Annotated in this window: 89 protein-coding genes, 2 tRNA genes, 3 rRNA genes, 1 other RNA gene and 3 pseudogenes (1 of these 98 cut by a window edge); 40 read left to right on the forward strand and 58 right to left on the reverse strand. The window is 51.8% G+C overall.

Features of this window, described 5'->3' with window-relative positions:
- Window positions 1–53 precede the first annotated feature (53 nt).
- Entirely contained in the window at window positions 54–2393 is a 2340-nt protein-coding gene (locus IVG45_RS11555; protein ID WP_196433997.1) for a TonB-dependent receptor, read from the reverse strand.
- Between the two features lie 204 nt (window positions 2394–2597).
- Between IVG45_RS11555 and rnd the strand changes: the two genes are divergently transcribed.
- Window positions 2598–3755: a ribonuclease D gene (gene rnd, locus IVG45_RS11560; RefSeq protein ID WP_196433998.1), complete on the forward strand. Its 1158-nt coding sequence runs from the start codon at window positions 2598–2600 to the stop codon at window positions 3753–3755.
- A gap of 65 nt (window positions 3756–3820) precedes the next feature.
- Here rnd and IVG45_RS11565 read toward each other — a convergent pair whose 3' ends face one another.
- The 5 genes from IVG45_RS11565 to efp form a co-directional block, all read right to left on the reverse strand.
- Window positions 3821–7936, reverse strand: a complete 4116-nt coding sequence (locus tag IVG45_RS11565) for an EAL domain-containing protein (protein WP_196433999.1) — start codon at window positions 7934–7936, stop codon at window positions 3821–3823.
- A gap of 34 nt (window positions 7937–7970) precedes the next feature.
- Entirely contained in the window at window positions 7971–8627 is a 657-nt protein-coding gene (locus tag IVG45_RS11570) for a TMEM165/GDT1 family protein (protein ID WP_196434000.1), read from the reverse strand.
- Between the two features lie 99 nt (window positions 8628–8726).
- A complete protein-coding gene (locus tag IVG45_RS11575; RefSeq protein ID WP_196434001.1) occupies window positions 8727–9656 on the reverse strand; it encodes a ZIP family metal transporter in 930 nt (309 codons plus the stop codon).
- Between the two features lie 144 nt (window positions 9657–9800).
- Window positions 9801–10781, reverse strand: a complete 981-nt coding sequence (gene epmA, locus IVG45_RS11580; protein WP_196434002.1) for an EF-P lysine aminoacylase EpmA — start codon at window positions 10779–10781, stop codon at window positions 9801–9803.
- On the reverse strand, window positions 10781–11350 hold the full coding sequence (gene efp, locus IVG45_RS11585) for an elongation factor P (protein ID WP_196434003.1): 570 nt from the start codon (window positions 11348–11350) through the stop codon (window positions 10781–10783). Before efp ends, epmA begins: the two co-directional genes overlap by 1 nt.
- Window positions 11351–11424: 74 nt before the next feature.
- Between efp and epmB the strand changes: the two genes are divergently transcribed.
- The 5 genes from epmB to IVG45_RS11610 all read left to right on the forward strand — a co-directional run bounded on the left by epmB (window position 11425) and on the right by IVG45_RS11610 (window position 19198).
- The gene (gene epmB, locus IVG45_RS11590; RefSeq protein WP_196434004.1) at window positions 11425–12411 is read left to right on the forward strand and encodes an EF-P beta-lysylation protein EpmB; all 987 of its coding nucleotides are present in this window, start codon (window positions 11425–11427) and stop codon (window positions 12409–12411) included.
- 83 nt (window positions 12412–12494) lie between these two features.
- Window positions 12495–16487, forward strand: a complete 3993-nt coding sequence (locus IVG45_RS11595; RefSeq protein WP_196434005.1) for a PAS domain-containing protein — start codon at window positions 12495–12497, stop codon at window positions 16485–16487.
- 7 nt (window positions 16488–16494) lie between these two features.
- Entirely contained in the window at window positions 16495–17421 is a 927-nt protein-coding gene (locus IVG45_RS11600; RefSeq protein ID WP_196434006.1) for a diguanylate cyclase domain-containing protein, read from the forward strand.
- A gap of 84 nt (window positions 17422–17505) precedes the next feature.
- A complete protein-coding gene (locus IVG45_RS11605; protein ID WP_196434007.1) occupies window positions 17506–18231 on the forward strand; it encodes a sulfite exporter TauE/SafE family protein in 726 nt (241 codons plus the stop codon).
- A gap of 10 nt (window positions 18232–18241) precedes the next feature.
- Window positions 18242–19198, forward strand: coding sequence for a sigma-54 interaction domain-containing protein (locus tag IVG45_RS11610; RefSeq protein ID WP_196434008.1), 957 nt, complete (start codon window positions 18242–18244; stop codon window positions 19196–19198).
- 78 nt (window positions 19199–19276) lie between these two features.
- Here IVG45_RS11610 and IVG45_RS11615 read toward each other — a convergent pair whose 3' ends face one another.
- From IVG45_RS11615 to smc, 10 genes are all read right to left on the reverse strand, one after another.
- Entirely contained in the window at window positions 19277–20017 is a 741-nt protein-coding gene (locus IVG45_RS11615) for a PP2C family protein-serine/threonine phosphatase (protein ID WP_196434009.1), read from the reverse strand.
- Window positions 20018–20021: 4 nt separating this feature from the next.
- Window positions 20022–20765 carry a pyridoxine 5'-phosphate synthase gene (pdxJ, locus tag IVG45_RS11620; protein ID WP_196434010.1) on the reverse strand — a complete coding sequence of 248 codons (744 nt, stop codon included), beginning with the start codon at window positions 20763–20765 and terminating at the stop codon, window positions 20022–20024.
- 74 nt (window positions 20766–20839) lie between these two features.
- Window positions 20840–21544, reverse strand: a complete 705-nt coding sequence (gene recO, locus IVG45_RS11625) for a DNA repair protein RecO (RefSeq protein WP_196434011.1) — start codon at window positions 21542–21544, stop codon at window positions 20840–20842.
- A 3-nt stretch (window positions 21545–21547) separates the two neighbouring features.
- Window positions 21548–22435 (reverse strand): GTPase Era, encoded by an 888-nt coding sequence (gene era, locus IVG45_RS11630; protein WP_196434012.1) that lies wholly within the window; start codon window positions 22433–22435, stop codon window positions 21548–21550.
- Complete coding sequence (gene rnc, locus IVG45_RS11635) at window positions 22435–23115, reverse strand: ribonuclease III (protein WP_196434013.1); 681 nt, start codon at window positions 23113–23115, stop codon at window positions 22435–22437. Before rnc ends, era begins: the two co-directional genes overlap by 1 nt.
- A complete protein-coding gene (locus IVG45_RS11640) occupies window positions 23112–23489 on the reverse strand; it encodes a DUF4845 domain-containing protein (RefSeq protein WP_196434014.1) in 378 nt (125 codons plus the stop codon). Before IVG45_RS11640 ends, rnc begins: the two co-directional genes overlap by 4 nt.
- A 28-nt stretch (window positions 23490–23517) precedes the next feature.
- Complete coding sequence (gene lepB, locus IVG45_RS11645) at window positions 23518–24294, reverse strand: signal peptidase I (protein WP_196434015.1); 777 nt, start codon at window positions 24292–24294, stop codon at window positions 23518–23520.
- 12 nt (window positions 24295–24306) lie between these two features.
- Window positions 24307–26106: a translation elongation factor 4 gene (lepA, locus tag IVG45_RS11650; RefSeq protein ID WP_196434016.1), complete on the reverse strand. Its 1800-nt coding sequence runs from the start codon at window positions 26104–26106 to the stop codon at window positions 24307–24309.
- Window positions 26107–26169: 63 nt separating this feature from the next.
- Window positions 26170–26868: a cell division protein ZipA C-terminal FtsZ-binding domain-containing protein gene (locus IVG45_RS11655; protein WP_196434017.1), complete on the reverse strand. Its 699-nt coding sequence runs from the start codon at window positions 26866–26868 to the stop codon at window positions 26170–26172.
- Window positions 26868–30368, reverse strand: coding sequence for a chromosome segregation protein SMC (gene smc / locus IVG45_RS11660; protein ID WP_196434018.1), 3501 nt, complete (start codon window positions 30366–30368; stop codon window positions 26868–26870). Before smc ends, IVG45_RS11655 begins: the two co-directional genes overlap by 1 nt.
- A 350-nt stretch (window positions 30369–30718) precedes the next feature.
- On the opposite strand from smc, the gene pgaB reads away from it, so the two are divergent.
- A complete protein-coding gene (pgaB, locus tag IVG45_RS11665; RefSeq protein ID WP_196434019.1) occupies window positions 30719–32653 on the forward strand; it encodes a poly-beta-1,6-N-acetyl-D-glucosamine N-deacetylase PgaB in 1935 nt (644 codons plus the stop codon).
- A 77-nt stretch (window positions 32654–32730) separates the two neighbouring features.
- Here pgaB and IVG45_RS11670 read toward each other — a convergent pair whose 3' ends face one another.
- The gene (locus IVG45_RS11670; protein ID WP_196434020.1) at window positions 32731–34092 is read right to left on the reverse strand and encodes a transposase; all 1362 of its coding nucleotides are present in this window, start codon (window positions 34090–34092) and stop codon (window positions 32731–32733) included.
- Window positions 34093–34456: 364 nt separating this feature from the next.
- Here IVG45_RS11670 and IVG45_RS11675 point away from each other — a divergent pair, with 364 nt between their 5' ends.
- Window positions 34457–35098, forward strand: coding sequence for a hypothetical protein (locus IVG45_RS11675; RefSeq protein WP_196434021.1), 642 nt, complete (start codon window positions 34457–34459; stop codon window positions 35096–35098).
- Window positions 35099–35224: 126 nt separating this feature from the next.
- Here IVG45_RS11675 and IVG45_RS11680 read toward each other — a convergent pair whose 3' ends face one another.
- The 6 genes from IVG45_RS11680 to groES all read right to left on the reverse strand — a co-directional run bounded on the left by IVG45_RS11680 (window position 35225) and on the right by groES (window position 41245).
- Window positions 35225–36733: a cbb3-type cytochrome c oxidase subunit I gene (locus tag IVG45_RS11680; RefSeq protein ID WP_196434022.1), complete on the reverse strand. Its 1509-nt coding sequence runs from the start codon at window positions 36731–36733 to the stop codon at window positions 35225–35227.
- A gap of 3 nt (window positions 36734–36736) precedes the next feature.
- Complete coding sequence (locus IVG45_RS11685; RefSeq protein ID WP_196434023.1) at window positions 36737–37336, reverse strand: c-type cytochrome; 600 nt, start codon at window positions 37334–37336, stop codon at window positions 36737–36739.
- Window position 37337: 1 nt separating this feature from the next.
- Window positions 37338–37718 carry a hypothetical protein gene (locus IVG45_RS11690; protein ID WP_230874553.1) on the reverse strand — a complete coding sequence of 127 codons (381 nt, stop codon included), beginning with the start codon at window positions 37716–37718 and terminating at the stop codon, window positions 37338–37340.
- 198 nt (window positions 37719–37916) lie between these two features.
- Complete coding sequence (locus IVG45_RS11695; RefSeq protein ID WP_196434024.1) at window positions 37917–38852, reverse strand: GGDEF domain-containing protein; 936 nt, start codon at window positions 38850–38852, stop codon at window positions 37917–37919.
- A 416-nt stretch (window positions 38853–39268) separates the two neighbouring features.
- The gene (gene groL, locus IVG45_RS11700; protein ID WP_196434025.1) at window positions 39269–40909 is read right to left on the reverse strand and encodes a chaperonin GroEL; all 1641 of its coding nucleotides are present in this window, start codon (window positions 40907–40909) and stop codon (window positions 39269–39271) included.
- 48 nt (window positions 40910–40957) lie between these two features.
- Window positions 40958–41245 (reverse strand): co-chaperone GroES, encoded by a 288-nt coding sequence (gene groES, locus IVG45_RS11705; protein ID WP_330165356.1) that lies wholly within the window; start codon window positions 41243–41245, stop codon window positions 40958–40960.
- A 142-nt stretch (window positions 41246–41387) separates the two neighbouring features.
- Here groES and IVG45_RS11710 point away from each other — a divergent pair, with 142 nt between their 5' ends.
- Window positions 41388–42134, forward strand: coding sequence for a HesA/MoeB/ThiF family protein (locus IVG45_RS11710; protein ID WP_196434027.1), 747 nt, complete (start codon window positions 41388–41390; stop codon window positions 42132–42134).
- Between the two features lie 54 nt (window positions 42135–42188).
- On the opposite strand, the gene IVG45_RS11715 is transcribed toward IVG45_RS11710, so the two are convergent.
- Entirely contained in the window at window positions 42189–42395 is a 207-nt protein-coding gene (locus IVG45_RS11715; RefSeq protein WP_196434028.1) for a hypothetical protein, read from the reverse strand.
- A gap of 188 nt (window positions 42396–42583) precedes the next feature.
- Between IVG45_RS11715 and IVG45_RS11720 the strand changes: the two genes are divergently transcribed.
- Entirely contained in the window at window positions 42584–45265 is a 2682-nt protein-coding gene (locus IVG45_RS11720; RefSeq protein ID WP_196434029.1) for a cation-transporting P-type ATPase, read from the forward strand.
- On the opposite strand, the gene IVG45_RS11725 is transcribed toward IVG45_RS11720, so the two are convergent.
- The gene (locus tag IVG45_RS11725; RefSeq protein ID WP_230874554.1) at window positions 45266–45862 is read right to left on the reverse strand and encodes a TetR/AcrR family transcriptional regulator; all 597 of its coding nucleotides are present in this window, start codon (window positions 45860–45862) and stop codon (window positions 45266–45268) included.
- A 98-nt stretch (window positions 45863–45960) separates the two neighbouring features.
- Between IVG45_RS11725 and IVG45_RS11730 the strand changes: the two genes are divergently transcribed.
- Window positions 45961–46428 carry a nuclear transport factor 2 family protein gene (locus IVG45_RS11730; protein ID WP_196434030.1) on the forward strand — a complete coding sequence of 156 codons (468 nt, stop codon included), beginning with the start codon at window positions 45961–45963 and terminating at the stop codon, window positions 46426–46428.
- Window positions 46429–46509: 81 nt separating this feature from the next.
- Here IVG45_RS11730 and IVG45_RS11735 read toward each other — a convergent pair whose 3' ends face one another.
- From IVG45_RS11735 to IVG45_RS11795, 13 genes are all read right to left on the reverse strand, one after another.
- On the reverse strand, window positions 46510–47739 hold the full coding sequence (locus tag IVG45_RS11735; protein ID WP_196434031.1) for a pyrophosphate--fructose-6-phosphate 1-phosphotransferase: 1230 nt from the start codon (window positions 47737–47739) through the stop codon (window positions 46510–46512).
- Between the two features lie 166 nt (window positions 47740–47905).
- Entirely contained in the window at window positions 47906–48070 is a 165-nt protein-coding gene (locus tag IVG45_RS11740; RefSeq protein WP_196434032.1) for a hypothetical protein, read from the reverse strand.
- 196 nt (window positions 48071–48266) lie between these two features.
- Window positions 48267–49040: an alpha/beta fold hydrolase gene (locus IVG45_RS11745; protein ID WP_196434033.1), complete on the reverse strand. Its 774-nt coding sequence runs from the start codon at window positions 49038–49040 to the stop codon at window positions 48267–48269.
- A gap of 6 nt (window positions 49041–49046) precedes the next feature.
- Entirely contained in the window at window positions 49047–49769 is a 723-nt protein-coding gene (locus IVG45_RS11750; protein ID WP_196434034.1) for a DUF445 domain-containing protein, read from the reverse strand.
- Between the two features lie 97 nt (window positions 49770–49866).
- Window positions 49867–49982, reverse strand: a 5S ribosomal RNA gene (gene rrf, locus IVG45_RS11755).
- 227 nt (window positions 49983–50209) lie between these two features.
- Window positions 50210–53105: ribosomal RNA gene (locus IVG45_RS11760) — 23S ribosomal RNA — on the reverse strand.
- Between the two features lie 363 nt (window positions 53106–53468).
- Window positions 53469–53544, reverse strand: a tRNA-Ala gene (locus IVG45_RS11765).
- A 36-nt stretch (window positions 53545–53580) separates the two neighbouring features.
- Window positions 53581–53657 (reverse strand) — tRNA-Ile (locus IVG45_RS11770).
- Between the two features lie 60 nt (window positions 53658–53717).
- Window positions 53718–55251, reverse strand: a 16S ribosomal RNA gene (locus IVG45_RS11775).
- The 16S, 23S and 5S rRNA genes sit together here with 2 tRNA genes alongside, the layout of an rRNA operon.
- Before the next feature lie 373 nt (window positions 55252–55624).
- Window positions 55625–56818, reverse strand: coding sequence for a tyrosine--tRNA ligase (tyrS, locus tag IVG45_RS11780; RefSeq protein ID WP_196438004.1), 1194 nt, complete (start codon window positions 56816–56818; stop codon window positions 55625–55627).
- A gap of 487 nt (window positions 56819–57305) precedes the next feature.
- On the reverse strand, window positions 57306–58523 hold the full coding sequence (gene ubiH, locus IVG45_RS11785; RefSeq protein WP_196434035.1) for a 2-octaprenyl-6-methoxyphenyl hydroxylase: 1218 nt from the start codon (window positions 58521–58523) through the stop codon (window positions 57306–57308).
- A complete protein-coding gene (gene pepP, locus IVG45_RS11790) occupies window positions 58524–59834 on the reverse strand; it encodes a Xaa-Pro aminopeptidase (RefSeq protein WP_196434036.1) in 1311 nt (436 codons plus the stop codon).
- Between the two features lie 11 nt (window positions 59835–59845).
- Window positions 59846–60370: a UPF0149 family protein gene (locus IVG45_RS11795; RefSeq protein WP_196434037.1), complete on the reverse strand. Its 525-nt coding sequence runs from the start codon at window positions 60368–60370 to the stop codon at window positions 59846–59848.
- Between the two features lie 109 nt (window positions 60371–60479).
- Between IVG45_RS11795 and IVG45_RS11800 the strand changes: the two genes are divergently transcribed.
- From IVG45_RS11800 to ssrS, 3 genes are all read left to right on the forward strand, one after another.
- A complete protein-coding gene (locus IVG45_RS11800) occupies window positions 60480–60707 on the forward strand; it encodes a TIGR02449 family protein (protein ID WP_196434038.1) in 228 nt (75 codons plus the stop codon).
- A complete protein-coding gene (locus IVG45_RS11805) occupies window positions 60704–60997 on the forward strand; it encodes a cell division protein ZapA (protein ID WP_196434039.1) in 294 nt (97 codons plus the stop codon). Before IVG45_RS11800 ends, IVG45_RS11805 begins: the two co-directional genes overlap by 4 nt.
- 20 nt (window positions 60998–61017) lie before the next feature.
- A non-coding RNA gene (gene ssrS, locus IVG45_RS11810) (6S RNA) lies at window positions 61018–61197 on the forward strand.
- 29 nt (window positions 61198–61226) lie between these two features.
- Here the strand turns inward: ssrS and IVG45_RS11815 are convergent.
- Window positions 61227–64988: a P-loop NTPase fold protein gene (locus IVG45_RS11815; protein ID WP_196434040.1), complete on the reverse strand. Its 3762-nt coding sequence runs from the start codon at window positions 64986–64988 to the stop codon at window positions 61227–61229.
- A 172-nt stretch (window positions 64989–65160) separates the two neighbouring features.
- Window positions 65161–66057 (reverse strand): LysR family transcriptional regulator, encoded by an 897-nt coding sequence (locus IVG45_RS11820; RefSeq protein ID WP_230874555.1) that lies wholly within the window; start codon window positions 66055–66057, stop codon window positions 65161–65163.
- Between the two features lie 103 nt (window positions 66058–66160).
- Between IVG45_RS11820 and IVG45_RS11825 the strand changes: the two genes are divergently transcribed.
- From IVG45_RS11825 to IVG45_RS11840, 4 genes are read left to right on the forward strand one after another with little or no spacing between them, the layout of a single operon-like run.
- Window positions 66161–67069, forward strand: coding sequence for a hypothetical protein (locus IVG45_RS11825; protein ID WP_196434041.1), 909 nt, complete (start codon window positions 66161–66163; stop codon window positions 67067–67069).
- A complete protein-coding gene (locus tag IVG45_RS11830) occupies window positions 67066–68628 on the forward strand; it encodes a DHA2 family efflux MFS transporter permease subunit (RefSeq protein WP_196434042.1) in 1563 nt (520 codons plus the stop codon). Before IVG45_RS11825 ends, IVG45_RS11830 begins: the two co-directional genes overlap by 4 nt.
- Window positions 68628–70124, forward strand: a complete 1497-nt coding sequence (locus IVG45_RS11835) for an efflux transporter outer membrane subunit (RefSeq protein ID WP_230874556.1) — start codon at window positions 68628–68630, stop codon at window positions 70122–70124. The genes IVG45_RS11830 and IVG45_RS11835 overlap by 1 nt, the downstream gene beginning before the upstream one ends.
- A 9-nt stretch (window positions 70125–70133) precedes the next feature.
- Window positions 70134–71297 carry an HlyD family efflux transporter periplasmic adaptor subunit gene (locus IVG45_RS11840; RefSeq protein WP_196434043.1) on the forward strand — a complete coding sequence of 388 codons (1164 nt, stop codon included), beginning with the start codon at window positions 70134–70136 and terminating at the stop codon, window positions 71295–71297.
- 295 nt (window positions 71298–71592) lie between these two features.
- On the opposite strand, the gene IVG45_RS11845 is transcribed toward IVG45_RS11840, so the two are convergent.
- From IVG45_RS11845 to IVG45_RS11855, 3 genes are all read right to left on the reverse strand, one after another.
- Entirely contained in the window at window positions 71593–71757 is a 165-nt protein-coding gene (locus IVG45_RS11845; protein WP_330165357.1) for a DUF2956 family protein, read from the reverse strand.
- Between the two features lie 368 nt (window positions 71758–72125).
- Window positions 72126–72818, reverse strand: a complete 693-nt coding sequence (locus IVG45_RS11850) for a helix-turn-helix domain-containing protein (protein WP_196434044.1) — start codon at window positions 72816–72818, stop codon at window positions 72126–72128.
- A 30-nt stretch (window positions 72819–72848) separates the two neighbouring features.
- Window positions 72849–73064 carry a hypothetical protein gene (locus IVG45_RS11855; protein WP_196434045.1) on the reverse strand — a complete coding sequence of 72 codons (216 nt, stop codon included), beginning with the start codon at window positions 73062–73064 and terminating at the stop codon, window positions 72849–72851.
- Window positions 73065–73234: 170 nt separating this feature from the next.
- Between IVG45_RS11855 and IVG45_RS11860 the strand changes: the two genes are divergently transcribed.
- Both IVG45_RS11860 and IVG45_RS11865 read left to right on the forward strand, forming a co-directional pair.
- Entirely contained in the window at window positions 73235–73675 is a 441-nt protein-coding gene (locus IVG45_RS11860) for a hypothetical protein (RefSeq protein ID WP_196434046.1), read from the forward strand.
- 81 nt (window positions 73676–73756) lie between these two features.
- Window positions 73757–73858 (forward strand): hypothetical protein, encoded by a 102-nt coding sequence (locus IVG45_RS11865; protein WP_230874847.1) that lies wholly within the window; start codon window positions 73757–73759, stop codon window positions 73856–73858.
- Between the two features lie 423 nt (window positions 73859–74281).
- On the opposite strand, the gene IVG45_RS11870 is transcribed toward IVG45_RS11865, so the two are convergent.
- Both IVG45_RS11870 and IVG45_RS11875 read right to left on the reverse strand, forming a co-directional pair.
- A complete protein-coding gene (locus IVG45_RS11870) occupies window positions 74282–75568 on the reverse strand; it encodes a pyridoxamine 5'-phosphate oxidase family protein (protein ID WP_196434047.1) in 1287 nt (428 codons plus the stop codon).
- A 148-nt stretch (window positions 75569–75716) separates the two neighbouring features.
- The gene (locus IVG45_RS11875) at window positions 75717–76262 is read right to left on the reverse strand and encodes a carboxymuconolactone decarboxylase family protein (RefSeq protein WP_196434048.1); all 546 of its coding nucleotides are present in this window, start codon (window positions 76260–76262) and stop codon (window positions 75717–75719) included.
- A 136-nt stretch (window positions 76263–76398) separates the two neighbouring features.
- On the opposite strand from IVG45_RS11875, the gene IVG45_RS11880 reads away from it, so the two are divergent.
- Entirely contained in the window at window positions 76399–77298 is a 900-nt protein-coding gene (locus IVG45_RS11880) for a LysR family transcriptional regulator (protein WP_196434049.1), read from the forward strand.
- 408 nt (window positions 77299–77706) lie between these two features.
- On the opposite strand, the gene IVG45_RS11885 is transcribed toward IVG45_RS11880, so the two are convergent.
- The 4 genes from IVG45_RS11885 to IVG45_RS11900 all read right to left on the reverse strand — a co-directional run bounded on the left by IVG45_RS11885 (window position 77707) and on the right by IVG45_RS11900 (window position 81800).
- The gene (locus IVG45_RS11885) at window positions 77707–78297 is read right to left on the reverse strand and encodes a hypothetical protein (RefSeq protein ID WP_196434050.1); all 591 of its coding nucleotides are present in this window, start codon (window positions 78295–78297) and stop codon (window positions 77707–77709) included.
- A gap of 59 nt (window positions 78298–78356) precedes the next feature.
- Entirely contained in the window at window positions 78357–78692 is a 336-nt protein-coding gene (locus IVG45_RS11890) for a DUF1508 domain-containing protein (RefSeq protein WP_196434051.1), read from the reverse strand.
- A 336-nt stretch (window positions 78693–79028) separates the two neighbouring features.
- Window positions 79029–79646: a TIGR04282 family arsenosugar biosynthesis glycosyltransferase gene (locus tag IVG45_RS11895; RefSeq protein WP_196434052.1), complete on the reverse strand. Its 618-nt coding sequence runs from the start codon at window positions 79644–79646 to the stop codon at window positions 79029–79031.
- A 3-nt stretch (window positions 79647–79649) separates the two neighbouring features.
- Window positions 79650–81800: an FAD-dependent oxidoreductase gene (locus tag IVG45_RS11900; protein WP_196434053.1), complete on the reverse strand. Its 2151-nt coding sequence runs from the start codon at window positions 81798–81800 to the stop codon at window positions 79650–79652.
- 341 nt (window positions 81801–82141) lie between these two features.
- Between IVG45_RS11900 and IVG45_RS11905 the strand changes: the two genes are divergently transcribed.
- The 12 genes and pseudogenes from IVG45_RS11905 to IVG45_RS11960 all read left to right on the forward strand — a co-directional run bounded on the left by IVG45_RS11905 (window position 82142) and on the right by IVG45_RS11960 (window position 100389).
- Window positions 82142–82411: a transposase gene (locus IVG45_RS11905; RefSeq protein ID WP_196434054.1), complete on the forward strand. Its 270-nt coding sequence runs from the start codon at window positions 82142–82144 to the stop codon at window positions 82409–82411.
- Between the two features lie 223 nt (window positions 82412–82634).
- Window positions 82635–83572, forward strand: a pseudogene (locus IVG45_RS11910) (IS3 family transposase); the annotation flags it as partial.
- Between the two features lie 749 nt (window positions 83573–84321).
- Complete coding sequence (treS, locus tag IVG45_RS11915; protein ID WP_196434055.1) at window positions 84322–87642, forward strand: maltose alpha-D-glucosyltransferase; 3321 nt, start codon at window positions 84322–84324, stop codon at window positions 87640–87642.
- A gap of 112 nt (window positions 87643–87754) precedes the next feature.
- Window positions 87755–89872: a glycogen debranching protein GlgX gene (gene glgX, locus IVG45_RS11920; RefSeq protein WP_196434056.1), complete on the forward strand. Its 2118-nt coding sequence runs from the start codon at window positions 87755–87757 to the stop codon at window positions 89870–89872.
- Window positions 89873–89923: 51 nt separating this feature from the next.
- The gene (gene treY / locus IVG45_RS11925) at window positions 89924–92908 is read left to right on the forward strand and encodes a malto-oligosyltrehalose synthase (RefSeq protein WP_196434057.1); all 2985 of its coding nucleotides are present in this window, start codon (window positions 89924–89926) and stop codon (window positions 92906–92908) included.
- Window positions 92909–92943: 35 nt separating this feature from the next.
- Window positions 92944–94884 (forward strand): malto-oligosyltrehalose trehalohydrolase, encoded by a 1941-nt coding sequence (treZ, locus tag IVG45_RS11930; RefSeq protein ID WP_196434058.1) that lies wholly within the window; start codon window positions 92944–92946, stop codon window positions 94882–94884.
- Complete coding sequence (locus IVG45_RS11935) at window positions 94874–96937, forward strand: amylo-alpha-1,6-glucosidase (protein ID WP_196434059.1); 2064 nt, start codon at window positions 94874–94876, stop codon at window positions 96935–96937. Before treZ ends, IVG45_RS11935 begins: the two co-directional genes overlap by 11 nt.
- Window positions 96938–97199: 262 nt before the next feature.
- A complete protein-coding gene (locus tag IVG45_RS11940) occupies window positions 97200–97550 on the forward strand; it encodes a four-helix bundle copper-binding protein (RefSeq protein ID WP_196434060.1) in 351 nt (116 codons plus the stop codon).
- Window positions 97551–97618: 68 nt separating this feature from the next.
- Window positions 97619–98899 (forward strand): PQQ-dependent sugar dehydrogenase, encoded by a 1281-nt coding sequence (locus tag IVG45_RS11945; protein ID WP_230874557.1) that lies wholly within the window; start codon window positions 97619–97621, stop codon window positions 98897–98899.
- An 80-nt stretch (window positions 98900–98979) separates the two neighbouring features.
- Window positions 98980–99303 (forward strand): ferritin family protein, encoded by a 324-nt coding sequence (locus IVG45_RS11950; protein WP_196434061.1) that lies wholly within the window; start codon window positions 98980–98982, stop codon window positions 99301–99303.
- Window positions 99300–100121, forward strand: a complete 822-nt coding sequence (locus IVG45_RS11955) for an alpha/beta fold hydrolase (protein WP_196434062.1) — start codon at window positions 99300–99302, stop codon at window positions 100119–100121. The genes IVG45_RS11950 and IVG45_RS11955 overlap by 4 nt, the downstream gene beginning before the upstream one ends.
- Window positions 100114–100389, forward strand: coding sequence for a hypothetical protein (locus IVG45_RS11960; RefSeq protein WP_196434063.1), 276 nt, complete (start codon window positions 100114–100116; stop codon window positions 100387–100389). The genes IVG45_RS11955 and IVG45_RS11960 overlap by 8 nt, the downstream gene beginning before the upstream one ends.
- 35 nt (window positions 100390–100424) lie before the next feature.
- Here IVG45_RS11960 and IVG45_RS11965 read toward each other — a convergent pair whose 3' ends face one another.
- Complete coding sequence (locus IVG45_RS11965) at window positions 100425–100799, reverse strand: EF-hand domain-containing protein (RefSeq protein WP_196434064.1); 375 nt, start codon at window positions 100797–100799, stop codon at window positions 100425–100427.
- Window positions 100800–101542: 743 nt separating this feature from the next.
- On the opposite strand from IVG45_RS11965, the gene IVG45_RS11970 reads away from it, so the two are divergent.
- The 4 genes and pseudogenes from IVG45_RS11970 (at window position 101543) to IVG45_RS11990 (ending at window position 104501) form a co-directional block, all read left to right on the forward strand.
- Window positions 101543–101728 carry a hypothetical protein gene (locus IVG45_RS11970; protein ID WP_196434065.1) on the forward strand — a complete coding sequence of 62 codons (186 nt, stop codon included), beginning with the start codon at window positions 101543–101545 and terminating at the stop codon, window positions 101726–101728.
- Between the two features lie 231 nt (window positions 101729–101959).
- Window positions 101960–102349, forward strand: coding sequence for a glycine zipper family protein (locus IVG45_RS11975; RefSeq protein ID WP_196434066.1), 390 nt, complete (start codon window positions 101960–101962; stop codon window positions 102347–102349).
- Between the two features lie 592 nt (window positions 102350–102941).
- Window positions 102942–104098, forward strand: a pseudogene (locus IVG45_RS11985) (IS3 family transposase).
- A 19-nt stretch (window positions 104099–104117) separates the two neighbouring features.
- Window positions 104118–104501, forward strand: coding sequence for a hypothetical protein (locus IVG45_RS11990; RefSeq protein ID WP_196434067.1), 384 nt, complete (start codon window positions 104118–104120; stop codon window positions 104499–104501).
- A gap of 3 nt (window positions 104502–104504) precedes the next feature.
- On the opposite strand, the gene IVG45_RS11995 is transcribed toward IVG45_RS11990, so the two are convergent.
- The 7 genes and pseudogenes from IVG45_RS11995 to IVG45_RS12030 all read right to left on the reverse strand — a co-directional run bounded on the left by IVG45_RS11995 (window position 104505) and on the right by IVG45_RS12030 (window position 111771).
- Window positions 104505–105107: a hypothetical protein gene (locus tag IVG45_RS11995; protein WP_196434068.1), complete on the reverse strand. Its 603-nt coding sequence runs from the start codon at window positions 105105–105107 to the stop codon at window positions 104505–104507.
- Window positions 105108–105228: 121 nt separating this feature from the next.
- Entirely contained in the window at window positions 105229–105717 is a 489-nt protein-coding gene (locus IVG45_RS12000; protein ID WP_196434069.1) for a DUF3368 domain-containing protein, read from the reverse strand.
- Between the two features lie 6 nt (window positions 105718–105723).
- Window positions 105724–106068, reverse strand: a complete 345-nt coding sequence (locus IVG45_RS12005; protein WP_026601720.1) for a UPF0175 family protein — start codon at window positions 106066–106068, stop codon at window positions 105724–105726.
- Between the two features lie 233 nt (window positions 106069–106301).
- Window positions 106302–107458, reverse strand: a pseudogene (locus tag IVG45_RS12010) (IS3 family transposase).
- A 288-nt stretch (window positions 107459–107746) separates the two neighbouring features.
- Window positions 107747–109615, reverse strand: a complete 1869-nt coding sequence (locus IVG45_RS12020) for a putative bifunctional diguanylate cyclase/phosphodiesterase (RefSeq protein WP_196434070.1) — start codon at window positions 109613–109615, stop codon at window positions 107747–107749.
- A 16-nt stretch (window positions 109616–109631) separates the two neighbouring features.
- Window positions 109632–111305 (reverse strand): EAL domain-containing protein, encoded by a 1674-nt coding sequence (locus tag IVG45_RS12025; protein WP_230874558.1) that lies wholly within the window; start codon window positions 111303–111305, stop codon window positions 109632–109634.
- A 241-nt stretch (window positions 111306–111546) separates the two neighbouring features.
- Window positions 111547–111771 (reverse strand): DUF6447 family protein, encoded by a 225-nt coding sequence (locus IVG45_RS12030; protein ID WP_230874559.1) that lies wholly within the window; start codon window positions 111769–111771, stop codon window positions 111547–111549.
- A 284-nt stretch (window positions 111772–112055) separates the two neighbouring features.
- On the opposite strand from IVG45_RS12030, the gene IVG45_RS22835 reads away from it, so the two are divergent.
- Entirely contained in the window at window positions 112056–112187 is a 132-nt protein-coding gene (locus tag IVG45_RS22835) for a hypothetical protein (RefSeq protein ID WP_269059619.1), read from the forward strand.
- A 438-nt stretch (window positions 112188–112625) separates the two neighbouring features.
- Complete coding sequence (locus IVG45_RS12035; protein WP_196434071.1) at window positions 112626–113822, forward strand: tyrosine-type recombinase/integrase; 1197 nt, start codon at window positions 112626–112628, stop codon at window positions 113820–113822.
- 49 nt (window positions 113823–113871) lie between these two features.
- Here IVG45_RS12035 and IVG45_RS12040 read toward each other — a convergent pair whose 3' ends face one another.
- Entirely contained in the window at window positions 113872–115278 is a 1407-nt protein-coding gene (locus IVG45_RS12040; RefSeq protein WP_196434072.1) for a Fic family protein, read from the reverse strand.
- A gap of 3 nt (window positions 115279–115281) precedes the next feature.
- Here IVG45_RS12040 and IVG45_RS22670 point away from each other — a divergent pair, with 3 nt between their 5' ends.
- Window positions 115282–115343 carry the beginning of a transglycosylase SLT domain-containing protein gene (locus tag IVG45_RS22670; protein WP_230874560.1) on the forward strand. The gene runs 868 nt beyond the window's last position, so 62 of the gene's 930 nt are visible here — the first part of the coding sequence; the start codon lies at window positions 115282–115284; its stop codon lies beyond the right edge, outside the window.

Consider the following 115343-nt stretch of genomic DNA (forward strand, 5'->3'; position numbering starts at 1 on the left):
ATAAAAGCGGCCGCCGCAATCCATTGCAAAACGGCCTCAACAATAACGCCGACCTACATCGTCAGACGCACACCTATCCACGCGGCTCTTGGCGCGCCGACGCCGACAAAGCGGCTTTGCTGGTCGCCCGGCAACCCCAGGTCATCCAGCACGTCTCCGGTATTGCCCCAGGTACCGAAGTTGGCGTATTCGCGGTCGAACAGATTGTTGACCCGGCCGAACAAGGCCACATGTTGATTAAAGCGATATTCGCTACGCAAGTTGAACACCACGAAGGCCGGCAACTTGTCGGTCAAATTGGCTTCGTCGCCACGCAAATATTGCGAGCTGTTGTAGTTCATATCGAAACCCAAGGTCCATTCCGGAATGATGTCGTAATCAGTGCTGAACTTGAACTGGTGGGCCGGAATCCCCGGAATCTTATCGCCGGCATGCACCTGAATGTTGCCATCGGCATCCGCCATGGGATTATTCGGGCTACTGCCCAGAAATGGCGTTTCAAAGCTGGCATCGATGAAAGTGTAATGCGTCGACCAACGCCAGCGCTGATAAAAATTGCCCGATAAATCCAATTCCACGCCCTGGCGCAAGGTGGAACCGACGTTGTCAAAATAACCGACATTGCTGCCGACGCCGCCGGTACTCTTGAAAATGATGTCGTTATTGTTGATGGCGCGAAACAAGCCCAAATTCCAGTCCATGTGGCCGTCCATCAAATCTTTCAGCCGGCCTCGCAAACCGGTTTCGAAGGTATTGGCCACTACTTGCTTCAACGGCGGATCGGACACGAAGGCGTTTGGCAATCGGCAAGGATCATCCGGATTGGCGCAACTCAGCTCCATCGGAGTCGGCACCCTTGATGATTCGCTGTAATTGCCGTAGAAAGTCAGTTCCGGCATGAAGGCGTAAGTCAGGCCGGCCGCCGGATTGAAACGATCGAAGGAATGCGTGCCGTTCAAATCGGTTCCGTAATGATCTCTCAATTTGATATGGCTCTGGTTATAACGGCCGGCGACGGTGACATCCAGCTTGTCGGTCAGCGAGTAGGTATCGGTCAGAAACAGGCCGTAATGATCGGTTTCGGTGGTCAAGCGCACATGCGCATCCTGCAACACCACCCCACCACCTGCCACGCCGCGATCGCTGGTCAAGGCACCTAATTCGGTGTCGGCTTGATAATTGGCATTACCGTAATCGAAGCTGGCGCCACCGACTAAATGGTTGTCGCGGCCGAAAACTTTGTGATCGAAAGCATCCTGCAACGCGAATCCGAATGACTGCTGCAAAGTGCTGCTGGTATTAATGGTGCCGCCAACAAGCGAAGGGTCATTGGCGATATTGTTTCCCTCCAGATCGAATAAACCTTCATCGGCAAGCTCGCCATCGGTTTCTTGGCACAAGAAAGTATTTTCACCGCCCCCTTCATCCAAACAGGCCCCAAATTCGCTACCATCGCCGTTAAAGGTACCGATCTTGTTCCTACGGTAATACATCGTGCCTGACAACTGGTTATGGTCGTTCAGCCAGGTATCGCCGTCCAGAGACACCAGCATCATCCGATTACGAGTGATGTCGGGATGGGTAAACACTTGGTCGCGGCCAAAAGCCAGCATTTCCTGCGGCAGGGCGCCATTGCCGCGCAAGGTATTGTCGCTGCCGGCGATGCTCAAATCCAGACTGGACTTGACCCCGCGCCAGCTCAAGGTACCGAAACCGCGCTTGGCTTCGCTACGAGAATGATCACGCCAGCCGGCCTCCGAGAAGTTATTGAAATCCAGGAAATAGCCCCAGGTGCCGTTGTTCCAGCCGCTACTGATCTCCTCGGAATGCCGATCCCAGGAACCGCCCTGCACTTCCAACTGATGCTTGGGCGCCGAAAAACCGGTCTTGGTATTGACGCTGATCGATCCGCCCAAGGCGTTCAAACCGAATGCCGGGTTGGAAGCAGGCTGCAAAGCCATATTGTCGATGGCGCCTTGCGGAATCAAATCCCAATTGATCATGTCGCCGAACGGCTCGTTGAAACGTATGCCGTTGACATACACGGCCAGACCTTGCGGCAAGCCCATCAAGGGCGACGCGCTGAAGCCGCGGTATTGCACATCCGGCTGCAACGGGTTGTTCTGGGCATCGTTGACATTGACGCTGCCCAAATAACGATTCATGTAATCCGCCAACGACAGCGCCTGCGCTTCTTGCAACTCATGGGCGGAAACCGTTTGAACATTGGCCGGAATTTTATTGGCATCCACGCCGCCAAATTGCAACGGCGACACCGCAACCACCTCGACACTATCCAAAGCCTCGGTGTCGCCGGCAACTTGCTCGGCAATCGCCTCGGCCAAGGGCAACATTGCAAACCAAGGCAGTAGGCCTAGGGCAACTTTCTTCATATCCATACCTTACTTGTTTAAACGACAAAACCCCCATATTAAATGTCGCACCCAAGTCTCGCCATCCGCCAACGAAAAAAAGGAAATTTTCCCATTCCCCACCGGCGCGGCTCTCCAAAATATTTACCCGACGCCAACATCACTAGCAGAGTAAAATAATCGATTAAAACATCAAAAAACGCCCTTCTTTCCCATTCAGGCAACATGACTATTCAATACATCAACCGTCCCGAACAACTGCCCCAATTGTGCGAACAAATCAATCAAGAGCCCTGGATTGCGCTGGATACCGAATTTTTACGCGAAAAGACCTACTACCCTAAATTCTGTCTGCTACAAATTGCCGCTCCCGGTTGGGTGGCTTGCATAGATCCGTTGGCAATAACCGACCTATCACCATTATTGGAATCCATCTACAACCCCAACATCGTCAAGGTGTTGCATTCCTGCCGCCAGGATCTGGAGATCTTTTACCAGATCACCGGCCGGATTCCCGGCCCGATTTTCGACACGCAAATCGCGGCACCGCTGCTTGGCTTTCAGGAAAACCCCGGTTACGCGATGCTGGTCTCAAGCTTTTTGAACATCAACTTGAACAAGGCCCACACCCGCACCGACTGGTCGGCCCGCCCGCTGAGCGAGGATCAAATCGAATACGCCGCCGACGACGTAATTTATTTGTGCAAAATCTACACGATGATGTGCGAACAGCTGGAAAAACTGGGACGCTTGAACTGGCTGGACAGCGACTTCGCGTTGTTAAATAACTCCGAACTTTACCAACTGTCGCCGGAAAACGCCTGGCTGAAAATCCGCGGTAAAAACAAGCTAACCGGCCGGCAACTATCGATTCTGCAAGCCTTGAGCGAATGGCGCGAACAGACCGCTCAAACCGAGAACAAACCGCGTAACTGGCTGTTCCCCGACGACATGCTGCTGGAACTGGCCAAACTGCAACCGGTTACCCTGACCGATCTGGCCAAAATCAGAAACATCAACGAACGTAGCGTCAACCGCTATGGCAAGGTTTTGTGCGAACTGATAGACGCCGCCCGCCAGCGCCCGCCCAAGCCGTTGAACGAAAAGGAGCGTCCGACCAAGAAAACCCAGCAACATGAAGCCATCATGGATGTGCTGAGCGCCGTAGTGCGCATCCGCGCCGAGGAAAACTCCCTGAACCCGGTGATCCTGGCGACCCGCAAGGAACTGGAACAATTATTGTTTGGCGAGGAAGACAATCCCCTGCTGCATGGCTGGCGTTTCAAAATGGCCGGCAAGGAGTTGCAGGGCTTGCTCAAGGGTGAATATAGCCTGAGCCTGACACCGGATACGGTGGTGATTAGTCCGGTTACCCATCAGTAACAATCCTTCTAAACCGAGCCGAAGCCGCATAACCGGCTTCGGCTCCGCTCGGCCATCCGGCAATGTTAACCAACCGGATGGCATCCATCATGTCCAGCGAAACGGGTTTCGAATTCCTCCGCCGAAACCGGCTTGGCAAACCAATAACCCTGGCCGAAGTCGCAGCCTATTGATGCCAGTAAATCGCGTTGCAGCTCGGTTTCCACCCCTTCGGCAATCACCTTCAGACCCAATTTGTGCGCCATCACGATGATCGCTTCGCACAGCACAAAATCGCTGGAATCGGCACTGAGATTACGCACGAAGGACTGATCGATTTTTAAAAAATCGATGTCAAATTTTTTCAAATAAGACAACGAAGAATAGCCGGTACCAAAATCATCTATCGCCACCTGAATACCGGCATCGCGGAACACCAACAAATGCTCGGTGGTTTTGCTACTGACTTCCAGCAGTAAGCCTTCGGTAATCTCCACCACCACCGCATGCCCCGGCAGGCCTATTTGCCGCATGGTTTCGATCCAGTCATGGGGGCTGTACCTGGAATCCTGAAATTGCCGTGGCGATTTGTTGATGCTGATTTGAAAGTCGGGATGCAGGCGTTCGCGCCATCTGGCTGCCTGCTCAATGGCGGCATGAAACACCCAATCACCTATTTCGTGAATCAGACCGGACTCTTCGGCCAACGGCACGAACTCGGCCGGTCCCACCAAGCCGCGCACGGGATGGCACCAACGCAACAATGCTTCCGCTTTAATGACCGACCCGCTGGCCATGTCCACAATTGGCTGGTAAACCAATTTAAACTCTCCATTCTGCAAGGCCTCGCGCAAATTATTCAGCATGGCCGCGCGTGCATTGGTGGCTTCCTGCATGGTCAGAGTGAAAAAACTATAGCGGTTTCTGCCCTGACTTTTAGCGGCATACATGGCCTGATCGGCATTTCTGAGCAATTGACTCAGATCCCGGCTATCGTCGGGATACAACGTGATACCGATGCTAGCCGACAAATAAATCCGCTCGTCGCCCAGGCAGAACGGTTCGTTCAGCCGTTGCATCAAATCCTTGGCCACCCGCTCGGGATTGTGAATAGCGTCGAGTTCGCACAAAATAATGGTGAACTCATCGCCCCCCAGACGGGCCACCGTATCCGATTCGCGCACACAGGCCACCAAACGCCGCGCGGCTTCCACCAGCAATACATCGCCAATTTCATGACCCAGGCTATCGTTGACTTCCTTGAATCGGTCCAGATCGATGAATAACAGACCAAAGCGCTGCCGCATGCGGTGAGCTTTTTTAATTTCCTGCTGCAAACGCTCGCGCAGCATGCGCCGATTAGGCAATCCGGTTAACGGGTCGAAATTAGCTTGTTGCCAAATTTGCTCTTCCGATTGCTTGCGCTGTGTAATATCGAAAAACAATGCCACCCGCCGTTGCGGCCTGTCCTCCTGATCGTAAATGGTATTGATGACCAGCTCTTCGACATACAATTCGCCATTTTTCCGGCGATTTATGATTTCGCCGTGCCAACGGCCGGTCTGGTTGACCGACTGCCACATCGCTTGATAAAAAGCATGGTCATGTTCGCCCGAACCGAGAATTTTAGGATCTTTACCCAGCACATCTTCCCGGCTATAACCGGTCATCTCGATAAAAGCGGCATTCACATTCAGTATTTTGTTATCGGCATCGGTCACCACCATGGCCTCGCTGCTATTTTCAAATACCAGCGCCGCCAGCTTCAATGCCTCTTCCGTTTCCTTGCGTTGAGTAATATCGCGGGCAAAGCCGACGGTACCCAACACCTGGCCGCCATCATCAACCAAGGGGGCCTTGTAAGTTTCAACCCAGATGCGCCGGCCGCTTTCGTCCAGTTGCTCCTCGACATTGATTTGCCGCCTGCTCGCCACCACGGCCAGATCGTTGTCGCAATAACTCGCGGCCAAATCGGCCGGAAACAGATCGTAGTCGGTTTTGCCGATAATGTCCGAAATGCTGGTCTTAAGCTTCTCGGCAAAGGCCCGGTTCACCGCCAAATAACGGCATTCTCTATCCTTCAGCCAGACCAAAAACGGAAAGTTGTCCAGCAATGAGCGTTGATAATATTCTTGTTGCTGCAAGGCCCGTTGAGCCCGGTGCATTTGGGTCACATCGCTAAAGTGCCAGATCCGGCCGTAATAGTGGCCCAACCGATCGCGCACCGGCGACGAATAGCGCTCCAGAATCACCCCGTTCAGCAATTCGATTTGGTCATGTATGGTCAGCTCGGGATTGGCATACAGCGCGGCCACTTTTTGTACAAACTGTTCGGGGTTTTTAAGTTTGTTCTTAACGAACTCTATCTGTACATTATCGTCCGGATCTTCGGCTATCTCGGGTGGGATACCCCATAAATCGCAGACACGCTGGTTCTGCAGCATTTTTTTACCGGCGCTATCCACGGCCAGAATCCCATCCGGCGAAGACTCCAACAGGGTTTCCAAAAACGTGGTGCGCCATAGCAACTGATCCTCGATCCGCTTGCGCAAGCTAATATCTTCGTAAATCCCTAAAACCCCGATGATTTGCTGTTCCAGGTTACGCAAGGGGAGTTTGGAAGTGCGTAACCAGATTTGCTCACCCGCCGGTGTCGTTTGCGGCTCTTCATAATTCAAGCGGCTCTGACCCGTTTCCATCACTTTTTTATCATCGGCCTGATAAGCCGAGGCCTGCTCCCACCAACCCAGCTGATAATCGTTCTTACCCAGCAAGGCATCGACCGAATCCAAACCCGCGTCCTGGGCAAATATCCGGTTAGCCCCCAAATATCGCGACTGCCTGTCTTTCCAGAACACCCGGATTGGCAGGGTTTCCAGTATGGTTTGCAACAATTGATTCGATTCGGCCAGAGCCAGGCTGGATTGTTTCAGCACGGTAATATCTTGCAGGGTGACCAAATGCACATTGGCAAAGGTCTCGCCCAAGGCTGCCGCCGCCACTAAAGCCGTGCGGGTTTCGCCGTTCTTACAACGGATATTGACTTCAAACGGCTGAAACGGGGTATTGGCTTGTCTGGCTTCTTGCAAACGCTGTTGCCAGGTCTTGATAACCCAGCGCCGATATTCAGGATCAGGGTAGGCTTTGGGCCACCAAGCCGCCAGAGTTGGAATATCGTCCAAGGTGTATCCGAATATTTTTATAAATGCCGGATTCAATAGGGTAATATTCCGCCCATCATCATTCAGCGCATAAGGTATCGGCGATGCGTCGATAATAGCTTGCAGCCGATGCCGGCTAACTTGCAAAATCCGTGCATTGTGAAAATTGCTATGCAGCGTTAAAACCAGAACCGTGCCGGTGCAGGACAAAATCGCCGTGTAAAACCAGAAATTCAGCATACCCGATTGCTGAAAGTCCCGAGCGAATAGACCGACATGATGTGCCGCCCCGAACAAACCCATCACGACCACGATAGCGGATACCAGCATCACGCCATGTCGTCCGAAACGCAATGCCCCCCAAAACATGCATAAATACAACCAGTAGCCGCGCGAAATATTTTCCAGCCAATGCCGAAACGCATCGAGAAACACCATCTGTCCTATCAGCAGACAGAAGCCGATAAACAATAGAGCCTCCGGCCAACGCCGCCCTTGAAACCACTCTTTCGGCCAGCGCCGCCAAATCAATATCACCGGGGTGGTGGAGACGATACCGAACACATCGGCCATCCACCAATGCAAAACCGTCAGAGGCATCGCCGACATTGGAATCAGCCCACCCGACCAAATTGCCCAAGGTCCGAAAACCGCGCTGATTAGCGAGCAGCAGGCGGCGACCATGGTCAAACGAATGAAATGTCCGGGCCGATTCAACGTTATCGAAAACCGGACGCTACGACTCAAACACCAGGCTGCCGCCACCGACTCCAACGTATTGCCGGCGGCAATAAAAAACGACATCCAGAAGGCATCATCCACTATCAAGCCGGCGGCAAAGGCACCGATAAAAATGCCTGGCCAATAATGCATACCCTTTATCAACAATATCGCCAAGCCCAGTCCGCCGGAGAACCAGACCAAGGTGACGTTACCGATCTCGGAAAACTGGCTAAGTACAATCTTGGCCAGCATGGCATAAACCCCGGCCAACCCCAGCATAGCCAACAGCGCTTGCCACCGATAACCGGGAAATCTCATTCAAGACTCCTGTGCGAAAATCCGGAAATATCCGCTAAAACACCGGCAGCAACCCTGCTGCAAGCAAGCTCTGGTAGGTTTTGTAAGCCGCCACGGCCGCCAAAACCAAAAAAATTAGGCCACTGACTTTATGCAACAGGGCTAAAGGGATGCGTTGCAACAACGTGCGGCCGGCCAACACGCCCAATCCCGAGGTAAAGGTCAACGCTAGCGTGGAACCCAGCCAGACCGCCACGGGTTGCGCGGTACTGCTGAATGCCACCACCGCCAGTTGGGTCTTGTCGCCAAATTCGGCCACGGTAATCAAAAAAAACGTGGTAAAAAAAATCCCATGCCCGCTTTTTTCGACCACATCGCCCTCTTCATCGTCATCCTGATGATTCAACAATGCATGCAGGCCGAAACCGGCGAACAACACCGCCACCGTGGCCGCCACCAGATAAGCCGGCAACCAATTGGCAATGGCCGCGCCAAATACCACTGCCAGCGTATTCAACAACGCAAATGCGGCAATCGCCCCCCAAATCACCGGCGCCGGCCGATGCCGGGAAGCCAGCGTCATGCAGACCAACTGGCTTTTATCGCCTATTTCCGCCGCGGCAATCAGTGCAAAGCTGGTGACCGAGGTCGCGGTAAGTTGGGAGAGGTTGATGTCATGCAAATTGGCAATAAATTGAGTCAGTGCGTCCATGGGCAATAAGCGATCGAAAGGCGAAAGAGAAATAAGTCCAAGGGCTTAAGGTAAAAGTGGCTGTTTTCCGGCTTCCAGCTCTCGCCTTTTATTTAGGTATCAGCCCAACATTTTGTCCAGCATCATCATAATGATAAAACCCACCATCAACGAAAAGGTGGCGATGCGGGAGCGGCCCTTGGAATGGGTTTCCGGGATAATTTCCTCGCTGATCACAAACAGCATGGCGCCGGCGGCAAAGCCCATTGCAATCGGTAATACCGAAGAAAAAATCGTCACCATGGTAATCCCCAGTAAGCCGCCCACCGGTTCGACCAGCCCGGTCAAGGTGGCAATTGCCACCGCCTTCCATTTGTTGTAGCCCAATCCGACCAGCGGCAAAGCCACCGCCAGACCTTCCGGCAAGTTTTGCAGGGCAATCGCAATCGACAACACCAGGCCGTTATTCATATCGCCGGAACCGAAGCTAACGCCGACCGACATGCCTTCCGGGAAGTTATGGATAGTGATCGCGATAATGAACAGCGAAATCTTTTGCAAGGAATCCAGACTCTCATCGGCCACCGCATCGAAATGCAGATGCGGCAATTTTTCGTCGGCGAAATGCAAAAACAATGCGCCCAGCATCATGCCGGCGGATACGATCAACAAACCTTTGCCGGGCCAGATTTGTTGTCCATACTCCATGCCCGGCACCAACAGCGAAAAGGCGGTGGCCGCCAACATCACACCGGCAGCCGCGCCCAGTAGACTGTTAAATAAGCGCGGAGAAATATCCTTTAAAAACAAGGCAGGCAAAGCGCCAACCCCGGTAGCCAAACCCGCCAGAATACTGGCCAGAAAACCCACCACCACTATTTCATCAAAAATAATGTACAGACTGCCAAACACCACGATTTGACTCAACAAAAATATCCCGGCAATCACACCCCAGCGTTGCAGGGTCGGCAGAGTCATTAGTTTGAGATATTGAGGATGAGCCTGCAGCCGCAGATACTGAGTTTCAAAAAAGGTTTGGATATTGAACATGAGATTCCCCGTGAATGTTGACAGTGCAAGTCGCGATTATACTGAAGCCCACATAAAAGGCAGGCGATTTGTTGTTGGCCGGGACCTTTCGCCGTATACAACCAATGCGGCTCCTCCTCGAAGACGGACGGAGCCCACCAATAATCAAGCTCTACCGAAAGGAAACGCCAATACCTGCTCGATATTGTCGCAGCCGCCGGCAATCATCAACACACGATCCAGGCCGATAGCCACTCCGCTACAATCCGGCAATCCGGCTTGCAAAGCTTGCAAAAACCATTGATCTTTTTCCACGGCGGCTAGGCCGCGAGCCTGGCGATGGGCGATTTCGCGCTCGAAGCGCGCTTCCTGCTCGGCGACATCCGCCAGCTCAAAAAAACCGTTGCCGAGTTCCATGCCGTTTATGAAAACCTCAAAACGCTCGGACAGCCGCCGGTCGTTCGGGTCAATCCGCGCCAACGAAGACTGAATCGCCGGGTAGCCGTGCACCAGGCAAACCGCATCACTGGGCATCGCGTTTTGCACGCAGTGGCTGAATAAAAAATCCAGCCATAACGCATGATCGTCGCCGCACAAGCTATCGGCTTCGGGGTAGCCGAGGTCGGCGGCGAATTGCCGGTATTCGCCACGGGAAAAAATTAACGGGTCCAGTCCGGTCATTTCGCTAAACAATTGCTGGTAACCGACCCGCATCACCGACAACCGCGGCATGACAGGCAGCAGCAACGCCAACAGCAATTCGGCGACTTCATCCATCAGTGCCTGCAAATCAAAGCCAACCCGATACCATTCCAGTATCGTGAATTCCGGATTATGAAAGCGGCCGGCTTCGCCGTTGCGAAACGCTTTGCAGATTTGATAAATGCTGCCGCAGCCCGCAGCCAGCAAGCGTTTCATCGCAAACTCGGGCGAGGTTTGCAGATAATAGGTTATAGGCTGTGGGGAGCAATGAAATCGGCTGGAAAAAAAATCCAGATTGGGATCGGTGCCCGTGGCTCGGCACAACAGCGGCGTTTCCACTTCCAGCACATCGCGCACCGCAAAAAATTGCCGGATCGCCGCCAGCAACCGCGCGCGTTGGCGCAGTTGCAGCAGGTTAGCGACCGGTTGCCAATGCCCGGTCACTATTCCTTGACGCGGGAAACGTATTCGCCGGTGCGGGTGTCGACCCGGATCATTTCACCGATTTGTACGAACAACGGCACCCGCACCACGGCGCCGGTTTCCAAGGTCGCGGGTTTACCACCGCCACCGGAAGTATCGCCTTTAAGGCCGGGATCGGTTTCGGTGATGCTCAATTCGACGAAGTTAGGCGGGGTAACCGACAAAGGCGAATCGTTCCACAAGGTCAGGATACACATGTCCTGCTCTTTCAGCCATTTGATGGTTTCGCCAACGGCATTTTTATCGGCCTGATATTGCTCGAAGGTATCCGGCACCATGAAATGCCAGAATTCACCGTCGTTATAAAGATATTGCATGTCCTTATCGACGACATCGGCACCCTCGACGGTATCGCCGGATTTAAAGGTACGCTCGATCACGCGTCCGGTTTTCAGGTTACGGATCTTGACCCGGTTAAAGGCCTGCCCCTTGCCGGGCTTGACAAACTCGTTCTCGATAATCGAACAAGGGTCGTTATCCAGCATAATTTTCAAACCGCCCTTAAATTCGTTGGTGCTATAAATCGCCATTTTTTCCTCGTGAAACAAACAATAAGTTGGAGGATTATAATGGATAAGGATTTTATTCGGAAACCGGAGCGCCATTGAATACCGCAACCGCCGTCTGGCAACAACAACTTGCCGAGGCTTTTTCCAGCGTGAATGCCTTATGCGAGCATCTAGGGATAGCCCCATCCAGCCTGCCGCTATTGCCCAACTTTAAAGCCTTTCCGCTACGGGTACCGCGCGGATTTGTCGATTGCATGGAAAAAGGCAATCCCGCCGACCCGTTGTTGAGGCAGGTACTGCCCTTGCGGGACGAACTCCTGCACTATCCCGGATTCAGCCACGATCCGGTCGGCGACTTGAATGCGATTGCCGAAGCCGGCGTGATACACAAATATCACGGACGGGTATTGCTGATCGCAACCGGCGCTTGCGCGGTGCATTGCCGTTATTGCTTTCGCCGCCACTTTCCCTATGCCGATCTACAATTGTCGACCCAAAAAGTGGATCGGGCACTGGACTATATCGCGGCCCGAAGCGAAATCAATGAAGTCATCCTCAGCGGCGGCGATCCGTTACTGCTGAACGACGACAAAATAAGCGCCCTGCTGCATCAGTTGGCCGGCATCGGCCATGTGCGCCGTATCCGCATCCACAGCCGAATCCCGGTGGTGCTGCCGGCTCGGATCACGCCGCAACTACTGAAAACCCTGGCCAATCTGCCTCAGCGTATCGTTATGGTGTTGCACGCCAATCATGGCAACGAATTAAGCCCTACCGTCGGCACGGCTTGTCGGCGTTTGATAACACAAGGCGTGACATTGCTGAACCAAAGCGTATTACTGAAAAATATCAACGACGACAGCAACACCCTCTATCAACTCAGCGAAAAGCTGTTTAGCTTAGGCATCCTGCCTTATTATCTGCATTGCCTGGATCGTGCCGCCGGAGTCGGACATTTCGAAGTCTCCGAACAACAAGCCAAACAGCTGATTCAGAGTTTGCAAGCCCATTTACCGGGCTACCTGGTGCCGAAGCTGGTCAAGGAACAGGCCGGCGCCGCCTATAAAATCCCTCTGATCTGACGGCGCCATTCGCGCCGACATTGTTCTACAAGCTTGCGCGGTTTAAGATTTAAGCAGCCGCCACCTATTTTCCGGGATAACCGATGTCAAAAAAGCCCGCCCCACCCCGCGAGCGCCGATTACACCCCGCTCTAATCATGGCGGGGCTTTTGTTCGCGGCGGAACTGGCATTAGGTGTTTATCAGCAAATATCCGGCCTCGGCCATGCTTTAGCTCCCTCCCTGCGCCTGGTTTTAGCGGGACTGGGGATTACCGCGCTGGCTGTCGGCTTCAAAAAAACACCCAACCAACTTCCAAAGACCAGCGGAATCAGCCTTTGCCTTGACCGGCTTCCGCAACCGGCCATTATCCTGAACCGGCAAGGCCTGATATGCGACATCAACCAAGCGGCGGCGGATTCCATTGGCCAAAGGCCGGACAAACTGATTAATCAGCCGGTACATCAATTATTTCATCCCGCGCAAACCACTCCTAAGAACTGCCTGCTATGCCGGCATATCGAGACCGGACAGGCATTGCCGGCGACCGATTTCGCCTTTCCGAAGCAACGCTGGCAGCAAATTTCGCTAAGCAGCCTAGCCGGGGATAAGGTGAACGGGTTGTTGCAACTACATTTCGATATCACCACTCACAAACAGATAGAGGAACAATTGGCGCTGGTTATCGACGGCGCGGAACTTGGATTCTGGGATTGGGATTACGTTAGCGGCAAGCACCAAGTTAACCAGCGCTGGCTGGATATGTTGGGCTTGAAAGCCGAAGAGCTGGACCATTATATCGACGACTGGGATAGCCGCATCCATCCGGAAGACCACGATCGCGTGCGTGACTTAATCGCAAAACATATTCAATCCGGCACGCCGTATGTCGTCGAATTCCGCATGCGGCACAAGGCCGGACACTGGGTCTGGATTCAGGGCTCGGGCTCGGTGGTCGAACATGATCCTGACAGCGGACAACCGACCCGGCTATGTGGAACTCATCAAAATATTACCGCCCGCAAACAATCCGAAAAAAACTTGCAGGCGGCTTACCAGACCATCAGCCAAAGCCCGTCGGTGGTTTTGAAATGGAATTGCGCCGAAGGCTTGCCGATCGAATTCGCTACCGAAAATGTGTTACCGCTATTAGGCTATACGGTCGAGCAACTGGTCGGCGGCAACCTGTTTTATATGAACTTGATCCACCCCGACGATCTGCCTGGCTTTATCGAAGAAATCCATAGCTGCCGCGGCCAACCTGAATGCAAGGAAATTGCCCATCCGCCTTATCGGATCATTACCCGTAACGGCGGCATCAAATGGGTACAAGACCATAAATTGGTTAACCGCAACGAACAAGGGCAAGTCATCGGCTATCAAGGCCTGGTGACCGACATTACCCGCCAGCGCCAACAAAACAGCGCCATCCGTAACATTATTTCCAGCTCGCTGGAAAAAACCGCCGCCTCGACACTGGACAATCTGACCCTGCTAGCGGCGGAAACGCTGGCAACCGATTTCACCCTGATCGGCGAACTCCTATCGGACGGCAGCTGTAAAACCCTGTCGTTTTGCGCCCAAACGCGTTCGGCGGATAATCTGATCTACCAGATGAATGCGGCCCTATGCGCCCAATTGGCGGCAGGTATCATTTGTTGCTACAAACAAGATGTTGTCGGTTATTTTCCGGACGACCAATGGCTGTCCGATCATGACATACAAGGCTTTATCGGCATACCATTACAAAACGACCGGCATGCTATTTCCGGCTATGTGGTAGCCATGTACCGCCAACCCATTCCCGATCCGCAGTTTGCCGAAGACATACTCAAACTATTTGCCGCGCAAATCACTTCCGAACTGGAACGAGCCCGCGCCATCAATGCCCTGGAAATCCAAAAACAACGCCTGATCGATGCACAAAGCATTTCGCACATTGGTGACTGGCAATGGTACTGGTCGGAGAATCAATTCAGTTGGTCGGATGAAATGTATCGGATTACCGGTACCAACCGGGCCAGTTTCATCCCGTCCTTTGCCAGCGTGATCGGCCAACTGATACACCCGGAGGACCGTAACTTTTACAAAACGGCCATCCAAAACGCCAGCAACACCGATGTGATCGATTTCAAGCATCGCATCGTGTTGGGCGATGGCGAAATCCGTCATGTCCATCAAAGAGGCAAGGTCATTCGCGACGACAAGCAGCGAGCTATCGGGATTCAAGGCACCATGCAAGACATCACCGAACGTCTGAGAACCGAACAACGCCTGCTGGAAGCCAAGCAGGAGGCGGAAAAAGCCACTCAGGTCAAATCCGAATTTCTGGCCAATATGAGCCATGAAATCCGCACGCCGATGAATGCCATCGTCGGCCTGGTGGAACTGTGCCTGAACAGCAATATCAGCTCCAAGCAACGCGATTATCTTGAGCGGGTTGAAAGCGCCGCTCATAGTTTGATGACGCTGATCAACGATATTCTGGATTTTTCCAAGATGGAATTCGGCAAACTGCATTTACAGCCTATACCGTTTCTGCTGGAAGAAATGCTGGACCAGGTGTTTTCCACCATGTCGGAATTATGTAACCGCAAACATCTGAAATTGATTAGGCCGGATGCCAACCAGGACTATCACGCCGTGGTCGGCGACCCGCATCGGCTACGGCAAATTCTGATCAACTTGATCGGCAATGCAATTAAATTTACCGAACACGGGCAGATTGAAATCACCCTGAAACAACTGAGCCGCGACAACGAAAAAACCTGTCTGCAATTCGGCATTGCCGATACTGGCATCGGCATGAATGCCGAACAACAAACACGCCTGTTTAAGGCCTTCAGCCAGGGCGACAGCAGCGTTACCCGCAATTACGGCGGCACCGGACTGGGGCTGGTGATTTCCAAGCAATTGATTGAACAAATGGGCGGCACGATCAGCGTCAACAGCCAAGAAAATGTCGGCACTACGTTTACCTTTACCGTTACGCTGGGCGTTACCGACATGGCCAGTATCCACCAACCCCAAACCCGGCCGCGGAAAGACATCGACACCCGCCAATTGCAATATATTCGCGATGCCCGTATTCTGCTGGTGGAGGATAACGAGGTTAACCGCATCGTCGCCACCGAATTATTGACCCAAGCCCAACTACAAGTCGATAGCGCCGTCAACGGTGAGATTGCGTTGAACAAACTCAAGCAACACCTGTACGACTGCGTGCTGATGGATGTGCAAATGCCGGTCATGGACGGTTACCAGACCACCCGCCATCTGCGCAAGCTGCCCGGCTGCGTGGATTTACCGGTGATCGCCATGACCGCCAACGTCATGAGCGATGATCGCAACAAATGCCTGCAAGCCGGCATGAACGACTTTATCGGCAAACCCATTCTGCCCGAAACCTTGTACTCAATCTTGTTGAAATGGATAGAACCGCGCACGGTTATCCATGCCAAACCGGACCCTCGGTTGGCCAGTAGTGGCGACATTCCTTATTTATATGGGATAGATAACACTATCGGCCTGCGGCATACCGCCGGCGACAAAACGGTTTACCGCAAAATTTTGCAAAAATTTGCCCAAAATCATCTAAATAGTTTCGAGGACATTCAAAAGGCCCTGGCCGCCAAGGATTTGGCCACGGCCCGGCAATCTGTCCACACCTTGAAAGGACTGGCCGGATCGCTGGGGGCAATTCCGCTGCAAGGCCATTTAATCCGACTCGAGGAATTGCTTGCGAATCGGAATTCTAACATTCAAAATGCACCTTCTTTTGCTAAGTTGCTGAGCCTGTCGGAACAGGAAATGAGCAGGGTCATTAGCAGCATCCAAAGCACCCTGCCCACGCTAGAACCGACCTTCAACCGCAAAAAAGTATTTTCCTCGGCCCAGACCCAACAACAGCTGAGGATCTTACTGGACAAACTACAAGCCTTTGATTCCGATGCCGATCAACAACTCGATTGGATCCTATCGAGCATTAAGGATACGTCGTTAATCACCGAGCTATTACAGATCAGAAAACAAATAGCCAACTATCAGTTTATCGATGCAGCCAAGGTCTTGAACCAACTATTAGATCATTCGAAATAAATTGGATATGAAAAAACCACACGATCACACGGTATTGGTTGTCGACGATAGCCCGGAGAATCTTGACCTGATCAAAAACATACTGGAGCCTTATTACACGGTCAAGGTTGCCCCCACCGGTTCACTGGCGTTGCTGATTGCCCGCGCACAGCAGCCGGATCTGATTCTACTGGATATCATGCTGGAAGACATTAACGGCTACGACATTTGTCTTCAGTTAAAATCGGATGATCAAACCCGTAACATCCCGGTCATTTTCCTGACCGCCAAACGTTCGGAAGCCGATGAAGTACACGGCTTTAAAATCGGCGGTTGCGACTACATCACCAAACCGTTTTCGCCCGCCGTCATGCTGGCGCGCATCAAAACCCAGATTCAACTGAAAGTGAAAACCGATTTGCTGGAAAAACTGGCTAGTCTGGACGGATTGACTGAAATCCCCAATCGCCGGGCTTTCGATACCGCGTTCGAAAGACAAGTCAATCAGGCCCAGCGCACGGCCACTCCGCTATCGTTGTTGATTTTGGATATTGATAACTTCAAGCTGTTTAACGATCATTACGGCCATCCGATGGGTGATGATTGCTTAAAGCAGGTAGCCAACAGCTTTATAGCACATACCCAGCGCCCCGGGGATTTGGTTGCCCGTCTTGGTGGCGAGGAATTTGCAATCTTGCTGCCGAATACCGACAACACCGGCGCCACCCTGCGCGCCGAACATTATCGGGCCGTGGTGGAAAATCTGAAAATCCAACACGCGGCCGATAGCCCGTTACCCTATGTCACGGTTTCGGTGGGGGTAGGCACGGTGATTGCTCATAACAGCGACCACTTGAGCGACTTGTTTCAAGCGACCGACAATGCCCTCTATCTAGCCAAAAAACAGGGCCGCAACCGGGTGTGCTGTGAAAATTTATCGCCCGATGCACTCTAAACACGGTTTGCCGCGTCGTTTACCGATAATCCGTTTATAATCGACGGCCGGCATTCAGTCCCCTATTAAAGAGTTTTCACGGTTATGCATCTTTACCTTGATTTTAATGCGTCCTATCTCGCTGCGTTTGTCATAGGCTTATTCAGCAGCCTGCATTGCATCGGCATGTGCGGCTCGATTATCGGCACATTAACGTACAGTCTCAGCCCCGAGCTGCGTAACAACAAACGGATATTATTCAGCATCGTTCTGAGCTATAACCTGGGCCGGATTGCCAGCTATGCCTTGGCCGGCGCCGTGGTCGGCGTGCTGCACGCCTTTCTGAGCCTGCCCTTCAGTCAAGGCCAGGCTTATCGGATATTGCAGCTTACCTCCGCCGCCGTCATGACCGGCGCCGGTTTGTACATTGCCGGCTGGTTTCCCCGTTTTGCCTATATCGAAAAAATGGGCTCGCGTTTCTGGAAAATTATCGAACCCTTTGGCCGTAAAATGATTCCAGTCAAAACCCGGATGCAGGCTTTGTTATTCGGCATGGTCTGGGGTTGGCTGCCGTGCGGCTTGATCTATACGGCCTTGGCCTTGGCCGCCACCACCGGCGACAGTCTGCATAGCTCCATGACCATGCTAGCATTTGGCTTGGGTACTTTACCTGCGGTTGTGGGAGTCGGTATAATGACCTCATTGTTGGCCAGGCTTTCCAGGATTCAGCACTTCAAGCGAGCAGTCGGCATACTGTTAATTATTTTTGCGCTGTTGGCGGCCTTCCCATGGCTTAACCCGATGCGTGTAGAACACATCATGACGTTTTGAGAGGTTTACAGTGGATCACTTCAGTTCAATTATTGGTCAATCCCCGGCTCTGGAAGCATTGATACGTAGCGCCCGCATGGTAGCCGCGACCGATGTCACAGTCCTGATCAAAGGAGAAACCGGTACCGGGAAAGAAGTACTTGCTAGCGCCATTCAAAAAGACAGTCCGAGAGCCGCCAAGCCGTTTGTCACGCTTAACTGCGCGGCGTTGCCGGAAGGCTTGGTGGAGTCGGAAATCTTCGGACACAAAAAAGGTGCTTTCACCGGCGCGATTTCCGACAAACAAGGCCTGTTTCAAGCAGCGGATGGCGGCACCCTGTTCCTTGATGAGATCAACTCGCTACCGCTGTCGATACAGTCCAAATTATTGCGCTTTCTTGAGTCGGGCGAATGCATGCCTGTCGGCGGCACCAAACCTTATCATGTCAATGTTCGGGTCATCGCCGCCACCAACTCCGATTTAAACCAACTGATCGAACTCGGCGAATTTCGCCGCGACTTGTATTTCCGCCTAAATGTGGTGCCTCTGGAGATCCCCTCATTGCATCAGCGTAGCGACGACATTGAAACGCTGGCCAAACACTTCTTCGCCCATTTTGCCGAGGCTCACTCGCTGCAAGCTCCCAGCTTCAGCAAACAGGCATTAAGAACGCTACGCACCTACAAATGGCCTGGCAATGTTCGGGAATTACGCAACCTATGCGAGCGCCTAAGCATTCTGCTGGCCGGCAGAGTCATCGAACCGGAAAATCTGCCTCATGAATTCACAAACAGCATCGATACCAGTTCCGTTGTGGATTTCAAACTACCTGAATTGGGTTTGCAGCTGGACGCGCTGGAAGCCAACATGATCCATCAAGCCTTGACCCGGACCAACGGCAATCGCAGCAAATCCGCGCGCTTACTGGGCATTTCCAGAGACACCCTGCTCTACCGTATTCAAAAACACGGTTTGGCCACTCACTAATTCGAGCTAAGGTTGCGGCTTTTTGCCGCAACCTCTCGCGCTATAGGTGCACCGCGTTTTGCTTAGCCCGTCTACCGATTAACGCTTTCTGACCCACTGCACCGTACAATTATCGCTCTTGCCCTGGGCGCGTAAAATAGCCATTTGCGCCATCTTTTTCAGCTCGGCTTTGCCGCTGTTGGGTTGGGATAATTGCAGCAACTCCTGCTCTTTAATCGACTCCCAAAACCCGTCGCTGCACAACAGAAAGGTCTCGCCCGGCAGCATGGCCGGAAATTGTTGTATTTCGACAATCACGGGTGCCATCACATTGATGCTGCGCGTTAGCTGATTCTGCTCCGGATGCACGCCCATTTCCCATTCGCTGAGCTTGCCCGCGTCGAATAATTGTTGCGTGACGGAGTGGTCCTTGGTGCGCCAAAGCAATTGAGATGGATTCAGCCGGTAAATCCGCGAATCGCCACAATGCATGGTGATGACCTGTTGATCATCCAGATACAAAATCGCACAGGTAGTATGCGCGTCGGCCGCGGCGGGATCGCCGTCAAACAGTTCGCGCATCCTGCCGACCGCCGCGACAACCCAATCATTGACGGCCTGCCGTGGCTGTAGCTTGATTTTGGGTTGAAACTGCTCGGCCAGGGCAATCAGGCCCCGGCAAAAAAATTGCGAGGCTTTTTCCCCGGCATGATGCCCCCCCAAACCGTCGGCCACCACAAACACCGCATAGTCGGCGCAAACCCGGTGCGCCATGCAATCCTGATTGCTTTCCCGGTCGCCCGCCGTGGTCAATTGATAGAATTCCAGCGTTGTCTGCATGGACTTATGCGTGCAAGCGCGCTTCGCGCATCACGCGCTTCATGTCTCTGACGGCTTGATCCAAACCGGAAAAAACCGCCTGGGCAATAATCGAATGGCCGATATTCAACTCCACGATTTGGGCTATTCGGCAGATCGCTTCCACGTTATGCTGATTCAAGCCATGTCCGGCATTAACCTGTAATCCGGCTTGATGCGCGTATTCAGCCGCGCGCTGAATACGCAGCCATTCCTGCTTTTGTTGCGCTGGGGTTTCGGCATCCGCATAACGGCCGGTATGCAACTCGATTACCGGCGCGCCGGCTTTGAGCGCGGCATCGATTTGATTGAAGTCGGGATCAATAAACAAGGATACCTCGACCCCGGCCTCGGCCAGCGCCCGGCAAGCATCGTGCATTTTTTCGGGAGCGGCAAGCAAATCCAGCCCACCTTCGGTGGTCAGCTCCTCGCGCCGCTCCGGCACCAGGCAACAGGCTTGCGGCTTAATATCGAGCGCATTCGCAATCATCGCATCCGTTACCGCCATTTCCAGATTCAGCCTGGTGTGCAGCATGTCTTTCAACAACCGAATATCACGGTCTTGAATATGCCGCCTGTCTTCCCGCAAGTGCGCGGTAATGCTGTCCGCCCCCGCCAGCTCGGCTACCAGCGCCGCCTGCACCGGCTCAGGATAACGCGTCCCCCTAGCCTGGCGCAAAGTGGCGACATGATCGATGTTTACGCCTAATAAAATATTTTGTTTTTTCATTGAGTGTTAATCCGCAAGCGGATGAGTAAATAGATAAAAAGTATAAGACGAAAAAAACCGTCTCGATCTTTCCTCTACAAATATCTGATAATTTTTGCCAACACATCTCGACTTTTCAAAGGCCGACCTTGTAAATGTTCATCCAGCATGTTCCGCAACAACTGCTTGGCTTCGGGCAATGCCGGACCGACAAGCGCCGCCTTGATGCTGAGCGCCAGCAGGGTTGCGCCACTGACATGACCGAGACTGTCCTCGACCATGCCTGATCCGGGAAGAAAACGGTAACGCCGCCGGCTTTCCACAATCCGATTACCCGATTGATCGACATCCAGTTGCGTGGCGTAACCCGCCTGTTCCAGCAGATCCAGCTCGAAATAACGTAGCGTTTGTTCGATAGCCGCGCCATCGGACAAATCCCGCAAACAAGTCTGGTAGCGAAGGAACAACCGTGGATGCGGATCATGGTTATGCAAAAACTTCCGCAGTAACTCGTTGACATAAAACCCGCAATATAAGGCAAGCCTCTGCAGCGGATAGCTACTGCCATATTCGGCCTGAGTGAGGATTTTTAGCTCGTTTTTGTCCAGATAGGACAGATGCAACAACGAAAAAGGCAACAGCAATCCGGCCATTTTCGATTTTTCCTTACGCACGCCCCTGGCCAATATCGAAACAATGCCGTAATCGCGGGTAAATACTTCCAGCAATATACTGCTTTCGCGATAGGGCCGGTGTTGCAGGATGAAGGCCGGCTGTAGATAAACAGCGGACTCGGTCATCGCTTATTCGGTATCGATAAATCCCAGGCTTTGCAATGCGCGCTGGTTATCCGACCAGCCTTTCTTCACCTTCACCCACAATTGCAGGTAAACTTTTTGGCCGATCAGTTTTTCGATGTCGGCACGGGCTTCGGTACCGATTTTTTTCAGCATTTCGCCTTGCTTGCCGATCACGATACTTTTTTGGCTGCTACGCTCGACCCAGATATTTGCGTAAATTTTACACAACTCGGGGTGTTCCTCGTACAACTCGATTTCCACCGTCAGTGCATACGGCAATTCATCGCCCAACCTGCGCGTGAGTTTTTCCCGCACGATTTCCGCGGCAAAAAACCGCTCGGGCCTGTCGGTGATCTGATCCTCGGGGTAAATCGGATCGGCTTCCGGCAATAAGGCCATGATGTGCTGCTCCAGCACATCCAGATTAGTATTTTTCAAGGCCGAAACCGGCACGATTTGCTCGAAGGGATATTTCTGCTTGGCCTCGGCAAAGAAAGCCAGAACCGCCTGTTTGTCCTTGATTTTATCGACCTTGTTGACCGCCAGAATCACCGGCAATCCGGCCTGCTCCAGCTTCTTGAAAATCCGCTCGTCGTATTCATGCCAATACAAACCATCCAAAAGCCACACCACCAAGTCCACGCCCAACAAGGTGCTGTCGGCGGTTTTGTTCAGATAGCGATTCAAGACTTTTTTCTCGTCGCTATGCATGCCCGGCGTATCCATGAAAATAGCCTGGCCCGCTTCGGTGGTTTTGATCCCCAGAATCCGGTGCCGGGTGGTTTGAGGTTTTCTCGAGGTGATACTGAGCTTCTGGCCCAGCAAATGATTCATCAAGGTCGATTTGCCGACATTCGGCCTACCGATTAACGCCACATATCCGCAGTTCATTAGTCCTGATCTTCTAAAAGAATTAACATGCTTTCCGCCGCGGCCTGCTCGGCTCTTTTACGAGAAACGCCCACGCCACGGGTAGCCTGGGGCGTGATGACAACGCTGCATTTGACTTCGAAGGTCTGCGCATGATCAACCCCAGACATACCCACCAATTCGTAAATCGGCAGCTCTTTTTTACGGGACTGCATCAACTCCTGCAAGCGAGTCTTGGGATCTTTGTTCCAGCTGTCCAATCTGATCTCGGCGAATTTATCGGCAAACAGGCCTAATATCCAATGCCGGCAGACCTCGACGCCTTGGTCCAACAATAAGGCTCCCATGATCGCTTCCAATGCATCCGACAGAATCGAGTCCCGCCGATAGCCACCACTTTTCAACTCGCCCGAACCTAGAATCAAATAATCGCCCAGATTATGCCGCCGGGCCAATTCGGCCAGGGATGTCTGATTGACCAGACTGGCGCGCAAACGGCTTAAAATTCCTTCTCCGGCTTCAGGAAACAGCGTATACAGTTTTTCGGCAACCACAAAACCCAGTATCGAATCCCCCAGATATTCCAACCTTTCATTATTATGCGCCCCCGCGCTGCGGTGGGTTAATGCCATTTTAAACAATTGGGGCTGACTAAAAGTCAGCCCCAGCTTTCTGGCGAGAATGTCAGACTTCTTGATCACTTACCACCAGCTTCAAAACCTTCGTGAAATTCAACCAATACACTCAAATTACCCATGATAGGTTCGACGCGATCGTAATCGATATTGACTCTGACATAGCCGGGTTGAGCCACGATCGTAATATCGTCCTTAGTCACATATTCGACATAATTCAAATTGAAACGCTTATCCAAACTGGCTTGAATATCGGCTCTGGTTCGAGTGGTAATTTCGGGCATTTCTTCGATGGCGGCCAAGGCATTGACTACCTTGCTGTGGTTGATGTAAATAGGCGCGATTTTCAACACCAGCAGGGTGAAGAACCCGATCAGGCCCAATAGCAAAACCAAGGAAATAAAGGTTAACCCGCGTTGTTTGTTAGGCAATGATTGCATTTCGCTCTCCCGATTCAGTCGCGTTGGTTTATTGCAGAATTGTACCGATTCGATCAAAGGCAATCCCGTTATTTTGCCAATCCCAGTTCATCCAGATAAAGAAGGCTTTACCCACCAAATTGGCTTCCGGCACCATACCCCAATAACGGCTGTCGTTGCTGTTGTCGCGGTTGTCGCCCATCACGAAATACTGACCCGGCGGCACCACGAATACATCTTCGACCGTGGACGCGCCATGATTGATCAAAATCGAATGTTTGACGCCGGTCAAATCTTCTTGCAAATGCTCGGCACCAGTCATGTTCATGCCTTGCCCGACGCCTTGATAGCGTCCCAATGAATCCTGCTTAACCGGTTGGCCGTTCACATACAGCTTTTTGTCGAAATAAGCGATTCTGTCACCCGGCAAACCGATGACTCGCTTGATGTAATCCACCGTCGGTTGCTTGGGAAAGCGGAACACAACAATATCGCCGCGCTCAGGCTCGCCAAACTCGATGACTTTATTGTTCGACACCGGCAAGCGCACACCATAGGTGAATTTATTGACCAAAATAAAATCACCTATCAGCAAGGTCGGCATCATCGATCCGGAAGGAATTCTGAAAGGTTCCACCAGAAAAGAGCGCAACAACAGCACAATCAACACGACCGGAAAAAAAGAACGGGCATATTCAACCAATAACGGTTCCTTGTCGACCGCGTAGGGTTGGTGCGTATATTTCAGAACTAACCAATAGCCTCCCCAAACCACACCGGTTACGAAGGTAGCCACGACCAGAAAAAAAGAAAAATCGTAATCCATAATTTATTGCCGTTATTCTTTATTGACTTGCAACACCGCTAGAAACGCTTCCTGCGGAATCTCGATACTGCCCACCTGTTTCATCCGTTTCTTACCGGCCTTTTGTTTTTCCAGCAGTTTTTTCTTACGGGTAATGTCGCCACCATAACACTTGGCCGTGACATTTTTACGCATGGCCTTGACGGTGGAACGGGCTATCACCTTAGCGCCGATAGCCGCTTGGATCGCCACCTCGTACATCTGGCGCGGAATCAAGTCCTTCATTTTTTCGACCAAATCCCGGCCACGATTCTGGCTCAGATCGCGATGCACGATAATCGACAAGGCGTCGACTTTATCGCCGTTGATCAGCACATCCAGTTTTACCAGCGGTGCGGGGTCGAAGCGCAGAAACTCGTAATCGAACGACGCATAGCCGCGGCTGACAGACTTCAAGCGGTCGAAAAAGTCCAGCACCACTTCGCTCATCGGCAGCTCATAACTTAAAGATACCTGACTGCCGGCATATTGCATGTTCTTCTGTACCCCGCGTTTTTCGATGCACAGATTGATCACGCTGCCCAGATAGGCTTGCGGCACCAGGATGTTAGCCAGGATAATCGGTTCGCGAATTTCGGTGATGGTGCCGACATCCGGCAGTTTAGCCGGATTGTCCACCATCACGACTTCGCCATTATGGGTTTCCACTTCATATACCACGGTCGGCGCCGTGGTAATCAAGTCGATATTATATTCCCGCTCCAGCCGCTCCTGGACGATTTCCATGTGCAGCATACCCAGAAAACCGCAACGAAAACCAAAACCCAAGGCTTGCGAGGTTTCCGGTTCGAAATTCAACGCCGAATCGTTCAAGCGCAATTTGTCCAAGGCCTCGCGCATGTCGCCAAAGTCATCGGAGCTAACCGGATACAAACCGGCGAACACCCTGGGTTGGACTTTTTCGAAACCGGGCAAGGCTTCGGCCGCCGGATTATCGGTAGCGGTAATGGTATCGCCGACCGGCGCGCCGAAAATATCCTTGATACCGGCTACCATGAAACCGACTTCGCCGGTGTTCAGTTGCTGCTTTTCCAATTGCTTCGGGGTATAGACGCCCAGTTTTTCGACCAGAAACGACTTGCCGGTCGACATCACGGTAATTTTTTGCTTTCTGCGCAGACTACCGTTGACGATACGCACCAGCGACACCACGCCCAGATAATTATCGAACCAGGAGTCGATGATCAAGGCCTGCAACGGCGCATTTTCATCACCACTGGGCGGCGGGATTTTCTGGATCAACTGATCCAGCACCGCTTCTACGCCGATGCCGGTCTTGGCACTGATTTTCAAGGCTTCGTCGGCCGGTATGCCGATTACATTCTCAATTTCCTCCATCACCCGCTCCGGCTCGGCGGACGGCAGATCGATCTTGTTCAGCACCGGCACCACTTCCAAACCTTGCTCGATCGCGGTATAGCAATTGGCAACGCTTTGGGCTTCCACGCCTTGCGCGGCATCCACCACCAACAGCGCGCCTTCGCAAGCGGCCAAGGAACGCGAAACCTCGTAGGAAAAATCCACATGGCCCGGGGTATCGATGAAATTCAGTTGATAGACTTCGCCATCGCCGGCTTTATAGTCGAGGGTGACGCTTTGCGCCTTGATCGTGATGCCGCGTTCCCTTTCCAGATCCATCGAATCCAGCACCTGGGATTCCATTTCCCTGTCGCTTAACCCTCCGCAAATTTGAATGAATCGATCGGCCAATGTCGATTTACCGTGATCGATATGGGCGATGATGGAGAAATTTCTGATATTTTTTTGATCCACTTACTCTGACTACTTTGATTGCTAAAAAGAGCGCCCGGCCCTTCTGGAATTGACTGTTGTGTGTTAACGGGCCAGCATTTGCCGAAATTGAGCGATGGTATCCGCCGTTAAGGGTTGCCGTTGGTTATCCCAGACTACCCCATCCAGTTCTACCGCAAGCGTGTCGATGGTTTCCATGAAATCGTCGAACACGGCCACCGGGTTATCGAGTTCGCGCGGCTGCATATAAAACACGATACCCGGACAATAAAATTCATCCAGATGGGTATCCGGGAAAGTGCCGGGATCGATCATGCTGGCAACGGCAAAATCCACCAGCCGGTTTTTGTCGATACGCTCAAACACTTTTACGCTACCGTATTTCAATCCGACTCGCTCAAAGGCATCGAACAAGTCCTCGCCGTTAAATCCCTCGTCGGCGCGCGCGACGATACTGAATTCGATTAATCCGGGCAGTTCGTAGCGCGGCGCCCCAGATTTTGGCTGAGTTTTTACCGGTTCCGGCTTGAGCGTGGGTTTGATGGCGGCATCGTCCAACAAGGCATCGCCGTCGACCACCCCGTCCAATGGAAAAATATCCATCTCGTCTTCGTCTTCATCGACGTCTAAATCATCACCGCCCAAGTCATATTCGGTGTCGTCAAAATAGTCGTCGGCTTCGCGGCGCTCACGGAGCGATTTAAAGAAATGCCATAGCAACATGCCGATCATTACCAGCATGCCGATCAAAATAATCACGACTCTTAATAGTTCTTTATCCATTAGCTTTCCGCCATGCTCACTGCTTCTTCAATATCAACCGCCACCATTCTGGATACTCCAGGCTCCTTCATGGTAACACCTGCCAAATGTTTTGCAATTTCCATTGTGACTTTGTTATGTGAAATGTATAAAAACTGTACGGTTGCCGACATGTCTTCCACCATTTTGGAAAAACGTACCACGTTGGCATCATCCAGCGGCGCATCCACTTCATCCAGCAAACAAAACGGCGCCGGATTCAACTCGAAGATCGAAAACACCAACGCCACCGCCGTTAGTGCCTTTTCTCCGCCGGACAACAAATGGATCGAACTATTACGCTTGCCGGGTGGACGGGCGATGATATTGACGCCGGCCTCCAGTACGTCCTGCTCGGTCAATTCCAGATAAGCCTGTCCACCGCCGAACAGGCGCGGAAATTTTTCCTGCAAACCATTATTGATTTTTTCAAAGGTCTCCCGGAAACGTTGCCGACTTTCCTTGTCGATTTTACTGATGGCCTGATCCAAGGTATTCAGGGCTTCCATCAAATCGTCGTGCTGTTCATTGAGAAATTTCATCCGTTCGGATTGGGTTTTATATTCCTCGATCGCGGTCAAATTGATCGAACCCAGCCTTTCGATCTGATCGGTCAAATCGTCGACGGCATGTTTCCACCGGGTTTCCGTTGCGCCTTCGGTAAGGTTCGCCAGTATAGCTTCCGGGTCGGCCTCGACTTCGCTCAACTGCTCGGCAATAGTCTGCTGGCGCACTCGGCTGTCCTGTTGCTCGAAGCGTACGCTATCCAACGCTTCCTTCTGTTTTTCCAGCGCCCGCTGGGTTTGCGAATATTGTTCGGCCAACTGACTGACACTTTGCTCGCTGGCTTGTTGCGCCTGGCGTTCAGCCTGTAGACTATCCTCGAACCGCTGTTTACGCTCCAACAATTCTTCCAACTGCATTTTCTCGTCATCCAGAGGCGACAAGCTGAACTGTAATTTATTTTCCAACTCGGTAATCCGATCGGCGGATTGTTGGTGCTGTACCTGCAAGCGTTCGATCTGCTTGACCGTCAACACTTCGGAGGATTTCAGCGACTCGACCTGCGCATGCAAGCGATGCAAATGCCGCCTGGCCTCATCGACCGATACATCGGTATTTTGCTGTTTGGCCTGAATTTGCTGGCTAAGTCGTTCCAGCTCTGTTTTCTTGTCGCCGAGCTCGCCCAGTGCCTGCTCGGCGTCTTGTTTGATCAATTCGGCTTCGGAAATGCTTTCGGCGTTTTCGGCAAGATGCAGGCCGATTTCCTCGATTTCGTGATCGAGTTGCTCCAATCGGCGCTTTTGCTGTTCGAAGCGGGCCGATTGCGCGCTGTATTCCGCGCTTTTAGCCGAGTATTCGGCACTCAGCCGTTTTTCCGTTTGCTGGTATTGTTCTCGATTGCTTTCGGCGGCTTTCAATTCGAGTTCGCAGCTTTCCAATTGCTGCTCGTCCTCGGCAATCGCCATCCGCAACTCACCCTGGCGCTGCTTCAACTCGCGCAATTCCTTTTCCCGATGCAACACGCCGGCCTTGCTGTCGCTGCCGCGGCTGATCCTGATCCAGTCCTTGCCCAGCCAAGTACCGTCCGCCAATATCACCGACTCATGGGCCTGTAAACTCATTTCCCTGGCCTGCCGCAACGTATCGGCGCAATAAATGCCGCTCAACAAACTGGATAAATCCCAGCGGCAGCGTAGCTTATCGGCCAGCACCATCCGCCCGCCATCAGTCATAGCCGATGCCGGATGAGTCTCGAACACGATCAAGGATTGCTTGGTCAATTCCTGCAACTCGCCAAGTATGGACTCGGCACTATCGATGCAAATGGCTTCCAGATAACTGCCCAGCACGGTTTCGATCGCGGTTTCCCAGCCCTCCTCCGCATCCAAAAACTCCGCCAGACGCGGCTGCTGTTCCAGACCGACATGTTCCATCCAAGCGGCAAGCTCCTTCTTGTCCTTACCCATCGCATGCTGCTGCAACAGTTCCAGCGAACTGATCTTGCCGTTAACCTTTTGTAACTCGGCGCGGCGGGTATGCAGGCTATCGTGTAGTTGTTTAATTGCCGGACGCAGCTCGGCGATACGTTGCAAGACGGCATCCAACTGTTGCTGCAACCGAGCCCGTTCCGTTTCGATCAACTCTATACCGGCGTCCAGGGTTTCCAGTTCAATTTGCAGCTGGGTATCGGCCAACCCGCCGCGCTCGCCCTGCAATTTATCCAACCTGGCCTGTAACTGTCGATTTTGATTTTCCAGTTGCACCAGTTTGGTCCGCTGCACTTCGGCCTGCTCGCGATAACCGGCATTCTCGGCCAGAAAAGCTTCCCATTGTTGCTGCCACTGTTGTTTTTGCAGATGCGCATCCTGCTGAATTCCGAGCAAATCCTCCTCGCGCTCCTTGGCTACGATCATGGTTTCCTCGGCTTCCAGCAAAGTCTGGCGAATTTCCTCCAGCTGCTGTCTATCCTGTTCGCATTCGGACCGTGCCTGCTCGGCTTGTTGTTTCAAGCGATTGATTTCGACCAGCGTTTCCTCGTGGCTTTTCTGATTATGCTTGATGGTCTGTTGCAGACGGCTAGCTTCCGCCACTAACGCATAATACTCGGCCTGGGTCGCATCCAGATGCCGCTGCTGCGACTTCTGTTCGCCGCGCGTCAATTCCATGGCTTTTTCGGTATCGCGCAGCAATACGAACAAACGATTATGCTCGGCGGCGATACTCTGCAACTTCTCTTCCAGCTGCTGCGCGCTGCGTTGAAAATTCCGCCAGCGCATCGCCAATAGCTCTTGTTTGTACTCGCGCTCCTGTTTTTTCAGCTCGGTGTATTTCTCGGCCTTTTCCGCCTGCTTGGCCAAGTTCCTGATCTGTTTTTCGACCTCGTCGCGCAAATCATCCAGCCGCTCCAAATTTTCGCGGGTATGGCGCATGCGGGTTTCGGTCTCGGAGCGGCGCTCCTTATATTTGGAGATGCCGGCCGCTTCCTCGATATGCACCCGCAAATCTTCCGGCTTGGCCTCCACCATCCGCGAAATAGTGCCCTGTTCGATGATCGCATAGCTGCGGGAACCCAAGCCCGTGCCCAAAAACAGGTCGGTAATGTCCTTGCGCCGGCACTTGGAGCCATTCAACATGAACAGCGACTGGCCGTCGCGGCTGACTTGGCGCTTGATCGAAATCGTATTGTATTGGGCGTATTCTCCGCCGGCCTTGCCCTCGGTATTGTCGAACACCAACTCCACCGACGCCATGCTGACCGGCTTGCGCCCCGATGAACCGTTGAAAATCACATCGGCCATGTTACCGCCGCGCAAATGCTTGGCCGAACTCTCGCCCATCACCCAGCGTACCGCGTCGATGATGTTGGATTTGCCGCAGCCGTTGGGGCCGACGATCGCGGTCAAATTGCCGCTAATCGGTATCGTGGTGGGATCGACAAAGGATTTGAAACCCGAAAGTTTGATTTTTTCCAGTTTCATGACTGGCAGGATACGCTCAAGACCGTTTACAAAGCCGCCTATTATCGACGAAATAGCGATTAGATTCGAATGGATTTTATTTCCGAAGCCAGACCTAGCCTAAAAGCCGATGGATATTGGCAGTCTAGTTTTTCCAGCGCTGGGTTTTACCATCGCCTTAAAACCCCTGGCAAAATACTCGCCAGGCAAGCGGAAGCGGTTTCTCTGGATTTTTTAGCCCTTTCGGTAACAGTCAACCTGAAGGGACGATCATGTAACGCATGCCGGCTTTCACGCTAAACTTACCCAATATCCGATCCGCGATTATTCCTCCGGTATAAGCCATGGTCAGCCTCACCAAGCTTTTTTCAATGCCCGCAATTTTCAGCGTCTGCTTATTCGCTGTTTCGGCGTGGACTCATGCTGAAACAGCGCTTTCGGATTTTCTGGTGCTCAGTTATCACGACATTGTCGATCAAAAAGCTATCCGAGGCTCGAATGATCATTTTGCCGTCGAACCAAATCACCTGGATCAACACTTCGCATGGCTACGGAATAATAACTATCGGGTGATCGATATCCAAACCCTGACCGACGCCAAGGCGGGTAATAGAGCCCTACCGGCTAAATCCGTCATTTTGACTTTCGATGATGGCTACCAGAGCTTTTACACGCAAGCCCTGCCTTTATTGAAGAAGTACCAATATCCGGCCACGCTAGCCATAGTCGGCAGTTGGCTGGAAAAACAAACCACTCCCGATGGCGCGCCCTTGATGTCCAAGGAGCAACTCCGCGAAGTTATCGGAAGCGGCTTAGTCGAAATTGCATCACACGGCTACGATTTACATCATGGCGTGATTGTCAACGCACAAGGCGACCATCAAAGCGCGGCAACAGCCCTCGCTTTTGCCGATGGCCGCCACGAAACCGATGACGAGTACCGTAAACGCATTGATCAGGCCATGGACAACAGCGCGGAGCAGTTATTGCAAACCCTGGGCACCCGGCCACGGGTGATGGCCTGGCCCTACGGCGATTACAATACCCTAACCCTGGCCGCGGCCGCCCGCGCGGGCATGCCGTTCACCATGGGCCTGGGCGATGGCGCCAACACCTTGGCCGACCTGGGCGCCATGAAACGCCTGATCATCACCGGCAACCCGGACATTTACCAGTTTGCCGACATCGTCCGGGAGCAACGTCTCGGCCAATCGCTAACCGTCGCGCAGGTCGACATGGATTATCTCTACGATGCAGATGAAGCGCAAACCTCCCGCAACATCAACGCGCTGATAAACAGAATCAAGGCCAGCGGCACCAATACGGTTTACCTGCAAGCTTTTGCCGACCCCGACGACGACGGTAAGGCCGAGCAACTGTATTTCCCTAACCGCCATCTGCCGGTCAAGCGCGATCTATTTAATCATGTCGCTCTAAAATTGCGCTCCCAGGCCCATGTCAAGGTATATGCCTGGCTGCCCATCATGGCCTACAAGGCAAGCCTGCCTCGGGACTGGTACGTCCACGAATGGCGCGACGGCGCCCCGCGACTCTCTCCAAACAGCCGCCTATCACCCTTTAATCCCAGCGCACGCCAATTTGTCGGCGACATTTTTGAAGATTTGGCCAAGCACTGCGATTTCAATGGGATTTTGTTTCACGATGACGGTATTTTGTCGGACTTTGAAGATGCCTCGGCGCTAGCCATGGCCTACAGCCATGACATTTGGGGTCTGCCGAGCGAATTTGAAATACTTCATGCCTCCACCGAACTGCGAATGCAATGGGCGCGGCATAAAACCGAGCTAATTGGACAATTTACCGACTTCTTAACCAGCAGAGTTAAATTTTATCGCCCCTACATTAAGACCACTCGTAATATATTTGCTTCGCCGATATTAAATGCGGCCAGCCAAGAATGGTACGCTCAGTCGCTGGAGACCTTCATGAAACACTACGATTATGTGGCGGTGGAAGCCATGCCATTCCTGGAAAATGCCGAGAATCCCTCGCAATGGTTACAACAATTAGCACTCAAAACCGCTGAATATCCGGGTGGTTTAGACAAAATGCTGTTCGAATTGCAGACGGTCGACTGGAAAAACCGGCAAGACATTCCCATATCGGTTTTTATCGATCAAGTTCAATTGCTCAGACAACATGGCGCCAAACATATCGGCTATTACCCGGATGACCCGCACCGCGATCACCCCAAGTTGGAAGCGCTGCAAAAACTGTTCTCGACCAATTCTGTTGAAAAAGTCGGTATTTTGAAAGTGCTAGGGAGTGGCGCTTTGAGTGAGTGATTAGATTTTTGGTGTCTGGCAAATGAATTTTCGAGGGTGTCTCGAGTTTTGTTGAGGTAAAACCGCCTTTTCGGCAGTTATGCGGGTATTGGGAGGGTTTCTGTTGTTGTTACCGCCAACCTCTTGGCCATTCGCCTTAGATTTTGGGCAGTCGCCGCCAATAGAAACTCATCTTTGGCATTACTGAAACCTCGTAAACGTAGTTTGTCCATCTTCAAAATGCGCTTTAGATGGGCAAACAGCATTTCCACCTTCTTGCGCTCCTTGCGTGACTGCTTATAAGCATCGGTTTTGGTAATGGCACGAGCGACATCGCGAGCCGATTCGTGGGGGCTTCGATCGATTTGACGATTAGCCATGTTAGGACAACACTGCGCTTTGAGCGGACAGGCTTGGCAATCCAATTGGCTGGCGCGATAGCGATAAGGGTTTTTCTGTTTGCTGCGCCAAGCGATTTTCAGAGACTTACCCGCAGGGCAGATATACCGATTATTGTCCGCGTCATAAGTAAAGTCAGAACGACCGAAGGTGCCATCGGTGCGTTCCGACTTATCAAATACGGGGACATGCGGTTCTATGTCTTTTTCATCGACTAACCATCCGAGCATGGCAGCTGAACCATAATTGGTATCGCCCACCAAACGTTCGGGCTTCAGACCAAATGTCTCTTCTACCCGATCAATCATGGTCCGAGTCGCCTCCACTTCGGCGGCTTTATTGACCGCTGAGGCCTCTACATCGAGGATGATGCCGGCTTCCAGATCGATCAAGTAATTGGTTGAATACGCGAAAAATGCGGGCCCACCAGGCGCAGCTGTCCAGGTAGCAGCTGGGTCGGTCAGTGAAAGCGTCCGGGTGGACTCTTTAGGATCATTCGTTTCTTCTAGTGCCGCGAGATATTCACGGACCGGGCGTTCTGCTTGAGCGGGATCGCCCCAATCTATGTCATCACCACTTTCAACTCGGCGTTGCCGTTGTGCATCGGCTTTGATGATGCTGGCGTCGGTGGCAAAACCTTCGCCACGCACCAGGCCTTCTGCCATACATCGTTTCAGGACAGTCTCAAACACTATCCGAAAAGCCTGGCTGTCCCGAAAGCGACCCAGACGGTTTTTAGAAAAGGTGGAATGATCCGGCACGGGATCGTCTAAATCCAGTTTGCAAAACCAACGGTAAGCCAAGTTGACATGTACTTCTTCACAGAGACGGCGTTCGGAACGAATCCCGAAACAATAGCCAAGGATTAACATGCGAATCATCAGTTCGGGAGCAATCGACGGCCGGCCAATGGGGCTGTAATACTCTGCTAATTGCTGACGAAAATCACCCAGATCGAGGAAGCGGTTGATACCGCGCAGCAGATGATCTTTGGGAATGTGGTTTTCGAGACTGAAACAGAAAAACAGCTGTTCCTGAATCCCGGATTGTTGTCCCATCATGGCGTCACCTCATGATTGAATGCCTGTTGGCTGTATTTTACTACGCTAGGAACCGTATATCAGGGGACTTTTTCAACACAATCGACCGAAAGCCCCCGTTGACTGCTTCCTGCCAAGGAACGCCAGAACTGACATCAACACTGTCAATACTGTCAGCTTCGTAAGCCCATCCGCAATATCCAAGATCCCGGCGTAACGTTGGATTCTTGTCTCGAAAGTTAAATTTATCAGACCCCCATCATCCAACGCTCATGCAAACGCTATAAGACCCTACAGAAACAAAGCTAACGGCATAACATTTGCTTAAAATATACAGGTTATAATAATTCACCACCTCCGACTATAAAACAAAGGAGTTTTAGTCATGCTTTTGAAGGTTCTCTCTATTCTATCGTTGGCCTCCCTCAGCCTACCCTCGTTAGCATCGCCTGTTTACAACGCCAGCAACGGCCACTATTACGAGTTGCATACGTTTACGGATGATTGGCGGCTTGACTGGTCCGAGGCAAAAAATTTCGCCGAAAGTTTGTCGCATCAGGGCGGCAGCGGCTATCTAGCGACCGTAACCAGCCAGGCGGAAGACGATTTTTTGTGGAGCGTACTCGGTGCCCAAGGCAGTTTTTTGGGCGGATTCGATACCAGCAGTTACAATTCAACCGACGGCAAATGGAAACACCAAGCCTGGCAATGGGTGAGCGGAGAGGCCTTTAGCTATACCAACTTCCTGCAAGGCGAGCCGAACCACTGGCAAGATAATTCCGCGTTAACGCCCGATCCCGAAGATTATCTGATGTATTGGTGGCAAGCCGGCGCCGGCAACGAACGCTGGAATGACACCAACCTTGATTCATCCCATCTCACCAGCGAAGGAATAAGATATGTTGTCAGGGGATTTGTGGTTGAATTTAACCCAACACTCACGACCCCGGTACCCGTTCCTCCAAGCATCTGGTTATTTGGCTCCGGTTTGATGTTGCTGTTGCAGCGCCGAAAAGCGGCCGCTTAGCGCTTAAAAAACCGAAATCAACTCATTATGCCGAACACCGCTTGCTCAAAAGCGGTGTTCGGCATTACCCGGGATAAGGCGGAGCATCGGGGCTCCGCCAGATCATTACCCATCCTCTCCGGGAAATTACTGAACTACGCTTTCCTCGACGGCAATCACGGCCGCTTGCCGTTCCTCGCCCTTGCCGATTTCCAGCAAATCCCAGAACAACAAGCCACCGCCCACCGCCGTCATCAAACCAAATACCATACGCCAAATCATGGCCTGCATGAACCAAGGGTGATTTTGGGCGGCGAAATAGCCGGCCCAGGTAGAGCCTTCCACTGCCCGTTCGATAAACGATTGCTCGTAACCGGCGATCAACAGTGCCACGGTCATACCCATTACCCCCAGGTTCAGCAACACACAGGCGGCTTTCCAGCGCCAGCCGTTAACCAAGTCGCCGCCCATCCAGACATTGCCTCGCGCCTGTTGCGCCGCCAAATAAAAGAAGGCGATATTGATCGTGGCATAGGCGCCGAAGAAGGCCAGATGCCCATGCGATGCCGACCACTGGGTGCCGTGGGTATATAAATTGATCTGCGGCAGGGTATGCATGAAGCCCCAAACCCCGGCCCCGAGAAAATTGCCGAAGGCGTGGGCAATGATCCAGGCCAGCGCCGGATGGTTACTATTTTTGAAACGATGCGCCCCGGCATCGTAGATCGAATGCACCACCATCGCCACCAGCGGGATCGGCTCCAAAGCCGAGAAGAAACCGCCGATGGTGAACCAGTATTCCGGCGTACCGATCCAGAAATAATGGTGGCCCAACCCTAGAATGCCGGAGCCGAACATTAGCGCCACTTCGATATACAGCCAGGTTTGCACCACTTTTCGGCGCACGCCCAGCAGTTTCATCAGACTCCAGGCCATGATGCAGCCGACCAGCACTTCCCAAGTGGCTTCCACCCACAGATGGATTACCCACCACCACCAGTATTGGTCGACGGATATATTGGTGACATAAAACATGCCGGCGGTGTACAAACCGGCCAGCGCTACCAAGTCCAGAGTTAATACGCCGGCGATGCCCGACCATTTGCCGGCGGCAAAAGTCGCGGCGACGTTGTAGAAGAAAATCAGCATCACCACGACGATGCCGATGTCGGCCCAGCGCGGCGCTTCGATGTATTCTCGGCCTTCGTTGATCAGCCAAAGAGAGGTGTCGTTACCGGCGCCGAACTGTATCAACAAATAGACCAGCACCACCAACGTAACCGCGCCGGTCAACACCCAGAATGCCAACTGTCCCCATTTTAGGCCGACGATGGGCACACCGCTTTCGTCTTCCAAAAACCAGTATACCGAGCCGATGAAGCCGTACAGCATCCACACCACCATGGCGTTGATATGCACCATGCGATTAACGTTGAAGTCGAGGATTTCATACAAAAAACTCGGAAAGATAAACTGCAACCCAGCCAGCAACCCAAACAACAGTTGCGCCATGAACAACACCATGGCGACGGTAAAATAATGCACCGCCAGTTTCTGGCCGCCGCTCAAATGTGGATTGGCCATGAATACGGCGTGGCGTTGCTTGCAACCGGCCCAACAAACCGCGGCTTTTTCTTGATAGGTTTGTAGCGTCATCTGTTATTCCTCTTCGCCGATGGCTTTGAAATTATGCGGAAACCCGTTAGTGTCGATGGCCGACATCCATTTCAAAAAGGCGACGATGGCCTCCGCTTCCAACTGGGTAATGTCCAGATTGGGCATCTTGCGGTTGGTACCAAAGGTGCGGGCATTTTTTTCCGGATCGAGCAGAAAATTGACCATCATCTGTTCACGCGATTCCTTTGCTATCCAGCCTTGATCCAACCAGGCCTTGGTCAAATCCGGCGCGTAATAGGCGCCGTTGCCGAGCAGGGTGTGACAATTCATGCAGTTTTTAGCCTGCACGGTTTTTTTGCCTAGATCGACCAGATTTTCAGCCTCTTCTTCGCTCAATAGTTTGCCAAATAGCGGCGCATCGTCACCGATCACCGGTTGATAACGCTGTTTGGCCTTGTCGAAGCGGTAGCTAACGTCTTTGTTGATGACGCTGTAAGCCTGCACCCTGGAACTACCGGCGCTGATTTGTTTCAGCGAGTCGAAGGTTAAAATCACCAGTAACACAAAGGAACCACCGGTGACCCAAATCGCGGTTTTTTTCCAGAATGTTTCCGATGCCCAGCGTGGGATTTGTTCGGTCATGCTAACCTCCAGGGTGTTGTGAGTGTTCGGATTCGTCGGCATGGGTGGCGGCGCACAATCGCCAAATCAAATAAGGCATCCAGCCGTAACCCGCTGCCATTAGAAAAGATAGGCCTAGCCAATAACCGCTAAAGTGATTGATTTGACTGAACAGGCCAACAGTAATCAATAAGGCAAAATAGACAAACCATGCGCCAAGCTGAAACCGATATTGAGCGGTGATTTTTGCCCAGGCGAAAAGACCGGCATATAAAGCGCCCAGCAAGATAATCATGGCAGCACTAAAAAAACTCAGAAAAAAGTCCGCCAGCGCGACCGGTTCGATCAACATACGCCGGGTGAAGCAAGCAATAACAAAGCTTTTAGCATATAAATCTCCCATATATTGCCAAAGAGTGTAGTCTTTCTTGCCGGTTATTGCTACAGTCAGCGAAAAACGCCTAAACACTGATGGCTTAAGTGAAGTTTGTCCAGGGCTTTACTGCCAAAAATATACTAGCAACGCACCCAAACACCCCTTCTGAGTCAACAAAAACAGGAATGATCCTCAGCCGCGCGCATAGCGGGATTGATTGCCAATTCAGCCCTGGTCGATGAATGCGGCAGGAATCGCAACTTCCAGCCGATTGCGGCCATTTTGCTTGGCTCGGTACAAGGCGTCGTCCGCAACTTGGATGATCGTCGACAACGAATCCGCGGCTTCCACGCGCCGGGTGCAAATGCCGATCGAAATGGTCGTCGGTATGGCTTGTCCCTGATAGGTAAAGCAGTGCTGCATCACGGACCGCCGGATTCTATCCGCCCAACCCGTCGCGGCGTTTTCCGGGGTTTCGCGCAACAGCATGATGAACTCTTCGCCACCGTAACGGGCCAGCAAATCCTCCTTACGCATTTCCTCGGCTAAAATCGAGGCCAATTCCTTCAAAATTTGATCGCCGGCCGGATGCCCATGGTTATCATTTTTTCGTTTGAAATGATCGACATCGCACATGATGATAGTCAACAAGGCATTATTGCGCTTGCAAAACGAAAACTCTTCCTGTGCCCGCTGCATGAATGCACCCCGATTGAGGATACCGGTCAACGCGTCGGTATAAGCCGCCCGATACAACGCCTGTTCCGATTCGGCTTCGCTAATGCACTTGTAATCAACGCGCATCACGGTATCTCCGGCCTGAATCCGATCATGCACGTCCAACCAGCGTTTTGCGATGCGTTCGCCGGCCAGAAAGGTGCCGTTGGTGGATTGTAAATCTTCCAGCAAAATGCGCTCGGAACAAACAGTCAGCAGGCCATGCTTTCTGGAAATTTTCGGATCGCCAATCACAATATCCGCATCATCGCTACGACCGAACACATGGCGTTGCCGGTCGAGTTTGAACTGCTTACCCCGATCGCAGCCCGCCAGAATCACCAAATAGGGTTCGAGCGCGGCCTTGCCGTGCCCCCTATTGAAAACTTCACCGACCATGGTAATTGAAGCTGGCAGCGATATTTTTTTGTTCGGAGAATTCATGACGCGAACCGGATTAATGATTTAACGGCGGAAGCCGGTGGATGCAGCTGATTGGCAAAACCTTAAGGTATCCAATGACGAATACCGGTTTTAACAAACTACCTAACAGGCCAAGCACGAGACAGAATAGAAACCGGCCATTCAATAATGGTTCGCAGTGTCTCAAATAGCGGCTCGGGCATCAAGCTTAGCCGCTCCAGCCAGCATGAATGGTTCATAGGCGCCATTGCCCATTTACAGGAAAAACGGCAGCGAGCTTATGTTTACCAAACCATTTGACTCAATTCCTTCGGCAAGCCGCGGTAGCCCATGGCAGATCAGCGGAATCAACTTGTTCAGCTGTCTTTGGACATAAAAAAACCCCGGCACCCAAGGGCACCGAGGTTTTTTAGTGTAAGCAGCGTTTAAAACGGCAATTACATCATGCCGCCCATACCGCCCATGCCGCCCATGTCAGGCATTGCAGGAGCCTTGCTATCAGCCGGCAGATCGGCAATCATCACTTCGGTAGTGATCATCAGACCGGCCACGGAGGCTGCATTTTGCAATGCATAACGGGTTACTTTGGCGGGATCCAGAATACCCATTGCAATCATGTCGCCGTATTCACCGGTGGCTGCGTTGTAACCGAAGTTACCCGTGCCTTTTTTGACTTCGTTCAGTACAACCGAAGCTTCGTCGCCGGCGTTGGTGACGATTTGGCGCAGGGGCTCTTCCATCGCGCGACGCAGGATGTTGATACCGACGGTTTGGTCGTGGTTGTTGCCTTGCAGGCCCTCCAGCGCGGACAGCGCACGAATCAGCGCGGTACCGCCACCGGCGACCACGCCTTCTTCAACCGCCGCGCGGGTTGAATGCAGCGCGTCTTCAACGCGGGCTTTCTTCTCTTTCATTTCAACTTCGGTCGCGGCACCGACTTTGATCACCGCTACGCCGCCAGCCAATTTAGCCAGACGTTCTTGCAGTTTTTCACGGTCGTAATCGGAAGTCGCTTCGTCGGCTTGAGCACGGATTTGAGCCACGCGGCCTTTGATTTGGCCTTCGTCGCCGGCACCGTCGATGATGGTGGTGTTTTCTTTGTTGATTTGGACGCGTTTTGCGGTGCCCAATTGAGAAATGTCGGCTTTTTCCAGAGACAGGCCCACTTCCTCGGAGATCACTACGCCGCCGGTCAGAACCGCGATGTCTTCCAGCATGGCTTTACGGCGGTCGCCGAAGCCAGGTGCTTTGACTGCCGCGACTTTAACGATACCGCGCATGTTGTTGACAACCAGAGTCGCCAAGGCTTCGCCTTCGACGTCTTCGGCAATGATCAACAGTGAACGGCCTGATTTGGCCACACCTTCCAGAATCGGCAACATTTCGCGGATGTTGGAGATTTTTTTGTCGTACAACAGGACGAATGGATCGTCCAGTTCAACGCTCATATTTTCTTGTTTGTTGATGAAATATGGGGACAGGTAGCCGCGGTCGAATTGCATACCTTCGACGACGTCCAGTTCATTGTTCAAACCAGTGCCTTCTTCAACGGTGATAACACCTTCTTTACCGACTTTTTCCATCGCTTCGGCGATGATCGCGCCGACGGATTCGTCGGAGTTGGCGGAGATAGTGCCGACTTGAGCGATGGCATGGCTGTCGACGCAAGGGGTTGCGGCCTTTTCGATCGCCGCAACCGCCGCGCTAACCGCTGTGTCGATACCACGTTTCAGATCCATCGGGTTCATGCCCGCGGCGACTGATTTCAAGCCTTCGTTGACGATAGCTTGAGCCAAAACGGTTGCGGTGGTGGTGCCGTCGCCGGCCACATCGGAAGTCTTGGAAGCGACCTCTTTCACCATTTGCGCACCCATATTTTCGAACTTGTCTTGCAATTCGATTTCTTTCGCGACTGAAACGCCGTCCTTGGTGATGGTTGGAGCGCCGAAGCTTTTATCCAGTACGGCGTTACGGCCTTTAGGACCCAAGGTAACTTTTACCGCGTTAGCCAGGATGTTGACACCTTGCGCCATTAATGCGCGGGCTTCGCCGCCAAATTTTACGTCTTTTGCTGCCATTTTTTATATTCCTAATCTATTAACTAATTGATAAACAATCGTTTGGGATTAACCCAAGATGCCCATGATGTCTTCTTCGCGCATGACGATATATTGCTCGCCATCGACTTTGACTTCAGTGCCGGAATATTTGCCGAACAATACTTTGTCGCCAACTTTAACTTCCAGAGCACGCACTTGGCCGTTATCCAATTGTTTGCCGGAACCGACGGCCAGTACTTCGCCTTCGCTAGGCTTTTCCGCGGCGGAACCGGGTAATACGATACCACCGGCGGTTTTGGTTTCTTCTTCAACGCGTTTTACGACAACGCGGTCATGTAACGGACGAATTTTCATCAATATCTCCTTAATGTAGATTAAAGTTAACGTTTAAATAACTTATTAGCACTCTCTAGCCATGAGTGCTAATAATATCGGGGTTTTGCACTCTGTCAAGCTCTTTGGCATTATCTGCGACCTACTCATCACAGCCATCATCATGAACGACCAACAATTACTCCGTTACAGCCGCCAGATCATGCTGCCGCAAGTCGATATGACTGGGCAGCAAAAGTTACTCGACGCCAAGATATTGATCGTCGGCGCCGGCGGCCTCGGTTCCCCCGCGGCGATGTACCTCGCCGCGGCAGGTATTGGACAAATCACTATCTACGATGACGATCAGGTGGATTTAACCAATTTGCAACGACAGATTGCCCACAACACCCCCGATATAGGGCTGGATAAAGTCATTTCAACCCTTAACACCCTGAAAAAAATCAATCCGGAAGTGAATGTGCTGGCCCATAAGGCTCGATTACAGGGACAACTTCTGGATCGGGAAGTCGCGGCGGCCGATGTGGTGCTCGACTGCAGCGATAACTTCGGTACCCGCTTCGCGATCAACCGAGCTTGCGTCGAACAACACACGCCGCTGGTATCGGGCGCGGCGATTCGTTTCGAAGGCCAAATCAGCGTATTCACCCCCGGACTGAACGACAGCCCTTGCTACAATTGTTTGTATCAAAGCGATGGCGAGGAATTGCAAAACTGCGCCCGCAACGGCGTGATTGCGCCGATTACCGGTATTGTCGGCAGCATTCAGGCTTTGGAAGCGATGAAAATCATCATGAACATTGGAGAAAGCTTGACCGGCCGCCTACTGTTGCTGGACAGCCTCAATATGGAATGGCAAACCTTGCGCCTGAAGAAAAATCCGGCTTGCCCGACTTGCGGCACGGATTAACAAACCATGGCTACAAAAAAGCCGGGTTTCCCCGGCTTTTGTAATGAGCGGTAGTTATTTTTTACCGATCACCGCTTTAACTTTATCGATTAGTTTTGCGGCTATATTCAACACCGCCGACTCGCTGTCGCCATGCGGTTCAATATCCCCAAACGGCTCGCCACTCTTCATCGTGTACATATAAATAAAATAACCTAGCGGTGCAAATGCAAAACAGGCTATCACCAGCATCCAAACCCAAAGTTCTATTACGCCACCCATAGTCTCCTCCAATTTGTTGTTTTTGTTTTTAAAATAAGGCCTTGACCTTATAGCGGAATATAACCCCATCCTGAATGGGGAACAAGCGTAAAATTATTACTTCAAAATTGCGACACATCCGTTTAATCTTGCAGCCCGCTATTGCTAGGTTGTTGAAGCAAATAATCCCGCAAACTCCGGAGTCAACGATGAACCCGCCGAAAACCGACTGGCACAGCCTGCCCCCCGATGCTCTATTGCGCGACTTAGGCATCGAGATTCAGCAAGGTTTGAGCGAGGCCGAGGCACAAAAGCGTCTTGCCGATTACGGCCCCAATCGACTGACTCCGCGCAAAGGCAAAAGCCCGTTGCGGCTATTTCTGTCGCAATTCCATCAACCGCTGGTTTACATATTGTTGTTATCCGCCGCGATTACGGCATTTTTGGAAGAATGGGTCGATAGCAGCGTCATCTTTGGAGTGGTACTGGTCAACGCCATCATTGGCTTTATCCAGGAAGCCAATGCCTTGAGAGCCATTAATGCACTGGCTCAAGTTCTCAATATCAGCAGCACGGTGTTACGCGACGGCCAACGTCGTCAGATCTCGGCCAGTGAACTGGCTCCCGGCGATTTGGTTTTTTTGCAATCCGGCGACAAGGTACCCGCCGATTTACGCCTGCTACAAATTCGCGAGTTGCAAATTGACGAATCCGCATTGACCGGCGAATCGGTGCCGGTGGAAAAACAAACCGGCACCCTGGATGCCGCCACAATACTGGCCGATCGAAACAATATGGCTTACTCGTCGACATTGGTGACTTACGGAGGCGGACTAGGTTTGGTCGTGGGAACCGGCGATCGCACCGAAATCGGTCTGATCAATCGCATGATCGCCAGCGCGACCGATCTGGAAACACCGCTAACGCAGAAAATCAGCCAATTCAGCCAGCTTTTGCTCTGGATCATCATCGGCTGCGCCGTGCTGACCTTTGGTGTCGGCGTCTGGCGCGGACACTCCATGCTGGATATGTTCATGGCCTGTGTCGCGTTGGCCGTCGGTGCAATCCCAGAGGGGCTGCCGGCCGCGATCACCATTACCCTGGCGATCGGCGTATCGCGCATGGCCAAACGCAATGCCATCATCCGCAAGCTGCCGGCCGTGGAGACGTTGGGTAGTACGACAGTCATCTGCTCGGACAAAACCGGCACCCTAACCCAGAACCAGATGACGGTTCAGACCATATACACTGGCGGCGAATATTTCGAAGTCGGCGGCAGCGGTTACACCCCCGAAGGTAAATTCAACCTCAATGGCGAAACGATAACCCCGCAAATCAATCCCGCCTTGATGGAATGCCTCAAGGCCGGCCTACTGTGTAACGATGCCCGGCTGGTAGCCGACCCTGATAATTGGAGCATCGAAGGCGATCCCACCGAGGGCGCATTACTGGTGGCCGCTCACAAGGCCGGCCTGCATCAAACCCAAGTCAGTAGTGATCATCCGAGGCTGGATGCGATACCGTTCGAATCTCAACATCAATTCATGGCTACGCTGCACCACAATCTGGCTCAGGACGCTCGGCATATCTATATGAAAGGATCGATCGAAAGCCTGTTGTCTCGTTGCGACAAAGCTTTTGACAGTCAGATGCAGCTCGTGGCTCTCGATAAAGATCAGCTTCATCGTCAGGTTGAAGAAATGGCCGCGCGTGGCCTTCGCGTACTGGCCTTTGCCCGTTCCGATCACCAAGACAATGAGGTTCAGCACGATGAAGTATGCGGCGGCCTGACCTTCCTGGGGTTGCAAGCCATGATCGATCCGCCGCGACCGGAAGCCGCCGCCTCCATTGCCGCCTGTTACCAAGCCGGCATTCAGGTCAAAATGATCACCGGGGACCACCCGATCACCGCTCTGGCCATCGCCCGTCAACTGGGTATGCGTCAAACCGAACGGGTTATCAGCGGTGCCGAATTGCAAGCGATTGAGCAAAGCCAATATCCGGTACTGGTGGAGCAATGTTCCGTCTATGCCCGCATTGCCCCGGAACAAAAACTACAGTTGGTGCAAGCGTTGCAGGCCAACGGTCATGTGGTGGCAATGACCGGCGACGGCGTCAACGATGCTCCCGCGTTACGGCAAGCCAACATCGGCGTGGCGATGGGACTTGGAGGCACCGAAGTCGCCAAGGAAGCGGCGGCGATGATACTGACCGACGATCATTTCGCCACCATTGAAGCGGCCGTGGAAGAAGGTCGCGGCGTGTTCGACAATCTGGTGAAATTCATCGCCTGGACCTTACCGACCAACCTAGGAGAAGGCCTGGTGATTACCGCGGCGGTGTTCGCCAATGTCGCCTTGCCCATCACCCCGGTACAAATCCTGTGGATCAATATGACCACCGCTGTGTTACTCGGCCTAATGCTGTCGTTCGAGCCCAAGGAACCGGGCTTGATGGATAGGCAACCACGCAATCCCAAGCAACCTATTCTAACTAAGCACCTGGTATTTAGGGTTTGTCTGGTTGGCGTATTATTACTGGCGGGATCTTTCGGTTTATTCGAATATGAGTTAGCTCAGGGTAAATCATTGGCGGTAGCTCGCTCCGTCGCCGTCAATGTGTTCGTAATTTGCGAACTGTTTTATCTATTCAACTGCCGTTCGTTGAATTATTCGATGTTTCACGTCGGTGTATTCTCCAACCTATGGGTCATCTTTGGCGTCACCAGCATGACGCTGTTGCAATTACTGTTTACCTACTGGCCGCCGATGCAAGCCTTATTCGGCAGTGCCGCAATCGGTGTTGAAGACTGGCTATTGATCCTAGCCTGCGGCCTGATTGTTTATAGCGTCGTGGGACTGGAAAAATTACTATGGCGTCTGTTTGCCTGATCATTGGGACCGATCAAATTGATCCAATAACGTCAAAATAACCGACAGACTGTGCAAGGCGGCTTTCGCCTCATCATCTTTCCCGCATCCAAGTTGTGCCTTGACTATTGCGCCGTCCACGGCCAGTGCGGCGGCATTGGCTAGAACCATACGTGATGCCGATTCGGGGAGTAAATCGGCGATAATCATCAACATATCCTGCTTATGATTTCGGCAAATATCCAGTACATCGGGCACGGCGTCCCCCAACTCCGCAGTAATATTGATAAACGCACAGCCACGAAACACCGGACTGGAAAACCACTCTTCCAGCGTGGCGACCAAGGGCAGCAAACCACCGCCCGACCGAGCGCCATGGCGCGGTAAAGCATCGGTAAACCATGCCATCCAACGCCAATGGCGGTAATCCAGAAAAGCCCGTATCAAATCGTGCTTGCTGGGGAAATGCCTATAAAACGTCACCTTGCTGACGCCGGATTCGGCAATCACTTTATCGATCCCCGTGGCTCGAATCCCATCGCGATAGAACAAATCATGCGCGGTGAGCAATATCCTGTCACGAGCCGGTTTATCCGCGATATTCGTTGTTGAAATCATAATCTGGATTGTAGACAACTCTGTCTACCATTGCTACCATTGTCGCATGTAGACAACTCTGTCTACATACTCCTTTCATTTCCCGTTGGAGATCAGCAATGGATACCAAACCGCCTTTACCTCCCTTTACCCCGGAAACCGCTCTACAAAAAGTACGCATGGCGGAAGATGCCTGGAACAGTCGCGATCCCGACCGCGTCGTGCAGGTATATACCGAAGACACCATCTGGCGCAACCGCTCGGAATTTCCACGAGGGCGCGAGCAAGTTCGTGAATTTTTACAGCGCAAATGGGCCAAGGAATTGGATTACCGCTTGATCAAGGAATTATGGGCCTATACCGAAAATCGGATCGCGGTGCGTTTTGCCTACGAGTGGCATGACGAAGCAGGTAACTGGTTCCGCAGCTACGGTAACGAGAATTGGGAATTTAACGAGTACGGCCTGATGCAACGGCGGTTCGCCAGCATCAACGATATGGCGATCAAGGAAAGCGAACGTTTATTTCATTGGCCTTTAGGCCGGCGACCGGACGGTCATCCGGGCTTGAGCGAATTAGATCTGTAGGTTGGAATTGGGACGATTTCAATCGCCCAAACAAAAAGGGGCGGATTTATCCGCCCCCCCTAGAGTCAAGCTTGCAATTAATTAATGGCTGACTTCGACCTTGTCGCCTTTTTTCTGGCCGATTTCCGCCAGGGTTTGGTTGAACCAGTCTGTGTCGATATTGAACGGTTTGCCGCCCTTGATGCGCGGAAACTCGATCGCGCGCAATACGTTGCCGTTGTCTTCGTCATGGCCAATCAGGCCTGATTCGCGGCGCAATGCGCATTCTACCGCCAGGTCGGCGCAGGATTTGATCAAGCGCATGTCGTCGATGTTGGCTGCGGAAGCGCGGGCGAAGTAGCCGGATTTTTGCACCAGGGTTTTCTCGGCGCCTATCATTTGCGAAAACTGCTCGCCGAACCATTTGCCGGGATTAACCGCATCCAGCTTGATGTGGCCGAACGCATCGCGCGGCACTTCCTGGCCTTTGGCCTGCATTTCGGCAACGATAGCTTCCACGCCGGCACCCTCGGAAACGAAGATATTGACGCAATCGACCTTGTCCATCACCTCGCGCAGACGCTTGGCTTCGGCTTCCAGATCGATGGCCATTTCCGGGATGAACACGGCGTGCACTTCATAAGATTCGCGGCTCAGGCCCAGTTCTGGCAACCACTCGGCTTGGTCCAGCAATTTGCGGTATTCCTGCGCGGTCGCGGCGGTCAACCAGCCGCAGTTACGGCCCATCACTTCGTGGACGATCAGCATGCGCGGGTTGGAATTGTTCTCCGCAACCACGTTCAAGAAGTATTTGGCGCCTTGCTCGGCGGCAGTCCAGGCACCCAGCGATTGTTTGATCGGGAAGACGTCGTTGTCGACGGTTTTCGGCAAGCCGATTACGGTCAGACCGTAGTTGTTGGTAGCCAGGAAGGCCGCCAGATCGGCCGCCGCGGTATTGGTGTCGTCGCCGCCGATGGTGTGCAGGATGTCGACGCCGTCTTTAATCAATTGGTCGGCCGCCACTTTTTGTGGATCTTCGCCTTCCTTGACCAGGCCGCGTTTCAGGCAGTCTTTAATGTTGGTCAGTTTGACCCGGCTGTTGCCGATCACTGAACCACCGAAGCGTTGCAGCAAACCCGCTTTTTTTCGAACTTCTTCGGTCACGACATAGGAATCGCCGAGCAGTAGGCCTTTGTAACCACCGCGATAACAAATAATTTCAATACTAGGATCGATTTCGGTATAGCGTTCAATCAAGCTTCCGACTGCGGAGTTCAAGCAAGGTGCCAGGCCGCCGGCGGTGAGTATTGCAACTTTTTTGGGTTTATTCATGAGCGTATCGAATATAAGAGTTAAAAAAACCAGTAATAGCAGCCGACTAACTAGCCATCCACTATCAGACGAACCGACATCTTATTCGTAAGACTCGTCATCGTGCGTGACCGATAATTTTAACACAAGCTTTTCGTTTGTCAGGGATGATCTATACGAATCAATCTCAAGAGTCGTCGGATTGGGCAATAAATTGCAAAGAGGCTAAATCGGCCATTACCGCTCCGGGCAGAATGGCTATATACGATACCGGATGCGCATCTGTCGTGGTGATTCTGATTCTGGTTTGCCCGCCCTGCCCGGTAATCGACAAAGACAAATATTCACTCATGCCACTACCTTGCCCAGTACGAAGTAGCTCCATTAATGACACGGGCATCTTGTCGGGAGAGTAATGTTTGATTCTGGGTTTGAAGTTTTCTGCCATCTATTTATACCGATAGAACAAGCGGTTGATGCGTATAAAAGCATACTGATTTACTTTGTATATTCTAGTGTACCAAGGGACAGCAAATACTCGGTGGTGCTTATCCTGAATGTATCCATTCGTTAATCGCCCGACAGAACGCTTCGGGAGCCTCTACATACAGCCAATGACCGGTATCGGCTATTTCGACAATCTCCGCTCGAGGAAATGTTCTAAACACTGTTTCTGGTTGAATATATGCGGAATGCTGGCCCGCAATAAACAATGCCGGTTTAGGATAGGTTGGCTGTATAGGCTCGGGAAAACCAACAATGTGATGGGCTGTTTGCCGAATAATATCCAGATTGATACGCCAAAAATAACGGCCGTCTTTTAGCAACAAATTCTGTAATAAAAACTGCCGAAACCTCATATCGGGAATAGCTTCAGCCAAATATTGCTCGGCATGTTTACGATTTGTCAGTTGATCCAAAGGCACTTGTCTAAGTGCATGAATTATGGCATCAAAACCGTGCTTGTAATTCACCGGCGCGATATCGGCCACCATCAACTTTTCAACCCGATCCGGATAATGCAAAGCAAACCACATCGCAATTTTGCCCCCCATACTGTGACCCAGTAAATGCGCTTTTTGCAAGCCCAGATTATCCATAAACCAGGCAATATCACTCGCCATCACCGGGTAATCCATGTGCTCGGCGTGCGGCGAGGCGCCATGATTGCGCATGTCTAATACATAAACATGATGCTTTTCCGCCAAACGATTGGCTACCGTGCGCCAGTTTCTCGAGGATGCTAAAAAACCGTGCAGAATAATCAACGGACAGGCCTGAGCATCACCAAAACTTTCAAAAACAAGATCAACCGGTTTCATGACGTCTCAAGCAAAACCGAATAACGCACCTAACAATCCACCAAACACCCCACCCCAGACCACTAACCAACCCAAGTGGGTTTTGATGATGTTTTGCACAATTTCCTTGACCATTTGCGGAGTCAACTCGCTCAAACGCCTATCGATAACCACCTCGATTTTGCCAGTCAAATCTTCACCAATCTTGTGTGCATTCAGACCCTGCTGCAACGCGTGTTTAAACCGCTCCGACTCTACCATTTCATGTAGAGTGTGCTGCATTTTCTCGATAAATGGCTGTTTCAAAGGCAATAAAGCTTCTTCCCCTCCCATCATCATCAGCATTCCGCCAAAGGAAGAATTCATAATCGACGATACCAAACCTTCATAAACCTTGTCATAATCCACTGCATTCAATAATGGACTAAGGTTCAATACCTTACCCCCCTCCTGCTCTTCATTTTCGATGAAGTGCTCGATATTTTCCACGGTAAAAAACTGCTCCATCATCAATGCCTTGATTGAAATCTTGAATTCTTCAAACCGGTCGGGAATAATTCCGGAGCCATATAAAAATGGCACTTTTTCAAACAGCATATGGATCGCAAGCCAATTGGTAATCGCGCCCGAGAAGGCAAAAAAACCAATTGCCTTGGTAATTTCCGGATAGACTGGACACACATAGCCGGTGGCTATAATCAGTAATGAAATAAAATTGGTGACACTACTTTTGTTAACAAGTTTTTTCATAGTCAATTCCGTAAAAACAGAGACAAAGAATTATCCCGCGCAACCGCTCAGGCAAAAAAAAAGCCCATCATGAGTAGATGGGCTTTTAAATTTAAGAGCTTGGCGATGTCCTACTTTCACATGGCAACCTGCCACACTATCATCGGCGCTAAGCGGTTTCACTTCCGAGTTCGGGATGGGATCGGGTGGTTCACGCTCGCTATGTTCACCAAGCAAACTGGTTTGGCTGGATCTATTATCCAACCGTCATGCACAGGTTAGGTTCATGGCCTCATTGGGCTTTGTTCCCTTAGGCTTTTCTCTCGCGTGCTCACTTTTGATGGGTGTTCACCGCGGCTTTTGCCTTGACCTGTTTTTCATGGAAATCTGTATCGAGTTTTTCGTTCTCAGTTGCTTATCAGCTATTGTCGTCTGACCTACCCAAACGCATTGGGTGTTATATGGTCAAGCCTCACGGGCAATTAGTACACGTTAGCTACGCCCATTACTGGACTTCCACACCGTGCCTATCAACGTCGTAGTCTCCGACGGCCCTTCAGGGGACTTATAGTCCCAGTGAGATCTCATCTTGGGAGGGGCTTCCCGCTTAGATGCTTTCAGCGGTTATCCTGTCCGAACGTGGCTACCCAGCAATGCCCTTGGCAGGACAACTGGAACACCAGAGGTTCGTCCACTTCGGTCCTCTCGTACTAGAAGCAGCTTCCCTCAAATCTCAAACGCCCACGGCAGATAGGGACCGAACTGTCTCACGACGTTCTGAACCCAGCTCGCGTACCACTTTAAATGGCGAACAGCCATACCCTTGGGACCTGCTTCAGCCCCAGGATGTGATGAGCCGACATCGAGGTGCCAAACACCGCCGTCGATATGAACTCTTGGGCGGTATCAGCCTGTTATCCCCGGCGTACCTTTTATCCGTTGAGCGATGGCCCTTCCATACAGAACCACCGGATCACTAAGACCTACTTTCGTACCTGCTCGACTTGTCCGTCTCGCAGTCAAGCACCCTTATGCCTTTGCACTCATTGCCTGATTTCCGACCAGGCTGAGGGTACCTTCGTGCTCCTCCGTTACTCTTTGGGAGGAGACCGCCCCAGTCAAACTACCCACCAGACACTGTCCCTAATCCAGATAATGGATCGAGGTTAGAACTCCAAACATACCAGGGTGGTATTTCAAGGTTGGCTCCACAAGAACTGGCGTTCCTGCTTCAAAGCCTCCCACCTATCCTACACAAGTAGGTTCAAAGTCCAGTGTCAAGCTATAGTAAAGGTGCACGGGGTCTTTCCGTCTAGCCGCGGGTACACTGCATCTTCACAGCGATTTCAATTTCACTGAGTCCCAGGTGGAGACAGTGTGGCCATCGTTACGCCATTCGTGCAGGTCGGAACTTACCCGACAAGGAATTTCGCTACCTTAGGACCGTTATAGTTACGGCCGCCGTTTACTGGGGCTTCGATCAAGAGCTTCTCCGAAGATAACCCCATCAATTAACCTTCCAGCACCGGGCAGGCGTCACACCCTATACGTCCACTTTCGTGTTTGCAGAGTGCTATGTTTTTGCTAAACAGTCGCAGCCACCGATTTTTTGCAACCCCCTTCCGCTCCGTGAGCAAGTCACTTCACGACATGAGGGCATACCTTCTCCCGAAGTTACGGTATCATTTTGCCTAGTTCCTTCACCTGGGTTCTCTCAAGCGCCTTAGAATTTTCATCCCACCCACCTGTGTCGGTTTAGGGTACGGCCACTTGTAACCTGAAGCTTAGAGGTTTTTCTTGGAAGCAGGGCATCTATCACTTCGCTGTTCCGAAGAACAGCTCGTCATCACGCCTCAGCATAGAGACTCCCGGATTTGCCTAAGAGTCATGCCTACACGCTTAAACTGCCACTTCCAACCGACAGCTGATATAGCCTTCTCCGTCACCCCATCGCAGTTACAACTGGTACAGGAATATTAACCTGTTTTCCATCGACTACGCCTTTCGGCCTCGCCTTAGGTGCCGACTAACCCTGCGTCGATTAACGTTGCGCAGGAAACCTTGGGTTTACGGCGAGAGGGTTTTTCACCCTCTTTATCGTTACTTATGTCAGCATTCGCACTTCTGATACCTCCAGCCAACTTCTCAATTGACCTTCGCAGGCGTACAGAACGCTCCTCTACCACTCACGCTTAACGCGTAAATCCGTAGCTTCGGTACTATGCTTAGCCCCGGTAAATCTTCCGCGCAGACCGACTCGACCAGTGAGCTATTACGCTTTCTTTAAAGGATGGCTGCTTCTAAGCCAACCTCCTGGCTGTCTGTGCCTTTCCACATCGTTTCCCACTGAGCATAGATTTGGGGACCTTAGCTGACGGTCTGGGCTGTTTCCCTTTTCACGACGGACCTTATCACCCGCCGTGTGTCTCCCGTGCTTGCACTTGCTGGTATTCGGAGTTTGCATCGGGTTGGTAAGTCGGGATGACCCCCTAGCCGAAACAGTGCTCTACCCCCAGCAGTGATACACGAGGCGCTACCTAAATAGCTTTCGAGGAGAACCAGCTATCTCCGAGCTTGATTAGCCTTTCACTCCGATCCACAGCTCATCCCCGTCTTTTTCAACAGACGTGGGTTCGGCCCTCCAGTTAGTATTACCCAACCTTCAGCCTGGCCATGGATAGATCGCCCGGTTTCGGGTCTACACCTTGCGACTAAACGCCCTATTAAGACTCGCTTTCGCTACGCCTCCCCTATTCGGTTAAGCTTGCCACAAAATGTAAGTCGCTGACCCATTATACAAAAGGTACGCAGTCACCCCACGAAGGGGCTCCCACTGCTTGTACGCATACGGTTTCAGGTTCTATTTCACTCCGCTCTCCGCGGTTCTTTTCGCCTTTCCCTCACGGTACTGGTTCACTATCGGTCAGTAAGGAGTATTTAGCCTTGGAGGATGGTCCCCCCATATTCAGTCAAAGTTTCACGTGCTCCGACCTACTCGATTTCACTAAAGAGACATTTTCGTGTACGGGGCTATCACCCTGTATCGCCGGACTTTCCAGACCGTTCCACTAACATTTCTCTAGCTTAAGGGCTAGTCCCCGTTCGCTCGCCACTACTTAGGGAATCTCGGTTGATTTCTTTTCCTCCGGGTACTTAGATGTTTCAGTTCTCCGGGTTCGCTTCAGTGAGCTATGTATTCACTCAAAGATGACGCGCTTATGCGCGCCGGGTTTCCCCATTCAGACATCTCCGGATCAAAGGTTGTTTGCCACCTCCCCGAAGCTTATCGCAGGCTACCACGTCTTTCATCGCCTCTTACTGCCTAGGCATCCACCGTATGCGCTTATTCACTTGACCATATAACCCGAATACGTCTGCTGTCACTCGGCTTTGGATTTTCATCTTTGGCTTCGTTAGGCTTACTTATCTAAGTTATTTGTCAGCTGACATGTTCGCTGATGTTTTGCTTGAGAACGCTTTGCCGTTTGTTTTTTAGCGCTTGTTTTGCAACAATTGCCACCACAAACTGCAACTCGTTTTAATCGCGATCTTGGCAGATCGTGATTTTTGTTACAGATTTCCACATTGTTAAAGAGCTATTGATACGAATACCAATGCTATGCAGTCTTTATCGGATCGATAAAACCGCATAGCGCTGATGTTCCTACAAGCTTCAAACCGACAACACCTTTTACTCTCACCTCGCCACATCATGACAAATGGTGGAGCCAGGGAGGATCGAACTCCCGACCTCCTGCGTGCAAGGCAGGCGCTCTCCCAGCTGAGCTATGGCCCCTAATCAGATCAAAGACGATTGCCTTTTTTCGTTAGTTGGTGGGTCTGGGAGGAGTTGAACCTCCGACCTCACCCTTATCAGGGGTGCGCTCTAACCAACTGAGCTACAGACCCAGGTGTGTCTTTCAATCGAAATAATTTGTTGTGAGTACGTGAATCGGTGTTCCGTCTTTGTAAGGAGGTGATCCAGCCCCAGGTTCCCCTAGGGCTACCTTGTTACGACTTCACCCCAGTCATGAATCACAAAGTGGTAAGCGCCCTCCCGAAGGTTAAACTACCTACTTCTTTTGCAACCCACTCCCATGGTGTGACGGGCGGTGTGTACAAGGCCCGGGAACGTATTCACCGCGGCATTCTGATCCGCGATTACTAGCGATTCCGACTTCATGCAGTCGAGTTGCAGACTGCAATCCGGACTAAGATCGGCTTTTTGGGATTTGCTTACTCTCGCGAGTTCGCTGCCCTCTGTACCGACCATTGTAGCACGTGTGTAGCCCTACCCATAAGGGCCATGATGACTTGACGTCGTCCCCACCTTCCTCCGGTTTATCACCGGCAGTCTCCCTAGAGTTCCCGGCATGACCCGCTGGCAACTAAGGATAAGGGTTGCGCTCGTTACGGGACTTAACCCAACATCTCACGACACGAGCTGACGACAGCCATGCAGCACCTGTCTCAGAGTTCCCGAAGGCACTCCACTATCTCTAACAGATTCTCTGGATGTCAAGGGTAGGTAAGGTTCTTCGCGTTGCATCGAATTAAACCACATGCTCCACCGCTTGTGCGGGCCCCCGTCAATTCATTTGAGTTTTAGCCTTGCGGCCGTACTCCCCAGGCGGTCAACTTAATACGTTAGCTCCACCACTAAGTTCTTTAAGAACCCAACGGTTAGTTGACATCGTTTACGGCGTGGACTACCAGGGTATCTAATCCTGTTTGCTACCCACGCTTTCGTACCTCAGCGTCAGTTTTAGTCCAGGGAGCCGCCTTCGCCACTGGTGTTCCTTCAGATCTCTACGCATTTCACCGCTACACCTGAAATTCCACTCCCCTCTACTAAACTCTAGTTGCCCAGTATCAAATGCAGTTCCCAGGTTAAGCCCGGGGCTTTCACATCTGACTTAAACAACCGCCTACGCACGCTTTACGCCCAGTAATTCCGATTAACGCTTGCACCCTCCGTATTACCGCGGCTGCTGGCACGGAGTTAGCCGGTGCTTCTTGTATAGGTAATGTCAGTCTACCGGGTATTAGCCGATAGGTATTCCTTCCTATTGAAAGTGCTTTACAACCCTCAGGCCTTCTTCACACACGCGGTATTGCTGGATCAGGCTTTCGCCCATTGTCCAATATTCCCCACTGCTGCCTCCCGTAGGAGTCTGGGCCGTGTCTCAGTCCCAGTGTGGCTGATCATCCTCTCAGACCAGCTATGGATCGTCGCCTTGGTAGGCCTTTACCCTACCAACTAGCTAATCCAACATAGGCTCATCTATTAGCGCAAGGCCCGAAGGTCCCCTGCTTTCACCCGTAGGTCGTATGCGGTATTAGCGTGAGTTTCCCCACGTTATCCCCCACTAATAGGCAGATTCCTATGCATTACTCACCCGTCCGCCACTCGTCAGCGCCCGAAGGCCTGCTACCGTTCGACTTGCATGTGTTAAGCATACCGCCAGCGTTCAATCTGAGCCATGATCAAACTCTTCAGTTTAATTTTAACTTGATACTAAATAAGATTAGTATCCAATCTTGGCTCGACTACAGAACATCTCTTCTTGCGAATTGACGTGGATTCTGTGTCGACTATTTCTGACAGAAACAGGTCGATCCACATACCCACACAAATTATTTCGATTTAAGTTTTTAAAGAGCCAGGACGTTTCGTCCTGTTGAGCCTATGCATTATACAGCGATTTAAATCGTTGTCAAATTTATTTTTTCAGGTCTTTCGCAAAAACCAACAACCCAAAAATAAAACATAAACCCAACACTAAAAAACACTTACCGCATCAACCAGGGCGCCTTCAACTTCGTTTCCCGTCAACCCTGATGAGCCGCCCATTTTACATCGTTTATTACTCTCGTCAAGCAATTATTTCAATTTTCGCAAATTTACGTTTGCCTACTTGATAAACATGGCTGCTGGACAGGGCTAATATCGCCTTGGGGTCTTCCAGTTTTTCGCCGTCAATCTTCACCGCACCCTGCTTTATCATTCGTAACGCTTCGGAAGTGCTTGCCACTAAACCCGCTTCTTTCAACAGATTAGCTATGGGTAGCCCCTCGCCATCCGTCTTGAGCTGAATTTCCGGCATATCCTCAGGCAATACACCGCGCTGAAAACGGGCTTCAAAATTCTCCAGGGCTTTTTCCGCCGCCTGAAAACCATGAAATCTGGTCACAATTTCCTGACCCAAGCTGACTTTATAATTCCTTGGATTTGCCCCCGCCAGACATTCTTGACGCCATTTTTCGATGTCCGCCATCGGCTTGAAGCTGAGCAACTCAAAATAACGCCACATCAAATCGTCCGAAATCGACATGATCTTGCCGAACATATCATCGGGCGCGTCGGCAATACCTATATAGTTATTGAGCGATTTGGACATTTTTTGCACGCCATCCAGACCTTCCAAAATCGGCATGGTCAAAACCACCTGCGGTTTTTGCCCATTCATCTCCTGCAAATGCCGGCCCATCAGCAAATTAAATTTTTGATCGGTCCCGCCCAACTCGACATCGGCTTTCATCACCACCGAATCATATCCTTGGATCAAGGGATACAAGAACTCATGGATAGCGATAGGCTGCCCTCCTTTATAACGCTTATGAAAATCGTCCCGCTCCAACATTCTGGCAACGGTATGCTTGGCGGCAAGCTGTATCATCTCGGCGCTGGACATCTTGCCCATCCATTCCGAGTTGAATTTAACTTCGGTTTTTTCAGGATCAAGGATCTTGAAAACCTGCTCCTGGTAGGTCTTGGCATTTTCGATCACCATTTCTCGGCTTAAAGGCTGCCGCGTGACATTTTTGCCGGTCGGATCGCCGATCATCGCGGTGAAATCACCAATCAGAAATTGTACCTGGTGACCCGCATCCTGAAATTGCTTGAGCTTATTGATCAACACAGTATGTCCTAGATGCAGATCGGGAGCAGTCGGATCAAAACCGGCCTTGATAATCAGCGGCCGATTTTCTTCCAGCTTTTTAATCAACTCGGCTTCTAATAAAACTTCATCCGCTCCGTATCGCAGCTGGGCCAAGATTTCTTGCAACAATGTCTTCTCCTGAAAATTTAATGTCTGAAATTATTATAAATTATCGATTAGGCCCTTAAAGCCGAAATCCCTTCTCAGTTTTTCCGCACAGGCCCGCGACTAAACGTCAGCCCAGCCAAATCTTGGAAAGATTTAGGCGGTTTCAGCACACAGATATACCGCTTATTTTGTCCCCCCCCTCCCAGACGCCACTCTTATCGCCCACCCCATCAGGACACCGGGTATAACATTAGGCGTAGCACTCAACCCCAACCATTCACCTGCATTGACCGGCGGACAATCGGGCAAAGATTGTGCAGCAAAGCCGCGATTTGCCAGTCCCCTCCTTAGAGGAGTGGAATGAAGCGCGCCGAACTTGATTCTCGTCCTTCTTGACCAAGGCTCGATCGGCATCGACCGCCGACAGGGGATGCGTGCCGCAAAAGTGCTTGGCATCGAACCTCATCGAATGAGTCCGTAATGTACCTATAACGCAGATAAATCGTTAGTTGGAATCGTTTCTACCCAGTCTGGGCAAAGGATTAGCCAGGCCCATCGCGTGACGCGCCAACATTTTTTTGGCAAACGGCAGATGGTCCAGCAAGGTTAGGCCTGTGTTGCGCAACGCGGCCAACGGCAGCCAATCATTGGAAAAAATATGCACGACCTGATTGGTAAATCCTATGGTTTTGCCGTGATCCTGCTGACGCTGTCTGGCGTAATGATTCAACACATCTACCGCGCCAAGGTCTGCCTGGATTTTTTGCCGTTCAATCAACATGTCAGCCAACTGAACGACATCGCGTATCCCCAGATTAAATCCCTGCCCAGCGACCGGATGCAGTTGGTGCGCCGCGTTACCGACGATCACGGCCCGTCCCGACACCATACTGTCGGCGCGAATCAGGCTAAGCGGGAAAGCCCGCCTCGGCGCAACCAACTTTAACGCGCCCAACCTATAGCCGAAACACTCTTGTAATTCGGCCATAAACTCGGCTTCGCCGCTGTTCATCAGAGTTTCGGCCTGTTCATGTTTTCGGGTCCACACCACCGACAACTGTTTCCCGGCAACCGGCAACAAGGCCAGTGGCCCTTGCTCGGTAAAACGCTCATAAGCCGTATTATGATGCGGCAGCGTCGCTTGCACGGTGGTCACCAATGCGGTCTGGCCGTATTCGGTGACATGCTGTGGAATATCCAGCAATTTACGCACCGTCGATTGCCCGCCGTCGGCACCGACCAACAATTGTCCCGATATATTCAGTGATTGGCCTTGCTGTTTTAGACTGACGTTAATTGCCTCACGACCGGACATCAAGCCGGCAACCCGGGTTTCATATAAACAAGTAACAGCCGTTTGCTCAACCAAATTAGCCAGATGCTCTTCAATATGCCGCGCGGCAATCACATAACCCAGCGCGTCGACGCCCTGCTCCGTCGCCGCCAACCGGGTCTTGCCGAAATGGCCACGATCCGAAATATGAATGTTTTTGATCGCGCTAGCCTTGTCCGCCACACCTTCCCAGGCCTCGAGTCCCCGCAGCAATTCCACGGTACCCGCCGCTAGCGCCAAAGCCCGATCACCCGAGGGTGAATTGCGTAATTGCTCGCGACTAGAGGCTTCGACGACGGCGATACTCATACCGCGGTCTTTCAGTGCCAGCGCCAGGCAATTACCGGCCAGACCGGCACCCACGATGATCAAGTCGTAATGAGTTTGCATTTAACCGCCCAGCATCAACGCTTCGATATCCGCGACACTTTTCGGCACGCCATGGGTCAGGATTTCGTGGCCATCCTTGGTTACCAGCACATCGTCCTCGATCCGGATGCCGATGCCACGCCATTGTTTGTCAACGCTCTCACAATCGGCCGGCACATACAAACCCGGCTCGACGGTCAGAACCATGCCCGGTTCCAACAAACGCCACTCGTCCTTGATTTTATAATCGCCGACATCGTGTACATCCATACCCAGCCAGTGGCCGATACGATGCATGTAAAACTGTTTGTATTTTTCATCCTTGATCAGCTTTTTGACCCGTCCTTTCAGCAAACCTAGCGTTACCAAACCTTTGGTCAACACCTCCACCGAAGCTTCATGCGCCTTGTTCCAGGCAATGCCCGGTTGAATCTGTTCCAGTGCCGCCGCCTGGGCATCCAACACCAATTGATACAGTAATTTTTGCGGTTCGCTGAATTTACCCGATACCGGAAAAGTACGCGTAATGTCGGCGGCATAATGATCACACTCAACCCCGGCATCGATCAGCAACAAATCACCTTTTTGCAGCTTGTCTTTATTTTCGATGTAATGCAGCACGCAGGCATTTTTGCCGCCGGCCACAATGGACGGATAAGCCACCGCCCGCAGGCCGTCTTGAATGAACTCATGCACTAATTCAGCTTCGACCTGGTATTCGTACAAACCCGGCTTGCAGGCTTTCATCGCCCGTACATGCGCGCGCGCGGAAATCTCGCCGGCGCGCCGCATCAGCTTCAATTCTTCCGAAGTTTTAAACAGGCGCATTTCGTGGACGATGTGCTCCAACGATACTAATTCACCGGGGGCGGTGACGCCGCTTCGCGATTGCTTACGAATATGATTAATCCACTCCAGCAACTTGTGATCCAGCTCGCTGTCCTTGCCCATCGGGTAAAACACTTTGCCTTTGTTTTCCAACATGCCGGGCAGGATGTCGTCCATGTCGTCGATCGGGAACGAATCATCGGCCTCGTAATGTTTGGTGGCGCCTTCCAGACCGGCATGCGCGCCTTCCCACAAGGCTTTTTGCTGATCGAACTCGCGGCAAAACAACACGTACTCGCCCTGCTCGCGGCCGGGAATAAACACCGCCAGCGAGTCGGCTTCATTAAAGCCGGTCAGGTAGTAAAAATCGCTATCCTGGCGATAAGGGTAATGTACGTCGCGGTTGCGGGTTTGATGAGGAGCGCTGGCGATGATGGCGATATTGCCCTTGCCGATGTGTTTCATCAAAATGGCGCGGCGCTTCTTAAACTCGACTTGTTTCATCTGCTCCCCCGTCAGTGTATTTGCGCGTCTTTGTTGTCGGCAAACTGGTCGCGAACGGTCAGCACCGCTGCGCGCACATATTCGTGAAGTTCTATTAACGCCGCCTCGTCCTCCTCGCCTTCCACGTCGCTATCAATTTTGGTCAGCTCTATCATGTCGCGCATCACTTCCGCGCTATCGCCCGGCCATTCGGCGCTGGTTTGGGCATAGCCGACGCCGAACAAAAAGCCCTGACACCAGCCACGCAAGGCTTCAACTTGATCGCCTAGCCGCTCATCTTCATCCGGCAACAATAAATCAAAACTGAATTCCTCGGTTTCAGGATCGAGCAACTCCCGGGTACGATCGAATAAAGACAACATCAAGGCCTTATCGTCATCGATTAAATCGTTTTCATCGGCGAATAACTCATGCAGCCAATTGGCGGCATCGACCCTAACCTCGACACACAACATGCCCACCGCGATGCCATGGGCTTCGGATGCCCCCATGTCCGCATCGTATTTTTCCAAAATTGCATTTACTGCCTGATACATGGCTAACCCGTAGTTTCCTGCTGTCATTAAGCTGTTTAAAACTGGCGCTTATGCTAACATTGTTCGCCATTTTGGATGATTTTAATGTCGTATCGGCCAACACTCCGCCATGTCCCAATCAGAAAAAGACCCATCAACCGAATTGACAGCGCTGGAAGAGAAACTGGACACGCTGATTGCGCAATACAACCAGATTCAAAGCGAAAACAAATCGCTAAAAGTTAAACAAGATGCACTGGTAAAAGAAAAAGCCAAACTATTGGAAAAAACCACCCAGGCCAAAGCGCGCGTTGAAGCGATGATTGCCCGCCTGAAAGCAATGGAACACGATTCATGAGCAAATCCATTCAACCGGTGTCGCTGAACATTCTGGGCAAGGAATACAAGATTGCCTGCGCCCAGGAAGAACACGAAGGATTGATACGCACCGCGCAGGAGCTCGACAGGCAAATGCGCAAGATTCGCGACACGGGCAAGGTTGCGGGCGCCGAACGAATTGCGGTACTGGCCGCATTGAACTTAGCTCACGACACCAGCGCCGGCAAAAACAATCCCGATAACACTGAGTTTTGCAAACGCCTGACCGATTTACGCCTAAAAATAGAAAACGTTTTAGAAAATCGCTGAATCCGTTTAGAATATGCAGCCTTCTCCTGCAGCGTTCGAGCAGTGCTGGGTGTTTCCTGAACCTGTTTTTACCCCGGAAACTTTTTGCCATTCATGGTGTGCATGCCTGTTTATTCAGGAAGCCTGATTGATTGGATTTGGTTTCCACTTGAACCTTCGGTTCAAGGACGAAAGCACGAGACGGCGCAGGCGGGAGATCTCATTTTCAATCGCGGGCTTGGCCTTGTAGCTAATCCCGCCGATGTATGCTGACATCCTGGCGCATGGCCGCAAAACGCCGCCGATCCGATTCCGACGGAAACCTCATGAATGCTGCCCGATGTTGTGCCATCGCCGCGACAAATACTCGCCACAACTCTGGTTGACAAGGTGGCTCCGAAAACGTTTCCCGCTCTTCGTTACTTTCACCAGCCGGCATATAAGCCAGAAACTCCGCGACACGCTCGCCAAAAGCATAATATATACTCGCCAGTGCCACCAGTTGCGCCTCCCAATGCCTATCTTGAACGTCGGCGAATTCCCGGCTGGCAAAATAGCGCAATTGATTGACGAAAGACTTCACATTCCTAGGCGTTGGATTGGCCAATGTGATCAACTCATGCCAAATTGCCAATGCAATGGTAAAGGTGTCCGAATCATCGCCCGCTTCCGGCCCGAGCAAGCGCAACTTCAGGCGAAAAAATAACGGTTTCAGCCAGGATAATCCGTCTGTCTCCAGCCAGTTGGCATGGCTTAGCAACCAGAACATTCCGATCACAATCACCAGCAATACCAACAACGACCACGACAACCAAGACAATTGCTCGTCTCTGCTGACACCCGGCCTAAACGGCGTGCCTCCGGCCGGCTGTAGATTATTTTCCAAGGATATTGCTACTTGATTATTGACGATACCGACTTCGGCTAACGGGCTATCGGCAACGACCGAATGATCGGCGACGCTTTCCTGTTCCCAATCGGTCAAAGACCAAAAGCCGCCGCCCGAGAGCGCGCCAACCACCAGCGCCAATATCAACAACACCCAGGCCAGCGATTTGCCGGCAATGGCCGAGATTGTATTCAGACGTTGCTCGGCCCGCTCCAGCCGTTGCATACTCTCTTCTTCCGCGTCCAGTCCGAGCGCCGAGATCTGCCCGTTCAACAACGCCAATACCTGCTCCGGCTTGGGCTTGGGAACCGGCACTTCAATATGAATCAGCTTTTGCAAATAGTGCCTAGCAAACCAGCTTTGGCCGGCATTTTGCCCATGAGCACCGTCGTTTCCATTCAACACATCGGCCTCATGCACGGCCCTGGCGACCTCCTGGAAACTCAACGTGATATTGGCCAACACATACCGTGGCGCCATGCCCAACACCATGAACAACTCGCCCGAACTGGCCAGAAAATTGGTGATTTCCAGCACCTGCCGGGTATGTTCGCGATCGCAACGATCCAGATCGTCAATGAACAGCACTAGCCGCCGCTTTCCCAATACCGTCGTGATACGCTGAAAATGCTTTTCGAATAATACCCGCGTCCCGACCGGCTCGGTCGGCGATGGCACTGTGCCAGCCATACTCAAAACACTCTGAACCACTTTTGCCGGCGCCAAGCCAATTAATCCCATGCCTTTTACCGCCAGCAAGGTCATGATCGCAAACAGCGCCGACAGCCACTTCATCAGCGAGGCCGGAAACGGTAATGGAAAGTCGGGACGCAAGTGTTCGATAGCCTTTAACAAGGGCACTTCATTTTCAAGCGTCAATTCCAAACCCAGGGTTTGCTCCACTCTTTCCAGCCACTGGCCGGGATCGGCAAAACAAGGTTGAAGCTGACGATTTTCACATTTCAGCATATCGCCATTACGACTGGCATCGCTGACCAAGATTTTCAATCGGTCGCAGTTTCCCCGGCTAAACAGCGCTTGCCCGGCATTTTGTATATCCGTCGACGAACTAGCGCCCATCACCCCCGGCCTGGCACATAAGCTGTCATAACCTGTTTGGCTTAGCATGACCGGCTGTTTGATGCCCATTAAATACAACGCATAATGCACCACCTGCTCACGCTGCCGATCGTGGTTATATAGCCAGCATCCAGAAAAAGTCAGTGTAAAAACCAGCGACAGCAGCAATAGCCGCACCCATGGATTGCGTATCCACAATAAGCGCAACCGAAACCAGCCGCCGTTCAGCGTCCACCATGGACCGATGGCCTGTTTATGAATATTGGTAAGAATCGAGGCCAGCACGTTTTGTTCCTCGCGGTGGTGCCAGGCATTAAACCAGACCGGAGTCAGCCCCTGCCGCCGCAGGCCCGCGAACAAATAATTCATCACCGAACTTTTGCCGCTACCCCATTCCCCGGTAATGGCGATAGTAATCGGCGGCTGAGTATGTTGATTGGTCAAAAACCGGGTTAGTCCGGCCGCGATTTTGCGGGCACCCAACAAATCCACGCTGCCGGGATCAACCGGCTTATCGGTAATCACTCGCTTCACGATACTGTCCGACGGTTTTGGCTGATTGGGCCGTTTTGTGCCGACTAATAGCGCTGCGGCCCAGCATGACATGAACAATATAATATCCAGATACCACCAAGGCGCCGGATAGCCATGATAGGCTTCTTCCTTTGCCTCGTCGTCGATCGCCATCCCCGCCCGGCTTTGCCGATACCAGCCTCGACCGCCGTTATCCGTTTTTAAAATAACACCCTGAGCTCCCACCGCCCAACCCTGGTTGGCATCGCTGAAAGCCACGCCGGCCAGCCTGCTTTGAACGCCACTGGCTTGTAAACGCCAGTCCCGGCTCCCCTGTTGATAGGCTAAAATCAGACCAGCGTCGCCCACTGCCCATCCATGCCGGGCATCACTGAAATCGATTGCAAACAGATTAACCTGGCCATCCACCGTTCGCCCTTGCCAATTGTCTTGTCCCTTAGCTCCGGCAAGCATGAGACCTTGATCACCCACCAGCCAACTGTCTCCGCGGTCATTGACGAATACACCTCTCAGCGTTTCCTTGACCAAAGCGGGTTGCGGCCGCCAACCTTGCGCATTACCCAGAAATTGCAAAACCTGGCCATACTCCCCCACCGCCCAGCCCTTGCCGGCTTCGTTGACATAGACACCGTGGATTGCCGACTGGCTATCCGTACTTTGTTGCCGCCATTCCCGTTCACCAATCAAGGAAAGAATGACACCCCGGTCTCCCACCGCCCAACCCTGCCCGCTACGATTGAACCTTACATCCCTTAGCGTAACGGCAACCGGGCTGGGTTGCCGCGACCAACTTTTACCGCCATCACGGGTGGCGAGAATCAAGCCGTTTTCCCCGACAACCCAGCCCCGCTCGGCATCCTGAAAAAAAATGCCATGTAAAGTGAGATTAAATTCGGACGGCTCCTGAAACGATTTGCCTTCATACGACGGATTGGCGGGCGGAGTGACTTCGGTCGAATTTGACTGGCTGTTCCGCAGCGAGCCGTCCAATTGATTGAGAGGCTCGGGCGATTGCAACAATTGCTGTTTTCGGGAATTAGCATCCAACTGGTTTCCTGAAATTGGTGGGGCATTACTCGGTTCAGGCCCACCGGCCCAAGCGGGCTTGAATGGGCTGAAAAAACCGTTTTCGGATTGCAATGCTGAATTATTGCCGGCGACCTCCTGTTTATGCCAGCTCAATCCGCCGTCGCCCGTATGCACGATCAGTCCCTTATCGCCGACGGCCCAGACCCGCCTGCCATCGGCCAATGCAAACACGTCGTTTAATCCGGCGCCTATTTGCGGCAAGCGCAGATAGGCGTTTTTTTCCAGCGGATAACCCCAAAAATCCCAACTAAAAATACCGGGTGGCGCGCGATAGGCATCAGGATGTGGCGCTTGCCAAGCTATGCCCCAAATCGCCAGGGCCAGAAACATGACAGCCAAAAAACTCAGCAACCCCAACAGGTGTTGTTTCAAATCAAGCCAAAATTTAATGTCGGCTCTATCGTTTGGCTGTTTATCCATCGCCTCCCCCTCGAATCGATTACGGCAACAATGACCGATCCAGTATAGACCTTCGCTCGGATAGCTTTGGGCAAGCGACCCAAATCCGTAGCCGAGGATGAATGGCTTCAATAATCCACGATTTAGGCCGGTAACGGGCTCAATCCCCCGGCCGCTCGCTTGGCGCGCACTATTATGAATAGTCTTTTTGCCGTTCAATCGCCGCCAACGCTCTTAGCTGAGCGATCACATGTTGCAATATCTCCGAATCGCTATCGCGCGGCGAAACCATATAGGCCGGCAGCGTGAATCGCGGACTTTCGGCCACATGAAACAACTTGCCGGCCGCAAGCCACGGTTCGGCCAGCCGGATAGGCAAAAAGCAGGAACCGCCATTACGCAACACCAGTTGCACCGCCAACCAGCCGATATTCACCACCTGCGCCGGTCGCTCCAGATTCGGGTAGTGATTGCCGTGCTGGGCATAGAATCCCGGCCCCCAGTCCACATAAATATAATCATCGTTCGGCCACGGCCGGTCCGGATCACTACTCAACAACACCAGCGTTTCGTCGAATAAATGCTCGACCTGTAAACCGGGACTGTGCTGCGGCGTATACATCATGCCGATGTCCAGGCCGCCTTCGATCAGGCCACGCATCAAATCCTCCTCAAAACCGATCTCGCTACGGATCGAGAGATCCGGCGCCTGCCTGCGCAACACACCTATCCATTCCGGCAGCAGACTTTCCCAAAGCGCAATCCGCGCGCCGATGGAAATACTGGAACGAAATCGGCTGGGCAGACCGATGTCATGCCGCGCCTGCTCCAGCGTCAGCAACAACGATTTGGCGTGCCGCATGAAGCGTTTGCCTTGCAAGGTCAAACTCGCCCCGGCTCGATTGCGCACGAACAACGGCACGCCTAGATAACTCTCCAGCCGTTGAATACGCATGCTGACGGTCGATTGCGTTACATACAACCGATTAGCGGCTTCCTGAAAACTGCCGTTGGCGGCAACGCTTAAAAAAGTTCTGATCTGATCAATGTCCATGTTTTTGGTATCGGATTTATCGATATTAAAGTTCAATAAATGTCGTTTGCCTTATATAAAAACACAAACTATAGTGAATCGCTACTGAGTCAGCCAAATCTTTGCCAAGCCCCCTACCCCATACCAACGGAGAAGCCAGATGAAACAAAGGCCATCCATGACGGGAGCCGTCGCCATTCATCCCGAATTATCAAAACCACCTCGGCATCTTCCGATCCAAAAATCGGGCATCTGGCTGATACTCATCACGCTGTTAAACGCTTGTTGGGCGCCGACGCTGAAACCGCCCGCCGCCGAACTCGGCAAACTGCGGTCACTACTGATCGTGCCGGTCGAATCGCCGCCGCTGGAAGTGTTTCCGGACCCGCTCGAACATCGAATACCGGCCTATCGTCATTATCAAAACATGGCGATGCCGGTCGCCCTTCGGACAAATCGCTACCGGAATGCGGCCGGTATCGTTATCGCCGGCTTGATCAGCCAGGACGACACTCAAAATACGCCGATAGAACAAGACGATACGGCGCCGCGAATGGCACTGGCCGCCGAAACCGAACCGGAATGGACACCGGCGCGCGCGATGGCGCAACTGGCCCAAGCCTGGCTGGCCGCGCGGCAAGTCAACGCCAGCCTTGGCCGGGATTTTTATCCGCTACCGATGGCCGCCGGCGAACGCAACGCCAATTTGAATCACTGGCATGACGCCATCCAGGTCTGGTATGCCCTGGACCTGTCACCCGCCGACTATCGACTAACGGGTAATGCCGATGCGGTATTGGAAGTCGGCATTGGCGGCTATCGAATCTTCGAAGGCCAAACTTCGCTTCAGCTCCTGTTGAAGCTGATCAATCCCGCGACTCACCGGGTCATCGCCCGCGCTCGCGCCGAGACCTTTATGGTCGACGATGCCGCGTTGGCCTCGCTGGATTCCGATAGCCTAGCCTTCAAAAGAAGGATCGCCGAAATGGGTACTCGTTTATTGAATCAGGCCTTGAGCGACATCGGCTGGCCCGAGGCCTCCACGCCCGAGCCGGTCGCCGCACGATGAACACCGTCCTCGGTAAACGACTGCGCGGCTGGCGCTTCCTGCTGTTCAATTTTTGCCTGGGTGTCAGCCACGCGCTGGTGATTTTCAACGCCGGCGCCTATATCGCAATGTTGCCGCGCGTGGCCGGCGGCTTGGGTATTCCGCTCAGTTTCGCGGCCTGGACCCAGACCGATTACATGATCGGCCTGGCGCTGGCCTTCCCGGTTGGCGGCTGGCTGGCGCGGCGATTCGGCGAATACAGGCCCTTCGTGCTGGCTTTTGTGATTTTTGCCTTGACCTCCTGGGTCTGCGCCGAGGCTACTCATTTTTACGGTTATCTGGCGGCTCGCATCCTGCTGGGTTTTTCCGGCGGCCTGACATTACCGCTGGGACAGGCACTACTGATCAAGGAATACCCGGATAAACACAAATCCATAGGCACCGGCGTCTGGAGCCTGTTTACCCTGACCCCGTTCACGCTAGGTCCGCCATTGGGCGGCTGGATCGCCGACACATTGGGTTGGCGCTGGCTGTTCTGGTTCAACATTCCGCTAGCGCTAACGATTGCCGGCGTCGTCGGCGCCTTGTTGTACCGGCGCGGCGGCCCACGGCAACGGCACCGTTTCGACGGCGTCGGTTTCGTCCTGCTCGGTTTGGCGTTGCTGGGCTTACAAACCCTTCTAAATCAGGGTAACGACTGGGACTGGCTTAATTCCAGCTATCTGGTCGGCCTCGCCATTTTCGTGACCGCCGTACTGGGTTACTGGGTGATATGGGAACTGAGCCTACGCCGTCCATTTTTGGATATTCGGCTGTTCGCCCGGCGCAACTTCACGATTGGCATAGTGGCGCTGTTGTTCGGGTTTTTGATGTTTCAAGGCTTGCTGTCGATGTTGATCGTGCAGTTACAAACGACGCTGGGTTATTCCTCGCTGCTGGCCGGACTGGTATTTCTGCCGATGGCGATTTTCGCCAAACCAATGGCCGGCGTATTCCACGAAATTGTCAAACGCTACGACGCCCGCCTGCTGGCCAGCGCCAATCTACTCGGTTTCGCGCTGTGTTATTTCTGGCTGAGCCGCTTCGACGACCCGGATGCATTCGACCAGCTATTTTGGCCCAAGCTGCTGGAGGGCGTTTGTCTAGGCGGTTTTTTCGTGCCGCTAACCACCTTGCTGCTGCATGGCCTAGCGCCGGAAAGGCAGTGGCGAGCGCTGGAACTGGCTAGCCTGATGCGCATCGCCGCCGGAGCAATCGGCATCGCCTTGCAAGGCATCATACTCTACCGCCGCGCGCCGCTACACATGACCCGTTTCGCCGAAAATCATGTCGCTTTCGGTGCGGCTCCCCTGGACCTACAAACCTTAAACGAAGCCGAAGCCTTCGCCAAATTCGCCAAGCTGGCCGGACGGGCCGAGATGATACACAGCCTCAACGACGCCTTCTGGCTGGCCGGTTGCGCCTTCGTGGGGCTGGCAATACTGGTCTGGTTCGCTCACCCGACCCGGACACCGGTCAAGATTAGCTCGCGCGAAGACTTGCGCCGCGAGCAACAAGAAATCGTGGTCGAGGAAGCCTGATGCGGATTTGGCCTGTTTCCGTTAAGGAGGTTTCGCGTCAGGTAACGCGCGTCGTCGATCGTTTGACTATCTCGGCGCTTATCCCGTTTATGGTCGGCTGCGCTTGGTTCGGCGAGGACAGCCAGCGCGCGTCGATAATGGCCATGCCCGAAATGAGCGAAACTCTAAAATCGGCACGCGCCGAATTAACAAGCAGTGCGCAATGGCCGCAACAGGACTGGTGGGCCGTGTTCGCCGATCCCAGCCTGAACCGTCTGATCGAAACCGCCCTAGCCGGTAACCCGGACTTCAAGGCCGCCGAGGCCAGGTTGCGGCAATCGCAGGCATTGGTCGATGCCCAAGCGGCGGAGTTATACCCCACCGTCGTCGCCAATGTCGGCTTCAGCGCCCAGCGCTATTCAGCCAACAGCGTTCAGGCCAAATTCGCCGGCGAGGATTTTCGGCAATTGCTTGTCAATCCATTACTGCTGCGCTATCACCTGGATTTTTGGGGCCAGGATCGGGCGGCATTGCAAGCGGCGGTCGGCCGTTCGCTGGCGGTAGCCGCCGAACTGGCCGATGCCCGGATGTTACTGGCCGCCACGGTAGCGGCTGCCTATTTCGATTTGCGGGCCGCGAACGACAAACTGGCGCTTGCCGAGCATATCGCCGTCGACCGGGAAGCCTTGTCAACACTGGAACAATCCAGACTCACCAATGGGCTGAGCAATCAGGAGCCTCTGCTGCGGGCACGGATGGAATGGCATGCCGCTCGACAACGCCTAGCCGGTATCCGCGCCGAAATCGAATTGCATAAAAATCTGCTGGCGGCTCTGGCCGGCCAAGGCAGCGATTGGGGCCGAACCCTACAAGTCGAAGCCGGCATGACGCCACAGCAAATTCCGCTACCAACCGACCTACCGCTACGCCTGCTGGCACGGCGACCGGATTTGACCGCCGCCCGGCTGCATGCCGAGGCCGCCGCCGAGGAAATAAAGGTCGCCGAAACGGCGTTCTACCCCGACGTCAACCTGATCGCCTTCACCGGCCTGCACAGCGTCAGTCTAACCGACATCCTGTTGCAAGGCTCCAGTCTGGCTTACGCAGTCGGCCCGTCGATCGAATTACCGCTATTCGAAGGCGGCCGCTTGCGCGCTAATCTGAGCCACCGTCAAGCTGCCTACGATGCCGCCGTCGAACGTTATAACGCCGGCTTGGTGCATGCGGTACAGGAAGTGGCCGACGCGTTGAACCGCTGGCGCGAACTAGAAACTCGTCTTGCCGAGCAACGGCACAGTCTGGCCGACGCCGAGCAAAATCACCGGCTTAGCGAGACACTAAACCGCACCGGCCTTGGCGACCGCGCGCAACCGCTGCGGACTCGCATCGATGAAAACCGCGAGCGGCTACATTTGCTGTCGCTGGAGGCCGAACGGCGCAAGGCCGCTGTCCTCATCATCAAGGCCTTGGGCGGCGGTTATGACCAAGCGATCAATGCCCGCACTTCAACTCCATAAACGCGACCCATGCAAAAAAAGATACGCCCCAGGGAAATCCTCCGGCAACGCAACCGCCGTCTGAAAGCAATGACGCTGGCATTATTGCTGGCCGGACTGCTGTGCTTGATTATTTGGTGGCTGAACAATCGCGGCTGGGTCGGCACCGACGATGCCTTTGTCGCCGGCCATTTGGTCACGTTAAAGGCGCAAAGCGACGGCACCGTGGTGGAATTGTTGACCGAAAACACTCAGAGAGTACAAAAAGGCCAAGTTTTGGTCAGGCTGGACGGCGCGCATACTCTGATCGCGCTGCAACAGGCCGAGGCCGAGCTGGCGGAAACCGTGCGCGACATCGTCACCCTGAAGGCAAAGATCGAAACGCTGAAACAGCGTATCCTGGCCCGCGAAGCCTCGTTGAATCAGGTGCGCCACGACCTGGAGCGTTTTACGGCCGCGGCCAAGGATGGCGCGGCTTCCGAGCAGCAGGTACAAAATGCCCAGGACAAACTGCGCGAATTGGAAGCCGCTATACGTGAAAGCCGCGCCGAACAAAGCGGCGTCGAGGCGCGGATGAAAAACTCCCGCATCAGCGATCATCCGGCGGTCGAAAAAGCCAAGAGCCGGCTGCGGCTAGCCTTTCTCGACTACCAGCGCCGCAACGTGATCGCGCCGATTTCGGGCTATGTCGCCAAACGCAAGGTGCAGGTCGGCGACAATCTGAAAGCCGGTGCCCCGTTGCTGGTCATCGTGCCGCTGGACGATGTTTGGATAGAAGCCAATTTCCTGGAAACCCAGATTGCCTCGATCCGCCCGGGGCAAGCGGCGGAAATTCGGGTCGATGCCTACGGCGGCGAACGGCTTTATCACGGCTTGGTGCAAGGCATCAACCCCGCCACGGGCAGCAGTTTTGCCCTGTTGCCGACCGACAATAGCACCGGCAACTTCATTCATATCGCCGAACGCCTGCAAGTCCGTATATCGCTGGATCACCAAGAATTACAAGACAATCCGCTACAACCGGGCCTGTCGACCCTGACCCGGATCAAGATCGGCCAATCCGAACCCTCTCAACTGGCATCCAGCGTCAAATTAGCCGGCGAGGCCTACAGCACCGACATCTACGACCATGAACTGGGCGGTGCCGAACAATTGATACGCCGCATCATTGCCGATAACGGATTATCTGATTAGGCGATTTATGGCAATAAATGTACCCAATCCAAGCAATTTGCCGTTGACTGAGCGAACGACACTATTTGACATTTGCAATGGGTACAAACTTTCTCAAAAATCACCTTAGCAAGAAAGTCTATTGCAAATTTTCCGTTATCGATCGATTGCCGAAATAAGCGGTATTACCGGTTTGACCTGCGTTTTTTTGAGCGAATAAACTCGGCAAGTTCCCGTCGATTGATCTAACAGCGGGCAGACGATAGGTTTTTTGCGATGTTTATTTAGCGCCCTGTCTTTTGTAAAGATCAATACCTTACTGAATACCTTGAGCAATCAGCTTGGTTTGAACCGGGCGTTGAATGCTTTTGGCAATTTTTAACGCTTTCCCCTGAGTTTGGAGCGATGGCTTTTGATAAGGATTTTTGTCATGTTTAGTTTTTTCTGCATTCAGACTTGCATACTGAACTTGGTCAGTCAATTTACCATAGGACAAAGACACGTATGGCGGAAACAGGGCAAAACTCAGATGGGCCAAATCTGCCGTAAAAACAGATCAATTAGTTGGCTTTACTTGCCCTCCACGATAGCAGACATCTATTAGGCAGATACTTCAAGCCACCTGACGGATTAAGTTCGGCCAATTACAAACGACTGCGTTTCGATCATCAGTGACAGCAGCTGAATGGACACCTGTCTGTCAGTTTAGCTATGGATGCTTGATTACAAGCCCCCCCCTACCTGTTTCGTACCGGCAAAGTGATTGGCGATCCCAGATCCAATCCACATTCACCTTCATTAATTAACGGTGACATAGCCATCGCGAATGATGCGATTCCTTTCGTCATCCTACGCGCTAGGAGGATTAAGCTGCCGCGGCGCAATACCGTACCGTTGCTTGAATGCCCGGCTAAAGTGAGATAAATCGTTGAACCCCCAACGAAACGCCAAATCGGAGACTCGTCCATTTTGGCCCGCCAACGACAATTCGCGATGGCAACATTCCAAACGGCGCTGCAACACGTAGCGCATTAATGATGTTTCTTCAGTTGCAAACAGACTATTGATGTAACGCGGCGACAATCCAACCTTACCGGCAATCATCGCCGCATCGAGTTGCGAATTGCGCAGTTGCTGCTCGATACACGCCTTGACGCGTATCAGCGCCTGTTCTCGACTTGGCGACAGCCGCCCGCCGAGCTTGATCGTATTCAGATTCCAAAGCAACATATCGATGGTCGCATGGCTAATTTTGACCAGCTCATCGGCTGGGAGAGCTTCGAGTTGATGAGCCGATGCGCGCAAAAAGTTCGAGACGATAGCGCCGATGCCGGAATCGCCTGCCATGCGAACCGCGGTGCAGCGCTCGACCGTCGCAAACCGGTTTTGCAACACCTGCCGGGGAATGGCGAAAATCAATTTTGCGAAATTATCGCCGACGCAATCAAGCCGATGCTGGCGGGTGGCATCGTAAATGGCCATGTCGCCGGGTTGCAGCGCCACTTCTCGGCCATCCTGCCGCAGCCTATAGGCACCGGACAATAACAGCACCGCAAAATAAGCGTCCTGATCCTAGCGTTCGGGGCTGCGCGCTTGTTTAGCGAGCGAAATCGCCCCGGAACGAACCGCCGACAATTGCATGCCGGGCAAAGGCAGGATGCGGGTTTCGCCATAATAATCCGCCGCCAAGTTTGAGACGATTTCGACCTGGGTGTAGTGGCGGCAAATGACCTCGCGCCACCAGTCCCGGCGTTCAGTGGCGGGCCTGTCCTGAGTGGAAAAGAGCATGCCCGCTTTCGCCAGCGGGAATGATGATGTCGCAACCATGATCGCCCCTCAAAAAACCATCGTTCAGCCGTTTTGGACAAATTTTTGAGCCGTTTCAGGCCAGTAAACATTCCGCCTGGCCATTAAACTGCATGTACCTCAATCATTGTACTCATCCCCAGGAGATAGAGATGGAAACTTTTCTAAGCACTACCGCCGCCTGCATCGCACTCAGCGCTTCCGGCATTTTTTTCATGGTGGGCTTGCTGACCGGATTATGGAAATATCTCTGCATGCGCCGCCACCCGCAGGCCGAAGCCCCACATTATGTCAATATCGCCCACCGCGCGGCACTGATGTATGCCTTTTCCTCGCAGTTACTGGCGGTGTTTGCCGCGCTGAGCGCGTTCCCAGGGTGGTTGAACACCGTCGCGGTGATACCGCCATTGGTGTTTTTCGCCATCGCCATCGCGCATTACGTCGAGTTGGGCATGACCACGGACAGTAAAAACAGCCTGCGCGACTCGCCAGACAAAGCCAAGGACTATAGAATTTTGAATGTTCTTGCCGTCGCCGAAATCGGCGGTTTTTCGGTGCTGTTAATCGGTTTTTTCGTCAAACAGTGGGCTTAAAGGTCCGATTACACTGTTCCAATCGCCACAAACCCGGTTGATCCTTATAAGAGCTTTAATCGATCCATGCACGCGTTTAGCATGGGATTGGATAAATATTTACTCAGCCCGGTGTTCGATACTTACAATTTCATCACGCCCGATGTCATGGAAACCAATGTGAATGATTTTTTAGTAATTTGAAAAGCATTAACGTGGTGTTAAATGACCGGCTTTAAGGAAAATTTGCAGAAGCGAGGGAGGGGGCGATAGCTTCGAAAAGTGCGATTACGCAAGCTAGTCGCACCTACATTTTGAATGGCAGCTTACTGTTTTGCAGTTGCCACTAGGTGGAAATCGTCGATGGCTTGTGAACTGGCTGTCAAGTTGTAGCGACCGCACATGGCAAAGTCCCCGCTTGCTTAAACCTGATATCAGCGGCCGCCCCGGCTTTAAGCTACTCTTTGGTGCAATTGGTTGATAACAGCCGTATGCTCAATCCAATCTGCGCATCTACCGGCAATCGAGCCTCTGCAGGCAATGTCAAAAACTCAGCAACAGGCAAGCTTTGTGGCAGTTGCCGGATAGCGACATGTCGTATGGCGTGATCATGCTGTTCTCATTCGGTTAAATGAAACTTTCAAATTGCACCCGTTCGTCGGCAATGCCGAACCGGCGGGCGGTTTGGCGTACGCTGTCGATCAGGCGAGTCGGGCCGCAGACGTAAATGACGGTATCGGCGGATGCGCTACCGAGCAGCGCCGAGAGGTCCGGCCGGGTTGGATTTTGTGTCTGACTGAAGTAAAACCGGCATCGATTAGGAAACTGCCGCTGCAAGTCTTTGACAAAGGCCATTTCTCGCGGCGCACGGCCAGTGTAATGCAGTTGAAAATCCGCACCCCGTGCGGCCAAGGTTTCTGCCATGGCTTTGATGGGTGTGATGCCGATGCCGCCGGCGATCAACAACGCCGGGCGCTCGTCATCGTGCAATGGGAAATAGTTTTCCGGCGCTTCGACGTTGAGGCGTGTACCAATTTGCCAGCCGTCGTGCAATGCCGACGAGCCGCCTTCGCCACCGTCCACCCGCAGCACCGCGATGCGGTAGCAATCCGGATCGCCAGACGCGTCGGTCAGCGAATAGGCGCGAGAGGTAACGCTACCGTCGGGCAGCGCAATCGGCACGCGGATATGCGCCCCGGCCCGATACGCCGGTAGCGGCTCGCCGCCAATATGGCGCAATTCGTAAGCGCGAATACGCGGCGTCAATTGCCGAATCCCGCTGATGGTCAACGGCAATGCGCCGTTTCCCAAAACAGCTGGCGCATGCGTTGTCACTACCACCGGTTGTCGCTGACGAGCCTGAACCAGTAGCGCTTCGACTTCGTTCTGGCTGTAGCGCGGAGTGATGTACTTGGGGCAATTCCAGTCGAAGGCTTCGACTCGGATGACGATACCGCGCTCGACCGGAGCGCGAAAGTCGGGCAGTTCCAGTTTCTCCAGCAATGCCGGCTCGCTGCGTGTGTCCACAACTCGCGCCCGACCCCAGATTTTCAGGCGCTGTCGCTGCGGATAATCCATCAGTAACAAGCTCACCCGGTCATCGCCGCATAAATTGCCTACCGAAAGGTATTGGCGGTTGCCGCTGAAATCGGCGTAACCGATGGTTTGTTCATCCAACACTTTCAAGAATCCCACCGGCCCACCGCGATGCTGCACATAGGGCCAGCCGCTTTGACTGACCGTAGCTTGGTAAAAGCTGTCGCGCTCGGCAATGAATGCCTGTTCGAAGGCGCTCAGCACCACAGTCTCGGCCTCGCCGAGTTCGGCGGCCCGATACGCAGTGCGGCTACCCATTTCGGTTTGTACCGCTTGCACGTCGGGGGTAAAACTGATTTTGGCAAAAGCGCGGGCCATGGTCTTTACTCCGGACGGGATGAAATGTTGATGGCTACTCTGACACAATCATTAGTTGTGTTGAATAGTCATGATTTGCAATACCTTAATTCCATTCAGCGCAATAAACCGGGCCAAACACCATCCCTGCGCTCTGCCCGGTCAAGCTTTAGGCGGCTTGTTTTAACGCCACTTTTGGGAAATCAATTTCGACCCTGCTGGCTTTGCCCAGGATATTGGTCAGCACATTCATGCCGACGTGGGTAATCACCTCGACGATGTCCGACTCGCTAAAACCGGCGTCACTCATGGACTGCAACTCGGCGTTGGTCACCTCGCCCTTGTGCTCGACCAGGGCGCGGGCGAATTTAACCGCCACCGCCGCCTTGGCGTCCTGGCTGGAGCCGGCCCGGTTGGCTGCGATTTCCGCCCCGCTCAAACCGGCATCGCGGCCGATGGCGGTATGGGCGGACAGGCAATATTCGCATTGGTTCTGCTGGGCCAGCGCCAGTGCGATGCGCTCGCGGGTGGCGGCGTCCAGCGAACCGTGGTTGGCGATGTGATACAAACCTAGGAAGGCTTTCAAGGCATCCGGCGAGTGGGCGAACACCCGCAAAAAGTTGGGCACCATCCCCAACTGGCCTTGGATCGCATCCAATAGGCTGCGTTGTTCGATATTGGCGATTTCGTTGCTAACGGTGGTAATACGGCTCATGAGTGTTCTCCAAAAAATGAAATAGGTTGTCGTATGCCTGGGTTAAATTCAGCAGGCGGATACAGTGTGTCTTATTGCACAAAAATTAAGAATACCTATAATTTCCAATTAACTATTGCGATAATTGGAATTACCAATGGATCGTTTACATTTAATGAGTGTGTATGTCGCCGTGGTCGAAGCCGAGGGCTTTGCCGGCGGCGCCCGCAAGCTGCACATGTCGCCACCGGCCGTGACGCGTGCGGTGGCGGCGTTGGAAGAGCGCTTGGGGGTTAAATTATTGAATCGCACCACTCGCTATGTGCGCATGACCGAGGCCGGTCAGAAATACTATGAGGACGCCAAACGCATCATCGCCTTGGCCGATGAAGCCGACGAAGCAGCGCTGGGCATCAATGTCGAACCGCGCGGCCTGCTCACCGTTACCGCCTCGGTCCTGTTCGGGCGTTTATTCGTGATGCCAGGTATTGTCGAATATTTGCGCCGTTATCCGGATGTGGAAGTCAATGCACTATTCGTCGACCGGGTGCTCAACATGCTGGAGGAAGGCGTGGACGTGGCGATCCGCATCGGCGAATTGCCCGATTCGTCGTACCGGGCGCTGCGGGTCGGCTCGGTGCGGCGGGTGTTATGCGCCTCGCCGGAATATCTCTCGACTCACGGCATTCCGCGGATTCCGGAAGATTTGCCCAACCACAACATCATCCTGGCACGCGGCTTAAACCCTGCCAATGAAATGCGCTTCGGACGCGATGGCCAGCCGTTGACGGTGAAACTACAGCCTATGTTGAGCGTCAGCGATAACGATTCAGCCGCCAGCGCCGCCATGGCCGGCCTGGGTATCACCCGCCTACTGAATTATCAAATTGCCGAGCCATTGCGAAACGACAATCTGAAAATCGTACTGAGCGAGTTCGAAAGTTCGTCGGTTCCGGTCCATATCCTGCACCGCGAGGGCCGCCATTCTTCAGCCAAGATTCGCTCGTTTGTCGACTTGATGGCGGAGCGTTTGCGGGCGGAGTTATCGCTGAATTGACGGGAAATTTCAGCTACGCCGGAAGGTTCCAGGTGATACGCCGAAATGGCGTTTAACCAATTTCTGGATCGGGCCGCCGCATAAGCGCACGCCAGGATGCGACAGTGCTTTCGAGTTGGCGCATCGTGGCTTTTGCATATTTGGCTACCGGCATCTTGAGGTGGTTCATCAACTTGCATATCCGTCGCCGAGCCGATTATTTTGCACAGTAAGTGGTTGAATGACTATGAGCAATAGCGCGAGACTCAGGATTTGGTTGAAAATAATTTCCCGCATTCCAGGCTGCATTCCCATGCTCCGGGAATGCAGCCTGAACCGCTCTGCGGTTCGGGTCGCTAGAGCGTCCCTGAGCAGGTTCCCACGCGGAGCATCGGAACCATAAGCGGAATCAACTTGTTCAGCGTTTCCTTAAACTGATTGAGAGCAGTCACTTTCTAGCAAGGCGCAATAGGGACGCAACGCGACCATCAGTGCCTGATATATAGCAAATGCATCGGTCGGGTCTTTCTGTTTAAGCTCGGCAACCTCGGTCAGAAACCGATACAACATTTTTACGAAATTCTCGATGGACATCGCCAGCCAGGCATCGTTGGTAATCCATTTATCGATAAACTCATCCAAACGCGCGAAGGTCAGTTTCAACAGAGGGTACGCGGTTTGGGTTTCCTTAAATTCCCGGAGCAGCATATACGCCAAGTAAGCCTGCTCGGACGCCACCCGCGGCCGGTTGGAAATGCTGAGGTAAGTGGCTTTGTGGTTGCTATAGGCGGCATCGAATTTTTCGCAAAATTCGGTTTCGGTGGTCATCGCAAGCCAAATCTGAAGACTCGCGGTGGTTATGCCATAACACTCCTTGATTGAGTTTGCCATTTTGTCGAATTGTTCGACGAATGCCGGCTTGGTCAGTTCGCCTTTAATCAGATTTTCAATCGCCGTCAGCTCGCTCGCAGTGACGCAAACCGTGGCCAATTCCCGAACAATTTTGAGTTCGACTCCCATATCGCCGTCACCTGTTTTCGCTACCTGGAAAAAATTTATGAATCGCGTCGATCCCTAGTTTACTGAGTCAGATCGACGATTTCGGCAACGCAGGCGTTGTCTTTAACAATGTGCAGCGCGTTGTCGAAAACCATGTTGGAGTTAAATAAAACGCTTTTGACAATGATGGCGCCGGCGGCATCCTTGATCACAAAAAAAGTATCGCCCTCGGGGACCTTGCTAGCGGCAATCTGATTGGTCATTAAGGAGCCGGTTCTCACTTCTTTAATGGCCTGCAGGGCTTCTTCCTTGTTGCCGTAATCGCCGCTCATCAGAATGAGTTCGCCCTTACTGTTGAGGAAATTAAAAAAATACTGATTTTCGTCGTTGGTTTGAAGTTGAAAAGTGGCTGGCATGTTCTGTCCCGGAAGTTGGCGGTTGGATTGGGTTTAGCCTCCCGATTCCTGACAAACTAAACCAAAAGTTCGCTGGAGGAGGAGAGTTAAATGTGGCAGGCAGAGGCTATAAATCCAGCAGCAAGCGTTATGCCAATAAAAAACATTTCAAAATCAACAGGAAATATGTCATCAGGCATCTAATTGTCAGTTTTGCTACACGACATTGACGGCGATCCGCTAGCCAGTGAACCGCCCTCATCAAACATGGGCCAACTCGCTTTGCAGCCTATGCCTAAATTCCGACAAATCCCGCTCGGCAATAATGCGAATCAAGGTGGGTTACGCTCATAATTTTTACATAGCCGAATAACAAAGCCAATCCGGATAAGTATCCACATCCCATTGGCTATCCAGTTCGTACAGGTTCAAACCGATCTCCTTTGTCCGGCTGCGAGTGGTGGTCATGACCTGGTCATGGCCCCAGCTCATGTCGCTGAACAGTCTCGGTTGTGCTTCGTTTAAGCCGATCATGACATAACCGCCATCGTCGGCCGGTGCGATGACCGCATCGTGGCCTTCGTGTAACGCCGTCAGTGCCCGACGCAGGTCGTCACAGTAAAGACTGGGACAATCGCAACCCATCAGTAACGCATGCCGGTATCGGCCCAGCGCATCATCGAAGGCGCGATGCATGCGTTCGCCCAAGTCGGCGCCGCGTTGCATCTTCAGTGTCAGCGGAAAACGGCGCGCGCAATCCTGAAAAAACTCATGATCGGTATCCGGCGCGCAGTGGAGTTCAACAGCGCATAAAGGCTGCTGGAAGGCCCGCTCCAGCGTCATATAGGTCAACCGCCGGTGTGCTTCGGCAGCCTGTTCGGCACTCAAGGCCGGTTGTAGCCGGGTTTTGACTTGGCCGGGAATTGGCGCTTTGCAAAAAATCAGCAGCACGCTATCGGGGAAAAGCGTTTGCATCGCTTAAACCTTGCGCCGCCAGGCGTGATAACGGCCCAGCCATTCCAGCAATACCGTGGGAGCGTGATTGCGTTTCCAGACGCCCGCTACATATTTATTGGCTTCCGCCAGGGTTGGATAGATGTGAATGGTGCCTAAAATCTTATTCAAGCCGATGCCGTGTTTCATCGCCAGCACAAACTCGGCAATTAGGTCGCCGGCATGTTCGCCGACGATGGTGACGCCCAAAATTTTATCCTTGCCCGGCACAGTCAGCACTTTGACAAAGCCATGGGCCTCGCCGTCGGCAATGGCACGGTCCAGATCGGCTATGCCATAGGTCGACACTTCGTAAGCGATGCCCTGCGTTTGCGCATCTTGTTCGTTCAAACCCACGCGCGCCACTTCCGGTTCGGTAAAGGTCGACCAGGGAATCACCGAGTAATCGGTACGAAACTTTTTAAAATGCCCAAACAAGGCGTTGACCGCCGCATACCAGGCCTGATGCGCGGCGGTGTGGGTAAATTGATAGGGTCCCGCCACATCGCCGACAGCGAAAATATTCGGATAGTTGGTTTCCTGAAAGGCGTTGGTTTCCAGGGTTTTGCGCGGCGACAAGGCAATGCCAAGTTTCTCGACGCCATAACCTTGCACATTGGCGGCGCGGCCGATGGCGATCAACACTTTATCGAACGGGATTCTGACGATTTGCCCGTCATGCTCGGCCAGCAAAATGTGTTCGCCGTTTTCGACGATGAATTCCTTGGCGGTATGGTTGACGTTGACCGCCACGCCTTCCGCCTGGAAGCGGGCTTGGACGATGTCCGACACTTCCGCATCTTCCCTCAGCATAAGGCGCGGGGCCATTTCCACCTGCGTGACCTGACTGCCGAGGCGGGCGAAGGTTTGCGTCAATTCGCAGCCTATCGGGCCGCCACCCAGCACCAACAGGCGCTTGGGCAATTCGCGCAAGTTCCAGATGTTATCCGAAGTCAGATATTCGATGTCTTCCAGTCCGGGAATCGGCGGCACGAAGGGCCGGGCGCCGGCGGCGATGACGATGGCGCGGCTGGTGAGGGTTTTGACGCCTTCGGCTGTCGTGACTTCCACCGCCCAAGGCGAGACGATTTTGGCCGAGCCTTCGATGACCTCCACGCCCAGCTCGGTATACCGTTCCACGGAATCATGCGGTGCTACTGTTTTGATCACCTGTTGCACCCGCTCCATCACGGCGGCGAAATCAAATTCGGCCTCGGCTTTGGCGATACCGAACTCGGGCGCGCGTTTGATATGCGACAGCAACTTGGCCGAGCGAATCAGCGCCTTGGACGGTACGCAGCCAGTGTTTAGACAGTCGCCGCCCATTTTGTCCTTTTCGATCAGCGTGACTTTGGCTTTGACCGCCCCGGCGATATAGGCCGACACCAAACCGCCCGAACCGGCACCAATGACCAGCAGGTTGTTGTCGAAGCGGTCGGGTTTAGGCCAGCGAGCGTAGACTTTGCGTTGTTGAATGAATTCGAGCATTTTCTTCGCTCCTAATGGAAACACACCGAGCAAGGCAAACGAACCCAGCACAGCCGGAGGCAGGATGCCGGACAGCGAATCGATTTTCGCCAACTGGGTACCGGCATTGACGTAGACCACGGTGCCGGCCAGCATGCCGACCTGACTGACCCAGTAAAAGGTGCGCACCTTGATCGGCGTCAAACCCATCGCCAGATTGATCATGAAGAACGGAAACACCGGTACCAAGCGCAACGTAAACAAATAGAGAGCACCATCGCGATCCACGCCGTCATCAATGGCCTTTAAGCGGACGATAAACCGAGATTTGACCCAGTCGCGCAACAAAAAACGCGCCGCCAGAAACGCCAAGGTCGCGCCTATGCTGGAAGCGAACGAGACAATCAGCGTACCCCACAGCAAACCGAATACCGCGCCGCCGGCCAGCGTCAATATCGTCGCCCCTGGCAGCGATAGCGCAGTGACCGCGATATACAACGCGGCATACATTACCATAGCCAGCACTGGGTGAGTCTGACGGTAATAGGCGATGCCGGTCTGCTGCGCTTTTAAGTTATCCAGCGTCAGATAGTGCTGCAAATCCAACGCAAAAAACGTCGCCATCAATGTGGCAATGCCCAGCAATAACAAAATTCTGGAAGTTTTCATGCCGAGCTACCGATCTTGAAAGGGCTAGGCTTCGATGGGTGTTTGCATATTGTCTGACTAAACATCTGTGTTCCTTAAATAGTATGGGGCTTGCCTTTTAGTCGCATTTGCCGGTAATTCCTGACAAAAAGCTCAGAAAATCTAATTCCTCAGGCTTAATTAACATCGTCACGTTACAGCAAAAATATTCCCTCCCCGGGCTAGAGAAGGGGTTTGAGTTTTTAGCATCTGCTAGGCATTGCTGGGAGCCAGAATTTGTATTCGGTTGGTGCAATACCTTGATGTGGCTACACTAAACCGGACACACTTTTTAAAATAACCTGAAAAAGCGTGAATCCAAAATGAGCCAAGAAAAACCCAATACCTATACAGCCGAATTCAGAGCCTCAGCCGTCAAGTTGGCGAATGAATCCGATAAACCGATCAGCCAGGTAGCCCAGGATCTTGGCATTAACGTCAATACCTTGCATACCTGGATAGGAAAATACAGTCGCCCCAAAGACAGCAATAAAGCGGTCCGTACCGATGAACATCTGTACGATGAACTCAAGCGCCTTAAGTCGGCGAGTGTCGGCTTCCGGCGGGAAAGATTGCTAGCCATCCCTGGCTAGCAATCGCGCCTACACCGCCACGTGATTGCCTGCGGCGGCCCTGGCCGTCCGCGTCACCTCGCCTTTGACCCAACAAGGGGATCAAAGCCTTGGCTCTCGCATGACTCGACGCCGTTTCGCGATGCCTTGCAGTTTTTCTAGTCGAAAAACCGCCCGGCGCTACGGCTTCCAGGGACTACTCAACCTTCACTCGCTAACGCTTCGTTTCCAAGGTTTCGCAGCGAAGGAAGTGGCCCGATTGACCGAGGAGCGCGATTTACTAAAAAAGGCAGCGGCGTACTTCGCCAAGGAACAAAGATGAAGTACGCCTGGATCAAGCAGCATGCAGAGGACTTTGCGGTAGATACCCTGTGCCGGTTCATGAGGGTATCCCGAAGCGCCTACTACGACTGGCTGAAGCAAGGCCCCTCTGCGGGCGAACAAGACGATGCCGCCCTATCCGAGATGATCCAAAGCACCTTTGGCAAAAGCCGGGCAACCTACGGTACGCGCCGTCTCAAAGCCGCCTTATCCGCTCAGAACCGAACCGTCAGCCGCCGCCGTATCGGTCGTTTGATGCGGGAAGCGGGGTTGGCCTGTAAAACCAAGCGCAAATTCAAAGCCACGACGAATTCGAAGCATCATCAACCGGTTGCGTCCAATCACCTGGATCGGCAATTTGCCGTGGAAAAGCCCAATCAAGTCTATGCCGGCGACATCACCTATATCCATACGCAGGAGGGCTGGCTGTATCTGGCCGTGGTGATTGATCTCTATTCCCGGCAAGTCGTGGGCTGGTCTATGGCCGAACATATGCGGACCAAACTGGTGAACGATGCGCTACTGATGGCGGTTTGGAAGCGCAAGCCCGAGAAAGGCTTGCTATGGCATACCGATCGCGGCAGCCAATATGCATCGGACAGCCATCGAGCCTTATTAACGCAACACGGCATCCGGCAAAGCATGAGTCGTAAGGGAAACTGCTGGGATAATGCCGTCTCGGAAAGTTTCTTTCATACCCTGAAAATCGAGTTGATACATCACCAGACCTATCGAACCCGATCCGAGGCCAGGCAGGCCGTATTCGAATATATCGAAGTGTTTTATAACCGCGAGCGACTTCATTCCGCCAATGGCTACCTGTCGCCCGTTGACTACGAAGTGCAGCTTAAAGCTGCTTAGCTGTGTGTCCGGAAAAGTGTTGACACATCACCTACACTATGTGACTTCTACCCATCATGAGAAAAAGGCTAGTAATTACATGGGGATGTTGTCATTTGCATCAGTGCTTTTATGGTTACGACGAAACGTCAACATAACCTAGATCTATCAGCAAGATTATGTTCTATAGCGTACAGACAATGGTCAGCTTTGCAGATAGGCTATTTTTAGCAATTGTTATTGCAAGTATTAACGTGCCAGTGAACATTGGGTTCTTAGCGTGAAAGGGGCGCTACTCTAACCATTGGTTGTGGCAATAGACCCGACTAAGTAAATTTGGTGTCAATCACCACTAAATAACCAATCCATGGAAAACATAGAGGAGAACCTAAAAAATCTTGCTACTGAATCCAAAAGAAAGATCGTATCTTCGGTCGATTAATAGTCACTATGTCCCTGCAGCATTAACACTTAACCTTAGAAATCCGGCAATGGTGTCCAGCACGCATTTGCAGGAAGGTTGAGGTGCGACCTTAAGCATTAGGGCGATATTCCCTTTGACCTATCGGAGGTTTTGTTGAGCATCCTGACATACGAATGCCTAGTTGTTTCTAGCCCAGGAATAATGCATGCTTATGTTTAACCAAACAAAATTCCATCGGATTTAGCAGAGCAGGAAACGCACTCTCGCTAGTGTCTACGCATATTTTAAAATTCCTTCGGAGCATGTTTACCGAATGCGCTTTGACAGCTTGCTGCAAAAGAGAACTATGAACCAGACAAAATCCAACGATATAAATGAACCTCGGGTGGATATCACACAATGGATGGATGACCCGCTTTGGTATAAAGATGCCGTTATTTACGAGCTGCATATTAAAGCCTTTTATGACAGCGATAATAATGGCACCGGGGATTTTCCCGGCTTAATCCAGAAGCTCGATTACATCCAGGACTTAGGCGTCAACACGCTTTGGCTATTACCGTTCTATCCGTCTCCAATGCGTGATGACGGTTATGACATTGCTGACTATCGCAACATCCATCCCGAATACGGCACCATGGCCGATTTCAAATTGTTCGTAAAGGAAGCCCACCGCCGCGGCCTCAAAATTATCACTGAACTGGTCATCAATCACACTTCAGATCAGCATCCCTGGTTTCAGGCTGCGCGCAGAGCCCCCGCTGGTTCAAGTAAACGGGATTTTTATGTATGGAGTGATTCCAACCAGAAGTTTGCTGAGACGCGGATTATTTTTAAAGATGCCGAGAGGTCGAACTGGACCTGGGACGAAGAAGCCCGTGCTTATTACTGGCATCGTTTCTTCCATCATCAACCGGACCTCAACTTCAATAATCCAATGGTGGTGAAAGCCGTCATAAAACTGATGCGTTTTTGGCTGGACCTAGGCGTTGACGGCATGCGTTTGGATGCAATTCCTTATCTGTGCGTGCGCGAGGGCACTCAAAACGAAAATCTGCCGGGAACTCACGCCGTCATCAAACAAATGCGCGCGGTGCTTGATGCCCATTACCCTCACTGCGTTTTTCTCGCCGAAGTTAATCAGTGGCCGGAAGATGTGCGTGACTACTTCAGTAACGGCGATGAATGTCACATGGCCTACCATTTCCCGCTCATGCCGCGCATGTACATGGCCATTGCTCAGGAAGATCGTCATCCTATCGTCGATATCATGCGGCAGACCCCAAATATTCCGGATTCCTGCCAATGGGCAGTCTTTCTTCGTAATCACGACGAGCTTACTTTGGAGATGGTCACTGACAAAGAACGTGACTATATGTACCAGATGTATGTTGTTGATCCGCGCGCACGTGTGAACGTCGGCATTCGGCGCCGACTGGCCCCGCTGATGGACAACGAAATCGATAAAATCAAGCTGATGAACAGCTTGCTGCTGTCCATGCCGGGTTCTCCCAGTCTCTATTACGGCGACGAAATCGGCATGGGAGATAATTTTTTCCTGGGTGATCGCAATGGCGTGCGTACCCCCATGCAATGGAGTCCGGACCGCAATGCCGGGTTCTCGCGCGCCGATCCACAACGCCTATACCTACCCCCTATCATGGATCCGGTCTATGGTTTCGGGTCGGTCAATGTCGAGGCGCAACAACGCGAACGTGGTTCGTTGCTGAACTGGATGCAGCGCGTGCTGGCGCTGCGCAAAAACCATCAGGCTTTTGGTCGCGGAGAACTGGTATTTTTACATCCCAGAAATCGCAAGATACTGGCCTATTTCAGACTATATCAAGACGATATTATCTTGTGCGTGGCCAACCTGTCTCGCGCCGCTCAAGCAGTTGAACTTGATCTTTCCGCGTATAAGGGACGCGTGCCTGTGGAATTAATGGGCCGTGCGTCTTTTCCGCCAATTGGTGAATTACCTTATCTTCTTACCCTACCCGGCCATAATCATTATTGGTTCCGACTGGCCAGTGGCCAAGAGATTCCAGCTTGGCACGATGAGCACTTACTCCCCGAGGAACTGCCGACACTGGTGTTGTTCGATGGTTGGAACAGCTTCTTCAAAGATAAAGTTGTACCTTCGCGTAGTGCCATTGCCGAGAAAGTCCGTCATCAGCTCGAAGAAGAGGTATTACCGCATTTTGTCGCCGCGCAACACTGGTCCGGCGACAAAGGCGGTGGGATACGACGTGTTGTGATTAACGATTATACCGAGTGGGAGCGTGATGGTAAAAAGTGGCTGATAGCATTGTGCCGTGTTGAAGCTGATTCAGGCGAGCCCTATTTCTGCTTTTTGCCACTGGCACTGGCGTGGGAAAACGGCGACGAGAAACACCTGCGCGCCATGTTGCCGACCACGGTGGCCAAAGTACGCCAACAGGCTCAAATTGGCATACTGGCTGATGCTTTTGCCGACGAGTCGTTTTACCAAGCGTTGGAAGAGGCCATTGGCTCACGAGACACGCTAACTTGCGCAACAGGCACTATCCGTTTTTCAGCTACCGACGCTTTTGTTTCACTCGGCAAGGCATCCGCCAATATTTCAATAAGACCACTTGGCCTACAGGGTAGTAATACTACCGTCGTATTGGCTGAACAATATTTTCTGAAAGGCTATCGGCATCTGGAAATCGGCATGCACCCGGAGTTCGAAATTGGGCGTTTTTTAACCGAGGTGGTCAAGTTTCCCAATATAGCACCAGTATTTGGCCTAGTTGAGTATGAGGACAGCGAAGGTCGAAAAATGACACTGGCTATGTTGCAGGGCCATGTAAGAAATCAGGGTGACTGTTGGAATTATACCTTGGATTATCTCGGGCGATTCCTTGAAGAATGCCGCACGGCAGGTGAGCCCCCCAAATCCGCGGAACAAGCACATGCGGCCTATCTAGTTTTAATACGCACGCTTGGCCAGCGGACTGGCGAACTACACAACGCGCTAGGAAACATGACCGGTGATTCCGCCTTCGATCCCGAGCCGGTAACCGATGCCGATCTTGAGGATTGGGTATTACAGGTGCTAGCCGAGGCTACAGCCACGCTGGATCAGCTCGAACGTCGCCAGGCGGGGCTTGCCGATAGTGTTCGCGCTTTAGTGCAAAGCTTGCTGGCGCAACGCAATGCGGTTACGAATCGCATTCGAGCCTGTATTCCCGGGCATCTGGATGCCGTCAAGACACGTTACCACGGCAATTATCAATTGGAGAACGTGTTACTCAGCGAGAATGATTTCGTGATTACCGATTTTAAGGGTGATCCGACTTGCACTTTCGCCGAGCGCCGCCACAAACACTTGCCATTGAGGGATGTCGCCGACATGCTGAGATCCTTCAGCTATGCCGCCGATAATGCACTCGCGCAGGCCGGTGCAGAACAGCCCAAGGATATGACAAAGTTTGAGCCATTTATGCGTGACTGGGAAGCAGAGGTTGGCCGCGTTTTCCTGGCAGGGTACAGTGAAGCAGTGGGCAATTCAGTACTTACATCGGACGCAGCGCTACTCGATCTTTTTATACTGGAAAAGGCGCTTCACGATGTGCGCAACGAACTTGATAAAAGCCCGGATTGGGTCGTGACTTCGCTCCGCTGCATACTGTCGCGATTGTAATCTGCGATCTAAGGATTGATTGCAGGGTAGCCAGCAGACAGCTCAACCAGGCGCTCAATCGTTGCCATGACCAATACCATTAAACGCGGATAATTTTGACCGGAGGTTCAAGATGAATAAGACGATAACGGCGGTATGGCCGGGGCGACCCTATCCGCGCGGCGCTTTTTGGGACGGCGAAGGGGTAAATTTTGCTATCTTTTCCGAGCATGCCGAAAAGGTCGAATTGTGCTTGTTCGATGCCAACGGCAAGAACGAAGTCCAGCGCGTCGAACTCAAGGAGCGTAGCGATTTAGTCTGGCACTGCTATCTACCCGAGGCCCGTCCCGGACTGCTTTATGGTTTTCGGGTGCATGGACCTTACCGTCCGCAAGATGGGCATCGATTCAATCCGAACAAGCTGCTGATAGAACCCTATGCAAAAGATATCGTGGGGACGCCGCTGTGGAGCGACGCCCATTTCGGTTATCGCATCGGCGCCAAGGACGACGATCTTTCTTTCAGTCGCCGCGACAATGCCAATGTGATGCCGAAGTGCCGGGTTATCGATCAGGCCTTCGCCTGGGGGAATGATCATCCCCCCGACATTCAATGGTGCGATATGGTGATTTATGAGCTGCACGTCAAAGGCTTTACCATGCAGCATCCCGATCTTTTGCCGAAGTTTCGCGGCACCTATGCCGGATTGGCTATGGACCCCGTCATCGAGCATCTGCAACGGCTAGGGGTGACGACCGTTGAGCTGATGCCGGTGCATGCTTTTCTCGATGATCGCCATCTGGTCGAGCGCGGCGCGCGCAATTACTGGGGCTATAACTCCATAGGCTTTCTGGCCCCGGATTCCCGTTATTCGGCCAGCGGCCAGGTCAGCGAATTTAAAACCATGGTAAAGACTCTGCATAAGGCAGGTATCGAGGTGATTCTGGATGTGGTTTACAACCATACCGCCGAAGGCAATCAACTGGGGCCGACACTATCCTTCCGGGGTATCGACAATGCGTCCTACTATCGCCTGGCGGGTGATAATCCACGCTATTATGTAGACTACACCGGCTGTGGCAATACCCTGGACATGCAAGAATCCTGCGTGCTGCAGTTAATGATGGACAGCCTGCGTTATTGGGTGTTGGAAATGCATGTAGACGGCTTCCGTTTCGATCTGGCGTCCTCGCTGGCAAGAGAATTACACGACGTGAACCAGCTTGGCACCTTCTTCAATACCATCCGTCAGGATCCGGTGCTGAGCACCATCAAGCTGATTGCCGAACCCTGGGATCTGGGCGAGGGTGGCTATCAAGTCGGAAATTTCCCGCTGGGCTGGTCGGAATGGAACGATAAGTATCGCGATTGTATTCGTGCCTACTGGAAAGGCGATGAAGGTTTGATCGGGGAGCTGGCGCAACGCTTGACCGGATCCAGCGACCTGTACGAACGCAGTGGGCGGACTCATGCCAGCATCAATTTCCTCACCGCCCACGACGGCTTTACCTTGCATGACCTGGTGACCTACAACGACAAGCACAACGAGGCCAATCAAGAAGGCAATTCCGGTACCGACAATAACCATTGCTGGAATTGCGGCGTCGAGGGAGAAACCAACGATCCGGCGATCAACGCCTTGCGTGCCCGGCAAAAGCGCAATCTTCTTGCTACGCTGCTGTTTTCGCAAGGGGTTCCGATGCTGCAGGCAGGCGACGAGCTGGGGCGCACCCAGCTGGGTAATAACAATGCCTATTGTCAGGATAATGCGATTAGCTGGCTGTCGTGGGAACTGAAGAAACAGGATAAGGAGTTGCTTGCCTTCACTCGGCGTATCATCAGCCTGCGCAACCAGCACCCTTTGTTTCGGCGACGTTATTTTTTTCAGGGAAGCCCCCATTACGGCGGCGAGATAAAAGATATCATCTGGCTCAATTCCGATGGCTCCGAAACCAGAGATGACGACTGGGATCAGCCGTCTTCGCATTGTCTGGGCCTTTATTTTGAAGGCGGCAAACTGATCGAAACCGACGGCCGCGGACGGCGTTTACAAGACAATAATCTGTTGTTGCTGCTGAATGCTTATCATGAGGAGATCGCATTTATGTTGCCGCAATTCGAGGATCATGAGTATTGGGAAGTGCTGCTCGACACCCGGGATGCCATCGGTACGCCCAATGTTACTCGTTACAAGACAGAGCAAGCTTATCCGTTGGGCGGACGCTCGCTAGTGTTGCTGAAACAGGCGTAGACCGCATGAAACGCGTGCATGACATGCCGTTTGGGTTGAGGATGTGCGGACATGAAAAATAATGTGAAGCGCTTTATTGAGAATATTACCGCCCAACATGCTAAAGCCGGCCAGACGCAATCTCGACAAAACGGCTTGCCACCGCTGCCGGAGCCGCGCATTCCATTGGCCACCTATAGGCTGCAATTCAACGGTGACTTCACTTTTAAACAGGCGCTTGAAATTATTCCCTACCTGAGAGCGCTAGGCATCTCCCACCTCTATGCCTCACCCTATCTCAAGGCGCGGCCCGGCAGCCGGCACGGCTACGACATCATCGATCACAACACACTGAATCCGGAGATAGGTTCATACCAGGAATTTGAGCAGCTTTGTGAAACCCTAGCCCGGCAAGGCATGGGACAAATCCTTGATGTGGTGCCTAATCATATGGGCGTGCTGGGCGGCGATAATGCCTGGTGGCTGGACGTGCTGGAAAACGGTCAGACCGCGGCTCATGCCGGGTTCTTTGATATTGACTGGATGCCGACCAAGGCTAAGCTGCACGGCAAGGTGCTATTACCGGTACTGGGCAAGCATTATGGTGCGGCGCTGGATAATGCCGAACTGCAACTGCGTTTTGATGCGGCACACGGTGAATTCGGTATCTATTATTACGATCACCACTTTCCGGTGGATCCGGCGGAATACCCGCATATTCTGGCGTTTCGCATGGACACCTTGAGCGCTCGCTTAGGGGAAAGCAATCGGTTATTGATGGAATACCAGAGTCTGGTGACCGCGTTCCACAATCTGCCGTCTCGCAGTGAGAAATCATCTGAGCGTCAGCTTGAACGCCGGCGCGACAAGGAAGTGCATAAGCGCCAACTAGCCGGCCTCGTTGCTTATTCCGCCGATATCGCCGGGTTTCTGGAAGAGAACGTGCGCGTCTTTAACGGTAAGGCCGGGGAACCGGCCAGTTTCGATCGTCTCCATCATTTGATCGAGGCGCAAGCATACCGGCTGGCATTCTGGCGGGTAGCCTCGGATGAGATTAATTACCGGCGGTTTTTCGACATCAACGATCTGGCCGGCTTACGCATGGAGAACGACGAGGTCTTCGATGCGACCCATCAGTTATTGTTGCGGCTAGTTCAGGAAGGCAAACTGGATGGCTTGCGTCTGGACCATCCTGATGGTTTGTACGATCCGGAAGCGTATTTTTGCAAGCTGGTCGAACATTGTAACCATGTCGGGCGCGCACCTTATCTGGTGGTCGAAAAAATACTGGCGGCAGACGAAGATTTACGCGGTAGCTGGCCGGTGCACGGCACGACGGGTTATGAATTTACCAATCTACTTAACGGGCTATTTGTCGATACCAGCGCCGCCGAACGCATGCAACGCGCCTATCACAGCTTCATCGGCGAGCATGTCGATTTCGACGATCTGCTCTACCGTTCCAAGAAGCTGATCATGAAGTCCGCGCTGTCGGGAGAATTGAATGTGTTGGCCAACCTGCTGTCGAAAATCGCCGAAGCCGACCGCCATACCTGCGATTACACGTTGAACGGATTGCGTACGGCCTTGGCGGAAATCGTTGCCTGCTTCCCGGTTTATCGTGGCTACATCAGCGCCCGAGAAGTAACACAGGAAGATCTTAGTAATATAGAACAGGCCGCCCTAGCGGCAAAACGTCGAAGCACGACAGCAGATGCCAGCATTTTCGAGTTTGTGCGAGATGTACTCACGCTCGCGGCAGCAGATGGCAAATCACCTGCGTACACTGAACAAGTGCTGGCGTTTTCCATGAAATTCCAGCAATTCACCAGTCCGGTTATGGCGAAAGGGTTGGAGGACACCGGCTCCTATATCTATCACCGCTTGCTGTCGCTTAATGAAGTCGGTGGTGATCCACGGCGATTCGGCGTGACACGCAGCGCATTTCACCGCGCCAATCAGCTGCGCGCAGAGCGTAGCCCACATTCAATGTTGGCCACTTCCAGTCATGACAGCAAACGCAGTGAGGATGTGCGCGCCCGTCTCAATGTGTTGTCTGAAATACCGGCGGCTTGGCGATTGGCGCTACGACGCTGGGGCCGCGCCAATCAAAATATTAAAGGCATGGTGGATGGTATGGCGGTTCCCACCCTCAACGATGAATATTTCATCTATCAGACCTTGCTGGGGGTTTGGCCGCTAGGAGAGCCCGACGCCAATGAAATGGCGCGATTCACGGTTCGGGTCAAGGAATATCTGGTTAAGGCCGTGCGCGAAGCCAAGGTATATACCAGCTGGATAAACCCCAATACAGCCTATGAAGATGCTGTCACGGCCTTTGCCGATGCACTGATCAATGCGCCGCCAGACAGTGCGTTTCTGACGGACTTCCGGCCTTTTCAGCGGCGGATCGCTAGGCTCGGGATGTTTAATAGCTTGTCGCAGACATTGATCAAGCTCACCGTGCCGGGTGTGCCGGATATTTATCAAGGCTGCGAATGTTGGGATTTCAGCCTGGTGGACCCCGACAACCGGCGGCCGGTTGATTTCGGCTACCGGCAAACACGGCTGGATGGATTACAAACGCTCGTCACGCAGGAATCGCATCAACGTATTGCTGGTGTAAGAGCGTTATGTGAGACGCTGGAAGACGGCCGGGCCAAACTGTTGATTGTTTGGCTGGCGCTGGCGTTGCGAAAACGCTGGCCGGACGTGTTTCAGCAAGGAAGCTATTTGCTGCTGGCAGTCAAGGGAGAACAAGCCGCTCATCTATGCGCCTATGCACGCAGATTCGGTGAGCGCACCGTCATCACAGTAGCACCGCGTTTCTTCGTGCGGTTGCTGGGAGATGCCGAAATGCTGCCTCTGGGAGAAAAGGTTTGGAAGCATACATCGGTGGAACTGCCTTCTAGTCTGGGCGATAAGCAATATACCTGTGTCTTCACCGGGAAGGTTCTGAAACATCAGAAGCGGCAATCTCGTTGGCATATGCCCGTCGCACAAATTCTGGCGGAATTTCCGGTGGGGCTGATTATCGGTGAGAACGTGGCATCCTGATTTGAATTATTAGTGGCTTACTTGGAGCAACAATCATGAGCGAACAGAGTGCTACCGAATTAGTCCATGGCCGCCGATTTCCGATAGGGGCGGAGCGAGTGCCCGGAAAGGGTGTGCATTTTCGTGTTTGGGCACCTGAAAAAAAGACAGTGAAACTGGTCATGAATGCTCAGGGTAAAGATGCTGATCCTCAGACCGAGATTGAACTGCAAAGTGAGGGCAACGGTTATTTTTCGATCATGTCGCCGGATGCCTGCGCAGGAAGCTTGTACCGCTATTTGCTGGATGATGACCCGCAACCCTACCCTGATCCCGCCTCGCGTTTTCAACCTCAGGGTCCGCAAGGACCGTCGCAAGTGGTCGATGCTTTAAGCTTCGAATGGACGGACGCCGCCTGGCCGGGAATTGAAGCCCATGGGCAGGTCATTTATGAAATGCATATCGGCACGTTTACGCATGAAGGCAATTGGCTCGCCGCGGCCAAAGAATTGCCCGAGCTGGCGGCATTGGGCGTGACGGTGTTGGAAATCATGCCGGTGGCCGATTTTCCGGGGCGGTACGGCTGGGGATATGATGGTGTCAATTGGTTCGCGCCGACACGGCTTTATGGAACTCCGGACGAATTTCGTTATTTCGTTGACCAGGCCCATGCCGTGGGTCTCGGCGTTGTTCTGGATGTGGTGTTCAATCATTTGGGCCCGGATGGCAATTATCTATCCAAATTCTCCAGCGATTACTTTACGACGCGCTACCGGTGCGATTGGGGTGATCCGCTAAATTTTGACGGGCCGAACTCAGGCGCCGTGCGTGAGTACGTACTCGCCAATAGTGCGTATTGGATCAAAGAGTTCCACCTTGACGGCCTACGGCTTGATGCAACCCAGCAAATTTTCGACAGCTCCGCGGAAAATATTATTGCAGCCATCGTGCAGGCAGTGCGTAGCGCCGGGACTCCGCGCAAGACCTTTATCGTCGGCGAGAATGAGCCGCAGGATGCAAAATTGTTTTTGCCTTCCGAACGCGGAGGCTTCGGCCTGGACGCTTTATGGAACGACGATTTCCACCATACCGCGATGGTAGCGATGACAGGGCGCGCCGATGCTTACTACAGCGATTACCGAGGTGTCGCTCAGGAGTTTATATCCACGTTCAAGCGAGGTTTTCTTTATCAAGGTCAATGGTACTCATGGCAAAACAAAACACGCGGAACCCCAGGTCTGGATATGCCGCCGACCAAATTCGTCAACTTCATCCAAAATCACGATCAATTGGCTAATTCCGGCAGTGGCAAACGTGTCCACTCAATGACCAGCCCTAACCGCTACCGGGCTTTGACAACCCTATTCCTATTGGCGCCACAAACACCCATGTTGTTTCAAGGCCAGGAGTTTGCCGCCAGCAGTCCGTTCTTTTATTTTGCCGACCATAAAGATGAAATTGCCCATTTGGTGGAGCGCGGGCGCTCTGATTTTCTGGCCCAGTTTCGTGCCTTGGCAACACCCGAGATGCAGGCCAGACTACCCGATCCGGGTGACCCGCAAACCTTTACCGCTTCAAAATTGGACTTGAATGAACGCAATCAGCATCAGGAAGAATATGCCCTGCACCGCGATTTGTTAAGCCTGCGCCGGAACGATCCGGTATTTCAGGCCAGCCAGCAAAGCCACCGTATCGATGGTGCTGTATTAAGCCAGGATGCATGGGTAATACGTTTTTTCGGGGAGAACTCGGGTGATGACCGGCTATTATTGGTTAACCTGAGCCGTGATCTTCGTCTGGTTCCGGCACCGGAACCGCTGTTGGCGCCGCCGAAGGATTGTGTCTGGGATGCGATGTGGTTCAGCGACGATCCTCGTTACGGTGGCACGGGCATGCCGCGCTGGCCCCTGAAAGGTCTGTGGTATCTTCAAGGCGAATCCGCCGTTGTGCTACAGCCTATTAACCAAGCAAAGGATGGTGTTGATCATGAACAATGATATCGATATTCGAACCCATTGGACTGGGGACCCTGCCGAACAGGAAGAGTTGCTGACACGCGAATGGTTAGTCACCAACGGTCTTGGCGGTTATGCCTCCGGAACCCTATCGGGTGTGCCCACCCGCCGTTTCCACAGCCTTTTAACCGCCGCGCTCTCCGACCCTCGAGGCCGCTTCGTGATGCTCAATCAACTCAGCGAGCTGGTTCAGTTTCCCGATGGCAGCAGCCAAAAAATAGGCGGCATCGAATTGGCGGACGGATCGATCGATCTACAAGGCATGTCCAGTCTGCGCGAATTTCGCCTGGAATCCGGCTTGCCGGTATGGCGCTACGAACTGGCAGGCCATGTGATTGAAAAATGGATCATGATGCCTTACATGAGCAATACGGTTCTGGTGCGGTATCGCCTGGTTTCAGGAACAGGTCCGATACGGCTCAAGATTCGTTTAGCCGTGCATTTTCGTCGTCATGAGGCTTCTTTGGCCGAAGGCTTCCCGATGGATTCCTACGATCTTAAAGCTTCCGCCGGACGTCTTGAAATTCATGGGTTTTCAATTCCTCCCCTGCGGCTTTATGTCGATGGCGAGAACCCGGCATTCACGATTGAAACCAAACGCTTTAGCGACATTCTTTACCGTATAGAAGGACAAAGAGGCTACGAAGCCCAGGGTAATCTGTGGAGCCCCGGTTATTTTCGCGTTGACCTTGCCGCCGGTAAAGACGTCACCTTGATAGCGTCTGCGGAAAGCCGGGAAAGCACCCTGGCGCTGTCGCCTGTGGAGACCTTTCAGACCGAACTGGACCGGCGTCGACGGTTGCTGGAAGCGGCGCGTCCGGAATTGGCTAAAGGCTTGGCTGCGCAGCTGGTGCTGGCGGCCGATCAATTTATTATCGCGCCGGTTGAAAGAGGGACCGAAACGTCTCGTATCTGTGCAACCGGCGGTGATGTGCGGACCATCATTGCCGGTTATCATTGGTTTACCGATTGGGGACGGGACACGATGATCAGCCTCGAAGGCCTGACGCTAACGACAGGGCGACATACCGAGGCGGGACACATTCTGCGTACTTTTGCCCATCATCTGCGGGACGGCCTGATTCCCAACCTGTTTCCGGAAGGTGAAAGCGAGGGGGTGTATTACACCGCCGATGCGACGCTGTGGTTTTTCCATGCGCTGGATCGTTATCTCGAGCATACCGGAGACCGGGATTTGCTCAAGGAGTTGCTGCCCAAGCTATTGAATATCATCGAACATCACATTCACGGCACCCTCTTCGGTATCCATTGCGATCCTGCTGACGGTCTGCTGTTCCAGGGCGATCCACGTTACGCGTTGACCTGGATGGATGCCAAATTAGGCGATTGGGTGGTTACGCCGCGTCGCGGCAAAGCGGTTGAAATCAACGCCTTGTGGTACAACGCGTTGCGCCTGATGGAAAAATGGCTGCGGGAGGAAAACTCAAGCTCAAGTTCGATCGAGTTTGCAAAGCGCGCCGATGTCACCCGCCTTAGCTTCAATCAACGCTTTTGGAATCAAGAAACGGGTCACCTGTACGATGTGGTCGACGGTGAAAACGGTCAAGACGACCCGGCGTGTCGGCCCAATCAATTGTTCACTTTATCGCTATCCCATCCGGTATTGGATCAAACGCATTGGCAATCGGTATTTCAGACTATCAAAGATCAACTGTTGACGCCGGTGGGCCTTAGAACCTTGTCCCCGGATCATCCCGACTATAAATCCCATTACCGTGGCGACCTTCGCGCCCGCGATGCCTCTTATCATCAAGGCACGGTCTGGCCCTGGCTGCTGGGCCCCTACATTGATGCCTGGTTACGCGTTTATCCCGAGCAACGAAAAGACGCGCGCGACTATCTGGATCAACTATTGGAAAGACATTTGCATGAGGCCTGTATCGGCTCCGTCAGCGAAGTTTTCGATGCCGAAAGCTTATTCACCCCGCGAGGCTGTATCGCTCAGGCATGGAGCGTGGCTGAGCTCCTTCGGGCCTGGGTCAAGGTCGCTGAAAACCCAAAGATGGTTAACTAAAATTGGTTAGACGGGAAACTAGCCCCAGTCTCTACATCATTGGTGGGCGGAGCTAGACGTTTACGAGTAATGTTTGACACCGCACCGACACAACGTAGAAATCTCAGTAACTTATCACTATCGATCGCTTGGCAGGTGACAACTGAAGCCAAGCGATCATGTCAAATTTTCACGAACGTCCGTTAACGCCAGTATCGGATTTTGGGTTGAAAAACTATACCCATACAGAATCACGCTGGCTTTCTTCACTTAGGAGTATCCCATGCATCAACATTCCCAATCCGAACATGCCACGCAAGCCTGTATAGAGGCGTGCAGCAGTTGCCATCAGATTTGCCTACAAACCGCCATGAACCACTGTCTGGAAACGGGGGGTAAACATGTCAAAGCCAAACATTTGCGACTGATGATGAACTGTGCCGAAATCTGTCAGGCTTCGGCTAATTTTCAGCTGACCGGCTCGCATTTTCTGCCCCGTCTTCACGAACTTTGTGCGGAGATCTGCGAGGCCTGCGCGGCCGAATGCGATGAGATCGGCGATATGAACGACTGTGTCGTCGCCTGTCAGAAATGCGCCGACAGTTGCCGGCAAATGCTCAGTACTCAGCATTAAGCGCTTTAACTTCCACCATCATGTTACCTATTGCCAGGCATGCACTGTCAATCACGGCGATGGCGCTCATGCTGTCGGCATGCGGCGAATCGGCACAGTTGCCGATTTCGGCCGGCATTGGTCTTAATCCTCAACTGCCGCCACCCAATCCAACCTGGATTCCAACGATCAACATCGCTCAGGTTGTGGGCTGGCCGGCCAATACTAAACCCATACCGGCATCTGGCATGAGGGTCAACGCCTTTGCCGGCAATCTCGACCATCCGCGTTGGCTCTACGTTCTACCGAATGGTGATGTTCTGGTGGCCGAGACCAATGCTCCGCAGCGGCCCGACGATGGGGCTGGCATCAAAGGCTGGTTAATGAAATGGGCAATGAACAAGGCTGGAGCCGGCATGCCAAGCGCCAATCGCATTACCTTGCTGCGCGATAGCGATGGCGACGGCGTGGCTGAAACGCGAACGGTGTTCATTGAGGAGCTCAACTCGCCGTTCGGCATGGCGTTGGTAGGCGACAATTTCTACGTGGCCAACACGGATGCACTGATAAAGTTTCACTATAACGACGGCGAAACTCATATCGCTGAACCTGGCATCAAGGTACTGGATTTACCGGCAGGTCCCATCAATCACCACTGGACTAAAAACCTGTTGGCCAGTCGCGATGGCACACGGCTCTATGTGACGGTGGGATCGAACAGTAATGTCGGCGAAAATGGTATCGATCAGGAGTTAGAACGTGCCGCCATCTGGGAAGTCGATCCGCGGAACAGCAGTTACCGGGTGTACGCGTCCGGCCTGCGCAATCCCAATGGGCTTGCCTGGGAGCCGGAGGGCGGCGCACTTTGGACGGTGGTCAATGAGCGCGATGAAATCGGTAGTGATCTGGTACCGGATTATCTGACTTCGGTTCCCGAAGGTAGTTTCTTTGGCTGGCCTTACAGCTACTACGGCCAGCATCCGGATCAACGCGTACAGCCTCAACGTCCCGATCTGGTGGCAACAGCCAAGGTGCCGGACTACGCACTTGGGCCGCATACGGCCTCACTCGGCCTGGTTTATTCCCACAACGCCAATTGGCCCACGCCGTTCAATAACGGGGTTTTCATCGGCCAGCACGGTTCGTGGAATCGTGAGCCTCGCAGTGGTTACCGGGTCATCTTCGTGCCTTTCCAGGCAGGCAAACCCAGCGGAGAACCCATCGATATCCTGAGCGGTTTTATTAGCGCAGACGATGAAGCCTACGGTAGGCCGGTGGGTGTCGCGCTCGATAAACGGGCAGCATTGTTGGTGGCTGATGACGGTGGCAACACCATTTGGCGGGTCACAGCTTTGGTCCCTAAACAGTAAAACAACCTTTACGCTGACAGGTTTACGCCCCCTATTCAAGCCATTTTGGCATTCAAATTCACCGCAAACAGGAGACATCAATGTCCAGCGCCGGTTATCAGGAACCTATAGAAATCCTATCCAAAGAAACACGCGATATGCACCGCGCCCTTGTATCGCTGATGGAGGAATTGGACGCCATCGATAATTACAACCAACGTGCCAATGTTTGTACGGATGCGCCGCTCAAGGCCATTTTCGAACACAATCGGGACGAAGAAAAGGAACACGCCGCGATGCTGCTGGAGTGGATTCGGCGGCAGGATTCCAGCTTTTCCAACAAACTCAACCTCTACTTGTTTTCTGACAAACCCATTGCACATTCAAATGTAGCGGAACAAACCCAAACCGGAGGCACAATATGAGCACCATCAACACCCAAGACGGCACAGAGATTTACTACAAGGATTGGGGCTCCGGACAACCCGTTGTATTCAGCCATGGCTGGCCGCTGACCGCCGATGCCTGGGAAAGCCAAATGGTCTATCTGGTATCCCATGGCTTTCGTTGCATTGCTCATGATAGACGCGGTCACGGCCGCTCCAGTCAGACGTGGCTGGGAAACGATATGGAAACCTATGCCGATGATCTGTCTGAACTGATCGAAATATTAGACCTGAACAATGTGACTTTGGTGGGACATTCGACCGGTGGTGGCGAGGTAGCTCGCTATATTGGCCGTCATGGCTGCCGGCGAATTGCCAAAGCGGTGTTGATGGGCTCGGTTTCACCGCTGATGCTGAAGACAGAAGCGAATCCCGGTGGTCTGCCCATCGAGACCTTTGACACCATCCGCGCGGGGGTAGCTGCCGACCGGTCGCAATTTTTCAAGGATCTCACCACACCTTTTTACGGTGCCAACAGACCCGACGCCACTATCAGTCAGGGTGTCCGCGATGCGTTCTGGTTTCAGGCTATGCAGGGTGGACTCAAAAACCAGCTTGACTGCATTAGGGCCTTTTCCGAGACCGATTTCACGGATGACCTGAAGAAATTCGAGATACCGACCTTGATTATCCACGGCGACGACGACCAGATTGTACCCATCGCCACCACGGCACTTGCTACACCCAAATTCATCCAAAATGCGACCTTGAAGATTTATCCTGGAGGCCCGCATGGTTTGGCCGACACACATAAAGATCAACTGAATAAAGACTTGTTGGCATTTCTCAATGCCTGAATACATGAGATGTGCGGGGCTGCTGCCAAGGCCTATAGAGCTGGCGCCGAAAAAATTCAACAGCCCGTTAAGTGAAAGGCCTGCAACGTTTGGATGTCGGTTTTCAGGACGGCATTACTGTCATAATGGAACCGGGGAAAATAAAAGAAACACTGCAGATGGCCGCCTGATTCAGATCAACTTTACACCCGATTTGACTATTTCTCGTGTAAAAACACTAGGACTAATCAAGATAGATTTAAATCCAGAAAACTCACTGAACGGCTGAATTGCCAATGCGTCCTTGCACAGGCTTATATCAACTTACTTAACTTCACCTTCTCGTTTGGTTTCCATTTTCAGGTTTTGGTATTCATGCTGCTCTAGCTTGCCATCATTTCCCGCATCGACTTTGTCGAAGGTCTGCAGCAAGTAAGGGAAGTTTTGTAATTCACTTTTCGTCACGAAATGATCGCCATTGACATCGGCTTCGGCAAATGTGGGTAATTTTCCCTTGCCATCCGCTGGTTTTTTGGCAGGACTAGTTTGCGAATTTTGATTACTTGAATTTGATGTCTCGGCGTATGCAGGATTAATCACAATAGAAAGTCCAATGCCTATCAGTGCGGCTATACGGATCATATTGGGCGCCAAACTGGTATTGTTAGATGGTTTTGTAGTGTGTTTTTTTATATTCATAGTAATTTACCTTGATAAGTAATAATCGGATTTTTTGAAATGCTTTAAAAAAGCATTTTTTACTTGTCTTGCATTTTAATTAGACTTTATAAAAAATAACTCTATCTATAATTTTGAAATATACTTTTTGGTATTGGCTTTGCATCATATTTTTAAGCCTAGATAATTAGTTTATGCCAACACAACTGTAATCTACATCAACCATTCGCGTCGGTTCGGTGGCGTACATAATTATTTTTTTCAAATTGCTGCGCTTTTAGGAAATCTGAATAATTCAGTTAAGTGCTTAGCAACAAATCACCATGCATTAGAATAGCGGGATGTTAAATGCTGCGAAAGCGATGGGATGAGCGTAAAACCGATTGAATTGAGCGGAAGCAACTGCTGCCGATTATAAAGAAGGGTACGATTGGCGAGAACGGGAGCGTGCGCAGACTACGCAGCACTCGAAGTCGGGACATCGGGGAGCACCCTTGACCCGAGCCGGAGGAAATTGCCCTCGAACCCAGAACGAAATCGCATTCCCGATTGCCCCACTTTCAACTCCGTCGAACCGCCTGGAAAAACTGCTCCGATCTACAAGGTGATATTGCAAAACTGCTATATCACGAACGATAAAGTCAGCCATTTGCTAGATGTGTGCTCGGTAAGACTGACTTTAACCTGCCCCTAATCAAAGCTTAAGAACATTTTAAGGAAGCTTATATAGAATTTGCTGCAATTGAATAACCCGTGGAGTAATTATGAACGACTCGAATACTTTAATGAATCAATATATCAGCGAAACAAGCATCCGCCGCAGTACTTATGTCACAATTGATGGTATCGTTAAATATTGCATAACAGCTCCGCTGCTTGAACTGCCGCTCGATTTTAAGGAATGGTACAAACCAACGCAGAGTAACACCACCCAACTTTATCCGATGTAACTCTGGCCTCACAGGAGTTACTTCTGAACCATCAATTTCACAACTCAGAATCTTTCCATGCTTACGCAATTCTGGAATAGTAACTACTGAAGATCAATAATCAAGCTGAAAAAAGATACGCTCATCTGACCGTAAGCGGTCTATCAACAAGATCACTTCAATATCCACGATGGCATTAAAAATTTTAAAACTTATTAAACAATTAAATTACATCCCTTTTTGGAGTTAAGCATGAGAAAAAATAATGTATCAACAATGTTGATGGTTTCCGCATTAGCTACTGGTTGTGCATCCATGAGTGGCTGGCGACCGATTGTCGATCCTCGCATGGACCAACATCCAGAAACCGTTCAGCGCGACATGGTGGAGTGTAAAGCGCTGGCCGATCAAGCATCGGATATCACGAAAGAAGTCGCGATGGGCGCAGGTGTTGGTGCCGTAACTGGTGCAGCTGGTGGTGCTGCTGTTGGCGCTATAGCGGGTAGTGCTGCAACAGGTGCCGCAGGTGGCGCTATTTTGGCCATTCCCGCTGGATTGTGGAAAGGTTATGAAGCAAACGAGGACTTTAAGCGAGCATTTAAAACATGCATGCGTCAACGCGGCCATACACTGGTCAACTAAAGGTATAGGTAATTCACCCCGGTGACAAACACGTGTCGACTCATATTACGGTTATATAGCCAGGCTTGGGGAATTGTGTTGAACAAATGCTGGCGAGGCGTTCTTGCGCCTTGACAGCAGACTGTCGTATTGCGCGATACTCTAGTTTTTTAAAGATATGATTTTTTTCGACACATGACTACACTGTCTCAACGTTTCGCCATTGGCGACCCTTACGGTTCTAGATCGTCGGAGTGGGTAATCATGTGGAAAACAACTGCGAGTGATGTTTACGTGGTAACTCGAACACTCGGAGAAACCTTTAAGGCCAGTATTCACGAAAGTGGAAGATGCCACGTTCGAGGACCAGACCCTAAACATTGGCGTTCTCCCGGAATTCCAACTCGATTCTTAGATACTTGGTCAATCGACCCCAACGCTCACTACACTTTTCCTTTCAGCATCATCATTCCAGAACCGGAGTTGCGAACTGGAGAGTGGGCTCGGCACCGCGACAAAGGAACTGTATGGATAACTGCAAACCCAGAACATGATGTGGCTACACTAAACCGGACACACTTTTTAAAATAACCTGAAAAAGCGTGAATCCAAAATGAGCCAAGAAAAACCCAATACCTATACAGCCGAATTCAGAGCCTCAGCCGTCAAGTTGGCGAATGAATCCGATAAACCGATCAGCCAGGTAGCCCAGGATCTTGGCATTAACGTCAATACCTTGCATACCTGGATAGGAAAATACAGTCGCCCCAAAGACAGCAATAAAGCGGTCCGTACCGATGAACATCTGTACGATGAACTCAAGCGCCTTAAGAAGGAAGTGGCCCGATTGACCGAGGAGCGCGATTTACTAAAAAAGGCAGCGGCGTACTTCGCCAAGGAACAAAGATGAAGTACGCCTGGATCAAGCAGCATGCAGAGGACTTTGCGGTAGATACCCTGTGCCGGTTCATGAGGGTATCCCGAAGCGCCTACTACGACTGGCTGAAGCAAGGCCCCTCTGCGGGCGAACAAGACGATGCCGCCCTATCCGAGATGATCCAAAGCACCTTTGGCAAAAGCCGGGCAACCTACGGTACGCGCCGTCTCAAAGCCGCCTTATCCGCTCAGAACCGAACCGTCAGCCGCCGCCGTATCGGTCGTTTGATGCGGGAAGCGGGGTTGGCCTGTAAAACCAAGCGCAAATTCAAAGCCACGACGAATTCGAAGCATCATCAACCGGTTGCGTCCAATCACCTGGATCGGCAATTTGCCGTGGAAAAGCCCAATCAAGTCTATGCCGGCGACATCACCTATATCCATACGCAGGAGGGCTGGCTGTATCTGGCCGTGGTGATTGATCTCTATTCCCGGCAAGTCGTGGGCTGGTCTATGGCCGAACATATGCGGACCAAACTGGTGAACGATGCGCTACTGATGGCGGTTTGGAAGCGCAAGCCCGAGAAAGGCTTGCTATGGCATACCGATCGCGGCAGCCAATATGCATCGGACAGCCATCGAGCCTTATTAACGCAACACGGCATCCGGCAAAGCATGAGTCGTAAGGGAAACTGCTGGGATAATGCCGTCTCGGAAAGTTTCTTTCATACCCTGAAAACCGAGTTGATACATCACCAGACCTATCGAACCCGATCCGAGGCCAGGCAGGCCGTATTCGAATATATCGAAGTGTTTTATAACCGCGAGCGACTTCATTCCGCCAATGGCTACCTGTCGCCCGTTGACTACGAAGTGCAGCTTAAAGCTGCTTAGCTGTGTGTCCGGAAAAGTGTTGACACATCATCTGGAGGCATTTTCAAAAGGCGAGGATAAGTGGAAATCACTTAAATTCGCAGCGTCACAGTCTTATCCTGGATTTGAACAAGTTACTGAAATTTGGGCGAATCAGCGTGTAAATGCCGTATCAGACAAACTCACTCCGAGCCAACAAGCCTACTACAAAGCGGCAATGTTTGAGGCGTTTGCTGGTTTTGATGTTCGTGGTGCAAATAGTGGAATACTTGACAAGCTCAAACAGAGATTGATTATTGAAGACGGTGACAAAGTTGGTGGCGATATCGCGAAATTGCTGATTCAGGCTGCGGGGCAAAATAGGATGGACTTGGTTAACCAAGTTGGTAACTACAATCGGTCAATGGGGCGGATAAATTATTAGGTATTAACGCGATGGGCTCAGCAATTGTAGTGCTCCAACGATTAAGCCACGAAGAACTAAAATTAAAAAAAATATCCCGATGTATCCAATCATATCGTCACGGAGATACATGGTTGTTATGGATAACATGACGATCAGGAGCCAATAGTACTTACTATCATGGGAAAATTTTACAGCTAAGAATTCGATACCCTGAAAAAGAATTTCGGCCAACAAGGCTGCACCGAATAGAGCTACACCAAAAAATGCGATGAGACTTAGTTGTCCTGACATGCTGATCTGGTCACTGATCAGCCAAAGTAAAGAGAATCCAAGGGCAATTATGAACAGTTTATTCAGAATTGCCGTTGTCAATCTAGGGCTTTGAAAGCGCGATAGCAGCTTCTGAAATCCCCCCGGAAACCGCGCAAACGTCGCACCACAAAATGGGCAAATCGATTTTGTTGGTTGTCCGTAATAGGTAATGACGCGCGGCACCATGATCCGGTGGCATTCAGGACAATCCACCGTTGCATGATGGCCATTAAACATCGAGTGATTTGACCGGGTTTGAATCGACTGGCTGGGTCGTTTGAACCGATCTGAGAGTGATGACTGTGTCGGCATAGTGTTCTCCATGCTTAAAACGTTTTGATAATCCTACCGCGAATGAACTAACACTCCAAGTCGGTTTTAAATCAAAGCCATTTTCATAAGGCAAAGAAAATTAGCCTGAATATCGATTCGATTATTCGCCGACACTCGCCAGAATTTTGTTGATTACCGTAGCCGAAATTCGAAAATCCGAACGGTGCAGGACTTCAAAAGCGGCTCGAGCAGACGAAATCAAACCTTGTTTTTTGGCCTGTCCGATGACGGCGGCAGTACCGACGACCTGGAGTTGATATTCTTTGGCCACAGCCCGGCCGGCACGTTCGTCCATGATCAGCAAATAGTTTTGGGGTGACGATAGCGCGATGTTGATGCAATCCGTTTCACCAGCGTCCAGATCAATGTCTAAACAAGGTGTGATGGATTCATGCCATACCGTTAGCCAACCCGAATCGAATGCGTGAGCTAGGGCTTGTTCACCCGGTGCCGATTTGCCTGGTAACACTTCTTGTTTAACCGATTCGGGCACGAAAACCTGGCCAAATAACTGGGGCAGCCAGATTAAACCCTCCACCAACGCCAGTCCGATCAATGGACTGGCATCGACAATTACTTTTTTGGTCATCCGCGATCAGGCTTGGTTGAGCCACTGGTCCAGAGTGTCCAAATCATCCTTGACTTCATCAGTCGTTTGATCGATGACGGAAATACCCAGGCGCGAGACGTGCGCAATAAAGTTTGCCAACGGCATATCGGCCAGTTTAGCGGAGCGGGCAAGGGACAGGTTACCGTCCTTGAAAAGTGCCGTTGCCAAGGCTTTACGCACGCCCGGCATTCCAATGATTTTGGCGGCTTTGAGGCCGACCATCACCGCGTCCGGTTCGTTTCGATTCATAACCAGGACCATATCCTCGTGAGCCATGCGCAACGCTTCGCTGGGGTTGTTCTTTAGACCGCTGACATTGACCGTTTTCATAGTCTGATTACATAGGAAGATTGGGTAGGTGGATTATAATCCTCTAAATGAAAATTGCTGCATAAAATTGTCTCCCTGGACAATGAATCGACACCCATGCGGCCACAACAACTTTACTCCGAGGATCAACTACTAGGTGTTGATTATGGTTTTAGAGATTTGGTTTAACACGCACATCTGACAGACCTGCTGGTATTTGCAACTGATGTGTCAACACTTTTCCGGACACACAGCTAAGCAGCTTTAAGCTGCACTTCGTAGTCAACGGGCGACAGGTAGCCATTGGCGGAATGAAGTCGCTCGCGGTTATAAAACACTTCGATATATTCGAATACGGCCTGCCTGGCCTCGGATCGGGTTCGATAGGTCTGGTGATGTATCAACTCGGTTTTCAGGGTATGAAAGAAACTTTCCGAGACGGCATTATCCCAGCAGTTTCCCTTACGACTCATGCTTTGCCGGATGCCGTGTTGCGTTAATAAGGCTCGATGGCTGTCCGATGCATATTGGCTGCCGCGATCGGTATGCCATAGCAAGCCTTTCTCGGGCTTGCGCTTCCAAACCGCCATCAGTAGCGCATCGTTCACCAGTTTGGTCCGCATATGTTCGGCCATAGACCAGCCCACGACTTGCCGGGAATAGAGATCAATCACCACGGCCAGATACAGCCAGCCCTCCTGCGTATGGATATAGGTGATGTCGCCGGCATAGACTTGATTGGGCTTTTCCACGGCAAATTGCCGATCCAGGTGATTGGACGCAACCGGTTGATGATGCTTCGAATTCGTCGTGGCTTTGAATTTGCGCTTGGTTTTACAGGCCAACCCCGCTTCCCGCATCAAACGACCGATACGGCGGCGGCTGACGGTTCGGTTCTGAGCGGATAAGGCGGCTTTGAGACGGCGCGTACCGTAGGTTGCCCGGCTTTTGCCAAAGGTGCTTTGGATCATCTCGGATAGGGCGGCATCGTCTTGTTCGCCCGCAGAGGGGCCTTGCTTCAGCCAGTCGTAGTAGGCGCTTCGGGATACCCTCATGAACCGGCACAGGGTATCTACCGCAAAGTCCTCTGCATGCTGCTTGATCCAGGCGTACTTCATCTTTGTTCCTTGGCGAAGTACGCCGCTGCCTTTTTTAGTAAATCGCGCTCCTCGGTCAATCGGGCCACTTCCTTCTTAAGGCGCTTGAGTTCATCGTACAGATGTTCATCGGTACGGACCGCTTTATTGCTGTCTTTGGGGCGACTGTATTTTCCTATCCAGGTATGCAAGGTATTGACGTTAATGCCAAGATCCTGGGCTACCTGGCTGATCGGTTTATCGGATTCATTCGCCAACTTGACGGCTGAGGCTCTGAATTCGGCTGTATAGGTATTGGGTTTTTCTTGGCTCATTTTGGATTCACGCTTTTTCAGGTTATTTTAAAAAGTGTGTCCGGTTTAGTGTAGCCACATCACCTTTTCCTTTATCCACGCAAATTTGATGTAAGCCTTTGACTACAATCTACCAAATTTTCGATTTTGTCGTCACCGTGTCGTAAAGCAAGATTGGGGAGGAATACAAAAGTAGAACAGTGCATAGAGATTGCGTTCCAGCGAAACTACGTCGACAACCCGAACCACCCGCTGATCCGGTCGGTTGAACAGAGGCAAGCTTTATACGCCATTTTGCATGCCTAAATTTCACAAACACTCAGATAAGGCATTGACTGCCATACAATTGTTTTTCTGTGGATAAAGCAGGGAAGCAAGCGATAAGTTAGCCCCTAGCAATAACTCACGTTCTGGCTTGCCAAATGCGTACCCTTGCCCAAAGTCGACGCCTATTTCTATCAGTTTGCGTGCAATTCCGGGTGACTCGACAAACTCAGCGATAGTTTTTTTGCCGAGTTTGGCAACAATATCTACCATCGATCTCACTAAAATCTGATCGGTTTCATCGTTGACCAGATTCCGAATGAATTGCCCGTCGATTTTCACGTAGTCAACCGGAAAAGTTCTTAGATAGTTAAAGGAACAAAAGCCAGCGCCAAAATCATCCAGGGCAAACTTGCAGCCTAAGCTTCGTATTTTCTGAATCATCTCTCGGGTTTTTTCAAAGTTATCGACAGCTGAGGTTTCAGTGATTTCAAAAGTTAATCGACTGGCATCTACCCAGGTTAACTCTAACTTGTCTTGGATTAACTGTAATAAATCGGTATTTTGAAAAGCGGCGCAGGATAAATTGATCGCCAGTGATATATGTGCTTTATGCGAAGGTAAAGTTGCCAAAAAATTTATTGCATTTTCAACCACCCACAGATCAATTACATGAATCAAACCCATGCGTTCGGCAACAGGGATGAAAATACTAGGCGGGATCATCTTTTCGTCCTCGTCTCGCATTCTCAACAGCACTTCATAATGCGAGATATTGCCGTTATTGAGCTGGACTACAGGTTGGAACACTAAAAACAGATTATTTTCTCGCAAAGCTTTGCGGATGAGGGGCACCCAAGTGATATCGTGGCGACGTTCCTTGATAACGAGTTCTTCACTGTCGTAGAAGCGTACTTTATCTCGGCCGCAACGTTTAGCGAGATTACACGCTTGGCGTGCATGTAATATCATTTCCCCAGGGTGTGGCGTAGCACTATTGCTGTCTAGGGTTGCAATGCCAATTGAGATTGTAATGTTGTAGCAAACATCCCCTTTAAAAAACCTGAAGTTATCGACAGCAGTTTTAATGCTTTCAGCAAGTATTTGTGCTTGTTTTGGTTTGATGTTATCCAAGAAAAGACAGAATTCATCGGAGCCAAGACGAGAAAATAAATTAGTCGTCGGAGCCAGTTTTCGTACTAAAACAGTGAGTTCAACCAATAGCTGGTCGCCTACTTCAAAGCCTTCAAGTTCATTAATCAGACTGAAGCGATCAATATCGATAAATAGCAATGCACCTTCCTTTTGCAATTTGTTACTAAGGTTCAGTGTTATCTTGAGCTGACGTTCAAAACTGCTGCGGTTGTACAATCCAGTGAGTTCGTCATGATTGACCAGAAATTTAAGTTTGGCATCATTAACGGTTTTTGACGCCAACTCGGTGATGAGTTGCTCCTCTTGTTTATATCGAATTAAACGCTCCTGCTTGAGTCTAATTAAAAAGTTTAGGACCAGCATCAATTCTTGAACATTGATAGGGGAAGCTATTTTATGCGCCAAGTAAGTATTCTGTTTGGAAAGCTTTTGACTGTTACTGCAAACTAACTCGCTGCCAGCCGCAGTGTTGCCGTGAATCACAAAAGGTATCACGGAGGAATCGGTGGCCCCTGAAAGGCTCTGCCACATATCCTCTAATTGGCACTGCGGAAGCTCTGCGTTGATTATAATCGCGCCAATTTTCTCAGGTTGGTCGTAATGAATCTTTAAAACGCCATAGAGTTGTTCACCGTTACAAACATGATGAATGTCTGAAAATCCGCTGGTCTTTAGCGTGTCGATTATTTGCTGACTTGATCTCTCAGAGTGATCAGCAACAATAATGACTTTTTCTTCGAACGAGTTCCAAGCTTTCATGTGACTTACCAATCCCTTATCGAGAGGTTTGGATAAATTGCCGATGCCAACCGCTTAAATCGTCAGGCGTAAGGGGCTTAGCAAAATGATAACCCTGTACTTCATGGCAATGGTGACTCGTGATGCATTCCAATTCATCCCCTGTTTCAACACCTTCAGCGATGATTTCTAATCCCAAACTGTCTCCCAGTGCAATAATTGCCCGCACAATTGCTTCGTTAGCGGGCGTACTTTTGATATGGCGTATGAAGGACTGATCGATCTTGATGCGATTTAATGGGAATTTGCGCAAATAGCTCAGGCTTGAATAACCGGTGCCGAAATCGTCTAACGCCAACTTGACACCCAGTGCCCGCAGGTCTATCAAGGCTTGTACTGCGAATTCAGCGTGAGTCATCACGACACTTTCCGTTAGTTCCAGCTCAAGATATTGTGGATCGACGCCACTTTCATCAATGATGCGTTTAACTTGCTCGCAAAAATCACGTTGCTTGAACTGAACGCCGGAGATATTGACAGCCATCCGAAAAGCCGGCAAACCTTGTTCAATCCAGCTCAAGTGTTGGCGGCAGGCTTCTTTGAGCACCCATTCGCCGATCGGAATAATCAAACCGGTTTCCTCAGCAATAGGGATGAAGGTAGCCGGCGAAACCGCTCCAAAATGAGGATGTTGCCAGCGTAACAACACTTCTACGCCCACGACCCGTTGTTCAGATAAGAGTATCTGAGGCTGATAAGACAGTGATAACTCACCACTATCAAGCGCCATGCGTAATTGTGTTTCCATGCTCATGCGCTCGACTTTGTCATGGTCCATTTCCGCTGTATAAAGCAAATAAGTGTTTCGCCCACGCTCTTTGGCTTCATACATTGCTGCATCAGCCTTACGGATTAGGCCATCAATGGCTTGGTCATGTTGAGGAAAAAAAGCCATACCCAAACTTGCTGTTATTTGTATTTCTCGTTCGAAAATGGGCATTGGTTGCCGAAGCTTATCGATCACATTCGATAGCACGATTTCGGCATCTGCTTCGTTTTCAATATTCTGCAAAATAATCACAAATTCGTCGCCGCCAAGCCTGGCTACGGTATCGCTTTGGCGAACACAGGAGGAGAGTCGTTCCGCGACGATTATTAATAGACGATCCCCAAAGCTGTGACCCAACGTGTCGTTGATATACTTGAAACGGTCGAGGTCAACAAAAACCAAGCCCAACATTGTGTGGTTACGCAGCGCATTATGGCAGGCCTGTTCTAGTCGATCGTTAAATAACAAACGATTCGGCAAGCCTGTTAAATGATCGTAATGAGCCAGCGTATAGAGATCACGCTGTCGGCGGTGGGTAATTTCTTCCAGTAGAGCATGGCCGGTCGCCATTCCAACATAGATACCTTTATCAACTATGATGAAGCCATTCACCATGTGCTGCATACCAGCATCGATAATAATCTGTGCAACATCATCAATACTGGCATTAATATCAACAGTAATCGGATTGGAGTCCATTATTTCGATGACACGTTTGTTACGCAGCAGATCGCGGGCAAATGGCTTGAGAAAAATTTCACTGATTTTCCTTCGATCCAGGATACCAACCGGCGACTGATTCTGATCAACCACCGCTACAGCAAGTAATTCTTCGTGGCGAATAAAATGATCCAACACATCGACGCAACGCTCTTTATTCATAACTGGTTCCACATGACGCATCAACCGTCTGACAGTTGATGTCTCGGTATCTGACAAGTCATTGAGATCGTGATGATGTCTGCGAACTTTTAAGGTAATGTTGAAAGTATTGTCGGGCAAAAACATGGTCATAAATGCATTAACAATTGAGAAATGCCGCAAAGATTCCGGCCTCCCCGGAATAGCCTAACGGGAAAGTTTTAGCAGTCGAAATGCATCTGTTTGGGTATATAGATACGAGTTATTCAACTTGCATCCTAGCCGAGCTTGGCAACTTCAGCTTGTAAGGTGGTGATAAACTGGTGGCCACTTGGGCGATGCCTAGTTGTTGCTGCAGGCGCTGAATTTCAGCATCCACAATTTGCAGGTTGGTAATTTGTGCTTTGGTGATGTCGCTGAGGCTATCGATAGAGAGGATTTTATCTTCTATGGTGAAAGTCGAAACTGTTGGGATTTCTTCGGTCATGGATTTATTCTTTGTTAAAAAACGTGGCTATTTTCATCGGATACCAGCCAAAATTTCGGCTATCGGCATTCTATCGTTAGATTGTTACGGTTTTTTTACCGCTCAATCATGATCGAACCACCGTTAGAATCTATGCTACTCCGCTTAAAATTCTAAAATCATTAGATATGATCCCCAACGCACCGACTTCGACACAAAAAATCTGTATGCTAATTTGTGTTCATTATTGGCTAAGAAAAAGTTAAATGACTTTTCAGAAGTAGCCGTCAATTGGAGATAGCGCCATGAGTAAAGCACAGAAAAGTAATAAAGAAGATAAGAAAAAACCAGCTCATAGCCCGAAAGAAAAGAAGGCTATAAAGAAAGCGAAGCACGATTCAAACGAGACTACGGGCGGATTGTTGACAGGCAAGTAACCCATCTACAGATAAATAAAGGCAGCAAGAGTATCCCGTCGGTGTCCCGCCAATACCGACTCGGGGACTCTTGAAATTATGATAGGAGGGGAAATTTCGAGGGCCACCCATTCGTAAACCCATGAAAATATAGACTTTATCTGAAAGCCGATCTCGATCTATACCGACCCGGAGACTCCCATAGTCACCCGTTCAGGCAAAAAAAAGGGCCTACATTGCTGTAAGCCCTTGATTTATTTGGCTCCCCCGGACGGGCTCGAACCGCCGACCTAGTGATTAACAGTCGCTAAAGAGCATGTTACCACGCATTTCTGTATGTTGCAGAATATTCCTAAATGCCCGATTATATTGAACTTTATAACATCATCCGTTCATGGTTGTTTCATTCTGCAACCTTATGTTGCGGAATTCAAGTGACCATAAAGTGACCACGAAATCATGTTTACTGACAAATCAATCAAAGGAATTAAGGCAAAACCATCGGCATATAGACTCTATGAAAAAGGACCCGATAAAGGCTTTGGTGTCAAAGTCACTCCAGCAGGAAGCGTGACCTTTTTTATTCAATATGCAGGCTCAGATGGTAAACAAAAGTTTACGAGTCTAGGAAGATATCCATCAGTTACCTTATCTGAGGCTAGGGATAGATGTCGTGAACTGAGGCGGGATATTGATCGAGGAATTGACCCTCAAGCCCGCATCGAGCTAAGGCATGGCAGCGTAGCCGATTTGTTTGACTACTACATCAAGCACATGGTTGATTCTGGTAAACGAACCTTCGAAAAGGTCGAGGCTGATCTCCATTACAACTGTAAAGATATTTTAGACTTACAAGCCAAAGACGTAACTCCTGCCCATATAAGGAAAATACTTTACACAATTATTTCACGAGGTTCGAATGTTCAGGCTAATCGAATTCGATCTTACTTAAGAAGGGCCTTTGAATTAGGGGTTTATCACGATAATGATCCAAAAAACCTATCAAATGATTTCACCTTTCAAATACAAACCAACCCTGTCGATGCAATTCCAAAAGACACAAGTGCCGAAGTTGCTGGAGAAAGAGCGTTATCATTTGCCGAAATCAAAATGCTTTGGAACGAAACATGCCTTCATGAGCAATTCCATCTAGCTACAAAATTATTACTCCTATATGGCTGCCGTTCTTGGGAGCTCTGTGGCGCAATGAAACATGAGTTTGATTTTGATTCCATGATTTGGAGTGCCCCGCCCGAGCGCGTGAAAAACGAACGCTGGTTGATATTGCCTATCACTCCGTTAGCTAAAAAATTACTTAATGAACTATGGCCATATTCTGGAAACTCTGACTATCTTTTTCCAAGTAGATATAATGAAGAAAAACCGATACATAAAACATCTTTGGCGCACGCTATTACTCGAATAAGCAGCATCGACACTTTTACACCGAGAGATTTAAGGAGAACAGTAAAAACTCGTATGGGAGAAATTGGCATAGAGAAAAGCATCAGAGATAGAATACAAAATCATGCTTTAAATGATGTAAGTTCAAAACATTATGATAGATATGATTACTTACAGGAGAAACGAAACGCCTTATTAAAATGGGAAAACCACCTGATCGAGTTGAATGCATATAAAAATACCTTCAGTTGATTTTTTATTGGATCAATATAATTAGACCTTAGTTATATTTTGATTCAGTTCAATCACTGAATTTTATTCCTTTTTCCTGCCATACCGAAAACTCGAGAGGACGCAGCCCAAAACGAATGGCATTTCCCGCATGCAAAGTTTTGAGTTCGTTTTGTATCAAAATAATGAATTTCTGCTTGTCTTCTGAAGACACAGAATCCGGAATGCCAGCCAAGATCGATGCTTCATCTGTCGCCAGTCCATCTCGGACAATAGCTCGTATTACTTCGGCCAGTTCGTTTCGATATCGTAATCGAACGATGTCCGGGGGCACGAGCTGCTGCTGTACGGCAACATATTGCTGACATGAACGTTCGTAAGCCCAGATGTAGACATCTCTCAACAATTCAATTCGATTCAGCTCATAGACTCCGAGGACCGCATCCACGTAAGCCTGTTGAGGCACATCAATAAAGGACAGTGGACAGAGATTGTGTTGAATCAGCGGGATGTTGGCCGCCAACCGCGAAACCCGTTTGTTGACGTCTTCGAAAGGCTGCAAGTAGGGCAAATGCACCATCAGGAAAAACGATTGTTCAAACGGATCGGCGATTTCCGCCGCCATGGTCATGACAATCCCGAACAACTCTTCAATCCGTTGCGGCATCGCAATAGGCAAATATACACTGCCCCCAATATCGACCGCCCGATTACGCAGGCGACCACAACTCATCGGGTCCGCCAACAAACCATCCGATAAAAAAGCATGTAAGGCAACAATGGTTTCGGCCGTAACGCCGGCATGCTCGGTATCCCGTACCAAATATTCAATGGCCGACTTATGATTGAGGATCATCTGGGTTTCCATGACATCCTTACCTTCAGCCGCCTGACCGAATTCAATCAAGCGTTCGGTATCCAGTCGGCTATAGGTATTGCCTTCCAAGCGGGAAGAAGCCCACGAAAGATCAATGAGCAAGCGATTCAGAATGTCTCGAGCAAAGGTGCCTGCCGGGGTTTGTTCAGCCGGCGACCGGCCCAAGGCATGTAATTGTTCGCGTAAACCGTCTGGTAAGTAATAGGTGTTGTTTGGATAATACTGCCCAAGGAAATCGGGCTGGTAGCTGACGGGAGATCGTTGAGTCCGAGGCTGACGAATAAAGAATTTGATCTCTTCGCCTTCTGACGAAATGGGAATATAGACTTCGCCAACGAATTGCTGCCTTGAATCTTCAATAACCTCGACCGAGACGACACCCTGACGAGGCTTTGCAATTTTATACTTCAGTGCTCGCCCATCGCCTTCGCAAACAATGCGCCGCTCTGCTACCAATGTGGCCAAACGGCGTTGCAAAGTACGCCCCTTGATTTCAAAATCTAGCTGTTGCGCAATGTCTTTCGCACCAATACCTTCAGGATATTGGGCAATCAACTTCTCGACTCGATCCAGCTCTTCTGATGGGACTATTTTTGGCATGATTTGATTTTTGGTGTCGCGATTGACTTTATTGTGCCATTTAATATGTCACCAAACCAAAAATC

Origin of the sequence: Methylomonas sp. LL1 (genome assembly GCF_015711015.1) — a bacterium.
GTDB lineage: Bacteria > Pseudomonadota > Gammaproteobacteria > Methylococcales > Methylomonadaceae > Methylomonas.

What these genes read in the sequence shown, in the direction of transcription:
- IVG45_RS11720 (WP_196434029.1), top strand. Translation starts at nt 42,584, where the DNA reads ATGAACCCGCCGAAAACCGACTGGCACAGCCTGCCCCCCGATGCTCTA.
- pgaB (WP_196434019.1), top strand. Translation starts at nt 30,719, where the DNA reads ATGCCCGCAATTTTCAGCGTCTGCTTATTCGCTGTTTCGGCGTGGACT.
- IVG45_RS11615 (WP_196434009.1), bottom strand. Translation starts at nt 20,017, where the DNA reads ATGCAGACAACGCTGGAATTCTATCAATTGACCACGGCGGGCGACCGG.
- IVG45_RS11855 (WP_196434045.1), bottom strand. Translation starts at nt 73,064, where the DNA reads ATGCTCTTTTCCACTCAGGACAGGCCCGCCACTGAACGCCGGGACTGG.
- IVG45_RS11735 (WP_196434031.1), bottom strand. Translation starts at nt 47,739, where the DNA reads ATGAATAAACCCAAAAAAGTTGCAATACTCACCGCCGGCGGCCTGGCA.
- ubiH (WP_196434035.1), bottom strand. Translation starts at nt 58,523, where the DNA reads ATGCAAACTCATTACGACTTGATCATCGTGGGTGCCGGTCTGGCCGGT.
- IVG45_RS12025 (WP_230874558.1), bottom strand. Translation starts at nt 111,305, where the DNA reads ATGAATAAAGAGCGTTGCGTCGATGTGTTGGATCATTTTATTCGCCAC.
- groES (WP_330165356.1), bottom strand. Translation starts at nt 41,245, where the DNA reads ATGAAAATTCGTCCGTTACATGACCGCGTTGTCGTAAAACGCGTTGAA.
- pepP (WP_196434036.1), bottom strand. Translation starts at nt 59,834, where the DNA reads ATGAAACAAGTCGAGTTTAAGAAGCGCCGCGCCATTTTGATGAAACAC.
- IVG45_RS11900 (WP_196434053.1), bottom strand. Translation starts at nt 81,800, where the DNA reads ATGAAAACTTCCAGAATTTTGTTATTGCTGGGCATTGCCACATTGATG.
- IVG45_RS11865 (WP_230874847.1), top strand. Translation starts at nt 73,757, where the DNA reads ATGGGATTGGATAAATATTTACTCAGCCCGGTGTTCGATACTTACAAT.
- recO (WP_196434011.1), bottom strand. Translation starts at nt 21,544, where the DNA reads ATGACCGAGTCCGCTGTTTATCTACAGCCGGCCTTCATCCTGCAACAC.
- efp (WP_196434003.1), bottom strand. Translation starts at nt 11,350, where the DNA reads ATGGCGATTTATAGCACCAACGAATTTAAGGGCGGTTTGAAAATTATG.
- treZ (WP_196434058.1), top strand. Translation starts at nt 92,944, where the DNA reads ATGAGCGAACAGAGTGCTACCGAATTAGTCCATGGCCGCCGATTTCCG.
- IVG45_RS11565 (WP_196433999.1), bottom strand. Translation starts at nt 7,936, where the DNA reads ATGAGATTTCCCGGTTATCGGTGGCAAGCGCTGTTGGCTATGCTGGGG.
- IVG45_RS11965 (WP_196434064.1), bottom strand. Translation starts at nt 100,799, where the DNA reads ATGAATATAAAAAAACACACTACAAAACCATCTAACAATACCAGTTTG.
- IVG45_RS11675 (WP_196434021.1), top strand. Translation starts at nt 34,457, where the DNA reads ATGCTTTTGAAGGTTCTCTCTATTCTATCGTTGGCCTCCCTCAGCCTA.
- IVG45_RS22835 (WP_269059619.1), top strand. Translation starts at nt 112,056, where the DNA reads ATGAGTAAAGCACAGAAAAGTAATAAAGAAGATAAGAAAAAACCAGCT.
- IVG45_RS11600 (WP_196434006.1), top strand. Translation starts at nt 16,495, where the DNA reads ATGAAAAAACCACACGATCACACGGTATTGGTTGTCGACGATAGCCCG.
- IVG45_RS11655 (WP_196434017.1), bottom strand. Translation starts at nt 26,868, where the DNA reads ATGGATAAAGAACTATTAAGAGTCGTGATTATTTTGATCGGCATGCTG.
- IVG45_RS11950 (WP_196434061.1), top strand. Translation starts at nt 98,980, where the DNA reads ATGTCCAGCGCCGGTTATCAGGAACCTATAGAAATCCTATCCAAAGAA.
- rnd (WP_196433998.1), top strand. Translation starts at nt 2,598, where the DNA reads ATGACTATTCAATACATCAACCGTCCCGAACAACTGCCCCAATTGTGC.
- IVG45_RS11670 (WP_196434020.1), bottom strand. Translation starts at nt 34,092, where the DNA reads ATGATGGGACAACAATCCGGGATTCAGGAACAGCTGTTTTTCTGTTTC.
- IVG45_RS11725 (WP_230874554.1), bottom strand. Translation starts at nt 45,862, where the DNA reads ATGATTTCAACAACGAATATCGCGGATAAACCGGCTCGTGACAGGATA.
- pdxJ (WP_196434010.1), bottom strand. Translation starts at nt 20,765, where the DNA reads ATGAAAAAACAAAATATTTTATTAGGCGTAAACATCGATCATGTCGCC.
- IVG45_RS11800 (WP_196434038.1), top strand. Translation starts at nt 60,480, where the DNA reads ATGTCCCAATCAGAAAAAGACCCATCAACCGAATTGACAGCGCTGGAA.
- IVG45_RS11870 (WP_196434047.1), bottom strand. Translation starts at nt 75,568, where the DNA reads ATGGCCCGCGCTTTTGCCAAAATCAGTTTTACCCCCGACGTGCAAGCG.
- lepB (WP_196434015.1), bottom strand. Translation starts at nt 24,294, where the DNA reads ATGGATTACGATTTTTCTTTTTTTCTGGTCGTGGCTACCTTCGTAACC.
- IVG45_RS11815 (WP_196434040.1), bottom strand. Translation starts at nt 64,988, where the DNA reads ATGGATAAACAGCCAAACGATAGAGCCGACATTAAATTTTGGCTTGAT.
- IVG45_RS11595 (WP_196434005.1), top strand. Translation starts at nt 12,495, where the DNA reads ATGTCAAAAAAGCCCGCCCCACCCCGCGAGCGCCGATTACACCCCGCT.
- IVG45_RS11875 (WP_196434048.1), bottom strand. Translation starts at nt 76,262, where the DNA reads ATGAGCCGTATTACCACCGTTAGCAACGAAATCGCCAATATCGAACAA.
- IVG45_RS11715 (WP_196434028.1), bottom strand. Translation starts at nt 42,395, where the DNA reads ATGGGTGGCGTAATAGAACTTTGGGTTTGGATGCTGGTGATAGCCTGT.
- IVG45_RS11830 (WP_196434042.1), top strand. Translation starts at nt 67,066, where the DNA reads ATGAACACCGTCCTCGGTAAACGACTGCGCGGCTGGCGCTTCCTGCTG.
- IVG45_RS11825 (WP_196434041.1), top strand. Translation starts at nt 66,161, where the DNA reads ATGAAACAAAGGCCATCCATGACGGGAGCCGTCGCCATTCATCCCGAA.
- IVG45_RS12030 (WP_230874559.1), bottom strand. Translation starts at nt 111,771, where the DNA reads ATGACCGAAGAAATCCCAACAGTTTCGACTTTCACCATAGAAGATAAA.
- IVG45_RS12005 (WP_026601720.1), bottom strand. Translation starts at nt 106,068, where the DNA reads ATGAAAACGGTCAATGTCAGCGGTCTAAAGAACAACCCCAGCGAAGCG.
- IVG45_RS11885 (WP_196434050.1), bottom strand. Translation starts at nt 78,297, where the DNA reads ATGGGAGTCGAACTCAAAATTGTTCGGGAATTGGCCACGGTTTGCGTC.
- IVG45_RS11960 (WP_196434063.1), top strand. Translation starts at nt 100,114, where the DNA reads ATGCCTGAATACATGAGATGTGCGGGGCTGCTGCCAAGGCCTATAGAG.
- IVG45_RS11840 (WP_196434043.1), top strand. Translation starts at nt 70,134, where the DNA reads ATGCAAAAAAAGATACGCCCCAGGGAAATCCTCCGGCAACGCAACCGC.
- glgX (WP_196434056.1), top strand. Translation starts at nt 87,755, where the DNA reads ATGAATAAGACGATAACGGCGGTATGGCCGGGGCGACCCTATCCGCGC.
- IVG45_RS11935 (WP_196434059.1), top strand. Translation starts at nt 94,874, where the DNA reads ATGAACAATGATATCGATATTCGAACCCATTGGACTGGGGACCCTGCC.
- IVG45_RS11690 (WP_230874553.1), bottom strand. Translation starts at nt 37,718, where the DNA reads ATGGGAGATTTATATGCTAAAAGCTTTGTTATTGCTTGCTTCACCCGG.
- IVG45_RS11680 (WP_196434022.1), bottom strand. Translation starts at nt 36,733, where the DNA reads ATGACGCTACAAACCTATCAAGAAAAAGCCGCGGTTTGTTGGGCCGGT.
- IVG45_RS11895 (WP_196434052.1), bottom strand. Translation starts at nt 79,646, where the DNA reads ATGCAAACGCTTTTCCCCGATAGCGTGCTGCTGATTTTTTGCAAAGCG.
- IVG45_RS11970 (WP_196434065.1), top strand. Translation starts at nt 101,543, where the DNA reads ATGAACGACTCGAATACTTTAATGAATCAATATATCAGCGAAACAAGC.
- IVG45_RS12000 (WP_196434069.1), bottom strand. Translation starts at nt 105,717, where the DNA reads ATGACCAAAAAAGTAATTGTCGATGCCAGTCCATTGATCGGACTGGCG.
- groL (WP_196434025.1), bottom strand. Translation starts at nt 40,909, where the DNA reads ATGGCAGCAAAAGACGTAAAATTTGGCGGCGAAGCCCGCGCATTAATG.
- IVG45_RS11750 (WP_196434034.1), bottom strand. Translation starts at nt 49,769, where the DNA reads ATGAAAAAACTTGTTAACAAAAGTAGTGTCACCAATTTTATTTCATTA.
- IVG45_RS11730 (WP_196434030.1), top strand. Translation starts at nt 45,961, where the DNA reads ATGGATACCAAACCGCCTTTACCTCCCTTTACCCCGGAAACCGCTCTA.
- IVG45_RS11890 (WP_196434051.1), bottom strand. Translation starts at nt 78,692, where the DNA reads ATGCCAGCCACTTTTCAACTTCAAACCAACGACGAAAATCAGTATTTT.
- IVG45_RS11805 (WP_196434039.1), top strand. Translation starts at nt 60,704, where the DNA reads ATGAGCAAATCCATTCAACCGGTGTCGCTGAACATTCTGGGCAAGGAA.
- smc (WP_196434018.1), bottom strand. Translation starts at nt 30,368, where the DNA reads ATGAAACTGGAAAAAATCAAACTTTCGGGTTTCAAATCCTTTGTCGAT.
- IVG45_RS11860 (WP_196434046.1), top strand. Translation starts at nt 73,235, where the DNA reads ATGGAAACTTTTCTAAGCACTACCGCCGCCTGCATCGCACTCAGCGCT.
- IVG45_RS11945 (WP_230874557.1), top strand. Translation starts at nt 97,619, where the DNA reads ATGCTGTCGGCATGCGGCGAATCGGCACAGTTGCCGATTTCGGCCGGC.
- IVG45_RS11940 (WP_196434060.1), top strand. Translation starts at nt 97,200, where the DNA reads ATGCATCAACATTCCCAATCCGAACATGCCACGCAAGCCTGTATAGAG.
- treY (WP_196434057.1), top strand. Translation starts at nt 89,924, where the DNA reads ATGAAAAATAATGTGAAGCGCTTTATTGAGAATATTACCGCCCAACAT.
- IVG45_RS11640 (WP_196434014.1), bottom strand. Translation starts at nt 23,489, where the DNA reads ATGCAATCATTGCCTAACAAACAACGCGGGTTAACCTTTATTTCCTTG.
- IVG45_RS11975 (WP_196434066.1), top strand. Translation starts at nt 101,960, where the DNA reads ATGAGAAAAAATAATGTATCAACAATGTTGATGGTTTCCGCATTAGCT.
- IVG45_RS11905 (WP_196434054.1), top strand. Translation starts at nt 82,142, where the DNA reads ATGAGCCAAGAAAAACCCAATACCTATACAGCCGAATTCAGAGCCTCA.
- IVG45_RS11795 (WP_196434037.1), bottom strand. Translation starts at nt 60,370, where the DNA reads ATGTATCAGGCAGTAAATGCAATTTTGGAAAAATACGATGCGGACATG.
- IVG45_RS11555 (WP_196433997.1), bottom strand. Translation starts at nt 2,393, where the DNA reads ATGAAGAAAGTTGCCCTAGGCCTACTGCCTTGGTTTGCAATGTTGCCC.
- IVG45_RS11995 (WP_196434068.1), bottom strand. Translation starts at nt 105,107, where the DNA reads ATGCCGACACAGTCATCACTCTCAGATCGGTTCAAACGACCCAGCCAG.
- IVG45_RS12040 (WP_196434072.1), bottom strand. Translation starts at nt 115,278, where the DNA reads ATGCCAAAAATAGTCCCATCAGAAGAGCTGGATCGAGTCGAGAAGTTG.
- IVG45_RS11685 (WP_196434023.1), bottom strand. Translation starts at nt 37,336, where the DNA reads ATGACCGAACAAATCCCACGCTGGGCATCGGAAACATTCTGGAAAAAA.
- IVG45_RS12020 (WP_196434070.1), bottom strand. Translation starts at nt 109,615, where the DNA reads ATGAAAGCTTGGAACTCGTTCGAAGAAAAAGTCATTATTGTTGCTGAT.
- IVG45_RS11745 (WP_196434033.1), bottom strand. Translation starts at nt 49,040, where the DNA reads ATGAAACCGGTTGATCTTGTTTTTGAAAGTTTTGGTGATGCTCAGGCC.
- IVG45_RS12035 (WP_196434071.1), top strand. Translation starts at nt 112,626, where the DNA reads ATGTTTACTGACAAATCAATCAAAGGAATTAAGGCAAAACCATCGGCA.
- IVG45_RS11570 (WP_196434000.1), bottom strand. Translation starts at nt 8,627, where the DNA reads ATGGACGCACTGACTCAATTTATTGCCAATTTGCATGACATCAACCTC.
- IVG45_RS11740 (WP_196434032.1), bottom strand. Translation starts at nt 48,070, where the DNA reads ATGAGTGAATATTTGTCTTTGTCGATTACCGGGCAGGGCGGGCAAACC.
- IVG45_RS11605 (WP_196434007.1), top strand. Translation starts at nt 17,506, where the DNA reads ATGCATCTTTACCTTGATTTTAATGCGTCCTATCTCGCTGCGTTTGTC.
- IVG45_RS11710 (WP_196434027.1), top strand. Translation starts at nt 41,388, where the DNA reads ATGAACGACCAACAATTACTCCGTTACAGCCGCCAGATCATGCTGCCG.
- IVG45_RS11835 (WP_230874556.1), top strand. Translation starts at nt 68,628, where the DNA reads ATGCGGATTTGGCCTGTTTCCGTTAAGGAGGTTTCGCGTCAGGTAACG.
- IVG45_RS11695 (WP_196434024.1), bottom strand. Translation starts at nt 38,852, where the DNA reads ATGAATTCTCCGAACAAAAAAATATCGCTGCCAGCTTCAATTACCATG.
- IVG45_RS11880 (WP_196434049.1), top strand. Translation starts at nt 76,399, where the DNA reads ATGGATCGTTTACATTTAATGAGTGTGTATGTCGCCGTGGTCGAAGCC.
- treS (WP_196434055.1), top strand. Translation starts at nt 84,322, where the DNA reads ATGAACCAGACAAAATCCAACGATATAAATGAACCTCGGGTGGATATC.
- IVG45_RS11575 (WP_196434001.1), bottom strand. Translation starts at nt 9,656, where the DNA reads ATGTTCAATATCCAAACCTTTTTTGAAACTCAGTATCTGCGGCTGCAG.
- era (WP_196434012.1), bottom strand. Translation starts at nt 22,435, where the DNA reads ATGAACTGCGGATATGTGGCGTTAATCGGTAGGCCGAATGTCGGCAAA.
- IVG45_RS11955 (WP_196434062.1), top strand. Translation starts at nt 99,300, where the DNA reads ATGAGCACCATCAACACCCAAGACGGCACAGAGATTTACTACAAGGAT.